95 protein-coding genes (1 of these 95 cut by a window edge) are annotated in these 115343 nt (G+C 66.0%); 49 read left to right on the top strand and 46 right to left on the bottom strand.

All coding sequences use genetic code 11. The features are described from left to right. Positions 1–142: 142 nt before the first annotated feature. Positions 143–880: an SAM hydrolase/SAM-dependent halogenase family protein gene (locus tag N826_RS11790; RefSeq protein WP_044428872.1), complete on the top strand. Its 738-nt coding sequence runs from the start codon at positions 143–145 to the stop codon at positions 878–880. Between the two features lie 22 nt (positions 881–902). On the opposite strand, the gene phnX is transcribed toward N826_RS11790, so the two are convergent. The 5 genes from phnX to glgC all read right to left on the bottom strand — a co-directional run bounded on the left by phnX (position 903) and on the right by glgC (position 9274). After that, positions 903–1724, bottom strand: a complete 822-nt coding sequence (gene phnX / locus N826_RS11785) for a phosphonoacetaldehyde hydrolase (protein WP_211099261.1) — start codon at positions 1722–1724, stop codon at positions 903–905. 98 nt (positions 1725–1822) lie between these two features. Next, positions 1823–4477, bottom strand: a complete 2655-nt coding sequence (locus tag N826_RS39900) for an MHYT domain-containing protein (RefSeq protein ID WP_169789328.1) — start codon at positions 4475–4477, stop codon at positions 1823–1825. Between the two features lie 117 nt (positions 4478–4594). Beyond that, positions 4595–6442, bottom strand: a complete 1848-nt coding sequence (recQ, locus tag N826_RS11775) for a DNA helicase RecQ (RefSeq protein WP_211099260.1) — start codon at positions 6440–6442, stop codon at positions 4595–4597. 90 nt (positions 6443–6532) lie between these two features. Next, positions 6533–7984 (bottom strand): glycogen synthase GlgA, encoded by a 1452-nt coding sequence (glgA, locus tag N826_RS11770; RefSeq protein WP_044428869.1) that lies wholly within the window; start codon positions 7982–7984, stop codon positions 6533–6535. 18 nt (positions 7985–8002) lie between these two features. After that, positions 8003–9274, bottom strand: coding sequence for a glucose-1-phosphate adenylyltransferase (gene glgC / locus N826_RS11765; protein ID WP_044428866.1), 1272 nt, complete (start codon positions 9272–9274; stop codon positions 8003–8005). Between the two features lie 594 nt (positions 9275–9868). Between glgC and N826_RS11760 the strand changes: the two genes are divergently transcribed. The 4 genes from N826_RS11760 (at position 9869) to N826_RS11745 (ending at position 15570) form a co-directional block, all read left to right on the top strand. Further along, positions 9869–11209 carry an ammonium transporter gene (locus N826_RS11760; protein WP_044428864.1) on the top strand — a complete coding sequence of 447 codons (1341 nt, stop codon included), beginning with the start codon at positions 9869–9871 and terminating at the stop codon, positions 11207–11209. A gap of 193 nt (positions 11210–11402) precedes the next feature. Next, positions 11403–13469 carry a transglycosylase domain-containing protein gene (locus tag N826_RS11755; protein WP_084720675.1) on the top strand — a complete coding sequence of 689 codons (2067 nt, stop codon included), beginning with the start codon at positions 11403–11405 and terminating at the stop codon, positions 13467–13469. A gap of 157 nt (positions 13470–13626) precedes the next feature. Beyond that, positions 13627–14580 carry a GDP-L-fucose synthase family protein gene (locus tag N826_RS11750; RefSeq protein ID WP_044428858.1) on the top strand — a complete coding sequence of 318 codons (954 nt, stop codon included), beginning with the start codon at positions 13627–13629 and terminating at the stop codon, positions 14578–14580. A gap of 21 nt (positions 14581–14601) precedes the next feature. Continuing rightward, on the top strand, positions 14602–15570 hold the full coding sequence (locus N826_RS11745) for an NAD-dependent epimerase/dehydratase family protein (RefSeq protein WP_044428856.1): 969 nt from the start codon (positions 14602–14604) through the stop codon (positions 15568–15570). Here the strand turns inward: N826_RS11745 and N826_RS11740 are convergent. The 5 genes from N826_RS11740 to N826_RS11720 all read right to left on the bottom strand — a co-directional run bounded on the left by N826_RS11740 (position 15562) and on the right by N826_RS11720 (position 21031). Beyond that, the gene (locus tag N826_RS11740) at positions 15562–16563 is read right to left on the bottom strand and encodes a GHMP family kinase ATP-binding protein (protein ID WP_044428854.1); all 1002 of its coding nucleotides are present in this window, start codon (positions 16561–16563) and stop codon (positions 15562–15564) included. The two genes, N826_RS11745 and N826_RS11740, sit on opposite strands and share 9 nt — an antisense overlap. A gap of 63 nt (positions 16564–16626) precedes the next feature. Continuing rightward, positions 16627–17646: a GDP-mannose 4,6-dehydratase gene (locus N826_RS11735; RefSeq protein ID WP_044428851.1), complete on the bottom strand. Its 1020-nt coding sequence runs from the start codon at positions 17644–17646 to the stop codon at positions 16627–16629. Positions 17647–17680: 34 nt separating this feature from the next. Next, a complete protein-coding gene (locus N826_RS11730) occupies positions 17681–18982 on the bottom strand; it encodes a DegT/DnrJ/EryC1/StrS family aminotransferase (protein WP_052831086.1) in 1302 nt (433 codons plus the stop codon). 26 nt (positions 18983–19008) lie between these two features. Beyond that, the gene (locus N826_RS11725; protein ID WP_052831084.1) at positions 19009–20076 is read right to left on the bottom strand and encodes an alpha-ketoacid dehydrogenase subunit beta; all 1068 of its coding nucleotides are present in this window, start codon (positions 20074–20076) and stop codon (positions 19009–19011) included. Next, on the bottom strand, positions 20060–21031 hold the full coding sequence (locus tag N826_RS11720; RefSeq protein WP_044428849.1) for a thiamine pyrophosphate-dependent dehydrogenase E1 component subunit alpha: 972 nt from the start codon (positions 21029–21031) through the stop codon (positions 20060–20062). The genes N826_RS11725 and N826_RS11720 overlap by 17 nt, the downstream gene beginning before the upstream one ends. Positions 21032–21414: 383 nt before the next feature. Between N826_RS11720 and N826_RS11715 the strand changes: the two genes are divergently transcribed. The 6 genes from N826_RS11715 (at position 21415) to N826_RS39895 (ending at position 27022) form a co-directional block, all read left to right on the top strand. Beyond that, positions 21415–22185 carry a phytanoyl-CoA dioxygenase family protein gene (locus N826_RS11715; protein WP_147040337.1) on the top strand — a complete coding sequence of 257 codons (771 nt, stop codon included), beginning with the start codon at positions 21415–21417 and terminating at the stop codon, positions 22183–22185. Beyond that, positions 22178–23347 (top strand): FkbM family methyltransferase, encoded by a 1170-nt coding sequence (locus N826_RS11710; RefSeq protein ID WP_044428843.1) that lies wholly within the window; start codon positions 22178–22180, stop codon positions 23345–23347. Before N826_RS11715 ends, N826_RS11710 begins: the two co-directional genes overlap by 8 nt. Positions 23348–23364: 17 nt before the next feature. Continuing rightward, positions 23365–24078, top strand: a complete 714-nt coding sequence (locus tag N826_RS11705) for a phytanoyl-CoA dioxygenase family protein (RefSeq protein WP_044428840.1) — start codon at positions 23365–23367, stop codon at positions 24076–24078. Further along, a complete protein-coding gene (locus tag N826_RS11700) occupies positions 24075–24839 on the top strand; it encodes a TylF/MycF/NovP-related O-methyltransferase (RefSeq protein WP_044428837.1) in 765 nt (254 codons plus the stop codon). The genes N826_RS11705 and N826_RS11700 overlap by 4 nt, the downstream gene beginning before the upstream one ends. Positions 24840–25015: 176 nt before the next feature. Beyond that, positions 25016–25810: a TylF/MycF/NovP-related O-methyltransferase gene (locus N826_RS11695; protein WP_044428834.1), complete on the top strand. Its 795-nt coding sequence runs from the start codon at positions 25016–25018 to the stop codon at positions 25808–25810. 234 nt (positions 25811–26044) lie between these two features. Continuing rightward, positions 26045–27022, top strand: a complete 978-nt coding sequence (locus tag N826_RS39895) for a phytanoyl-CoA dioxygenase family protein (RefSeq protein WP_052831082.1) — start codon at positions 26045–26047, stop codon at positions 27020–27022. Here N826_RS39895 and N826_RS11685 read toward each other — a convergent pair. Together N826_RS11685 and N826_RS11680 are read right to left on the bottom strand one after the other, a co-directional pair. Further along, the gene (locus tag N826_RS11685) at positions 27015–28145 is read right to left on the bottom strand and encodes a sugar phosphate nucleotidyltransferase (RefSeq protein WP_044429036.1); all 1131 of its coding nucleotides are present in this window, start codon (positions 28143–28145) and stop codon (positions 27015–27017) included. The two genes, N826_RS39895 and N826_RS11685, sit on opposite strands and share 8 nt — an antisense overlap. A 41-nt stretch (positions 28146–28186) precedes the next feature. Next, complete coding sequence (locus N826_RS11680) at positions 28187–30190, bottom strand: glycosyltransferase family 61 protein (RefSeq protein WP_044428830.1); 2004 nt, start codon at positions 30188–30190, stop codon at positions 28187–28189. Positions 30191–30412: 222 nt separating this feature from the next. Between N826_RS11680 and N826_RS11675 the strand changes: the two genes are divergently transcribed. After that, entirely contained in the window at positions 30413–31012 is a 600-nt protein-coding gene (locus N826_RS11675; protein ID WP_169789327.1) for a D-sedoheptulose-7-phosphate isomerase, read from the top strand. Beyond that, positions 30999–31580: a D-glycero-beta-D-manno-heptose 1,7-bisphosphate 7-phosphatase gene (gene gmhB / locus N826_RS11670; RefSeq protein WP_211099259.1), complete on the top strand. Its 582-nt coding sequence runs from the start codon at positions 30999–31001 to the stop codon at positions 31578–31580. The genes N826_RS11675 and gmhB overlap by 14 nt, the downstream gene beginning before the upstream one ends. Here the strand turns inward: gmhB and N826_RS11665 are convergent. Beyond that, the gene (locus N826_RS11665) at positions 31543–32313 is read right to left on the bottom strand and encodes an SDR family oxidoreductase (protein ID WP_044428828.1); all 771 of its coding nucleotides are present in this window, start codon (positions 32311–32313) and stop codon (positions 31543–31545) included. The two genes, gmhB and N826_RS11665, sit on opposite strands and share 38 nt — an antisense overlap. A gap of 236 nt (positions 32314–32549) precedes the next feature. Between N826_RS11665 and N826_RS11660 the strand changes: the two genes are divergently transcribed. Then, a complete protein-coding gene (locus N826_RS11660; RefSeq protein ID WP_052831078.1) occupies positions 32550–34541 on the top strand; it encodes a B12-binding domain-containing radical SAM protein in 1992 nt (663 codons plus the stop codon). Positions 34542–34576: 35 nt separating this feature from the next. Beyond that, positions 34577–35548: an aldo/keto reductase gene (locus tag N826_RS11655; protein WP_052831076.1), complete on the top strand. Its 972-nt coding sequence runs from the start codon at positions 34577–34579 to the stop codon at positions 35546–35548. Between the two features lie 7 nt (positions 35549–35555). Here N826_RS11655 and panE read toward each other — a convergent pair whose 3' ends face one another. Then, a complete protein-coding gene (gene panE, locus N826_RS11650; protein ID WP_044428826.1) occupies positions 35556–36497 on the bottom strand; it encodes a 2-dehydropantoate 2-reductase in 942 nt (313 codons plus the stop codon). 199 nt (positions 36498–36696) lie between these two features. On the opposite strand from panE, the gene N826_RS11645 reads away from it, so the two are divergent. Continuing rightward, positions 36697–37761: an SRPBCC family protein gene (locus tag N826_RS11645; protein ID WP_052831074.1), complete on the top strand. Its 1065-nt coding sequence runs from the start codon at positions 36697–36699 to the stop codon at positions 37759–37761. Beyond that, positions 37758–38930, top strand: a complete 1173-nt coding sequence (locus N826_RS11640; protein WP_044428823.1) for a zinc-dependent alcohol dehydrogenase — start codon at positions 37758–37760, stop codon at positions 38928–38930. The genes N826_RS11645 and N826_RS11640 overlap by 4 nt, the downstream gene beginning before the upstream one ends. 110 nt (positions 38931–39040) lie before the next feature. On the opposite strand, the gene N826_RS42990 is transcribed toward N826_RS11640, so the two are convergent. After that, the gene (locus N826_RS42990) at positions 39041–39385 is read right to left on the bottom strand and encodes a hypothetical protein (protein ID WP_147040332.1); all 345 of its coding nucleotides are present in this window, start codon (positions 39383–39385) and stop codon (positions 39041–39043) included. Between the two features lie 700 nt (positions 39386–40085). On the opposite strand from N826_RS42990, the gene N826_RS11630 reads away from it, so the two are divergent. From N826_RS11630 to N826_RS11620, 3 genes are read left to right on the top strand one after another with little or no spacing between them, the layout of a single operon-like run. Beyond that, the gene (locus N826_RS11630) at positions 40086–41237 is read left to right on the top strand and encodes a ferritin-like domain-containing protein (protein WP_169789326.1); all 1152 of its coding nucleotides are present in this window, start codon (positions 40086–40088) and stop codon (positions 41235–41237) included. A gap of 48 nt (positions 41238–41285) precedes the next feature. Then, on the top strand, positions 41286–43352 hold the full coding sequence (locus tag N826_RS11625; RefSeq protein ID WP_044428818.1) for a LodA/GoxA family CTQ-dependent oxidase: 2067 nt from the start codon (positions 41286–41288) through the stop codon (positions 43350–43352). A 27-nt stretch (positions 43353–43379) separates the two neighbouring features. Next, entirely contained in the window at positions 43380–44510 is a 1131-nt protein-coding gene (locus tag N826_RS11620) for a tryptophan 7-halogenase (RefSeq protein WP_044428815.1), read from the top strand. A gap of 133 nt (positions 44511–44643) precedes the next feature. Here N826_RS11620 and N826_RS11615 read toward each other — a convergent pair whose 3' ends face one another. Next, positions 44644–45582 carry a heme-binding protein gene (locus N826_RS11615; protein WP_052831070.1) on the bottom strand — a complete coding sequence of 313 codons (939 nt, stop codon included), beginning with the start codon at positions 45580–45582 and terminating at the stop codon, positions 44644–44646. A gap of 422 nt (positions 45583–46004) precedes the next feature. Between N826_RS11615 and N826_RS11610 the strand changes: the two genes are divergently transcribed. Further along, the gene (locus N826_RS11610; RefSeq protein WP_244619481.1) at positions 46005–46388 is read left to right on the top strand and encodes a c-type cytochrome; all 384 of its coding nucleotides are present in this window, start codon (positions 46005–46007) and stop codon (positions 46386–46388) included. 81 nt (positions 46389–46469) lie between these two features. Here N826_RS11610 and purH read toward each other — a convergent pair whose 3' ends face one another. From purH to N826_RS11580, 6 genes are all read right to left on the bottom strand, one after another. Further along, positions 46470–48056: a bifunctional phosphoribosylaminoimidazolecarboxamide formyltransferase/IMP cyclohydrolase gene (gene purH, locus N826_RS11605; protein WP_044428813.1), complete on the bottom strand. Its 1587-nt coding sequence runs from the start codon at positions 48054–48056 to the stop codon at positions 46470–46472. Between the two features lie 62 nt (positions 48057–48118). Continuing rightward, positions 48119–49780: a heparinase II/III family protein gene (locus tag N826_RS11600; RefSeq protein WP_044428811.1), complete on the bottom strand. Its 1662-nt coding sequence runs from the start codon at positions 49778–49780 to the stop codon at positions 48119–48121. Between the two features lie 6 nt (positions 49781–49786). Then, positions 49787–50449 (bottom strand): ribulose-phosphate 3-epimerase, encoded by a 663-nt coding sequence (gene rpe, locus N826_RS11595; RefSeq protein WP_044428809.1) that lies wholly within the window; start codon positions 50447–50449, stop codon positions 49787–49789. A gap of 108 nt (positions 50450–50557) precedes the next feature. Continuing rightward, positions 50558–51850, bottom strand: coding sequence for an RsmB/NOP family class I SAM-dependent RNA methyltransferase (locus N826_RS11590; protein WP_044428807.1), 1293 nt, complete (start codon positions 51848–51850; stop codon positions 50558–50560). A 158-nt stretch (positions 51851–52008) separates the two neighbouring features. Continuing rightward, positions 52009–52650 (bottom strand): CoA transferase subunit B, encoded by a 642-nt coding sequence (locus N826_RS11585; protein ID WP_044428804.1) that lies wholly within the window; start codon positions 52648–52650, stop codon positions 52009–52011. A 23-nt stretch (positions 52651–52673) separates the two neighbouring features. After that, entirely contained in the window at positions 52674–53375 is a 702-nt protein-coding gene (locus tag N826_RS11580; RefSeq protein ID WP_044428801.1) for a CoA transferase subunit A, read from the bottom strand. A 224-nt stretch (positions 53376–53599) separates the two neighbouring features. Between N826_RS11580 and N826_RS11575 the strand changes: the two genes are divergently transcribed. The 3 genes from N826_RS11575 to mgtE are packed head-to-tail and all read left to right on the top strand — an operon-like array spanning position 53600 to position 56372. Next, complete coding sequence (locus N826_RS11575; protein ID WP_044428799.1) at positions 53600–54232, top strand: MarC family protein; 633 nt, start codon at positions 53600–53602, stop codon at positions 54230–54232. Further along, complete coding sequence (locus N826_RS11570) at positions 54229–54981, top strand: HAD family hydrolase (protein WP_084720670.1); 753 nt, start codon at positions 54229–54231, stop codon at positions 54979–54981. Before N826_RS11575 ends, N826_RS11570 begins: the two co-directional genes overlap by 4 nt. A gap of 17 nt (positions 54982–54998) precedes the next feature. Then, positions 54999–56372 (top strand): magnesium transporter, encoded by a 1374-nt coding sequence (gene mgtE / locus N826_RS11565; protein WP_052831101.1) that lies wholly within the window; start codon positions 54999–55001, stop codon positions 56370–56372. A 12-nt stretch (positions 56373–56384) separates the two neighbouring features. Here mgtE and N826_RS11560 read toward each other — a convergent pair whose 3' ends face one another. Next, positions 56385–57053, bottom strand: a complete 669-nt coding sequence (locus tag N826_RS11560) for an HAD family hydrolase (protein WP_244619634.1) — start codon at positions 57051–57053, stop codon at positions 56385–56387. A gap of 207 nt (positions 57054–57260) precedes the next feature. On the opposite strand from N826_RS11560, the gene N826_RS11555 reads away from it, so the two are divergent. Both N826_RS11555 and N826_RS11550 read left to right on the top strand, forming a co-directional pair. After that, positions 57261–57806, top strand: coding sequence for a DUF4142 domain-containing protein (locus N826_RS11555; protein WP_052831068.1), 546 nt, complete (start codon positions 57261–57263; stop codon positions 57804–57806). Between the two features lie 97 nt (positions 57807–57903). Then, entirely contained in the window at positions 57904–58848 is a 945-nt protein-coding gene (locus tag N826_RS11550) for a nucleoside hydrolase (protein ID WP_044428793.1), read from the top strand. Between the two features lie 21 nt (positions 58849–58869). On the opposite strand, the gene N826_RS11545 is transcribed toward N826_RS11550, so the two are convergent. From N826_RS11545 to N826_RS11500, 10 genes are all read right to left on the bottom strand, one after another. Next, on the bottom strand, positions 58870–59724 hold the full coding sequence (locus tag N826_RS11545; protein ID WP_044428791.1) for an ABC transporter permease: 855 nt from the start codon (positions 59722–59724) through the stop codon (positions 58870–58872). Positions 59725–59739: 15 nt separating this feature from the next. Then, entirely contained in the window at positions 59740–60624 is an 885-nt protein-coding gene (locus tag N826_RS11540) for an ABC transporter permease (RefSeq protein ID WP_044428789.1), read from the bottom strand. After that, complete coding sequence (locus N826_RS11535) at positions 60621–61724, bottom strand: ABC transporter ATP-binding protein (RefSeq protein WP_044428787.1); 1104 nt, start codon at positions 61722–61724, stop codon at positions 60621–60623. The genes N826_RS11540 and N826_RS11535 overlap by 4 nt, the downstream gene beginning before the upstream one ends. Positions 61725–61794: 70 nt before the next feature. Beyond that, positions 61795–62964 carry an extracellular solute-binding protein gene (locus N826_RS11530; RefSeq protein ID WP_044428786.1) on the bottom strand — a complete coding sequence of 390 codons (1170 nt, stop codon included), beginning with the start codon at positions 62962–62964 and terminating at the stop codon, positions 61795–61797. Positions 62965–63150: 186 nt separating this feature from the next. Continuing rightward, positions 63151–64581, bottom strand: a complete 1431-nt coding sequence (locus tag N826_RS11525; protein ID WP_044428785.1) for an ABC transporter ATP-binding protein — start codon at positions 64579–64581, stop codon at positions 63151–63153. After that, entirely contained in the window at positions 64578–65387 is an 810-nt protein-coding gene (locus tag N826_RS11520) for an ABC transporter permease (protein WP_044428782.1), read from the bottom strand. Before N826_RS11520 ends, N826_RS11525 begins: the two co-directional genes overlap by 4 nt. After that, entirely contained in the window at positions 65384–66343 is a 960-nt protein-coding gene (locus N826_RS11515; RefSeq protein ID WP_044428780.1) for an ABC transporter permease, read from the bottom strand. The genes N826_RS11520 and N826_RS11515 overlap by 4 nt, the downstream gene beginning before the upstream one ends. A gap of 1 nt (position 66344) precedes the next feature. Beyond that, on the bottom strand, positions 66345–67889 hold the full coding sequence (locus N826_RS11510) for an ABC transporter substrate-binding protein (RefSeq protein WP_052831066.1): 1545 nt from the start codon (positions 67887–67889) through the stop codon (positions 66345–66347). Between the two features lie 325 nt (positions 67890–68214). Further along, a complete protein-coding gene (locus tag N826_RS11505) occupies positions 68215–69348 on the bottom strand; it encodes a type III PLP-dependent enzyme (protein WP_044428774.1) in 1134 nt (377 codons plus the stop codon). Between the two features lie 443 nt (positions 69349–69791). Continuing rightward, positions 69792–70961 carry a pyridoxal phosphate-dependent aminotransferase gene (locus N826_RS11500; protein ID WP_044428772.1) on the bottom strand — a complete coding sequence of 390 codons (1170 nt, stop codon included), beginning with the start codon at positions 70959–70961 and terminating at the stop codon, positions 69792–69794. Between the two features lie 175 nt (positions 70962–71136). On the opposite strand from N826_RS11500, the gene mtnK reads away from it, so the two are divergent. Beyond that, positions 71137–72414 carry an S-methyl-5-thioribose kinase gene (gene mtnK / locus N826_RS11495; protein WP_244619633.1) on the top strand — a complete coding sequence of 426 codons (1278 nt, stop codon included), beginning with the start codon at positions 71137–71139 and terminating at the stop codon, positions 72412–72414. Between the two features lie 331 nt (positions 72415–72745). On the opposite strand, the gene N826_RS11490 is transcribed toward mtnK, so the two are convergent. Then, positions 72746–74053, bottom strand: a complete 1308-nt coding sequence (locus N826_RS11490; RefSeq protein WP_044428770.1) for a chloride channel protein — start codon at positions 74051–74053, stop codon at positions 72746–72748. A 143-nt stretch (positions 74054–74196) separates the two neighbouring features. Here N826_RS11490 and ccmA point away from each other — a divergent pair, with 143 nt between their 5' ends. From ccmA to N826_RS44740, 8 genes are all read left to right on the top strand, one after another. Further along, entirely contained in the window at positions 74197–74916 is a 720-nt protein-coding gene (gene ccmA, locus N826_RS11485) for a heme ABC exporter ATP-binding protein CcmA (protein ID WP_373866638.1), read from the top strand. Continuing rightward, positions 74913–75578: a heme exporter protein CcmB gene (ccmB, locus tag N826_RS11480; protein WP_044428768.1), complete on the top strand. Its 666-nt coding sequence runs from the start codon at positions 74913–74915 to the stop codon at positions 75576–75578. Before ccmA ends, ccmB begins: the two co-directional genes overlap by 4 nt. Before the next feature lie 110 nt (positions 75579–75688). Then, on the top strand, positions 75689–80566 hold the full coding sequence (locus N826_RS11475; protein WP_044428766.1) for an NAD-glutamate dehydrogenase: 4878 nt from the start codon (positions 75689–75691) through the stop codon (positions 80564–80566). A gap of 788 nt (positions 80567–81354) precedes the next feature. After that, positions 81355–84219 carry a [protein-PII] uridylyltransferase gene (locus N826_RS11470; protein ID WP_044428764.1) on the top strand — a complete coding sequence of 955 codons (2865 nt, stop codon included), beginning with the start codon at positions 81355–81357 and terminating at the stop codon, positions 84217–84219. 5 nt (positions 84220–84224) lie between these two features. Beyond that, positions 84225–84356, top strand: a complete 132-nt coding sequence (locus N826_RS45705; RefSeq protein WP_280178476.1) for a hypothetical protein — start codon at positions 84225–84227, stop codon at positions 84354–84356. A gap of 136 nt (positions 84357–84492) precedes the next feature. Further along, complete coding sequence (locus N826_RS11465; protein ID WP_052831064.1) at positions 84493–85479, top strand: CorA family divalent cation transporter; 987 nt, start codon at positions 84493–84495, stop codon at positions 85477–85479. 71 nt (positions 85480–85550) lie between these two features. After that, complete coding sequence (locus tag N826_RS39890; RefSeq protein WP_052831063.1) at positions 85551–86951, top strand: sensor histidine kinase; 1401 nt, start codon at positions 85551–85553, stop codon at positions 86949–86951. Positions 86952–87100: 149 nt separating this feature from the next. Next, entirely contained in the window at positions 87101–87691 is a 591-nt protein-coding gene (locus N826_RS44740; protein WP_084720685.1) for a hypothetical protein, read from the top strand. Positions 87692–87857: 166 nt separating this feature from the next. On the opposite strand, the gene N826_RS11450 is transcribed toward N826_RS44740, so the two are convergent. Genes N826_RS11450 through N826_RS11440 form a run of 3 tightly spaced genes read right to left on the bottom strand, consistent with a single transcriptional unit; the run spans position 87858 to position 90849 of the window. Beyond that, on the bottom strand, positions 87858–89816 hold the full coding sequence (locus N826_RS11450) for an amidohydrolase (RefSeq protein ID WP_084720668.1): 1959 nt from the start codon (positions 89814–89816) through the stop codon (positions 87858–87860). After that, positions 89813–90106 (bottom strand): DUF1427 family protein, encoded by a 294-nt coding sequence (locus N826_RS11445; protein ID WP_063772240.1) that lies wholly within the window; start codon positions 90104–90106, stop codon positions 89813–89815. Before N826_RS11445 ends, N826_RS11450 begins: the two co-directional genes overlap by 4 nt. Positions 90107–90147: 41 nt before the next feature. Continuing rightward, positions 90148–90849: a hydrolase gene (locus tag N826_RS11440; RefSeq protein ID WP_044428761.1), complete on the bottom strand. Its 702-nt coding sequence runs from the start codon at positions 90847–90849 to the stop codon at positions 90148–90150. Positions 90850–91004: 155 nt separating this feature from the next. Between N826_RS11440 and N826_RS11435 the strand changes: the two genes are divergently transcribed. Continuing rightward, complete coding sequence (locus N826_RS11435) at positions 91005–92603, top strand: ATP-binding protein (protein WP_052831061.1); 1599 nt, start codon at positions 91005–91007, stop codon at positions 92601–92603. Between the two features lie 28 nt (positions 92604–92631). Here the strand turns inward: N826_RS11435 and N826_RS11430 are convergent, their stop codons facing one another. The 4 genes from N826_RS11430 to N826_RS11415 all read right to left on the bottom strand — a co-directional run bounded on the left by N826_RS11430 (position 92632) and on the right by N826_RS11415 (position 97251). Beyond that, positions 92632–93024, bottom strand: coding sequence for a response regulator (locus N826_RS11430; RefSeq protein ID WP_169789325.1), 393 nt, complete (start codon positions 93022–93024; stop codon positions 92632–92634). Beyond that, on the bottom strand, positions 93021–95303 hold the full coding sequence (locus N826_RS11425; RefSeq protein WP_084720667.1) for a CHASE domain-containing protein: 2283 nt from the start codon (positions 95301–95303) through the stop codon (positions 93021–93023). The genes N826_RS11430 and N826_RS11425 overlap by 4 nt, the downstream gene beginning before the upstream one ends. 143 nt (positions 95304–95446) lie before the next feature. After that, positions 95447–95857 (bottom strand): response regulator, encoded by a 411-nt coding sequence (locus N826_RS11420; RefSeq protein WP_044428757.1) that lies wholly within the window; start codon positions 95855–95857, stop codon positions 95447–95449. 434 nt (positions 95858–96291) lie between these two features. Then, on the bottom strand, positions 96292–97251 hold the full coding sequence (locus tag N826_RS11415) for a LysR family transcriptional regulator (protein WP_044428755.1): 960 nt from the start codon (positions 97249–97251) through the stop codon (positions 96292–96294). Positions 97252–97434: 183 nt separating this feature from the next. Here N826_RS11415 and N826_RS11410 point away from each other — a divergent pair, with 183 nt between their 5' ends. The 9 genes from N826_RS11410 to N826_RS11370 all read left to right on the top strand — a co-directional run bounded on the left by N826_RS11410 (position 97435) and on the right by N826_RS11370 (position 107072). Beyond that, the gene (locus N826_RS11410; protein ID WP_044428754.1) at positions 97435–99045 is read left to right on the top strand and encodes an ABC transporter substrate-binding protein; all 1611 of its coding nucleotides are present in this window, start codon (positions 97435–97437) and stop codon (positions 99043–99045) included. Positions 99046–99102: 57 nt separating this feature from the next. After that, positions 99103–100080 carry an ABC transporter permease gene (locus N826_RS11405; protein ID WP_186818095.1) on the top strand — a complete coding sequence of 326 codons (978 nt, stop codon included), beginning with the start codon at positions 99103–99105 and terminating at the stop codon, positions 100078–100080. Between the two features lies 1 nt (position 100081). Further along, on the top strand, positions 100082–100924 hold the full coding sequence (locus tag N826_RS11400; RefSeq protein ID WP_044428753.1) for an ABC transporter permease: 843 nt from the start codon (positions 100082–100084) through the stop codon (positions 100922–100924). Continuing rightward, complete coding sequence (locus N826_RS11395; RefSeq protein ID WP_044428752.1) at positions 100921–102615, top strand: ABC transporter ATP-binding protein; 1695 nt, start codon at positions 100921–100923, stop codon at positions 102613–102615. The genes N826_RS11400 and N826_RS11395 overlap by 4 nt, the downstream gene beginning before the upstream one ends. Beyond that, positions 102612–103607, top strand: a complete 996-nt coding sequence (locus tag N826_RS11390) for a ketopantoate reductase family protein (RefSeq protein WP_044428751.1) — start codon at positions 102612–102614, stop codon at positions 103605–103607. The genes N826_RS11395 and N826_RS11390 overlap by 4 nt, the downstream gene beginning before the upstream one ends. A gap of 27 nt (positions 103608–103634) precedes the next feature. Then, positions 103635–104687 carry a histone deacetylase family protein gene (locus tag N826_RS11385; RefSeq protein WP_052831056.1) on the top strand — a complete coding sequence of 351 codons (1053 nt, stop codon included), beginning with the start codon at positions 103635–103637 and terminating at the stop codon, positions 104685–104687. 19 nt (positions 104688–104706) lie between these two features. Further along, the gene (locus N826_RS11380; RefSeq protein ID WP_044428749.1) at positions 104707–105021 is read left to right on the top strand and encodes a cupin domain-containing protein; all 315 of its coding nucleotides are present in this window, start codon (positions 104707–104709) and stop codon (positions 105019–105021) included. Positions 105022–105106: 85 nt separating this feature from the next. Then, complete coding sequence (locus N826_RS11375; RefSeq protein WP_044428748.1) at positions 105107–106114, top strand: YeiH family protein; 1008 nt, start codon at positions 105107–105109, stop codon at positions 106112–106114. 49 nt (positions 106115–106163) lie between these two features. Next, the gene (locus tag N826_RS11370) at positions 106164–107072 is read left to right on the top strand and encodes a LysR family transcriptional regulator (protein WP_044428747.1); all 909 of its coding nucleotides are present in this window, start codon (positions 106164–106166) and stop codon (positions 107070–107072) included. On the opposite strand, the gene N826_RS11365 is transcribed toward N826_RS11370, so the two are convergent. Both N826_RS11365 and N826_RS11360 read right to left on the bottom strand, forming a co-directional pair. Then, the gene (locus N826_RS11365; RefSeq protein WP_044428746.1) at positions 107036–107854 is read right to left on the bottom strand and encodes an anti-sigma factor family protein; all 819 of its coding nucleotides are present in this window, start codon (positions 107852–107854) and stop codon (positions 107036–107038) included. The genes N826_RS11370 and N826_RS11365 overlap by 37 nt on opposite strands. Beyond that, a complete protein-coding gene (locus tag N826_RS11360; RefSeq protein WP_044428745.1) occupies positions 107851–108387 on the bottom strand; it encodes a sigma-70 family RNA polymerase sigma factor in 537 nt (178 codons plus the stop codon). The genes N826_RS11365 and N826_RS11360 overlap by 4 nt, the downstream gene beginning before the upstream one ends. 166 nt (positions 108388–108553) lie before the next feature. On the opposite strand from N826_RS11360, the gene N826_RS11355 reads away from it, so the two are divergent. Further along, positions 108554–108844, top strand: a complete 291-nt coding sequence (locus tag N826_RS11355; protein WP_044428743.1) for a YciI family protein — start codon at positions 108554–108556, stop codon at positions 108842–108844. Between the two features lie 351 nt (positions 108845–109195). Then, positions 109196–109981 (top strand): DODA-type extradiol aromatic ring-opening family dioxygenase, encoded by a 786-nt coding sequence (locus N826_RS11350; protein WP_044428742.1) that lies wholly within the window; start codon positions 109196–109198, stop codon positions 109979–109981. Here the strand turns inward: N826_RS11350 and N826_RS11345 are convergent. Next, positions 109978–110700 carry a carbonic anhydrase gene (locus N826_RS11345; RefSeq protein ID WP_084720666.1) on the bottom strand — a complete coding sequence of 241 codons (723 nt, stop codon included), beginning with the start codon at positions 110698–110700 and terminating at the stop codon, positions 109978–109980. The two genes, N826_RS11350 and N826_RS11345, sit on opposite strands and share 4 nt — an antisense overlap. A gap of 172 nt (positions 110701–110872) precedes the next feature. On the opposite strand from N826_RS11345, the gene N826_RS41655 reads away from it, so the two are divergent. Continuing rightward, positions 110873–111994, top strand: coding sequence for a 2-aminoethylphosphonate--pyruvate transaminase (locus N826_RS41655; protein ID WP_084720665.1), 1122 nt, complete (start codon positions 110873–110875; stop codon positions 111992–111994). On the opposite strand, the gene aepY is transcribed toward N826_RS41655, so the two are convergent. Then, the gene (gene aepY, locus N826_RS11340; RefSeq protein WP_084720664.1) at positions 111960–113120 is read right to left on the bottom strand and encodes a phosphonopyruvate decarboxylase; all 1161 of its coding nucleotides are present in this window, start codon (positions 113118–113120) and stop codon (positions 111960–111962) included. The genes N826_RS41655 and aepY overlap by 35 nt on opposite strands. A 9-nt stretch (positions 113121–113129) precedes the next feature. Beyond that, positions 113130–114806, bottom strand: coding sequence for a phosphoenolpyruvate mutase (aepX, locus tag N826_RS11335; protein ID WP_244619632.1), 1677 nt, complete (start codon positions 114804–114806; stop codon positions 113130–113132). 181 nt (positions 114807–114987) lie between these two features. Between aepX and N826_RS11330 the strand changes: the two genes are divergently transcribed. Continuing rightward, positions 114988–115343, top strand: the beginning of a protein-coding gene (locus tag N826_RS11330) for a phosphocholine cytidylyltransferase family protein (RefSeq protein WP_044428738.1). It continues 406 nt past the right edge of the window; only the first 356 of its 762 coding nucleotides appear in the window; the start codon lies at positions 114988–114990; the stop codon falls past the right edge of the window.

The raw sequence follows: 115343 nt of genomic DNA, 5'->3' as shown, positions 1-115343 counted from the left end.
ATATTGCCCTGACATTGAACAGGTGTTCATATTGACATATCCCGACATTTATTTGATGACCGAAATGCTTATTGACAGATATGCTTAAGTTCTTGCCGTTTACAAGTGCATCACAAGGCGTAATGTTGCAGGGGCGTTGCCGATGATTTTACTATTCACTGATTTCGGCCTGTCGGGTCCTTATACCGGACAGATGAAGGCCGTGCTGGCGAGCCATGCTCCGGCCATGCCGGTGATTGACCTGTTCGCGGACGCACCCGCGTTCCAGCCCCGCCTGTCCGCCTATCTGCTGGGGGCCTACCGCGGCGCCGTGCCGGAGGGCGGCGTCCTGCTGGGCGTCGTCGATCCCGGCGTCGGCACCGACCGGCTGCCGCTGTGCGTGCGCGCCGACGGCCGCTGGTATGTCGGGCCGGACAACGGCCTGTTCGAACTGGTGGTGCGGCGGGCGGATTCGGTGGAGGCCTGGACCATCGACTGGCGCCCTGGTGTGATGTCCGCCAGTTTCCATGGCCGTGACCTGTTCGCCCCGGTGGCGGCACGGCTGGCGCTGGGCGAGCCGCCGCCGGGGACGCCGGTGCCGGTGGAGCGGATCCGCCGCCCGGACTGGCCCGACGACCTGGACCGCATCGTCTATGTGGATGTCTACGGCAACGCGCTGACCGGCCTGCGCGCCGCCGTCCTGGGGGATGGGGTGGAGCTGGAAGCCGGCGGCAGGCGGATAGCGCGGGCGCGAACCTTCGGCGACGTGCCGGTGGGGGAAGCGATCTGGTACGAGAATGGCAACGGATTGGCGGAGATCGCGGTCAACCAGGGGCGGGCGGACGGCGTGCTGGGGCTGAAGGTCGGGGACGAGGTCGGCGTGTTCGGTACGAGGAAGTGAGGGGATACCGACTCTCTTCGCCTTATGGGACGGACCCCAGGGCCAGACGGCGTTCGATGTCCTCTATCACGGGTATCAGGTTGCCGATCCCGTCGATGACGTAGTGGGCGCCGCCCGCGCGCAGGCGATCGTAGGCGGCGGTGCGTTTCGCCTTCAGGTCGTCTTCCGACAGCGCGGCCAGTTCCTCGACCGAAAGCCCCAGTTCGTTGCCGGTCAGGGCCACCGCGACGGTCCACATGCCGGCGCCCAAGCCTTCCTCAATGCCGGGAACGGTGTCGTCCACCTTGACGCAGGCGGCAGCCGGCCAGACATCCAGTTCCACCATGGCGCGGAAGCACATCAGCGGCGAGGGACGGCCTGTCGGCACATCGTCCGTGCAGACGACGCAGTCCGGCGTGAAGCCCTCCGCGGCGGCAGCCGGCATCAGCACGTCCATCACGGTGCGGCCGTAGCCGGTGGTCGATCCGATCCTGATGCCGCGCTGGCGCAGTTGAGTCAGCGTGTTGCGGGCACCGGGGATCAGGCTGGCATGGCCGGCGGCGGTTTCCAGGTTGAGCGGCAGCAGGCGCGCGTGCAGCGTATCGATGTCGCCGTCCGTCATGGGACGCCCGTGGGTCTGCTCCCAGCGCCGGGCGACGTCGGGCAGGGCGGCGATCGCCCGGATATGGTCGCGCTTGGGCAGGCCCATGAACGGCTTGGCCTCGTCGATGCCGATATCGACCCCGGCCGCTCCGAAAGCGGCCACGAACACGCCCATCGGCGCCCGGCTGCCGAAATCCACCACTGTCCCGGCCCAGTCCAGGACGACTGCCCGGACCGGACCGTCGTAGCGCTTCATCGCCATGCCGTCATTTCCTCCCCAGGAGAGTACCAGACCTTGGATAGAGGATATCTGCGGGTCATTTCAAGGTCCGGTGGCAAATGCAGGGCCGGCCGACATCGTCATGCGGCGTCGAGCGCCGTCTTGAGGACGGTGGAGAGCTGTTCCAGCGTGAAGGACCTGCCCAGGAAGCCGTTGACGGGAAAATCGGCCGGCACCGCCGAGATGGTGTCCGTGACCAGCACGATCCTCATGCCGAACTCTTCGTGCAGCCGCCGGGCGACGTCCATGCCGTCGAAACCGCCGGAACCGGGCTGGTGTATGGGCTGCTGGGAGTTGGTCTGACGCGAGCCGGAGATGCTGACCAGGGCGACGGTCGGCTGATATCCGGCGGCGCATTTCCTCGCTTCCTCCAGCGAAGCGGCCAGGACGGAATCGCCGAAGCCGGCATTGCCGATCAGCCCGGCGACGTTCTCCGCACCGGCCGAATCCGGATCGACGATCAGGAAGTTCCGGACCGACGGGGCGGAGGTCCGGCGCTCCTCGATCAGTGCCGCGACCTCGCGAAGCAGTTCCCTGACCGTATAGGGCTTCCGCAGATGCCGCCACCGGGCGGAGCTTTCCAACCTGGTGCCGCCCGATCCGGACGTCAGGACGACGCCGAGCGCGGGATTGCGGCCGCTCAGCCTATGGGCCAGTTCCAGGCCGTTCATGCGCCCCATGTGGATATCGGTGACCAGGAAATCGATCGTGCCGATGTCCGCGACCTGCAAGGCTTCCTCGGCGTTGGCCGCGTCGATGACGATGAAGCCCTTTTCCCGGAGGAACATGACCGCGCCATGGCGGATGGCGTTGTCGTCGTCGACCAGCAGGATGGTATGGCGGCCGCCGGCCTCGCTTGCGGCTTCAATCGGTTTCTGGAGCGGCAGGGCATGGCTTCGGGGCAGGCGGATCCGGATGGTGGTGCCCTGTCCTTCGGTACTCAGGATCCGCATGTCTCCGGCGAACTGCCGGGCGAAGCCGAAAACCATGCTGAGGCCGAGCCCGGTACCCTGGCCGGCGCCCTTGGTCGTGAAGAAGGGTTCGGCGGCGCGGTTCGCCACCTCGCTCGACATGCCCTTGCCGGTATCGCTCAGCGACAGCACGACGTAGTCGCCGGGGGGAAGGTCGGCATCCCGGCTGCCGATGCGCTCGTTGGCGGTGCCGATCGTCAGCTTTCCGCCGTCCGGCATCGCATCCTGGGCGTTGACGACGAGGTTCAGCAGCGCCGCCTCGAGCATGCCGCGGTCGGCGGTGCAGGGCCACAGGCCCTGGGCCAGCTCCAGCTCCACGGCGATGTCGGCGCTCAGGGACATCTGGATGAAGCGGTCCATGCTCTCGACGGCGGCGTTCAGGTCGATCGGTTCCGGTTCCACCTTCTGCTGCCGCGCGAAGGCCAGAAGCTGGCGGATAAGGCTGTTGCCATGGGCCAGGGCCGCCTGCGACGCCCGCAGGTGTTCAAGCAGGTCGCTGGACGGCAGCCGGCGCTCGATCGACTCGAGGTTCAGCGATACCGCCGTGATCAGGTTGCTGAAGTCGTGGGCCATGCCGCTCGACATCCGGCCCAGCGCCTCCAGCCGCTGCGACTGGCCGAGCATCGCTTCCATGCGCCGCTTCTCCGTCAGGTCGCGGACGTTCACGATCAGCGACCATGCGGTGCCGGGGGCTTCGGCCCGGACGGCGTTGCACTCGCACGGGACCTCGCCGCCCGCCCTGGACAGGAAGGAGTATTCGCGGTTCAGCGGCCGGTTGGAAAGCAGCACCGCCGCCAACCATGCCTGCGCGTCGGTCCGTTCGCCGGCGGAGACCAGATCGGTGAAGCGCTTGCCCTTCAACTCACCCGGTTCGTAGCCGAGCAGGCGATCCGAGGAAATGGCCTCGTCGACGAAGCGCCCTTCGGCGTCCAGCGGCGCTATCAGGTCGAAGGAGTGGCGCAGCAGGGTCTGGTAGCGCTCGGTCGTGTCGTTGGTCACGCGCGCCTGCCGCGCCAGCGCCTCGGCATTGCGCCGGTCGACGCGGGACGCCATCAGGACCAGGAGCATCGCCGTGGACAAGGTGATGAAGATCGAGAACGCCAGCAGCGACACGGGGATCGGCGCCTGGCCGATGTCGTCCAGGTCCGGCACCATCGAGATCCTGGAGGCCGCCATCGCGGTATAGTGCATGCTGCTGACGGCCATACCCATCACGACGGCGCCCGCCGCCGCCAGGGGAAGGCTCCGCGCCGGCTTGAAGGCGATGAACAGCGCCGCGGTGGACAGCACGACGGCCAGCGCCACGGAAAGGCCGACCAGGAAGGGATCGTGACCGACCGTCGCGTCCATCCGCATCGCCGCCATGCCGACATAGTGCATGACGATGATCCCGGTCCCCATGATGAAGCCGCCCACCAGCAGGGCCGCGACCGACTTGGGATAAACGACGACCAGCCGCAAGCCGGCGCCGGTCAGGATGATCGGCAGCACCAGGGACAGGAACGTCCACCAGAAATCATAGGTGACGTCCATCGGCATCCGGACCGCGAGCATGCCGATGAAATGCATCGACCAGATACTTCCGCCGGCCGCCACCGCGGCACCGGCCAGCCACACCGACCGCATCGCGCCCGCCGAACTGCGCGCCCGCAGGCAGATGTCATAGGCGACGAAGGATCCGATGATGGCAATCGCGATCGAGATCGCGACGATCCCGTAGTGGTATTCGATCGTAAGGGTTGATGGACCCGGTAAATGATGCATGAGCATCGGCCTGCCTGAATGAGCTTTGAATTAACTATGGCTCATCAGCAAACATTTATTTCCACGGATGGTTTCAAGATGATCCTTTCCGGGCACGGTGAGAGGCCTGGAGCGGGCTCAAACCGTCTGGCGGATCACCGCCAGGAAGGCGTCGCCGTAACGGTCGAGCTTGCTGGTGCCGACGCCGGGCAACTGGCCCATGCGGTAGGGGTCGCGCGGCTTCTGGCGGACCATCTCCAGCAAGGTGCTGTCGTGGAAGATGACGTAGGGCGGGACGCCCTGGGTCCGCGCCAGTTCCAGCCGGCACGCCTTCAGCTTGTGCCAGAGATCGTCGTCGGCCTGGCTTAGCACGGCGGGAGCGCTGCTGCCGCTCCGGCTGCCGCGTTGGGCGCGGAGCGACTTCTTGACCGCCGCTTGGTTGTCGCGGCGCAGGCGGACGCTCTGCTGGCCCTTCAGGACCGGTGCGGCCGATTTCGTCAGGTGGAGCGCGCCGTAGCCCTCGTGGTCGACGGTCAGGTAGCCGGCGGCGACGAGCTGGCGGTAGACGGAACCCCATTCCTGCTTGCTCATGTCGGCGCCGACGCCGAAGGTCTTGATCTGGTCGTGGCGGAACTTCTCGATCTTCTCGGTCATCGTGCCGCGCAGCACGTCGATCAGGTGGCCGGTGCCGAACATCTGGCCGGTGCGGTAGACGGCGGCCAGGGCCTTCTGCGCCGCGATGCTGCCGTCGAAGGTCTCGACCGGCTCCAGGCAGGTGTCGCAGTTTCCGCACGGCTCCGGCAGCACCTCGCCGAAGTAGTTCAGCAGGACCTGACGGCGGCAGGCGGCGGTCTCGCAAAAGCCGATCAGGGCTTCCAGCTTGTGCTTCTCGATCCGCTTGATCTCAGGCGGCGCCTCGCTGGATTCCAGCATCTGGCGCATCGCCACCACGTCGGACAGGCCGTAGGCCATCCAGGCATCGGCCGGCAGGCCGTCGCGTCCGGCGCGTCCCGTCTCCTGGTAATAGGCTTCCATGCTCTTCGGCAGGTCGAGGTGGGCGACGAAGCGCACGTTCGGCTTGTCGATGCCCATGCCGAAGGCGACGGTGGCGACCACGATGACGCCTTCGCCCTTGATGAAGCGGTCCTGATTGGCCTCGCGCGTGCGGGCGTCCAGGCCGGCGTGGTAGGGCACCACCTCGCGGCCCTGGGCCGCCAGCCATGTGGCGGTTTCATCGACCTTGGCGCGGCTGAGGCAATAGACGATGCCGGCGTCCTCGGCATGGTGGGTCTTGATGAAGGCCCAGAGCTGGCGCTTGGCTTCCTGCTTGGGCAGCACGCGGTAGGTGATGTTGGGCCGGTCGAAGCTGTCGATGAAGACCTTGGCGTCGCCCAGGTTCAGCCGCGCCTGGATATCGGCGCGGGTCTGGGCATCGGCCGTCGCGGTCAGCGCGATCCGGGGGATCGTGGGAAAGCGCTCGTGCAGGATCGAGAGCTGGAGGTATTCCGGCCGGAAATCATGACCCCACTGCGAGACGCAGTGCGCTTCGTCCAGGGCGAACAGGCAGACCTTGCTGCGCTCCAGCAGGTCCAGGAAGCGCGGGGTCACCAGACGCTCGGGCGCCACATAGATCAGGTCCAGTTCGCCGCGCTCGACCTGCCGTTCGATCTCGACCGCGTCGCGCCAGTCCAGCGAGGAGTTGAGATAGGCGGCGTTGACGCCGACCTGGCGCAGGGCGTCGACCTGATCGCGCATCAGCGCGATCAGCGGAGAGACGACGACCGCGACACCGGGCCGCACCAAGGCGGGGATCTGGAAGCACAGCGACTTGCCGCCGCCGGTCGGCATCAGCACCATCGCGTCGCCGCCGGCGATCATGTGGTCGATGATGCCGGCCTGCTGCCCCCGGAACGCATCGTAGCCGTAGACCCGGCGCAGGGTTTCCAGCGCCGCGTCGCGGCTCTTTATGGATAGGGCTTGGCTCAAAATATTGAGGTGTACTCGTTTTCCAACGCAAGCCCTATGAATTACACGGATGCCCCGGCCGAGGGAACCGGATTATATTCAACCCACCCCTCAATCATCCGCATAAACGGAGCGGTACATGTCCAGGTACCGCCGGGCCGACGCCGTCCAGGAGAAATCCCTGGCCATTGCGGCACGCTGGACCGAGCGCCAGCGTTCGGGCTCCCGCCACAGCGCCAGAGCCCGGCGGCAGGCCCAAAGCAGCTCGTCCACCGAGGCATTGTCGAAGACGAAGCCGGTCGCCTCCCCCCGGTCGATCGCCCAGTCCTGGGCGTCGGCGACGGTGTCGGCCAGCCCGCCGGCCCGGCGGACCAGCGGCAATGTGCCGTAGCGCAGGCCGTAGAGCTGGATCAGGCCACACGGCTCGGAGCGCGACGGCAGCAGGATGACGTCGCAGCCGGCCTGGACGCGGTGCGATAGCGGCTCGTCGTAGCCGAGGAAGACGCCGACCTGTCCGGGGAACTGTTCTTCCAGCGACCGGAAGCCGTCCTCCAGCCAGCCCTCGCCGCTGCCGAGCAGGGCGAACTGGGCGCCCTGTTCGACCAGGGGCGGGATCGCGGAAAGCAGCAGGTCGAAGCCCTTCATGGGGGTAAGCCGGCTGACCACGCCGAACAGCGGCGCATCGGCCCGCACGTCCAGGCGGAATTCTGCCTGCAAGGCCGATTTGTTGGCCGCCTTGGCGTCGAGATGGCCGGCATCGTAGCGCTGGACGATGTGTGGATCGGTGTCCGGCGACCAGACGTCGTAGTCCACCCCGTTGAGGATGCCCCAGAGGTCGCCGGCGCGCGACGCCAGCAGGCCGTGCAGGCCCCAGCCGCCGTCGGGCGACTGGATTTCCTCGGCATAGGTCGGGCTGACCGTGGTGATCCGGTCGGAATAGAACAGGCCTGCCTTCAGGAAGCCGATCTGGTCGTAATACTCCAGCCCATCGACCGAGAAGCTGCTTGCCGGAAGCTGGAGCGGTCCCAGCAGGCTGGCGGGGAAGAGGCCCTGGTAGGCGATGTTGTGGATGGTCAGGACGGTGGCGGCGCGCGGTCCTCCCCCCAGCGTCAGGTAGGCCGGCGCCAGCCCCGCCTGCCAGTCGTGGCCGTGGACGACGTCGGGCCGCCAGCGCCGGCCGCCGTCATCGCCGGCGATCCAGGCGGCGGTCCAGCTCAGCAGGGCGAAGCGGAAATGGTTGTCCGGCCAGTCCTTGCCGTCCGGCCCCAGATAGGGATTGCCCGGCCTGCCGTACATCTCCGGCGCATCGACGACGTAGCAGGGCACACCGTCGGGGGTGGTGCCCTTCATCAGGACGGTGCCGCCGTTGGTCCAGGGATCGGCCAGCGTGCGGACGGGGCGCAGGTCGGCCAGCTTGTCGAGCACGGCGGGATAGCCTGGCACCAGAATGCGGGCATCGACCCCGATCCGCATCAGGGCGGCGGGCAGCGCCGCCGCGACATCGGCCAGTCCGCCGGTCTTGATCAGGGGATAGACTTCGGAAGCGACGTGCAGGACGCGCATGATCGGGTGTCCTTTCGCTCAGCCGGCCAGACGGGAAAGCATGTCGCGGGTGATCAGCGTCACCCCGGACTCGGTCCGGTGGAACCGGCGGGCATCGGCGTCGGGATCTTCCCCAACCACGAGATTGTCCGGTATGTGGCAGCCGCGATCGACCACCACCTTGGTCAGCCGGGCATGGCGCCCGATCTCGCACTGGGGCAGTACGACCGCCTGTTTCAGGCTGGAGTAGGAGTTCGCCCGGACCTGGCTGAACAGCAGGGAGTCCTGGATCCGGGCGCCCGAGACGATGCAGCCGCCCGATACCAGGCTGTCGACCGCCATGCCGCGCCGGTCGTCGTTGTTGAAGACGAACTTGGCCGGCGGCAGCTGCTCCTGATAGGTGAAGATTGGCCAGTTCCTGTCATAGAGGTTCAGGTCGGGCGTCACCTTGGTCAGGTCGAGATTGGCTTCCCAATAGGCGTCGATCGTGCCGACGTCGCGCCAATACGGCTCGGCGTCGGGCTGGCTGTAGATGCAGCTGTCCTGGAACCGATGGGCCATGACCTTGGCGCGCGGCACCAGATAGGGGATCAGGTCCTTGCCGAAATCCCGGCTGGAGGTCGGGTCGGCGGCGTCGCGGCGCAGCTGGTCGTACAGGAACTTTGCGTTGAAGACGTAGATGCCCATGCTGGCGAGCGCCTTGTCGGGCTTGCCGGGGATCGCCGGGGGATCGGCCGGCTTCTCCAGGAAGCTGACGACCTGATCGGTGTCGTCGACATGCATGACGCCGAAGCCGGTGGCTTCCATCCGGGGCACCTCGACGCAGGGGACCGTCACGTCGGCGCCGCGCTGGATGTGCCACGCCAGCATGGCGGCGTAGTCCATCTTGTAGATGTGGTCGCCGGCCAGGATCAGCACGTGCTCGGCACCGTGGCTCATCAGGATGTCGAGGTTCTGGTACACCGCGTCGGCGGTGCCCTGATACCAGGATGTCTCGTCGATCCGCTGCTGGGCCGGCAGGAAGTCCACGAACTCGTTGATCTCGCCGCGCAGGAAGCCCCAGCCGCGCTGAAGGTGGACCAGCAGGCTGTGCGACTTGTACTGGGTGATGACGCTGATCCGGCGGAAGCCGGAATTGATGCAGTTGGACAGCGCGAAGTCGATGATCCGGAACTTGCCGCCGAAATGAACCGCCGGCTTGGCCCGCCGGTCGGTCAACTGCTTCAGCCGGCTGCCGCGTCCTCCGGCCAGCACCAGGGCGATGGCGCGCCTGGGAGCAAGACGCAATTCTCGTTCGACGGGAACAGGCACGGATAGGATCTCCTCGACCTTACTTTTATGATTATCGGTACTTTTCTTGCGATCCGTTCAGGGAAATCGTGGAAGCGCCGGCCGGGACCTGGGGAAGGACCCGCTTCCGTTACCACCCTGACACATTTTGCCGGGTAGAGCCAACGCTTGGAAACCCGCGACGGGTGCCATGCCGGCCGGGCGGCACCCGGCGAGCCGGATCAGGCTAATTCTGCCTGTTTTGTGGGCAATCCTGTAATTTCGGCTTATTGGAGAGCAATTGTGGCAAAGTTTTGGGTCCCGGACAGGGCTGAATCCGGTTCGGCGCGGGGAAACCGGACTTCGGCGATCAGCCTGTTTTTTGTGCATTAATCCTCTCCCAGGGCCGATTCAGTGCCCCAACCTTGCGCGCCGCCTTGCATGCTGCTCCCGCGAAGTTGCTCATTTTTCGAGCGGCACGGTTCTTGAAACGCAAGGGGCGGCCTGAATGCCTCGGCCGTATGCCGAAGCCGACTGCCCAACCCGTCACAGGATCAAGCCTCGGTCCGCCCCTGGGGCGTCCGAGAGTTCGATCGAGCGGGCCGCGTCGAACTGATTCGAGAGGATTTGTCCATAATGAGCCGTCTGTTTGCCTTCGCTGTTCCGCTGCTTGCGGCGATACTGGGGGCGTTCGCCTTGCCGGCCGGCGCGCTGGCCCAGACCGATGCCCCTACGATCGATACCGGCGACACCGCCTGGATGCTGACCTCGACCGCCCTGGTCCTGATGATGACGATCCCCGGTCTGGCGCTGTTCTACGGCGGCATGGTCCGCAAGATGAACCTGCTGGCCACCGTGATGCAGAGTTTCGCGATCACCTGCCTGGTCGCGGTGCTCTGGGTCGTCGTCGGATACAGCATCGCCTTCGGCGGCGGGAACGCCTATTTCGGCGACTTCTCCCGCGTGCTGATGGCCGGCATGGACATGAGCGCGCCCTTCACGCTGGGAGCCGCCTCGTCCACGCCCGTCGCCTTCACGATCCCGGAATCGGTGTTCGTGATGTTCCAGATGACCTTCGCGATCATCACCCCGGCACTGATCACCGGCGCCTTCGCCGACCGCATGAAGTTCTCGGCGATGCTGGTCTTCAGCGGCCTGTGGTCGCTGCTGGTCTACTCCCCCATCGCCCATTGGGTCTGGCATCCGAATGGCTTCCTGTTCGCTGAAGGCGTGCTGGACTTCGCCGGCGGCACCGTCGTCCACATCAACGCCGGCGTCGCCGGTCTGGTTGCGGCCCTGGTGATCGGCAAGCGCCGCGGCTATCCGTCCGAGCACTTCGTCCCCAACAACCTCGTCCTGAGCCTGATCGGCGCCTCCCTGCTGTGGGTGGGCTGGTTCGGCTTCAACGCCGGTTCCGCTGGCGGCGCAAACGGCCGCGCCGGCATGGCGATGCTGGTGACCATGGTCGCCGCAGCGGCAGCAGCATTGGCCTGGATGTTCGCGGAGTGGATCGCCAAGGGTAAGCCCAGCGTGCTCGGCATCATCTCCGGTGCCATCGGCGGCCTCGTCGCCATCACCCCGGCTTCCGGTTTCGTCGATGCCGGCGGTGCGCTGGTGATCGGCGCCGTCGCCGGCGTGATCTGCTACTGGGGCGCCACCAGCCTCAAATACATGCTCGGCTATGACGACAGCCTGGACGCCTTCGGCGTGCATGGTGTCGGCGGCATCGTCGGCGCCGTCCTGACCGGCGTGTTCGCCCGTCAGGCGATCGGCGGCGACGCGGCGGTCGGTTGGATCGACGGCAACAGCGGCCAGGTCATGATCCAGGTCTACGGCATCATCGCCACCCTGATCTACACCGCCGTCGCCTCCTTCATCCTGCTGAAGGTGATCGACGTGGTGATCGGCCTGCGGGTCAGCGAAGACGTCGAACGCGAAGGCCTCGACCTCGCCCTGCACGGCGAAGCGGTCCACTGACCGGACTCTTTTCCGAAGTAGCGACGTTGCCGAAGCCGCCGCCGGGGTTCTCCCCGGCGGCGGTTTTCGTTATCGGCGGTCCGAAGATCTTCTGAAGTTGAGGGATCATTGGAGGAAAGGGCGTTAATGCCGTGAAATTGCCGTCTTATTCAGGCATCGTAGGCCTGTGGATGAGCAACCCTGACCGGTCACCTTGAGAAAAACTCCCCCTCGACCGCAGCCCGGCCGCGTACCTGGACGTGAACCTCCCAGGCGCGGGCGCCAGGAAGCCAAGGCGGCGCCGTCGCGGCTGCCTTCGTTCCGGGGCCGCAACATCCTTGGCATTCTCGGAAGCTGGACGCTGGTTGCCGGGATCTGGTGCGGCGTCGCCGTTGCCGCCGTGCTGGCGTTCTATGCCTACGACCTGCCGGATGTCGGACAGGTCGCGCAGGCCGAACGGCGGCCCACGGTTACCGTGCTGGCGGCCGACGGCAGCACGATCGAGCGCTATGGCGACATCTACGGCACGACGATCAACGCGGCCGACCTGCCGCCCAATCTCGTCAATGCGGTCATCGCGACCGAGGACCGGCGGTTCTTTAGTCATTTCGGTATCGATCCGATCGGTCTGCTTCGTGCCGCCTTCGTAAACTTCCAGGCGGGCCGGGTGGTACAGGGCGGCTCGACGATCACCCAGCAGCTTGCCAAGAACCTGTTCCTGACGCCCGACCGCACTATGGGCCGCAAGATCCAGGAAGCGATGCTGGCGATTTGGCTGGAGCGGGCATATTCCAAGAACCAGATCCTGACCGCCTATCTGAACCGGGTCTATCTGGGCGCCGGCACCTACGGCGTCGATGCGGCGGCAAAGACCTACTTCAACAAGCCCGCGACCGAGGTCAACTTGCGGGAGGCCGCCACCCTGGCCGGCCTGCTGAAGGCGCCGTCCCGATATTCCCCGACCACCAACCCCGACAAGGCGGCCGAGCGGGCCGGCGTCGTGCTGGGCGCCATGATGGACGCCGGCTACATCACGGAAGCCGATATCCGGACGATGCGATCGGCCCCTCCCACGCCCCGGCGGAAGCCGGAGGGCGACGGCGACCGCTATTTCGCCGACTGGGTCGCCGATCAGGTCTCCGGCTTCATCGGAAAGGAGCATGACGACGTCATCGTCCACACGACGATGGACCGCCGCATGCAGAGGGCGGCGGAGCGCCGGCTGTCGGCTGTATTGACGGGGGCGGGCGTCGCTTCCCGCGTGGACCAGGGAGCATTGGTGGCGCTGGGCCCGGACGGCTCCGTCCGGGCGCTGATCGGCGGGGCCAGCTATGGGGCAAGCCAGTTCAACCGCGCCACCCAGGCCTTGCGCCAGCCCGGTTCGGCGTTCAAGCCGATGGTCTTTCTGGCGGCGCTGGAAGCCGGCATGACGGCGGATACGCTGGTGGACGACTCGCCGGTCAGGATCAAGGACTGGCAGCCGTCCAACTTCGAGAAGGGCTTCCGCGGGCCGATGCCGCTGCGCGACGCGTTGGCCCATTCGGTCAATACGGCGGCGATCCACCTGCTGGAGCGTACCGGCGTCGATCCCGTCCGCGCCGTCGCCCGGCGCCTTGGCGTCACGTCCCCCATGAGCCGAGACCTCAGCCTTGCGCTTGGGACCAGCGAAGTGACGCTGCTGGAATTGGCGGGCGCCTATACCGCCTTCGCCAATGGCGGGCGGGCCGTGTGGCCCTATGCGGTGACCAGCATCCAGGACAATGCCGGCCGGGTGCTCTACCAGCGGCGCGGATCGGGCGGAGCGACGCCGGTGATCGATCCGGTCAAGCTGGCGGAGCTGAACCGCATGCTGCTGGCCGTGGTCGAATACGGCACCGGCAAGTCCGCCAAGCTGGACCGCATGGCGGCCGGCAAAACCGGCACCAGCCAGGATTACCGCGACGCGTGGTTCATGGGCTTCACGGCGGACTATGTCGCGGGGGTCTGGCTCGGCAACGACGACAACCAGCCGATGAAGCGGGTGACCGGCGGCGGCTTGCCGGCCCGGATCTGGCACGACTTCATGATCGACGCCCATGCCGGGCTGCCGGCGCGCCCGCTGCCGGGCCTGGACATCGCCCCGCCCAGGCCCGGCGCCCCGATGCTGGTGGCGGAAGACACTCCGCCGCCGGGACCGACCGGCGCGCTGGAGGACGTGCCGCTGATCGGCCAGTTCCAGAAGCTGATCCAGAGCCTGACCGGCAGCGGGAAGGTGGAATACACCTATCCGGAGCGGAACTGAGGGGATGGGTCGGGGGCGGGTATATTTTAGTTAACGCTTTCTCTCTAGACTCGCCCCGGTCCAACGGTCGGGGCTTGTTCCGCCATCCGTGCTTCGAGCCGGATGCGAGGCGACGCCATACCGACGGGGCCGTGCGTTTCCCTCGGGCAGGTTCCCCATGCTGTATGATCTTACCGGAAAGCGCGTCTGGGTGGCCGGCCATACCGGCATGGTGGGCTCGGCGCTCGTGCGCCGCCTTTCCGGCGAGGACTGCACGGTCCTGACGGTGGACAGGCGGAGCCTGGACCTGCGCCGTCAGGTCGATGTCGAGGCCTGGATGTCCGGCAACCGTCCGGACGCCGTCTTCATCGCGGCGGCCAGGGTCGGCGGCATCCATGCCAACGATGCCCTGCCGGCCGACTTCATCTACGACAACCTGCTGATCGGCGCCAACATCATCCGCACCGCCCATCAGGTCGGCGTGGAGAAGCTTCTGTTCCTCGGGTCGTCCTGCGTCTATCCCAAGCTGGCGTCCCAGCCGATGGCCGAGGACGCCCTGCTGTCCGGTCCGCCCGAAGCTACCAACCGGCCCTATTCGATCGCCAAGATCACCGGCATCCAGATGTGCCAGGACTACCGGCGCCAGCACGGCTGCGACTTCATTTCCACGGTGCCGACCAACCTATACGGTCCTAACGACAACTTCGACCTGATGAGCGGCCATGTCCTGCCGGCGCTGATGCGGAAGATCCATGCCGGCAAGCGGGACCGGCTGGACCGTATCGAGCTTTGGGGCACGGGAGCGCCGCGGCGGGAATTCATGCACGTGGACGATGCCGCCGATGCCTGCGTCTTCCTGATGAAACGCTACTCCGGGTCCCAGCATGTCAATGCCGGGGTCGGCCAAGACGTCTCCATCCGTGAACTTGCCGAGCTGATCGCCGACGTCGCCGGATACCGGGGCGAGTTCGTGTTCGACCCCGGCAAGCCCGACGGCGCTCCCCGCAAGCTGCTGGACGTGTCCAGGATGACGGGCCTGGGATGGCGGGCCCGGATCGGGCTGCGGCAAGGGATCGAGAGCACCTTCCGGTGGCTGAACGACAATCCCGGCGCGCTGGATGCCAGGAGATGACCATCGGGAGCGGCAGATAGGATGACGGCGAAACGGAAGGTCCTGATCTGCGGGGCGACCGGCTTCATCGGGCGCAACCTGACCGAAGCCCTTACCCTGCGCGGCGATCTGGAAATCCACGCGGTGCGCTTCACCCGGCCGGCCTACGATTGTCCGGGCATCGTCTGGCATCAGGGCGACCTGCGTGACGCCGATACCGTTTCCCGCCTGCTGGACGGCATGGACGTGGTGATCCAGGCCGCCGCCACGACGTCCGGTTCGAAGGACATCGTGACGCGGCCCCACATCCATGTCACCGACAACGCCGTCATGAACTCGCTCCTGCTGCGCGCCGCCCATGACCTTGGGGTGGCGCACTTCGTCTTCTTCAGCTGCACCATGATGTATCCGTCGTCCGGGACTCCCCTGGCGGAAACCGACTGGGACCCGGCCGAAGCCTTGAACGACCGCTACTTCGGGATCGGCTGGACCAAGATCTATGTCGAGAAGATGTGCGAGTTCTTCTCCCGCCTGGGAACCACCCGGCATACGGTGATCCGGCATTCCAACGTCTACGGTCCGCACGACAAGTTCGACCTGGAAAGAAGCCATGTCTTCGGCGCGACCGTGACTAAGGTGATGACGGCGGCGGACGGCGTCGTCACCGTCTGGGGCAGCGGCGAGGAGGCCCGCGACCTGATCCATGTCGCCGATCTGGTCGACTTCGTCCGGCGCGCCATCGATCTCCAGAAAACACCGTACGAACTGTTCAACGCCGGGGCCGGACGGGCGGTGGCGGTCAGGGACCTTGTCTCCATGATCGTCGCCGCATCCGGCCGGGACCTGACGGTCCGCTACGACCTGTCGCAGCCGACGATCAGGACGGCGCTCTGCCTGGATTGCTCCAAGGCGCGCCGGGAACTCGGCTGGACCGCGACGATCCCGCTGGAGGAGGGTATCCGCCGGACGATCTCCTGGTGGCGGGACGCCTTCGACCGGCGCTCAGACTGACGATGCCGTGTCCGGTTCGTGGAAGATGAGCTTCGTCCCGCTACGCTCGAACTCGATCGGGATGGTCAGCAGGTCGCCGAGCGCGCTCCGCACGCTCGGCTGAGCGTCCGGCGGCACGAAGAACAGCATGAAGCCGCCGCCTCCCGCCCCAAGCAGCTTGCCGCCCACGGCTCCGGCCGCGCGGGCGGCCTGGTAGATTTCGTCGATGAAGGCGGGTGCGATCCTGCCCGACAGGCTGCGCTTCAACTGCCATGATTCATGAAGCATTCGGCCGAAGCCGTTCAGGTCCCCGCCGCCGGCCAGACAATCGACGGCCTCTTCGACCATCTGCCGCATCAGCGTCACTTCCTGATGCTTGTTCGGCATCGAGGCGACGACATCGGCGGCGATGCTCGACCCGAAGCGCGATACGCCCGTGTAGAACAGCATGAGATTGGAGCGGAGTTCCTCCATGCGGAGCGCCGGGAGGATGAGGCGCTGGACGTCGTAGGATCCGTCCTGCCGGATGGTGATCCGGTTCAATCCGCCGAAGGCGGTCTCGATCTGATCCTGAACCCCGACGCTTTCAAGCAGCAGCTTCTGCTCGACGAAGATCGCCTCGTCCGCAAGCTGCTGCTTGCTCCTGAGCCGGCCCTCCAGGGCGTGCAGGGCGTGGAGCATGCCGACCGTGAAGGCCGAGCTGGAACCCAGCCCGGAGCGGGCGGGAAGGTCGCCGTCGTGATGGATCTCGATGCCGAAGTCTATCGATAGGTGCTTCAGGACGGTACGGATCACCGGATGCTCGATCTCCGCGTGGTCGCGGACCGTCTCGATCCGTGACCACGCCACCCGGCTCTTGTGCTCGAAGAAGGGCGGCAGACGTCGGCAGGTGATGTAGCAGTAGCGGTTGATGGTGGTCGCCAGCACGGCGCCGCCATGGTCCTGGAACCAGGCCGGGTAATCGCTGCCGCCGCCGAAGAACGAGATTCGGTAGGGGGTCTGGGTGATGATCATGGACGCGGTTCTTCCCCGGTCCGATCCGCGTGACGGCTCGCGTCCTGGCCCGGGTCCTGGACATCAGCGGACAAGGAAGCTGTCTCCCCGGCGGCTGACCTCGCCGCGCCAGTAGTCGAGCAGGTCGCGCATCGTGCGCTCGAACGGGATCTGCGGTTCCCAGCCGGTATGGGCCTTGAAGCGCCGGGTGTCCGGCACCTGGAGGTCGGCGTCGATCGGCCGGAGCCGGTCGGGGTCCTCCTCGACCCTGATCGCGTTGCCGCGCGGGGAGAAGCCGATCAGCGTATCCAGGATCTGGCCGACCGAGCAGCTATAGGTGCCGCCAATGTTGTAGCAGGCCCCGGCGACGGGATCGACCGTCACCAGCGCGTGATAGGCCCGCACGGCATCCCGGACATCGGCGATCGTCCGCAGCGAGTTCAGGTTGCCGACCTTGACGACCGGCTCGATCAGGTCCGCCTCGATCAGGGCGATCTGCTTGGCGAAGCTGGATTCCGCGAAGACGTCGCCGCGCCGGGGTCCGGTATGGGTGAACATCCGGGTGATCAGCGTGGTCATGCCGAAGGCTTCGGCATAGTAGCGGCCGACCAGATCGGTGCCGACCTTGGAGATGGCGTAGGGCGAGGCGGGATGGAAGCTGCAGTCCTCGTCGATCGGCAGCTTCTCGCGCGGGACCCGCCCGAACACCTCGGACGAGGAGCAGACGTGGATCACCGCGTCCCGGGCATGGTCCTTGAGCGCGTCGAGCACCCGCACCGTTCCCTGGACATTGGTTTCCAGCGTGTCGAGCGGGGCGTCGAAGCTGGTGCGCGGGAAGCTCTGGGCAGCCAGATGGAAGACGTAATCGGGCTGCGCCTGCCGCACCGCCTGCTGGATCGACAGCGTGTCCCGTAGGTCGCCGTATAGCAGTCGGATGCGGTCGCCCCGGTTGATGCGCGGGACCAGCGCTTCCAGGTTGTTCAGCGGGCTGCGCCACCGGCACAGGCCGTAGACGTCCCAGTCGGTATGCTCGATCAGGTATTCGGCCAGGTGGGACCCGACCATTCCCGTGATTCCGGTGATCAGCGCGCGCGGTTTCGTCATTCCGTCTATCCATCCAGTCCCGTTTTGGCCCCGTTCAAGCCAGGCCGCGGTCGCGCATGAAGGCGCCGATCCGGTCGGTGACGTAGCTGCGGGCCTGTTCGCCGATCGCCTGATGGTTGCCGAACGAAAAGGCGTTGGTCATGACCCGCGTCCCGTTCCGCAGATCGCCGACGACGCGGTGGGGCCAGTCCTTCAGGGCCGGCTGGAGGGCGATGTTGCCGCAGATGATCGGACGCGTCTCGATCCCGGCCCGGTTGAGCGATGCGGTCAGGTCGGTCACGGCGAAGGGTGCTTCGTCGCGGACGGTGATCGGAAAGCCGAACCAGGAATGACGGCCCTTCGGCGTTTCCTGCTGGAAGTCGAAGAACTCGCCGAATCTGGACAGGTCCCGCGCGAACCACGCGGCATTGGCCCGGCGGGTGTCGACGAACCCGGCCAGCTTCGGCAACTGGACCGAGCCCATGGCGCCCTGCAACTCGGTCGGCCGCAGGTTGTAGCCGACGTTGACGAACAGGAACCGCTTGTCGATATGCGGGTAGCGGTCGTACCAGACCTGCTGGTCCTCGACCTCGCGGACCCAGCCGTGGGCACGCAGGATCCTGTAGAGCTCCGCCAGCTCGAAGTCGTCGGTGACGCAGATGCCGCCTTCGAGCGTCGTCATGTGGTGGGAGTAATAGAAGCTGAAGGTGCCGACCCGGCCGAAGCCGCCCAGCGGCTTGCCGTCGTAATAGGCGCCCAGCGCCTCGCAGCAGTCCTCGATCAGGATCAGGCCGTGCCGGCGGCACAGGTCCGTGATGGCGTCCATGTCGCAGGGATTGCCGTAGACCGGGACGATCATGACGCCGCGCGTCTTCGGTCCGATCGCCCGCTCGATCTGGGCCGGATCGATGTTCAGGGTCAGCGGGTCGATGTCCACGATCACCGGGACCAGCCCGAGCTGGATCAGCGGCCACACCGTGGTCGACCACGACAGCGCCGGCACGATCACCTCGTCCCCCGGCTTCAGCCCGTCGCGGGCGGCGGGGTTGGCCAGGCCGGCGATCGCCAGCAGGTTGGCGGAGGAGCCGGAATTGTTCATTACCCCGTGCCGCCAGCCGAACAGGTCGGCGAACTCCCGCTCGAACGCCTTGACCTTCCGTCCCATGGTGACGTGGGTCGTCAGCATGCATTCCAGCGCCGCGTTGATCTCCTCCGCGCCGAACGTCGGCTCGTGCAGCCTGACGACGGGAGCGTCGGGATCGAAGCCGAAGTCGTGGGCGGCGGCGCAGTATGCCGAAACGCTGTCGCGGACAATTTCAAGAAGATCGGCCGGGTTCCGGTCGTCGGTGCTGGTCATGTCGGGTTCTCCCTCTACCGCCCGCTTCAGAACGGGCCCTTGAATTCGACGATCTCGCGCGGATCGTCCTGCGCGATGGTCCAGGTCGGCGCGCCGGCGCCATGGACGAGCTCATGGGCGGCGAGCGCTATCGACCGCGATGTCGGATAGAAGATCTGTTCCAGAGGCCGCGTGGTCGGGCAGGGGGTCGCCAGATAGCCGAGGCGCTTCACCCTGAAAGTGGATTCGCCCTGGAGCCGCTCGACCACCTGGGACACGATCTCGGCGCTGGCGCCGCAGCTCAACCAGCCATTGTCGACCACCAGGAGACGCCTAGTCCGCCTCACCGACGCGGCGATGGTGGCGATGTCGAGCGGCGCCAGACTGACGGGGTCGATCACTTCGGCGCCGATGCCGCGCTCCGCCAGCAGATGGCCGGCGCGCAGGGCCTCCACCACCATGTGGCTGATCGCGACGATGGTGACGTCGGACCCGGCGGTCAGCCGGCGCGCCTGACCGAACGGCACCTCGTAGGCTTCCTCGGGTACGATGCCCTTGAAGCCGTAGAGCATCCGGTGCTCGACGAAGACCACCGGGTTGTTGTCGCGGATCGCGGCGATCAGGCAACCCTTGACGTCGTGCGGCGTGGTCGGCGCCACGACCTTCAAGCCCGGGACATGCATGAAGTAGGAATGGAACGCCTGGCTGTGTTGCGCGCCCTGGCCCCAGCTGCGGCCAATGACGGCGCGCACCACCAGCGGCACGGCATGGGCGCCGGAGAACATGTACGACTGCTTGGCCGCCATGTTGACGAGCTGGTTCATGCACAGCAGCAGGAAATCCATTCGCTGATGGACCTGGATAGGACGCAGGCCGGCCAGTGCCGCGCCGATCCCGATCCCAGTCATCGCGTCTTCGGCAAGCGGCACGTCGAAGTTGCGGTCGGCGCCGAACTCTTCATGAAGGCCCAGGGTGGTCCCGTACATGCCCTTGGCGTCGTCGACCCCTTGGCCCATGACAAAGACATCCGGATCGCGGGCCATTTCCTGCTGGATCGCTTCCGCGATCGCCTGGGCATAGGTCAGGACGCGTTCGTCGCTATTGGGCGAAGACATGGTCGAAAATTTCTTGTTCCGGGGGATAGGGGCTGTCTTCGGCAAAATCGATCGCCGCCGCCAGTGCGATTTCCACCGCCTGCTCGACTGCCCGGCGTGCCGCTTCACCGATGGTCCGGTCCAGGCGTTCCGCCAGTGCCGCGACCTGGTCTGTGGCGATCCAACTGTCGAGCTCCGCTTCGCAGCCGGTCCGGTACTGCCGGTCGTCGCCGGGGCCGACATGGTCGTGCCAGCGGTAGGTCTCGCATTCGAGGAAGCGCGGACCCGACCCGACGCGGATTGCCCCAATCGCCTCCGCCGCGGCATCGAGCAGGTCCAGCACGCCGCCGCCCTCGATCCGGCGGGCGGGGATGCCATAGGCTTCGGCGCGGGCGCACAACCCCGGTCCGGCAAGGCGGTCCTCGACGCGCGAATATATGGCGTAGGAGTTGTTCTCGCAGACGAACAGGATGGGCAGCGCCTTGAGCGCCGCGAAGTTCATGCTTTCGTGGAAGGCGCCCTCGTCGGTGGCTCCCTCGCCGAAGAAATTGACGACAATGCCGGGACGCTTCCGGACCTTCTTTGCGAAGGCGTAGCCGACCGCCTGCGGGATCGCCGATGCGACGATCGCCGAAGTGCCGACCATGCCGACGGAGGCATCGACCAGATGCATCGAGCCGCCCTTGCCGCGCGCGCAGCCGCCCGCCTTGCCGTAAAGCTCCGCCATCATGGCGTTGAGGTCGCCGCCCTTGGCAAGATAGGCGGCGTGCCCGCGATACGTGGCGAACACCACGTCCCGGACGGTCAGATGGGCGCAGACCGCCGCCGCGACCGCTTCCTGGCCGATCGACAGATGCACCGGACTCTTGATCTTGTCCGTCGGGTAAAGGCGGATGATCTCCTGCTCGACGCGGCGGATGAGATACATCGTCCGGTAGACGGAGGTAACCGTAGTTTCGAAATCGGGATTCAACATGCTATCATTTCACCGATTCGCTCGAAAACTGGTTTCAAGACTATCAAATGCTTATGCTAATCGAGGATTTTCTTGATGGCAGATATTTACTCTCAAGAGATTGAATTTCGCGCAATGCCCTTTCCTCCACAGTGGAAGTTAGGCTCAAAGGACTATTTCATCTCATCCTTACGGAATAGTTAATGGCGCACACCCAGCCCTTTGATTTAAGCATATTAGGTTATGTTATCCGCACGGACGCCTTTGTCAGGGAAATGGCTGCGTGTTGACCCTGCTTCCTGATGGCTGACTTCACTTTCGTCGTATGCTCAAGCCGTAAATTATAAAAAAATTAACGCTCTTGGTCCTATCCAGTTACGGATAGGTCAACTGTGCAGAATGTCATGACCGAAGCAATCTCGTTCCGATCGAACCCCGATGCCGCCCTAGCCCTGTTCAACGAACAGGGGTTCTTCATAGAGCAGGACGTCCTGTCCCACGAACAGTGCGACCGCGTCATCGCCGCGACCCGCAGCCTGCCCAATGCCTTGAACGGCGATTTCCGGCCTCAGATGAACGTCCACAAGATGGACGCCGTCTTCTACGAGGTCATGAGCCTGCCGGCCATCGTGCGGGTCATGGATCTGCTGGTCGGCGGCGAGGCTTTCGGGTTGCAGAGCCAGCTTTTCATGAACCCGCCGGACCGGATGGGCATGGGCGTGCATCAGGACAACTACTTCGTCGAAGCCCCGGACGGCGCCTTCGCATCCGCCTGGACGGCGCTGGTCGATGTCGAAAAGTCCAACGGCGGCCTTTACGGCTATCCCGGCATTCACAAGGCCGGCCGGCGGCCGGTACGCGAGGTGCTGGACAAGGCGAATGCCGGAATCACCTACGAGCGGACGGATACCCTGAGCGAGGAAACCGATATTCCGGACGGGCTGGACAGGGTGGATGTCCGCATTCCCAGGGGAGCGGTGCTGTTCCTCCACGGCGACTTCCCGCACGGCTCCTACCGCAATATGTCCGATGGCCATCGCTACGCGCTGCTCAACACCTATATTCGGGCCGGCGAGCCTTTCCGCCGCGGCAATACGGGCAGGCGGGAACAGGTGCCGGTCCGCGGGATCGCTGCCGCCGATTTCGTGGCGCGGTTCGAGGGACAGGATGTTTGAGGATGCGATCGGCTGGCTATCCAATCCGGCACTCGATGCGCTGACCGGGCATCCACTGTTCGAGGAAACGGCCGTCGCCGCGTTCCTGGCCGAACAGCCACTGACCTTCATCGATATCGGCGCCCGGGGCGGTACGCACCACCTCGTCAGGCCGGCCGCCGGCCGTGTGGCCGTCCTGGCGTTCGAGCCCGACCCGGAGGGTTACGAAACGCTGCTGAACGAGGCGGCATCGGGGACGCCGTGGGCACATTTTCGAGTTGAGCCGGCGGCTCTCGCCGGACGCGAGGGGCGCATGCCCCTGCATCTGCTGGCGGTCCCAACCAACCACTCGCTGCTGCCGCCCAACGAGGCGTTCACCCGGCGCTACGCCATGGAGAAGTTCGCCAAAACCGGCGAGATCGAGGTGGAGGCGACGACCCTGGACCGGGTCGTCTTCGCTGACCACGGTCCAAGCGGGGAAGGGAACGGTCCGCATCGGGGGCTTCCCTGGGGCGAGTTCATCAAGCTGGACACCCAGGGCAGCGAATACGACATCCTGACCGGCGCCGAGCGGACATTGCGCGAGACTACCGTCGCGGTCTTCTGCGAGGTCGAGTTCTGCGAACTCTATCAGGGACAAAGGCTGTTCTCGGACGTCGAACGGTTCCTGCGGGAGCGGGGATTCTCGTTCTTCGGCTTTCTGAACTTCGCCGGTCGGTCGCGCAAGCAGCTCGATAAGCGGACCCGGCTGGGACGCGAACGCGCCCTCTGGGCCGATGCCCTGTTCTTCAAGGACCCTTTGCCCGGCGGTCCGGCGGCGCCGGACGGGACGGCGGCGACGCCTCGACAGTATGCGGTGCTGATCGTCGTAGCGCTGCTGACCGGCTACTTCGACTATGCGCTCGAACTGAATGCCCTGCTCGGCTCGCCCTCCCAGCGGGAGGCGATGGAGCGGCTGGTGCAGGACATCGCGCGGCAGCCGCCGGACCGGACGGTCGCCGCGATACGCGACCTTGCCGCCGCGGCCGAACGCGATCCCGGCGGCGCTACCGTCGCCCTCGGGCGGCTGGTCGACTCGCGGCGCAGTTTCTTCGACTACATGGACCTTCCGGTGAAGCCGGAGAAACAAGACCCTTCGGCGAAGCCGGAGAAACAAGGGTCGGATCCGACCGTCAAGCCTTAGAAAGGGCCGATCAGACCATGCTGCCGACCGATACCAGATGCTTCATTAGCCACGAGAAGGGCTTGCTCGACCCCGGCGTCCTGGGAAGCGTGCGCGAGCACTTCCTGCGCGAAGAAGAGGTCAGGCAGTCCCAGGTGCTCGACGAGAACGACGCCCTGCGGGTCAGCATGGGCGCCTCGACCTCCGCGTTCCGGTTCGATCCGCGCTGGTACGATCCCTGGCGCAATGCCCCGGCGGAACTGGTGGAACGGCTGCGCCCCTTCACCTGGCTGCTGTTTCCCGTCCAGATCCGCCATATCAGGGCCGGCGACCATCTGGTGCCGTGGCATCAGGACGCCGGCTACGTAAGGCTGATGTCCCGCAAGCATGCCCGGTTGATCACCTGCTTCGTGCCGCTGGAGCCCGACCCGCGCCAATGCGCCTCGCTGGAATTCGCCGAGGGCGAGTACGGCGAGCTGGACCATGCGGCGTTCGGCAACCACGGCGCCGCGATCCTGGACCGTGACTTCGCCGGGCTCCGGCGTTTCGAGCTGTCGTTCGGGGATGCGCTGGTGTTCGGCGACCTGGCGCCGCACCAGACCATCCCGGCTCCTGACGGCACGATCGACCGGCGGTCCTTCGAGTACCGGTTCGTCATCCCGGCGGAGGCCCTTCCGGACAAGGATTATTTCGACATCGAGAAAGGCTGCTTCGTCCGGACGGACGGCTCGCAGCGGGAGTTTCCGGAATGACCAAACCTTCCTTCGACGGGCGCGTCAATTTCCACGCAGACGACAACGTCGAGGAGATGCTCGAACGGCATTTCGAGACCTTCGACATCTCGCGGACGGAAGTCTGGAAGAACTTTCCGCTCTATGCCCGCCGGACCTACCTGAAGCGGTTCCTGGCCCATTACGAGCTGTTCCGCGCAACGGTCGACCTGCCGGGCGACATCGTCGAGCTGGGGGTGTTCCGCGGGACTTCCCTGCTGTCCTGGGCGAACTTCCTGGAAGTGCGCAACATGGGCGACCGCCACAAGAAGGTGGTCGGCTTCGACAACTTCCGCGGTTTCGGCGACCTGGACCCCAAGGACGGCGCGGCCGTCGGCGACGTGCAGAAGAAGGCCGGCGGCTTCGACAGCGGCGGGTTCGAAGCGCCGCTGGAAGACGTCATCTCGATCTTCGACGCCGACCGCTTCATCCCGTACAAGCCGCGGATCCATCTGGTCAAGGGCGATATCGAGCAGACCGTGGTCGACTACGTGGCCAACAATCCGGGCATGCGGATCTCGCTGCTGCATTTCGACGTCGATCTCTACCGCCCGACCAGGATCGCGCTGGAACAGCTCTGGCCGCTGGTGGTGCCCGGCGGCATCGTCGCCTTCGACGAGTACGGCATCCCGCCATGGGAAGGCGAGAGCCGGGCCGTCGACGAGTTCTTCGCCGGGCAGAGCATCGAGCTGCGCCGCTTCCACTGGTGCAGCAATCCCGGCGCCTACCTCGTCAAGAAATAACGGCGCGGTGGACGGACCGGTCCGGCAAGGTGCAATCGCCCTGCGGAAATTTGACCGCATATGACTATCGTGTTAAATAATTCGGAAAACACATACCCCCATTCGGCTGATGCCGTCGGACGCCTCGTCGATGCGGGTGCTACGGCGGACGGTTCCACTGTATTCCGCGAGACGTAATGAGCCAGGACAAACCGACCACCGACGTGCCGCAAGGCGAGACCCAGGGACACCGCACGCGCCAGGACGCCGACTATTGGGAGCGGGTCACCGGAACCGTGGAGGACCACGGCCACAGCCTGAAACATGTCCTGTCGCTGTGGCCCAGCTATGTGCGGCGCCAGCACCTGACCCGGTTCCTGGCCCATTACGAACTGTTCAAGATGGCGCTGGACCTGCCGGGATGCTTCGTCGAGATCGGCGTCTACCGGGGGTCGAGCTTCCTGACCTGGCACAAGCTGATGGAAACTTTCTGCGCGACCGACCGACGGCGCAAGGTCTTCGGCTTCGACCATTTCCAGGGGCTGACCGATTTCAACGCCAAGGACGGGGCGATGGACCCGCGCGACGGCAAGATGCCGGGCGGTTTCGAGACGAGCGACGTGCGCGGCGAGATCCTCGAGCTGATCGACGTCCATAACCAGGACAACCTCATCCCCGGCGTCGCCCGCAGCCATCTCGTGGAAGGCGACGTCAAGGAAAGCCTGCCGCGCTTCCTGGAGGAAAATCCAGGCCTGCGGATTTCCCTGCTGCATCTGGACGCCGATCTCTACGAGCCAACGCGGGCGGCCCTGGAACACCTTTTCCCGCTGGTGGTCAACGGTGGGGTCGTCGTCTTCGATGAATACGGCCTCATTCCCTGGCAGGGCGAGTCCGCCGCGGCGGACGAGTATTTCGACCGGATCGGCTACAAGCCGAAGTGGCGCCGCTTCGCGTGGTCCACCCAACCCCAAGGCTATTTCATCAAGGATTGAATCATTTATTGGGCTGCATCGTCGAGATGGACGTCTACCGGATAACCCTTGCTCACGGCTACCGCATGCCCTGGTCTCCGGCACCCGCCAGCGCATTCGATAGGTCGATCTTCGTTCCTCGACGATCGGAGGCAAGAGTTCGTCCGCGACGCCGACTGACGACGATCGACACTGCCGCACGCCCGGAGCGGAGCGGCTGGCCCAGCGCTACTTACGCATGAAGAAAGGAGCGACATGATGCGGAACGACTGGTCTGAACATGGCTTCCTGCTGTGCCGCGACCTGATCCCAGCTGACCGCATCGAGAGGCTGCTGGTGGAATACCGCGCCACGGTGCTGAACGCGGACGACGTGCTGGCCCGCCAGCCGCGCTTCCGCCGCGAGTCGGGCGACAGCCGTCATCCCCATGCCTACGACGCGCCCAACCGCCTGACCGAGTTCGGCTACCTCGCCGAAGGCCTGAAGAACCCGCACGTCCTTGAGAACTATCCCGGCTTTTCCGGGTTGGCCCTGTCGATCCTGTGCAGCCGCGAAGTCCAGGACCGCTTGGCGGACTTGAACCCTGACTATGCCGAATATTGCCTTCACCAGTCGATGTTCTTCGACTTCAATCCAGGGACGGAGCCGCATCAGGATTCCTACTACATCGATTCCGAACCGCGCGGCGCCATGATCGGCTTCTGGCTGGCGCTGGAAGACATCCATGTGGATGCAGGCCGCTTCTACGTCGTCGCCGACTCCCACGTCGAGGGGCCAGGGGTGGAGTTGTTCAACGCCGACAACGCCGCCTATCTCAACGCGCTCGAACGGACCATGGGCGGGCTGGAAGCCAAGCGGTTCGTACCGGACCTCGCGGCTGGCGACGCCCTGATCTGGCACGGCGACGTCATCCACGGCGCGCTGCCCAACGTCGATCCGAGCCGCTCGCGGAAATCCCTGACCGGCCACTATATCCCAACAAAATTGTTGGGCCGCAACCGGTTCAGGGTCTACGGCAACACGGTCGAACGGACCTGTCTTGGGATGCGCTACGTCGTCACCAACCGTCCCGAGGTCGAACCGAACCGGCCGGTGGCGATCCGCCGCAATACGGTGGAGGTCGCGGGGGAAAGCGTGGAGTTCCTTGCCGTAAGGACCGTCGGCGGCGAACAGGCGGCCTTCTCCCTGCCCCTCGGAGTTCGGCTGGAGGACGCGCTCGGGTCGGTCACGTAAGGGCCGCTACGACATCGGGCAAACCGCCCGCGGCGATCAGGTAGACGGGCAGACCGGCGGCGGCGGACGCCGCCAGATCGTCCCGACGCCCGGTCGCGAGAAAGCTGCCGCACGGCTTCGCCAGCCAGCGTTCAAGACACTGTCCGATCGCGCTGGCAACGCCGTCGACACCCTCCACGACATCGTCGAGATGGCCGCCGATGGCGCGCAGGTCCTTGGCGATCCGCCGGATCGCCGCTCCCCGCGCAGCCAAGCCTTCGCCCATGACGAACACGTAGTAGCCGTTGTCGTTGAGCCGCTTGACCGCTGCCCGTGCGTTGGGCATCCAGCGCAGGCCGCCGTCGTGGAGCAGGCCGTCATGGAGCAGGCAATCGAGCCGCAGGAACGCCGCCGGCCGGTGCAGGAAGGCCGGCACCTCGGTCTGGCTGCGCGCATAGTCGTCCGGGACGCCGATATCCAGGAAGAAGCGGTCGTAGACGCGTCCCGCCAGCCGGTCCGCCGATGCGAGGCGAGGGAACACGTCCTGTTCCAGCGAGCAGGGAACCCGCTCGATCCAGTCGAGCACCTCGCGCCGTAGGACGTAGAGACCAGCATTCATCGGCCCGTCAAACCCACCCGAGGCGGCATGGAAGGCGGTGACCCGTCCGTTCTCGAGTGTCACCCTTCCGTAGCGTCCGCCGGGAGGAATGGCCCGCAGCGCCATCCGGCCGACCACTTCGTTCCCGGCATCCCAGGCGGCAAGGTCGAGCCAGTTTATGTCGAAGCAGGAATCTCCGTTGGCTAGGAAGAAGATGTCGTCCAACCGGTCGGCAGCGTGGCGCACGGCGCCGCCCGTACCGGCCGGCTCGGTTTCGACGATCATGTCGAGCGTTACGCCGTCGAACCGGCGTCCGGCGTAATGGTCGGCGATGTGACCTGCCCGGTAACCGCATAGCAACAGGACGCGTTCGATGCCGAACCGGCCCGCCTCGCCGATCAGGTGGTCCAGGAAGGGACGGTCGCCGACCGTCAGCATCGGCTTGGGGGCGTCGTCGGTCAGGGCACCGAGCCGGCTGCCCCGCCCGCCCACGAGAAAGACGGCTTGGCGGGGCAAGGGCGGCTGGGGCAAGGGTGGTTGGGGCATGTCCCGGTGTTCTCCGCCGCGGTGCTGTTCCATCCGGCGCTTCAGCCTAGTGCCTGGAGTGCCCGGTCCAGAACCTCGCGCAGTTCGTTCGGCCTTATCATGAAGTTTGTCATGTAGCGCATGTACTCCTCGTCGGCTCCGGACCATGTGAAGCCCGGCCCGGTGACAGTGCCCAGCCGGGTGCCGGTCACGAGCCCCACGTGCCATGCATCCTTTGTGGGCATTCTCCAGCGTCCGCTCTGGTTGATGGCGAAGAACTCTTCGGAAGCGAGCTCGATGAAGACCGACCCCGGCTGCTTGAAGATCAGCGCCTGCGCGAACGGGCCGGAGGTGCCGACGATGATCCGGGCCTTGCGGACGCGCGCGATGGTCTCGGCGAGGCCCATGCCCCGGCCCGTCAGCACTTCGAATCCTCTGGACCGGACGACATCGATCACTTCCTGCTCGTTCATGATGAAGCGATGGGAGGCGTCGAGCCGCGACAGGTAGATCCGGTCGCCGCCCTCGACATCGGGCAGGCGGAACGGGCGGGCGGCATGGCGACCTTCGGCGACCGTGCCAAGGTAGCTGTCCTGGTTGCAGTTGGCGTAGGTCAGATGTTCGAAGACCTTGCCGTCCCCGATGGACATCAGCTTTGCCGGGTCGATGTCCAGGATTTCGCAGCCCTGCCTCGCCAAGTCGAGGAAATTGTCGGGAACCACGACGTGGTCGTACCCGTCCGCGCCGATATCGCTTAGGACCAGCATCTTGGTGAAGACCTCGGACATGAAGTGTCCGAAGTTGTGGGTCGAGATGTTGAGCGCGTGGAAACTGCGGCCCGGTACGAACTCGCTGCCGGCGCGGTCGGAGTGGAGATAGCGGCTGACGACGATCCTGTCTTCCTCGCCGGCGGAATGCAGGCCGTGGAAGAAGTTCTCGAATGCCGTCATTGTCTCGAGCGACGGGCGGTAGACGTAGTCCCCGGAAAACACGATCGCCGACGGCATTGCCACGCGGCAATGGCTGAAATGGCTGAGATAGATCGGCTTAATGTCGGTCCTTACGTCCTGTGCGACGGCGGCGACATCTGCTTTCCGACTCACTGGTACGAATTCCGGCGCCGGGGTCGGCTGCCGCAGGAGGCCCCAGGCGTACATCTCATGCCGGACGCCCGGGGCCGGGAGGCCGGCGCCGACCAGCGTACCCAGGGTTTCGCGCGGGGTCGGCGCACGGCCCAGCCGGATCTCCGGCCGCGGCAGTCCCGCCTCCATCATGCAGATGCGCAGAGGGCGAACCTCCAGGGTGCGGCTGTCCCAATCGTAGAAGATCCGGCCGAGCACCTTCTCCCTCATCGTCAGGCGCCCGTCGAAATCGCCGATCTCGTTCGCGACCAGCCGGGACGCGGCTTTGTCCGCCGGAAAGCAGACGATCTTGGCGAAGCGGTCGCACCGTGGAAGGAAGTCGTTCAACAGGGCGACCAGGGACGCCTCGTCCAGGCCGGGTGAGCAGACGATCGTGGCGACAGGTGTCTGGCCGAGATCCTCCGGAGTGTGGAAGATGCTGAGGCCGCCGGCGCGGGTCAGTTGGAAGGCATCCCGGCAGAACGGTTCGTCGTTGCCGATACCCGGCGATTCGGACAGCCTCGGCATCCAGCCCATGGCCTTGGGAACCGACGCCATGCCGGCGAAGCAGTCTAACAGGCTGCCGACGGCGAGGTGGATCGCCGCCTCCCGCATGGCTTGATGCGCAGGGTGACACCCGAACACCTGGACGCTGGCGGCAGCGAAGTGGGCGAGGCTCCAGATCGCGAAACGCCCCACGAAGGGCTCATCCGTCCGTGCCGCCAGCCGGCCGACCGGTTCCCGGTAACGGTTCCTCTGGGTACGGAGAAAGATCGATGTTTCCTCGGTACCCTGGACGCCGTCAAGGTCGAGAGCCGTCAGGACCATGCGCCGCTCGGCATCGTCCTCCATACCGGCCAGCACCTTTCCGAGTGTCTTCAGCGATTCCACGTTTTCCAGGGCCGGGGACGTATGGAGCGAATCGATGAAAGTCCCCAACTCCATGAAGTCCTCCCGCGATAGCCGAGCCGGGCTGCACCCAGCTCAATTCCAAGCTCGGATTCAAGTCTCCGATCGCGTGGATGCGGGCGATCCGCGGTCCGCAGATTTAACGGCAAATGGTAAATAATTTCATCACGCCGCTGGGCGGGTGCCGATATGGAGGATCTCGTTAACAAAATTGCGGGATCATGGCCGTCCCCCCGCATTTTCCAGTACGGACACGCCATGGAACAGGTCACGATCGAGGGTTTGATGGCCGCCGATGCCGACCGGGCGTTCCGGGACATCGCGCGGAACTTCGAGGCGCTGAGGTCCTGCGGTCCGGTCGTCGCGGCGGCCGCGGTCCGCCTGATCCGGGCCTTGCGGGCCGGCAACAAGATCCTGTTCTGCGGCAACGGCGGTTCCGCCGCCGACAGCCAGCATCTCGCGGCGGAGCTGACGGGACGCTACCGGCGGGATCGGCGGCCCCTGGCCGCCATCGCCCTCACGGTGGACACCTCGGCTCTGACGGCGATCGGCAACGATTATGGCTTCCAGGACATCTTTGCGCGCCAATTGGCCGGGATCGGCCGTGCCGGCGACGTCCTGGTCGCCCTGTCGGCCAGCGGCACCAGCGAGAACATTGTTCGCGCGCTCGAGACGGCGCGGCGGATGGGCATCGCGACCATCGGCCTGACGGGCGAGGGCGGCGGCGCGATGGCCGATTTGTGCGACCTCTGCGTCAGGGTGCCCTCGGCCGATACCGCGCGTATCCAGGAAATGCATATCGCGGTCGGACACCTTCTCTGCGGTTTCGTCGAAGACGCGGTCGATGCTCCGCTCTGAACGGCGCTTTGCCGGGCAGATGCCGGTCCGCCGCCCCGCGGCGTTTCTCGACCGGGACGGCGTGATCAACCTGGATCACGGCTATGTCCACAGTCCCGACCGCTTCGTCTGGGTAGAGGGTGCGATGGCCGCCATCCGGTGGCTCAACGAGCAGGGTTACCTAGTGTTCGTGGTGACCAACCAGTCCGGCATTGCGCGCGGCTATTACGACGAGGCGGCGGTGCATGCGCTGCACGGCTGGATGGCGGCGCAACTGGCGTCCGCCGGTGCCCATATCGATGCCTTCTACTTCTGTCCGCATCATCCCGACGCCGTCCACCACGCACTCAGGCTTAGCTGCGACTGCCGCAAGCCGAAACCGGGAATGCTGCTGCGTGCCCTTGCGGAGTGGCCGGTCGAGCGGCCTGGCAGCTTCCTGATCGGCGACCGGTCGACCGATATCGAGGCGGCGGCGGCGGCGGGCATTCCGGGCCATCTGTTCGACGGTTCCGACCTGCTGAAGACCGTCCGGCAGGCGGCGCGGACCGCCTTCAGCGCGCCCCGTGAACCGGAATTATCGATCCGCTGACATAGGACGAACTGTCCGACAACAGCCAGCATATGGTTTCGGCGACCTCTTCGGGCGTGCCCAGCCGGCCCATCGGAATGCTCGCCTCCAGCGCCGCGCGGCGGTCGGCCGGGATGTCCGACTGCTGGTCCGTCTCGATGACGCCGGGACTGACGGCGTTGACCCGGATGCCCTCGGCCGCCACTTCGCGCGCAAGGCCTATCGTCAGCGCATTGATCGCCGCCTTGGAGGCGGCATAGGGACCGAGCCGGTTGCCGCCGAACCGGGCGGCCTGGGACGATACCAGCACGATCCCGCCGCCCTGTCCGCCATGGGCGGTGGACAGGCGGCGAACCGCCTCGCGGCAGCACCAGAACGTCCCGTAGACATTGGTTTCAAAGACGGCGCGCAGCGTGTCGCCAGTGACGTCGTCGATCCGGCCGAAGCCGCCGCTGATGCCGGCATTCGCGACCAGGGCCGAGAGCGGCCCCAAGGCGCGGTCTACCTCCGCGAAGAGCCTGACGACATCCTCCTCCCGGGCGATATCGCCCTGGATCGCCGCCGCCGTGCCGCCCGCCGCCCGGATGCGGGCGACGACGGCTGCCGCCTCGGCTTCGCCGGTGCGATAGTTAACGCCGACGCGGTATCCGGCGCCCGCTAGGCTGATCACGGTCGCGGCACCGATACCGCGGCTCGCTCCCGTCACCAGGGCGACCCGGCCGGCGGCTTGAAGGGAAGCGCTGCGCTCCGTCATGTCGTCTACCTGCAATTCGAAGCATGTGTTCAGGCGCGATGGAAAGTTACATCAGGCTCGCGGCAGCTTCTTAAGGAATTACTAAGCGCATTTTGGCAATGCTGGGCCTTACGACGTTGGCCATACCTGCTTGTGCCGTTCGGCCGGTGCTGTCCGGCCAATGCCTCTCGGCCGGCGTCGTTCGGATTATCGAGCCAGATTAAGCGGCGCTGGAGCAATATGATAGGGGCGGCAGCATGACCACCGGCACCCTGGCTATCGGCCAAGTCCAGATCAACAACAGCTTTTCCGGCCAAAGCTATCTGCCCTATTCCCTCGGTGTCCTCCAGGCCTTCGTCCAGCGGCATGCGCGGGAACCGTCGCGGTACGAGTTCCGGCTGCCTGTCTACCGGCGGATGCCGGTATGGCAGGCCGTCGAGCAGTTGCTGGGGGTCGATGTCGCCGGGTTCAGCCTGTATGTCTGGAACGCCCGCATCTCGGTGGAGATCGCGCGCCGCCTGAAGAAGCTGTGCCCCCGGACAGTGATCGTCTTCGGCGGCCCCCATGTCCCCGACCGGTGCGAAGAGTTCCTGCGGAAGCATCCCTTCATCGACGTCGCCGTCCATGGCGAAGGCGAGCGCGCATACCTGGCCTTGCTGGAGAGCCTGCAGGACGGCGGTTGGCACGACGTTCCCGGCATCAGTTTCATCGCACCGGACGGCACGTTCCGGAACAACCCGGCCAGCCCCCGCATCCGCGACCTGGACGAGATCCCGTCACCTTTCCTGACCGGCGTGTTCGATCCCCTGATCGAGGCCCATCCCAGCGAAACCTGGATCGGACTGTGGGAGACGAACCGGGGATGTCCGTTCCAATGCACCTTCTGCGACTGGGGATCGGCGACGGCGTCGAAGGTCGGGCAATTCGCCATGGAGCGGCTGAGGCGCGAGGTCGAGTGGTTCGCGGACCGTCGGATCGAGTATATCTTCTGCTGCGACGCCAATTTCGGGATCCTCAAGCGGGATGTCGAGATCTCCCGCTTCGTTGCGGAGACGAAGGCGCGCACCGGCTATCCCCATGCGCTGTCGGTGCAGAACACCAAGAACGCGACCGAGCGGGCTTATGAGACCCAGAAGATCCTATCCGACGCCGGACTGAACAAGGGAGTCGCGCTGTCCATGCAGAGCCTGGACGCGACGACCCTGGCCAGCATCAAGCGGCAGAACATATCGCTGGACGCCTATTTGGAACTTCAGCGGCGGTTTGCCCGGGACCGGGTGGAGACCTACTCCGACCTGATCCTGGGGCTTCCCGGCGAAACCTATGAGAGCTTCGTCGGCGGCGTCGACCGGCTGATGGAAAGCGGCCAGCACAACCGCATCCAGTTCAACAACCTCTCGATCCTGCCCAATGCCGAAATGGGAGATCCGGAATACCAGGCCCGCCACGGCATGGTCACCGTCCAGTCCGATATCATCAACATCCATGGGCGGCGGGAGGATATGGAGGACGACGTCCCGGAGAGCCAGCAACTGGTCGTCGCCACCGCGGCGATGCCGCCGGCAGACTGGCGCCGCACCCGGACGTTCTGCTGGATCGCCGCCTTGCTGCATTTCGACAAGCTTTTCCAGATCCCGATCATCGCCGCCCGTTCGCTGGCGGGAACACCCTACCGGACGCTGATCGAAGCCTTCGTGGATGTCGATGCCGGCCGTTATCCGCTGCTCGGCGAGATCCGCGACTTCCTGATGGCCGAAGCGCGGTCGATCCAGCAGGGCGGGCCGGAATACGTCCATGCCCCGGAATGGCTGGATATCTACTGGCCGGCGGACGAATACATATTCATCAAGCTGACCGCCGAGGGCAGGCTCGGCGACTTCCATGCGGAAGGCGGACGCCTGATCCGCGAAGTGACCGGAGTGCGGGGAGCCGCGGCGGAGGCGATCGCCGATGCCGTCCGCCTGAACCATGCCCTGGTCAAGCAGCCCTTCGTGCGCGACGACCTTGACGTGAAAGTCGAGTTCGACGTCCTCGGCCTCTACGCCGATGAACTCCAGGGCGAACCGGGCGAGCCGCAGCCAGCCGGCGAGCTGCCCCGGAGCCCGGCCATTGTCCATATCGAGCGCTCCAGCCAAGCCTATGACGACTTCGCGACATGGTGCCGGGAGGTCGTCTGGTGGGGCAACAAGAAGGGCGCCTACCTCTACGGCAACCGGACCGTCCACCGGGAACTGGCCGGACACTACTGACGATCCCTGCCGACCGCGAACTGGGGAAACTCTCCATGAAATACCGCCCGCTCGGCTCGACCGGCCTGGAAGTATCGGAAATCGGCTTCGGCGCCTGGGGGATCGGCGGGGCGACGGCCGGCGCGACATCCTACGGCGCTACCGACGACGCCGGGTCCCGAACGGCGCTGTCACGCGCCTTCGATCTGGGCATCACCTTCTACGATACGGCACCCGCCTATGGCGACGGCCACAGCGAGACGCTGATCGGCGAGGCGTTCCGGCGGCGGCGGTCCCGTATCGTCGTCGCCACCAAGGCCGGCCAGCAGCGATGGGGCCAGCCACCCGACTTCAGCCCGGCCGCCTTGCTCCGCTCGGCCGAGGCGAGCCTTCGCCGGCTGGGCGGCGACGCCATCGACCTGCTGCAACTTCACAACCCGCCGGCCGGCCTGTTCGCCGCCGACCCCGATGTCGTGGCGACGCTGGACGGCCTGCGCGAGGCCGGCACGATCAGGGCGTGGGGAGTTTCCGTCAAGTCGCCGCAGGAGGCGTCGGCCCTGATCGGCGTCGTTCCCGCGGCGGTCGTCCAGGTCAACCTGAACATGCTGGATGTCCGGGCGGCGACATCGGGGCTGCTGGCGGAAGCCGCTTTCCACGGCATCGGGGTGATCGCCCGGACGCCCCTGTGCTTCGGTTTCCTCTCCGGCACCGTGGACGAGACCACGCGCTTCGCCGATGACGACCATCGGACCGCCTGGAGCCGTGCGCAGATCGTCCGCTGGGCCGACGGTGCGAGGCAACTGCACGATGCCGCCGGATCGGGCCAGGCGCCGGGTCGGGACTGGAGCCGGACGGCGCTGCGCTTCTGCCTTTCGTTTCCCGAAGTGGCGACCACTATCCCCGGCATCCTGAGCGCGGCGGAGGCGGAGGAAAACGCCGCCGCCTCCGCCGCCGGGCCGTTGGACGGAGTGGCGGTGAGCCGGATACTCGACCTGCACTCCCGCGAGTCGTTCTTCCTGCGGAGCTGAATCCGGTTCAGCCGGCGGTTCCCGCCGCCGCCTCCCGCACCCGGCGGGCTTCATAGGCTTTCAGGTGACCGAGGACGATGCGGAGGGTCGGGTTGGCCGCCGGGTCGCCGCCTCGGCGCAGCAGGTCGCCGACGATCTGGTCGGCTTCGATCGGACCGCCGCGTTCCATGTCGCGCAGCATGGAGGCGGTCATGGTCGAACCGGGCTTGGTGTAGGTGTCTCGGGCGCGTTCCGTCGCGGCTGCCCGGGGCGGGAAGCCTTCCGACGCCGCGATGGCCGAGCTTTCGGCCAGCAGCGACGTCACGACGTGGTCGGCGCCCGCTGCCACGATGTCGCCGATAGCGGCGCGCATCAGGCAGGTGGCCCCGGCTCCGGTCGCGATGAAGATCCACTTCTCCCACATGTCCTGAAGGATCGACCCGCTGAGGCGGGCATCGAACCCGGCGCCGGTCAGTTCCGCCGCGACGGCGTCGACCCGGGAGGTGCGCCCGCCGGCCGGCTCGCCGAAGGTCAGGCCGTGGAGGTCGTTGAGGTGGAGGACGCGGCCATCGGGATCGAGGACGACCGAGATCAGGCACAGGCCGCCGAGCACCCGGCTTGCGCCGAAGCGGGCGGTCAGCAGGTCCATGTGGCGCATGCCGTTAAGGACGGGAAGGATCAGCGTGTCCGGTCCACAGGCCGGCGCCAGAGAGTCCATCGCCGCTTCCAGGTCGTAGGCCTTGCAACTGAGCAGGATGAGGTCGAAAGGGGCCGCGATGTCCTGCGCCAGGACGGTCGGCGGGGCCGGAAGGTCGAGATCGCCGTGGGGGCTGCGGACGACCAGACCGGCTTCCGCCAGTTGGGCGGCGCGGCGCTGGCGGACGAGGAATGTCACGTCCCGCCCCGCGTTCAGCAGCCTGCCGCCGTAGTAGCCGCCGATGCCGCCGGCCCCGACCACGAGAATCCGCATGTCTTTTCCACCCTGTTCTTTTGCCCGGTTTCCGTGCGTAGACCCTATGGGCAACGGACCGTGCTGTCCACCCGCGTCGCCCGTAAGCGGGATGTACCCCGAACGGAGTGCGAAAGGATTGCCCGGCTGTTCTGTTGGGCACACCAGAATCCCGGGGGAAACGGGTTTCGGACCGTTGATCCAATGGAGATCGCATACCATGGCAAGACAGAACACGGGGGCTGGAGAGAACAGGGGCGCTATCCGGAACCGGGGCCGCTCCGGCGAGAACGGGGAGCGGCTGGCCCAGGGCCTCGGCTGGTTCAGCCTGGGACTGGGTCTGGCCCAAATTGCGGCGCCCGGCGAAATGGCGCGCCTGATCGGTGTTCCCGACGATGACGAGAACCGGCAGATGATGCGCGCCGTTGGGATGCGCGAGGTCGCCAGCGGATTGGGTATCCTGTCGCAACCCCATCCCGAGGGATGGGTATGGGCACGGGTCGGCGGCGACGTTATGGACCTTTCGCTGCTTGGCGGCGCCTGGGCATCGGACCGTACCGACAAGGAACGGGTCGCCGCCGCGACCGTCGCCGTCGTGGGCGTCATGGCGCTCGACCTGCTGTGCGGCCGCCAGCTGACCGAGCACGACGCCGATGACGCCTCTGCCGGAAGGCAGGGTGTCGGTGGCCGTGACCATGCCCGGTCCGTGGAGGATCAGCGCTGGAGCGGCGCCGTCCACGTCAGGAAGAGCATCACCATCAACCGCCCGCCGGAGGAGCTTTACCGCTTCTGGCGCGACTTCGACAACCTGCCCCGGTTCATGACCCATATGGAAGAGATCCGGAAGCTGGACGACAAGCGCTCGCACTGGAAGGCCAGGGGAGTGGCCGGCTTCACGGTCGAGTGGGACGCGGAGATCACCGAGGACGTACCGAACGAGCGGATCGCCTGGGCATCCGTGGCCGGATCGAGCGTCCACAACGCCGGTTCGGTGACCTTCAAGCAGAGGCCGGCCAACCGGGGCACGGTGGTCGAGGTCGAGATGCGGGTCGATCCCCCTGGTGGGGCCATCGGGGCCAAGATCGCTAAGCTGTTCGGCAAGGAGCCGGTCCAGCAGGTGGCGGACCACCTGCGGGCCTTCAAGCAGATCGTCGAGACCGGCCATCTCACGCGGTCGGACACCAGCTTCGCGCTGGTCAGGCATCCGGCCAGACCGCCGTCGAAGCTGCCCGAGGCGGTCGAGGCGGAACTCAGGACGGGAACATATCAGGGGGCGAAATCATGAGAGCCACATGCTGGATGGGGACCAAGGATATCCAGGTCCGGAACGTGCCCGATCCCAAGATCCTGAACCCAGACGACGCGATCGTCCGGATCACGTCCACGGCGATCTGCGGGTCCGACCTTCACCTGTACAACGGGTTCATCCCGTCGATGGAGAAGGGCGACATCATGGGCCATGAGTTCATGGGCGAGGTGGTGGAGGTCGGCCGCGACGTGAAGAAGCTGAAGGTCGGCGACCGCGTCGTGGTGCCGTTCCCGATCGCCTGCGGCCATTGCATGAACTGCGAGAGCCACCTGTACTCGGTCTGCGAGAACTCCAACCCGAATGCCTGGATGGCCGAAAAGCTGTGGGGCTACTCGCCGGCCGCGATCTACGGTTATTCCCACATGCTGGGTGGCTATGCCGGCGGTCAGGCGGAATACGCCCGCGTGCCCTATGCCGATGTCGGACCGATCAAGATCCCGGACGGCATGCCGGACGAACAGGTGCTCTTCCTGTCCGACATCTTTCCGACCGGCTACATGGGCGCCGACAATTGCAACATCAAGCGGGGCGACACCATCGCGGTCTGGGGCTGCGGCCCGGTCGGCCAGTTCGCGATCAAGAGCGCCTTCCTGCTTGGCGCCGAGCGGGTCATCGCGATCGACCGGTTCCCCTACCGGCTGAAGATGGCGAGCGAGCAGGGCGGGGCCGAGACGATCAACTACGCCGAAGTCGACAGCGTGCCCGAGGCCCTGCGGGAAATGACCGGCGGGCGCGGTCCGGACGCTTGCATCGACGCGGTCGGCATGGAAGCCCACGGCATGGGCCTGATCGGCGCCTATGACCGCGCCAAGCAGGCGATGATGCTGGAAACCGACAGGATCATCGCCCTGCGCGAAGCGATCCTGTCATGCCGCAACGGCGGCACTGTTTCGGTGATCGGCGTCTATGGCGGGTTCGTCGACAAGTTCCCGTTCGGCGCCGTCGTGAACCGGTCGCTGACGATCAAGGCGGGGCAGGCCCATGTGCAGCATTACATGAAGCCGCTGCTGGAGCACATCCAAAAGGGCGACATCGACCCCAGCTTCGTCATCACGCACCGGCTGAACCTGAACGACGCGGCGTCGGGCTATTCGACCTTCCTCAACAAGCAGGACGAATGCATGAAGGTCGTGCTGCGGCCCTGAGGGCGGGGCCTGAATGGCCTTTCACGTGAAACATCGGCGGCCGCAGCGGAAGCTCCGGCCGTCGTGGTGCCGGCGTGGGTGAGGAAAAAACGGTGTTTCGTCACCGTTGGTCACTGAAGCTCACTATCGCGGCTCCTGGCGGCGGCTGGAGACTGCCGCCAGGAGGGTCGGGCGCTCTGGCTCAGGCGAAGACAATGGCCTTGCCGGGGCCGGTCATTATGTCCTATGAGTTCGCATTCGATGGCGTGCTTGTCGTTGAGCAGGAGCCTGCGATGCCTGCCCGCGGCATCGAGTCCCGCCTTGGCGAACCATTCCTTCTGAATGTTCCGCCGGGTGCTCCACGCATCCATCCTGACCCTGTGCAGCCGGCGCGCTTCCTCACGCGTTTCGGGATCGGGACTCGATATCCGGCAGAAGAACCGGATGAAATCGTCCTGAAACGGGCGCGACGGCATCTCGGCCATCACCGCCCGTGATGCTACCTTGGTGTGTATGGGTATACGAACCGGCTTCAAAAGCGTTTTTTAAACGGCGCTGGACAGGGGACTAGCCGCACTTTTCAAAAGTGGATAGCAGAGCTGTTCGGTTCCCAAATGGAGAAGATGCCGGGCTTTCCGCTAATTCTTCATACCGTCTTGCCAAGATCAAGTCTTGTAAGCGCTGGTTTTGGCAGACTTGTCCCCTTCCCGTCATACCAAGACTTGATCTTGGTATCTCCTTTCAGGAGCTTGGCTGCTGGTAGTCGGACTTCAGGTTGAAGTCTTCTAGTCAGCTTTCGCCAGGAGATGCCAAGATCAAGTCTTGGCATGACGGTAAAGTGGAGGAGAATGCAAGCTTGGCGTGCGGGAATGTTTTAAGGTGACGCCTATAGGCCCAAGCCCTGGACTAGGCGGCATACAGCCGGAGATCGTGGCACGGTGCCTGTTCAAGAAATACCCAAGTAAATCACCTGTCACGTTACTCGGATATGCACTCTACCAAACATACAACAGTATTGTTCCTCCGAAGTAACATAAAAATTAATACTAATATTCTTGACTTAAATACCGCATTTCTGTTGTCGTTCTCCCGCATCCAATAGCACCCCCGATAACGGCCATGGTTTCAGCCGCCGGGGATTTCTCAAATCAATATTTTCCGGGCAGGAGTCACCTGATGAGTTCAGCGGAATCGCAATGGACATTGGAACAGTTGCAGGAGCATTTGCAGGCGGCTGTCGATCTCGAATTCTGGACCATCCCGTACTACATGGCGGCGGCCTATTCTATCAAGGATCAGGGCGAGGCGGCGTTCCAGCTCATCCTGTCGGTCGTCAATCAGGAAATGCTGCATGTCCAGCTGGCGGCCAATATCGCCAACGCCTATGGGCTGAAGCCGCTATTCAAGTGCCCGGTCTATGAGGGAACGCATATTCCGCACCTGGATTTCTCGCTGGACGATCCGGACCCCCGGACGCTGTTCCCGTCGGCGCGGGCGGAGATCGGGCAGCTCGACATCGCGCGGCTCCAGGGCTTCTGCCTGGTCGAATATCCGTTCTGGGATACCGGCCATCCGGTGGACGCGAACCCCGACATCGCCGTTTACGGCTCGATCGGGGAGTTCTATCAGGCGGTGACGGTCGGCGCGACGCAGTTGAAGGACCACATCAAGGCGGTCAATCAGGTCGATGCCTTCAAGCGCTTCTACGCCGACTTCGCGCAGCCGACCATCACGCTCGACGGCTCCGACGGGCTGGCACAGGTCGCCAATCTGGTCGATGCGATCACGTCCCAGGGCGAAGGCACCCAGCGTCCGGCCGGCCTCAAGAGCCATCCGAAGCATCCCAACCTGCCAGACATCGCCAGCTACTTCCAAAGCGCGTCGAACCCGCCGATCAAGAAGCAGTTCCGGAACACCGCCGACGACATCGAGCCGTCGTGGCCGCATTTCGAGAAGTTCTACAGCCTGATCCAGGGCGGCGTGCTGCCGGAAACCTATGCCGCAGAGCGCTTCCCGCGTGAGGGCACGCCCGGCTACGCGGCTCAGCTTCGGCTGGTCGAGAACTTCACCAAGTTCCGCTGGGCCATGACGGAGAAGTTCGCCGGCAAGCAGGTCCCGCAGTTCTACGTCCACATGGTCACGCTTGCCGGCAATATCCTGGCCTGCTGGCAAAACGGCGCGGTGCCGGCCTTCTCGCACCACGACCTGAACCATTCGGCGCAGACCAGGGCGACGTTCGCGGCCCTGGAGTCGGAGCCGCGCTTCCCGCTGGCGAAGGCGGCCAACGCCAAGGCGGCGGCCTGGAAGGCCGAGCCCGCGACCGCCTGACCTCTGAGTCAATTCAAGGTCGTCAAACAAAGATTCAGGGATCAGCCCATGTCCAAGAGCATCCTGCGCATCCATCCCGCCATCGCCTTCGCGCGAGTCGGCAACAGCGACGACTATTATCTGGCGCCCGAAACCATGGCCGGCGTCCCGGTCGCCGGTAGCAAACCGCCGGTGATGGGCGGCCTGCCGATTCGGCGCGGCACCGAGCACGACACGATCACCGACGAGGACCTGCGCGACGCCTCCGGCGCGCTGAAGCGTCAGGCCGCCCGTTTCAAGATCTTCGCCTACAGCGAAGCGGAGGCCAAGGCCTACCCGGCCGCCACCGAGCAGGAGATCAGGATCGGCGAACCGCTGGGAGACAAGACGGTCACCGACATCATCTGGACCGTCCATGTCGCCAACAAGAAGGCCAACACCTTCGTCCTGGAGGTGAGCAACGCCAACGGTCCCGTCATCGACAACTACGGCAACGGCAACCTGCCGCCGATCCGCAATGCCTCGTTCTATCCCGGCGACGAGGGCACGGAAGAGCTGGCTGTTCTGAACAACCCGGAGCGGGTTTCCAGGCTGACGATCGATTTCGGGCCGCGCACGGTGCGGGGAGCCGGTGCAGCACCGGTGCGGTTCGATGCCGCTACGGAGGCTTCGGTCTACAGCGCCGAAGGCGGCCTCAAGGCCCTGCCGGACTATCCCAAGTCCTGGCCGGCCAAGTCGTTCCCCGACGGGCTGTACTCGCCGACCGGCGAGGTCGATACCCTCGGCCACCTGGAGACCGACGAGGCCGGGCGGCTGGTGGTGCTGGGCGGCTACGGCAGGGCGAGCGCCTGGAAGCAGGCCGACGGCAGCTTCTACCAGCTCGTCAGCAGCGTCGATAACGACGGCTGGTTCGACGACACCAGCGACGGCCCGGTTTCGGCGGTGGTCGTGCTGAACGGCGGCCTGCCCGACGAAACCCGGATTTCCGCCGGGACGGCCTGGGTCGCGACGGCCGATCCGTCCTATGCGCCGCAGATCCTCAACGTCGTGTCGCTGTGGGACGAGGTCTACGACACCTTCGTCCGCAAGCTCGACCTTCAGCCGGAGATCTATTCGGACGGCGAATACCGGTACGACCGCTACGCCAGCTTCGAGGACGACGTCGCCCATATCTTCCGGGGCACGGCTTTGCAGGAATGGATTTCCAACCTGCCTCAGCCTGCCAAACACGCGCACCGCGCGGTCGGCCGCATTGGCGCGGAGACCGTTCCCGCCGACACGATCCTGTCGGGGCTGGCCTATATCCGCAACCCGAACCTGCCGCAGCAGGCCATGCTGGGCGTGCCGCTGATGCCGGGTGCGCTTGGCGATTCGGGTCAGGCCTTCCTGTCGCCGACGCTGACGCAGTACTATTTCCTGACGCAGTGGAACGACCGCAAGTGCAGTGCCGAGCCGGTCAAGCCGCTGTCGCCGGGCGACCTGTTGGACAAGGCCTCGCTGATCAACTGCCTGGGCGGCCGTTTCAGCCCCGGCATCGACCTGACCTTCACCGTGCGCCAGGAGGAAATCTACGTCCAGGACTGGCGGAAGAAGGAGGTTGGGCCGTTCCGGATCGCGCCGAAGCCCTTGAAGCTCGACGGCCTCGATCCGGACGTGCCCGTGCTGTCGGAGGGCTACGTGCCGCTGCACAGCACCGGCGAGGATCTGGTCGAGCCGGGCGACATGACCAAGTTCATGTCCGTGCCGTGGCACACCGACTACAATTCCTGCGCCACCCATCCGACCAGCCCGACGATTCCGCACAACACCACGCTGTACTGGTCGTGGCCGGCGCAGCGCCCGGTCCATGTCCATCTCGCCTCCGAGGTCAAGGATGGCAAGCCCGGTCCGCAGCGCTATTCGGTCCGGGGTCCCGGCACCGGCAGCGAAAATCCGGCGAACCAGGGCCGCTATCAGGATATCGAGAACATCCTGCCGAACTGGCACAAGATCGGCTTCGTGATCCAGGACAGCGCGATCATCGGTGGGCAGCGCAACCCGGACCAGTTCTTCGAGGTGCGGAGCGAGCTGCCGGTCGACGAAGGTCTTGTCATTCCGCCCTGGCCGATGAACGACAAGAGCACGAGTGCCGGCTGAGTTGCCGTCAGTGGTCGCTGGGAAAGCATGACAACCCATCATGACAGGACCGTCGCCATTCTTGGCGGCGGTCCTGCCGGCTGCGCCACGGCACTGGCGCTCCACCGCCAGGGCATCCGCGATGTCCTGGTCATCGAAGCCGGCACCCATGAGGTTCGACGGATCGGGGAGAGCATCCCGCCGGATACCGGGCTGATGTTCCGCACGCTCGGGATCTGGGACGATTTCGTGGCCGAAGGGCACGAGCCCTGCCTGGGCAGCCGCTCCGCCTGGGGCGACAACCGGCTGGGCTACAACGACTATCTCTACAACCCGCACGGTCAGGGATGGCACCTCGACCGGCGGCGCTTCGACGCGTTCCTGCTGTCCCGGAGCGACGGGCTGGGGATGGGGGTGTTGAGCGGGACCAGCTTCGACAAGGCGGAGCCGATGCCCGGCGGCGGCTATCGGCTGCGGCTGGTAGGGGGTGACGGTGCCGTGACGGCGCTGACTGCGCGCTTCGTGGTCGATGCCACGGGGGCGCGGGGGCTGTTCGCCCATCAGCGCGGGGCCGGCCGCCGGCGGCTGGACCAGATGGTCGTGGCCGCTGGCTTCTTCCATGTGCCCGACGGGTCGCGCGGGTCGCATCTGACGCTGCTGGAAGCGGTCGAGTACGGCTGGTGGTACGCGGCCCGGTTGCCCGCCGGGGAGCATGTCGCGGCGCTGGCGACCGATGCCGCCCTGCTGAAGGAGGGTGGGCTGGACCAGCCCTTGGCGTGGATGGAAAGGCTGGCGACGACGCGGCACGTCGCCGGCGACGTCGCGGGGGCCGTGCTGATGCCGGACACCCTGCGGGTCTGGCCGACGCCGTCGTTCCTGCTGGATTGTCCGGCGGGCGCCGACTGGCTGGCGGTGGGGGACGCCGCCTCCACCTATGACCCGCTGTCGTCGCAGGGTATCCACAAGGCGTTCGTGGATGCGATGGCGGCGGCTGCGGCCGTCGCCGGGCTGATCGAGCGGGGGGAAGCGGTCGAGACGTCGGGCTATGCCGAGGGGATCGCGGCGCGGTTCGGGGATTATGCCGGCAACCGGAACTACTTCTACGACCTGGAAGCCCGCTGGCCCGATGCCCCCTTCTGGAGGCACCGGCGCGAGCGCACCAAGCTTGGGGATGCTTAAGGCTTGAGCCGAAGAGTTTGACCGGCGGTAGGCAAGTGTTGGGCCACGGCCCAACCTACGAAGCAGGAGCCTGTAGGTTGGGCCGTGGCCCAACAAACACTGTCCACATAGGTCAATCTCTTCGGCCCCTGGCTTAGTCCACCACCACTGGCACCGGCTCGTTGACGAATGCGAGGGTGTTGACGGTGACGTGCGGCCACTTGATCAGGCCGGGCGTCTCATCGAAGTGCTTGTGGAAATAGATGTCGACCGTCTGGGAATACTGAAGCTGCTGCGACAGCTCCCCGGTGGTCGCGTCCTTGACGGTCTCGACCCAGAAGGTGCTCGCCAGCGCCTTGGCGTCGGCGTATTGGCGGATGAACGGGATGTTGACGATGCCGCCGTCGACGTCGTCGGAGGTCGTGACCGACAGCGCCAGCGTCGACACGATGTCGGCCTTCTTGTTTTGGTCGATCAGGAAGCTGTTGGGTTGCTGCGGATCGAAGTTGCCGCGCTTGCCCCGGTAGCTTTCGCTATAGCCATTCAGAGCTCCCTTCACCGGTGTCGGCAGTCCCGAAATGTTAGGGATCTTCGGCGCTCCCTTGAACTTGCTGAACGGGCCGATCGCGACCAGCGAGTTGCCGTGGGGAACGGTGGCGATCCGGACGACGGTATCAGGCGTGAAGATCTCGTCCGTGGCCGTGGTGTCGGTGACTTCCGGTCCGAGATTGGTCGGCCACAGCCACATGCCGTTTTCGACGTGCAGCAGGTTGCCGAAGTTCGGCCCCTCCGTTGCGTCGGTCACCTTGACGTCATAGCTGACGCCCGCCAGCAGCATCGTGCCGCCGCCGTTGCTGCGGTTGGGGACGAGTGCTTCGATCGCGGTGAAGGTGATCGTCTCGTCGATTTCGTTGACCAGAAGCTCGAAGCCGCCGTTGCCGTTCGGTACGGCGATCATGTTCCAGCCGATGCCGGACCATTTGCCGAGCAGAGCCGCCAGCGGACCCAGGGAGTCGACGGATTTCGCGTCGGCGAGATTCAGGGGGACGTGCTTGGGAAGAGGGGACTTAACAGGGGCGTCCACAGCGGTCATGATTATAGTCTCCCGAAGATCAATAAATCAGAAGATGCAATGAAAGAGCAACAAAAGGAGCAGTATCCACGGGTACTTGGGTATGCGGATGCGGCAGCTCTTGTCTTATGGTGAAGTGTAAATACGTGAAGAGAAACTCTCAAATCGATTCGCTTATTGTTTAAGTTTTGTAATCATTAAATATTGGCGTGTGCAGGTTCGGCCCTGCCGTGCATTGAAATTTGCCCTGGTGGTACGGCGATATGCGGTGAAGGGCAGGGCGGGGGGCGCCGTCCCTCCGACTCGGTCGATGCCGTGGGATCAGGTCGCCAATGCCGCATAACGTCGCGTGGCGCGAATAACCCTTCATTCCTTGGTACTATTATCCGCCGTCCGGCCCGGACTTATACTGCCGCGGCAACCTGTGAAAGGGGACAATCACCATGAAGCTGCTGGCCCTCAGATTGATGGGGCCGATGCTGGCTGCCGCGTGCTCGCTCGGCGCGAGCCAGGCGTTTGCCGAGACCAAGCCGGTTTCGGACAGCCATCCGTTCCATCAATGCGCGTCGTGCCATTCGCTGGATACCTCCGCCAACGCCTTCGGCCCGACGCTGATCGGCGTCTACGGCCGTTCCGCCGGCACGGTGCCGCGCTTCGCCTATTCCGAAGCTGTTCAGAAGTCCGGAATCGTCTGGAACGAGGACAACCTGCGCAAGTGGATTTCCGGTAACGACGCGTTCATCCCCGGAACCCGCATGCGCCACGTCGCCATCACCGACAAGGCGAAGCAGGACGAGCTGATCGATTTCCTGAAGGCGCTGAAGTGAAGTAACCGTCGGATACGCGGATGCGAAAACGGGCGGCAGGGTGATCCTGCCGCCCGTTTTCGTTTGGGACCGATCCGGTTTTTAGTGGCGGAAGTGGCGCATGCCGGTGAAGACCATGGCGAGGCCGCGCTCGTCCGCCGCCGCGATCACCTCGGCATCGCGCATCGAGCCGCCGGGCTGGATGATCGCGGTGGCGCCCGCGTCGGCGGCGGCCAGCAACCCGTCGGCGAAGGGGAAGAAGGCATCGCTTGCCACGACCGAGCCAATGGTGCCGGCCTGCTCGCGGCCGGCCGCCTTAGCGGCGTCGGCGGACTTCCAGGCCGCAATGCGTGAGCTGTCGACCCGGCTCATCTGGCCGGCGCCGACGCCGACCGTGGCGCCCGCCTTGGCGTAGACGATGGCGTTGGACTTGACGTGCTTGGCGACGCGGAAGGCGAACAGCAGGTCGGAGAGTTCCTGATCGGTCGGTGCCCGCTTGGTCACGACCTTCAGGTCGGGCAGGGTCACCCGGCCGCTGTCGCGGGTCTGGAACAGGAAGCCGCCGGCGACGGTGCGCACCGTCATGCCGGGAGCGGCCGGGTCGGGCAGGTCGCCGGTCAGCAGGACGCGCAGGTTCTTCTTGGACGCCAGGAACTGCCGGGCGCCCTCGTCGGCGTCGGGGGCGATTACGACCTCGGCGAACAGCTTCGCGATCTGCTCGGCGGTAGCGGCGTCCAGCGTGCGGTTCAGGGCGATGATGCCGCCGAAGGCGCTGACCGGATCGCATTCCAGCGCGCGGCCATAGGCGTCCAGCAGGCTCTCGCCCTCGGCGACGCCGCAGGGATTGGCGTGCTTGATGATGGCGACGGCGGGCTTCTCGAACTCGGCCACCAGCTCGAAGGCGGCGTCCGTGTCGTTCAGGTTGTTGTAGCTCAGCTCCTTGCCCTGGAGCTGGGTCGCGGTCGCGATGCCGGGCCGGGCATCGGCGCCGCTGACGTAGAAGGCGGCCGCCTGATGCGGGTTCTCGCCGTAGCGGAGCGTCTGGCGCAGGCTGCCGGCGACGGTGACGCGGGCGGGGAATGTCTCGTCGTTCTGGCCGGCGAACCACTGGCTGATCGCGGCGTCGTAGGACGCCGTGCGGGCATAGGCCGAGGCCGCCAGCCGGCGGCGCAGCGCCAGGGAGGTGGCGCCGTCGTTGGAGTCCAGTTCGGCCAGGACCGATTCGTACTGCGAGGCGTCGGTCAGCACCGCGACGAAGCCGTGGTTCTTGGCGGCGCTGCGGATCATCGCCGGGCCGCCGATGTCGATGTTCTCGACGCAGTCCTCGAACGGAGCGCCGCGCGCCACGGTCGCCTCGAACGGATAGAGGTTGACCACCACCAGATCGATCGGCGGGATGTCGTGGGTCTTCATGGCGGCCAGATGGCCTTCCAGGTCGCGGCGGGCCAGGATGCCGCCGTGGACGCGCGGGTGCAGCGTCTTGACGCGGCCGTCCATCATCTCGGGGAAGCCGGTATAGTCGCCGACTTCGGTCACCGGCACGCCGGCGTCGCGAAGCTGCTGGGCGGAACCGCCGGTCGAGAGGATCTCGACGCCGCGCGCGGCGAGCGCCTGACCGAACGGCACGAGGTCGGTCTTGTCGGAAACGGAAATGAGGGCTCGTGTGACGCGGATGAGATCGGCGGTCATGACGGCGGAATCCTGCGTAAGGCTATGGCTGAGTTTAAGGGGGAGTTTTTATGGCGCGGTTTTTATGTTTGCGGCGGCGGCTTCTTCTCGCGGCGTAACGCCCATTTGATCTGAGTGGAATCGGACACGGTGTCGCCGGTCACGACGACCTGATTGGTCCGGCGTGGCTCGTCGCCGTCGCCGAAGCCGCCACCGAGATAGATGCTCTCCGACACTTCCAGGACGGCGCCGGCCGCGCGCAGGCGCCAGACTGCGCCGCTGGGCAGTTTCAGCAGCACGCTGTCTCCGCCGGCCACCGCCGCCGGGGTGACGCTGGGATGCAGGTGGAAGCGGAGCGCGAAGGAAGTGCCTGCCGGCCCTTCCAGCGTGTCCTCGCCGCGCAGGTCGTCGCCGTTGTCCGCCAGATAGAGGCGGCGGCGGTGCAGCAGGCCGAAGGAGCGGACGTATCCGTCATGGGTCGCTTCGACCAGCGTGGCGCCGTCGCCCTCGATCCGCTCGCAGGTGATCCGGCCGGGCCGGCGCCCCAAACCGCCCTGTTCCAGGACCTGGGCCGAGTTGGTTTCCGCCACCGCCAGGGTCGAGTGGGCGGCGGTCGCCGCCAGCGCGCCGCGCCAGGGGCCGAAGCGGCTGGGATGGGAGCCGCAGTTGACGATCAGCCGCTCGCGCCCGACCGTCAGCTCGAAGCTGAGCGTGCCGGCATGGGCATCAGTGTCGAGCCCCGGCGGCGGCGCCTTGCCCGTGTCCATCACCAGCGTCGTGCGGCCCGCCAGCATGCGCTCGAAGCCGCAATGGGGGGCGCTTTTCAGCGGACGGCCGCGTGCGTCGGACTGGGCGAGCACCGTGTCGGTCATGGCGGGATCGGCTTCCCGGCCGCCGTTGAACAACGACAGCCCGCCGTCGCCGTGGCGGAAGAAGCGGAGCGCCGGGGTCATACGGTCGATGGCGTGCTGGAGCACTTCCGGAACTTCGTGCCGGGCGGCGCGCAGAACAGTCCGGATGTCGATCAAGTGGCGCAGCACCAGCATGTGGCGTTCGGGATTGCGCTCGACATGGCCGCCGTCGGGCAGCACCTGGGCTGGAAGCTCGCGTTCCAGCAGCTTCAGGGCTTGGCCGAGCGCCTTGTCGCAGCCGGGCAGGCACAGCCCGCCGAAGGCGAGGCCGCGGACGGCGCTGAGCAGGGAGGAACCCTGGAGCGGGCCGGGGACGACCCTGGACAGGTGGGTGGTCTGGCGCGCCAGACTTTCGAACACGCGCGAGCGGAAGGCGTCGTCGGCGCTCTGGCAGTAGAAGTCGTGCTGCGCGATCCAGTTGGCGATGCGCGTGCCCAGCACGTCGGGCGCCCAGGATGCGGAGTTCCAGCCATGGTTCTGGTCGAGCCAGCTTGTGATCAGCGTCCGGGCCTGCCGCCGCGCCACGTCGCCGCCGACGGCGCGCAGGTCGCGCAGCCAGTCGAAGCTGTTCATGCAGGCGATCCACGTCCGGCCATAGCCGAGCGCCGGCACCCAGACCGGCTCTTCGGCCTGCATCACGTCGCCGCCGAAGGGGAAGACGCCGTCCATGATGGCGGCGCCCATGTCGGAGTCGCCCGGCCACGGATCGTTCGGCACCGCCGCAAGTCCGGTGACGCCCCGGCCGCCCAGCGTCAGGCCGTAGAGGGGGTTGCCGAAGGCGAACGCCCGCGCGCCCTGCTTCAGCCAGCCTAGGGTGTCGCGCTGGCTCGTCATGCCGCCTCAGGCACCCCGCAGGCGGCGGATATTGCCGGCATAGGCATCCGCCCCGCCGGTGAACGTCGCCGTGCCCGCGACAAGGACGTCGGCGCCGGCCTCGATCGCGGCGGCCGAGGTATCGAAATTGATGCCTCCGTCGACTTCCAGGTCGATCTGCCGCCCGCTCTCGTCGATCCGGCGGCGCAGCGCCCGGATCTTATCGAGCTGCGAGCGGATGAAGCTCTGCCCGCCGAAGCCGGGATTGACGCTCATCACCAGAATCAGGTCGAGATCGTCGATTAGGTAATCGACCGCTTCGACCGGCGTCGCCGGGTTCAGCGAGATCCCGGCCTTCTTGCCGAGCGACTTGATGAGCTGGATGGTGCGGTGGGTATGGGCGCCCGCTTCCGGATGGACCGTGATGATGTCGGCGCCGGCCTTGGCGAAGTCGGCGATGAAGAGATCGACCGGCGAGATCATCAGGTGGACGTCGAACACCTTAGCGGTATGGGGCCGCAGGGCCGCGACGACGGCGGGACCGATGGTGATGTTGGGGACGAAGTGCCCGTCCATCACATCGATGTGGATATAGTCGGCGCCAGCCGCGTCGACCGCGCGCACTTCCTCTCCCAAGCGGGCGAAGTCAGCCGACAGGATGGACGGTGCGATCAGTGTCGAATGTTGCATGGCAAAACAGTCCTACCAAGTCGGGTGGGGTGTGCGCAAGATCACACATGATCCTGCCGGATGCAGGTGAGAATTGCGTTAAGTCGACGGGACTATCTTTTCCCCGCGTCATGTCCGCTTGACCAGCCGTGCGATGAAGAAGCCGTCGATCCCGCCAAGTTCCGCCAATTGGCCCGGCAGCGTGCGGACTTCGCCGTTCTCGTTGATCAGTTCGGACAGGCCGCCGAGTTCGTCGGGAGTTACCGGCGACCGGTCGACTTGCGCTCCGGTGGACAGCAGATGGGCGATCCGCTGTTCGCCCTCTTCCGGCTGGAGCGAGCAGGTGCAGTAGATCAGCGTGCCGCCCGGCTTGACCAGATCGACCGCATGGGCGAGCAGGCGGCGCTGGGCGCCGGCCAGCTTGGTCACGTCTTCCTGGGACTTCAGCCGCATGATGTCGGGATGGCGTCGGATGGCGCCGGTCGCGGAGCAGGGCGCGTCGAGCAGGACGGCGTCGGCCAGCTCGTCCGGCTTCCAGGTCGCGGCATCGGCGGTCAGCGTGTCGGCCCACAGGTTGAGCCGCTCCAAATTGGCGGTCAGCCGGCGCAGGCGCCGTTCCGAGCGGTCGAGCGAGGTCACCTTGGCGCCGGCCGCCGCGAGCTGGGCGGTCTTGCCGCCGGGCGCCGCGCACAGGTCGTAGACGGTCTTGCCCGCGATGTCGCCGAACAGCTTGGCCGGCAATGCGGCGGCGGCGTCCTGAACCCACCAGGCGCCGTCGTCGTAGCCGGGCAGTTCGGAGACCTGCCCGCCGCTGGCTCGCCGGACCGTGCCGGTCGGCAGCACGGTGCCGTCCAGCTTCGTCGCCCATTCATGGGGGTTGGACTTGGCGGTGAGGTCGAGCGGCGCCTCGACCAGGTTCGCCTCGACGATGCCGCGCGTGCGCGGCGTGCCGTAGGCCGTCCGCCACGCCAGCCACAGCCAGTCCGGCGTATTGAGCCGGCCGGCGTCCTGCTTTTTCACGATGTCGGCGCCTTCGCGCGAGACCCGGCGCAGGACGGCGTTGATCAGGCCCTTGTAGTGCTGAAGACCGCGCTGCTCCGCGATGGCGACGGAGGTATCGACGGCGGCATGGGCCGGCGTGTCGAGGAAGACGAGCTGGGCGGCACCAAGCCGCAGGATGTCGAGCACTCCGGCCTTGATCGGGTCGGGCTTGGTCAGCGTCTCGGTGATCAGCGCGTCGATCTGGCCGAGCCGGCGCAGCACGGTTGCGACCATCAGCCGGACGAAGCCGCGGTCGCGCGGTTCGAGCGCGTCAAGCCCCTCGTGCGCGTCGAACGCGTCATCGAGCGGGATCTTCTTGCGCAGGACCGTTTCGAGCAGGTCGAGGGCGGCGCCGCGCGCGGCTAGGGAGGCATCGGTCATGCCGCGCGGTTTAGCGCGCGGAAGGGGGCTTGTCGAATCGGAAAAGCCGTCCCGCCGCAATCCCTTTGGCATCGCTGCCATGAAGGTCGGGCGTCACGGTCCCGGCGGAAGAAGGAACCTCCCGCCGGGCGTACCTATAGATGACTGAAGGCCGCGCGTCAGACCGCGACCTTGAACTCCGCTTCGGTCTTGGACTTTATGTCGTCCACGGTGACGCCGGGGGCCATCTCGATCAGGGTGAGGCCGCCGCCGTTCTCGTCGACCTGGAAGACGCCCATGTCGGTGATGATCAGGTCGACCACGCCGGTCCCGGTCAGCGGCAGGTTGCACTGCTTCAGGATCTTCGGCTCGCCATCCTTGGAGGCATGCTCCATGACCACGACCACCTTCTTGACGCCGGCGACGAGGTCCATGGCGCCGCCCATGCCCTTGACCATCTTGCCCGGAATCATCCAGTTGGCGAGATCGCCGTTCGATGCTACCTGCATGGCGCCCAGGATCGACAGGTCGATATGGCCGCCCCGGATCATGCCGAAGCTGTCGGCGCTGCTGAAGTAGCTGGTCTTCGCCAGTTCGGTGATGGTCTGCTTGCCGGCGTTGATCAGGTCGCTGTCCTCATCGCCCTCGAACGGGAAGGGACCCATGCCGAGCATGCCGTTCTCGCTCTGGAGCGTGACTTCGATCCCTTCGGGGATGTAGTTGGCGACCAGCGTCGGGATGCCGATGCCCAGGTTTACATAGAAGCCGTCGCGCAGTTCCTTCGCGGCGCGCGCCGCCATTTCTTCACGTGTCCATGCCATTTTATCGATCCTCCCCTTAAATCTCAGGCGCGCTTGCGGACGGTACGCTGCTCGATGCGCTTCTCGGCATCGGGCACGTGGACGATGCGCTTGACGAAGATGCCGGCGGTGACGATGTGGTCGGGATCCAGCTCGCCCGGCTGCACGAGGTTCTCGACCTCGGCCACGGTGACCTTGGCCGCCGTCGCCATCATCGGGTTGAAGTTGCGCGCGGTCTTGCGGTAGACGAGGTTGCCTTCGGTGTCGCCCTTCCAGGCGTGGACCACGGCCAAATCGGCGAACAGGCCGGTCTCCATCACGTACTGCTCGCCGTTGAACTCGCGGACTTCCTTGCCCTCGGCGACCAGGGTGCCGACGCCGGTCTTCGTGAAGAAGGCGGGGATGCCGGCGCCGCCGGCGCGGCAACGCTCGGCCAGGGTGCCCTGGGGATTGAACTCGATCTCAAGCTCGCCGGCCAGGAACTGCTTGGCGAAGGTCTTGTTCTCGCCGACATAGGACGAGATCATCTTCTTGATCTGGCGCGTCTCCAGCAGCACGCCCAGGCCGACATTGTCGATGCCGGCGTTGTTGGAGATCACGGTCAGGCCCTTGACGCCGCTGTCCCGGATGGCCTCGATGAGAGTTTCCGGAATGCCGCAAAGGCCGAAACCGCCGGCCATGATCGTCATATCGTCGAAAAGCAGTCCTTGAAGGGCGCTCTTGGCGTCGGCATAGACCTTCTTCATCCCCTTGTCCTTGTCTCTTTATTGTTGATACGCCGCTTTGGCCTGTTCGGTATTCTCAGCCGTTGGCGTCAGGGATAGTGCGGTGCGGCACGTCCTGTCAATCCAACGCATGCTTGCGGGCGGGATGAGCGCGTTTTATCCATGCCTCTGCCGTTATAAACCCCCATTTCCGCTAGAAGGTTCTGTCGCGATGTCCATCCACTTCCTCGGGCAAGGGTCCGGCCGTGCTTGATCTGGCCGTGACATCGGCGGTGGCGCTGCTGGTGACCATCGATCCGATCGGGACAGGTCCGATCTTCGCGGCTTTGACGCGCGGGTCCGACGACGCGCACCGGCGGCGGATGGCGATCAAGGGCGTCCTGATCGCGGCGATCATCCTGTTCGTATTCGCCTTCGTCGGCGAGTTCCTGCTGCGGGCGCTGGGCATCGGCTTTCCGGCCTTCCGGATCGCCGGCGGCATCCTGCTGCTCCTGCTCGCCATCGACATGGCCTTCGCGCGGCCCAGCGGGATCCGCAGCACGACCGCGACGGAACAGGAAGAGGCGACCCACAAGGAGGACATCTCGGTCTTTCCGCTGGCGATCCCGCTGATCGCCGGGCCGGGCGCGCTGACGTCCCTGCTGCTGCTGATGGGCAAAGCGCACGGCGACATCTGGGGCCAAGCCGTCGTGCTGGGCGTCCTGGCGCTGGTGCTGCTGGCGAACCTTGCCGTCCTGCTGGCAGCGGCCAAGGTCAGCAAGCTGATGGGCGTCACGGGCGTCAACGTGATCAACCGGGTGCTCGGCATCCTGCTGGCGGCGCTGGCCTGCCAGTTCGTGATCGACGGCATCCTGCAAAGCGGAATCGTGAAGACATGACCAGTGAGAATAAGGCCAGTGACAACAGGGCCGGCGAGACCAAGGCCGGTGAGAACAAGACGGGGGGCTGGACCATCGGTTTCGACGGCGACGACACCCTGTGGCACAACGAGTCGATCTTCTCCATGACGCAGGACAAGTTCCGCGCCATGCTGGGCGAGGACTTGGCGGCCGATGGCGACCGCCGGCTGCTCGACACCGAGCGAGGAAACCTCGGTCTGTTCGGCTACGGCATCAAGGGCTTCATCCTGTCGATGATCGAGACGGCGATCGAGGTCACCGACGGGCGGATCGAGGCCCGGGACATCCAGGCGATGATCGAGGCCGGCAAGGCGATGCTGCGGCATCCGGTCGAGCTTCTGGACGGCGTCGCCGAAACGGTCGAATACCTCAGCCACAGCCACCGGCTGGTGCTGGTCACCAAGGGCGACCTGTTCGACCAGGAAAGCAAGATCGCCCGCTCCGGCCTTGCGGAGATGTTCGACGCGATCGAGATCGTGTCGGAAAAGGACCCCGCCACCTACCGGCGGGTGCTGACCCGGCACGGGATCGCGCCGGAGCGGTTCCTGATGGTCGGCAACTCCGTCCGGTCCGACATCCTGCCGGTGCTGGAGATCGGCGGACGCGCGGTCCACGTGCCCTACCACATCACCTGGGCGCACGAACATGTCGAGCCGCCGGAGCAGGGATACGAACGGATCGACGCCATGGCCGAACTGACCGGCATCGTCCATGGGCTTGGACATTGAACGGGACGGCCGATGAGGTGAGAGGGAACGGCCGCAGGCCCGATCCCAGGGTCACCGGGCTGACGCCCGAGTTCGTGGACGAGGTGCGCGACGCACTCGACCTGGGCCAGCCCGAGCGCGTTCGGGCGCTGGTGACGCCGCTCGGCTATGCCGATCTGGCCGATTTGCTGGAACCGCTCGACAGCCGGGAGCGCGCGGCTCTGATCCAGGCGATCCACGACACCTTCGACCCGACGGTGCTGACCGAGCTGGACGACAGCGTGCGGCTGGACGTGGTCGAGCAGTTCAGCACCGCCGACTTGGCGGCGGCCATCGCCAAACTGGAAAGCGACGACGCGCTGTACCTGATCGAGACGCTGGACGATGAGCGCCGGATCGCGGTCATGCAGGCGATGCCGGCTGCCTTCCGCGCGATCCTGGAACAAGGGTTGTCGTATCCGGAATCGAGCGCTGGGCGATTGATGCAGCGCGACGTGGTCGCGGTTCCCGGCTTCTGGACGGTCGGCGAGACGATCGACTTCCTGCGCCGCAGCCACGGCCTGCCCGACGATTTCTACGACCTGTTCGTGGTCGATCCGGCCCATCGTCCCGCCGGGACGGTGCCGACCAGCCGGGTGCTGCGCAACCCGCGCGAGACCCGCATCCGGGACATCATGGACGACCGGGGCCTCAGCGTTCCGGCCACGATGGACCAGGAGCAGGTGGCCGACATCTTCCGCCGCAACGATCTGGTCACCATCCCGGTCGTGGACGATGCCCAGCGCCTGATCGGCGCCATCACCGTCGACGACATCGTGGACGTGATCGACGAGGAGGCGGAGGAGGACATGCTGGGCCTCGCCCGCACGGGCGAACGCGACATCTTCGCCTCCCCCCTGCGGACGGCGCGGCGGCGGCAGAGCTGGCTTCTGGTCACTCTGGTCAACACGATCCTGGCGTCGCTGGTGATCTCGCGGTTCGAAGGCGCCATCGCCGAGATCGTGGCGCTGGCGATCCTGATGCCGATCGTCGCCGCCATGGGCGGCAATGCCGGGATGCAGGTGGTCACCGTCATGGTGCGCGCCCTGGCGGCCCGCGACCTGACCGGCGGCGGCACGTGGCGGGTGGTCGGCAAGGAGATCGTGGTCGGCCTGATGAACGGCGTCGTCTTCGCCACCGTCATGGGCACGATCGCGACCCTGTGGTTCGGCGACTGGGGCCTGGGGGCGGTGCTGGCGAGCGCCATGATGTTCAACATGGTCTGGGCCGGGCTGGCCGGAACGGTGATCCCGCTGACGCTCAACCGGTTCGGGGTCGATCCGGCGGTGGCCGCCGGACCGTTCCTGACCACAACCACGGACGTGCTGGGCTTCTTCGTCTTCCTGGGGCTGGCGAGCGTGTTTTTGCTTTAGGGAACGGCCGGTCTAAACAATCACCTTGTTGTGCAGCAGGTCGAGCATCGGCACGTCGCTGGGGCGGTTACCGTAGCCCCAGGTCTCGCCGAACGGGCCGTGGTGGTGCAGGTAGGCGGAGACGCGCTGGGCCTTCATGGCGCGGACGCAGTTACCGCCCTTCATGTGGCCGGTCAATACGCCGTCCACCTCCTCCAGCCCAGTCGCCAGCAGGTCGGTTATGCCGAGGTCCTTCAGGAGTTCGGGCATGTAGAGGTCAAGCGCGCCGGTCGCGATCACGACCCGGCGTCCGGCGTCCTGATGGGCTTTCAGTGCGTCCAGGATCGGGCGGTTCCAGCGCACCCAGCCGGGAAGGCGCTCGGCGGCGGCGCGGGCTTCCGCTACGGGCACGTCGGCGAGGGTCAGGCGCAGCAGGATCGCCTTGGTCGAGGTGCGGATATCGCTGCCCAACTGGCGCTTCGTCGCGTGGAGCTGGATGGCGCCGTGGACCGCCCGCATCAGCGACAGCCGCGCCCGCTTCTTTCCCACGATCAGCGACAGGAACGGCAGCAGGCTGTCGCCGCGCACCAGCGTCCCGTCGAAATCGAAGAAGGCGATTCCGGGATGGCCCGAAGACCGCGCGCCGGGAGATGGAAGCCCCTCAAGATGGGGAGGTGCGGGAAGGGCGATGCCGGTGGTCAAGATGGCGTTCTCGGGTGAGGCGATCCGGGGAATGAGATACCCGAGTCAGACTGTCCGGTGCAAGCGAACGCGTCACAGCACCGAACCGTGCCGTCGAATGCCGTAAAGCGATCGGCGGCATAATCCCATCGTAACCGCGCGACCAAATGTTTCATCGCAGGTTGAGGGCCATGCATACGTGCAATAATGAAACTTGGAGGAACGATAATGCGCAAGGTGCGCCTCGCCACTGCCGGTTTTGCTCTCGTTGTTCTGGCTGGTTGCTCCAGCCCCTTCGGTATGGCCAACCTCGCAAAAGAGTCGTCGTCACTCAGCGCCGCCGACCGTAGCTTCATTTCCCAAGCCGCCTACGGCAGCCTTGCCGAAGTCGAATTGGGTGAACTGGCTCAAACCCAGGCGTCTAGCCAGCAGGTTAGAGAATTCGGCGGCAGGATGGTCACCGAGCATACTCAGATGAACAAGGATCTGGTGGCACTCGCCTCCAACAAGGGGATCACGCCGCCCAGCTCGCCCGATCCGGGACGCCAGGAAATCGGCGACATGCTCGAACAGCTGTCCGGGGCCGAGTTCGACCGGCAGTACGTTCCGCAGCAGCTTGCCGACCATGAAGCGACCTTGGGCCTGTTCCAGATACAGTCCAATCGGGGACAGGATGTCGAACTTAGACAGTTCGCCCAGCGCTATACTCCTGTAATCCAGCGCCATGTCGAGATGCTGCGCCGGATGTCCACGCAGGCCATTTCCTCGAATTGACATGGTGATGGGGCCTTTCGCCAGGGCGTGAAGGGGGCTATCTGTTTCGGTCTAGCCTGAATAGACAGATAGACCCTACAGACGGACAGGTTTCCCCATGACGCCACGGCGGATCATCATCGACACCGATCCCGGTCAGGACGACGCGGTCGCCATGCTGCTGGCGCTCGCGTCTCCCGAGGATCTCGAGATCCTCGGCGTGACCGTCGTGGCTGGCAATGTGCCGCTCAGCCTGACGGAAAAGAACGCGCGCCGGATCTGCGAACTGGCGAGCAGGCCGGAGATCCTCGTCTATGCCGGGTGCGCCCGGCCCATGGTGCGCACCCGCCTTGTTACCGCCGAGCATGTCCACGGCAAGACGGGACTGGACGGTCCCGATCTGCCTGAGCCGTCGATGGCGCTGAGGCAGGGCCATGCGGTCGATTTCCTGGTCGATACGCTGATGGCGGCGGAAGACGCCTCTATCACGCTGTGCATGCTGGGGCCGCTGACCAACCTTGGCATGGCGCTGGTCAAGGAACCGGGCATCGTGCCGAAGATCCGGGAGATCGTTCTGATGGGCGGCGGCTGGGCGGAAGGCGGCAACATCACCCCGGCGGCCGAGTTCAACATCTACGTCGATCCGCATGCCGCGCACAACGTCTTCGAGTGCGGCGCGCCGGTCACGATGATGCCGCTGGACGTCACCCACAAGGCTATGAGTACCCGTGTCCGGGTCGAGCGGTTCCGGGCGCTGGGTTCTCCGGTCGGGCTGGCGGTTGCTGCCATGCTCGACTTCTCCGAACGGTTCGACGAGGCGAAGTACGGGACGGACGGCGGGCCGTTGCACGACCCCTGCGTCATCGCATGGCTGCTGCGGCCGGAGCTGTTCCAGGGCAAACGCGTCGCGGTCGAGATCGAGACGGCGTCGGAACGCACGCTCGGCATGACTGTCGTGGACTGGTGGGGTGTCACGGGCAAGCCGGCCAATGCCCTTGTAATCAACCAGATCGACTCGGACGGATTCTACGAGTTGCTGACGGAGCGGCTGGCGCGCCTGTAAGGGACGCGCCGATCCGGACCGTTACAGCGCTGATCCGGCCAGCGCCATGTCGGCCTGGACTGCGCGTCGCTTCGCCGATTCCTGGCGGGCGAGTTCCCGGCGGCGGGCGAGTTCGTAGACGAAGGCGCCCAGGATCGTCAGGCCGATCATGATGACCGATAGGGCGTTGACGGCGGGGGTCAGGCCGGTGCGGACCTTGGACGCGATATAGACGGTCAGGGTGGTGTCCAGCCCGCGCACGAAGATCGTCGTGTTGTAGTTCTCGAAGCTTTGCAGGAAGGCGATGAAGGCGGCGGACAGGATCGCCGGCATCAGGTAGGGCAGGGTGATCCGGCGGAAGACCTGGAGATGGCTGGCGCCGAGGTCGAGTGCGGCTTCCTCCAGCGTCAGGTCGAAGCGTTGCAGGCGAGCCATGAACAGGAGCATGGCATAGGCCGCGATGAAGCTGGATTGGGCGATCACGGTCAGGAAGATGCCGCCCTTGACGTCCAGCCAGCGGTCCCAGAACACCAGCGTCGAGATGCCGATGATGACGCCGGGAGTCAGCAGTGGCGAGACCATCACGGCGTAGAGCACCGTCCGCGCCTTGCTGTGTAGCCGGTACAGCAGCAGCGCCGCCGAAAGCCCGATCGGAACGGCCAGGACGATCACGCCGACTCCGATCAGAAAACTTGTCCACAGAGCTGTCCACATGGCCCGGTCGTTCCACAGCACCGTGAACCAGTCGAGCGTGAAGCCCATCCAGGGCGCCACCGTGGGGAAGCGGCTGGTGTTGAACGTGGCCGCCGTCATGATGATCAGCGGCAGGAACAGGTAGCCGAAGAACAGCACCATATAGGCCGTCACCAGCGAGGATCGGATACGGTCCGCCGTCATGTCACTTGGCCCCCATTACTTCGCGACATCGGTCAGGCCGACCTTGAAGATCCGCATCATCAGCAGGATGAAGCCGACGCACAGGACCAGCAGGATGAAGGCGTAGGCCGCACCCTGGTTCCAGTTGCCGCCCTCGAAGAACCAGTTGTAGATGATCTCGGTGAACCAGCGGCTGCTGGGGCCGCCGAGCAGGGCCGGGACGGCGTAGCTTCCCGCCGCCAGCATGAAGGTCATGATGCAGCCGACCGCGATGCCGGGCTTGGCGTGGGGGATGACGATGCGGCGGTGGATGCGCAGCCAGCCGCTGCCAAGGTCCCTTGCCGCCTCGATCTGGTTGCGGTCCAGCGACTCGATCGCGTTGTAGAGCGGGAACACCATGAACAGGATATACACATAGACCATGCCGACGATCACGCCGGCCGGACTGCCGAGCAGGCGGACGGGCTGGTCGAGCAGGCCCAGCCAGACGAGCGCCAGATTGAGCGGGCCGTTGAAGGCCAGGATGATGTACCAGGCGAAGGTCCGGAGCAGTTCGTTGATCCAGAACGGGATCACCAGCAGCAGGATCAGCAGCGGCAGCGACTTGGGCCGGGCCACCTGGGCCATGAAATAGGCGACGGGATAGCAGACGGCGAAGGTGATCGCGGTGACCAGAGCGCTGGCCCAGATGGTCTGGAGGAAGATGCTCCGGTGGATCGTGTTGTTCCACAGGGTGACGTAGTTGCGGGCGGTGTAGACGTCTTCCGGCCCACCGAGTTTCGCCGGCGGCAGGCTGGGGCGGAGCGAGAAATCGATCATCAGCAACTGCGGCAAAACTATCAGCATGACGACCCAGAAGGCGCACAAGGCGACGATCGCGGCGGTCAAGCCTGGGCCGTAGCGGCGCAGCACCTCTTTCATGACACGTCTTCGGATTGGGGAAGGACGACGGCGTCCTCGGGGCGGAAGGTTATCCGCGTGGTGGCGCCGGGCTGCCAGGGGTTGCCAGCGCCGTTGCTGTTGCTGGTGCCGGCGTTGGTGGTCTGGACCACGATGGTCCGGCCCTGCACCGGTTCCAGGAAGACGTTGACGAAGGCGCCTTCGAACTCCTGGTGGCTGACGGGGCTTTCGACGATGTTGTGGTCGGCGGCGCCGTCGGCCGGCACCATCCGCTCGGGCCGGACGAAAAGGATCGCTTCGTCGCCCTCGCGCAGGTCGCGCGGGTTGCGGCCGACCATCTTGCCGGCCGGTGTGTCTATGGCGGCCCTGCCGCCGGCCGCCGCGATGACGCGGCCGGTGAATCGGTTGGTCTCCCCCACGAAGGAGGCGACGAAGGCGCTGGCGGGATCGTCGTAGATCGACCGGCCGTCTCCTACTTGGCAGAGCACGCCGCGCGACATCACGCCGATCCGGTCGGACATGGTCAGCGCTTCGCCCTGGTCGTGGGTGATGTAGATGAAGGTGACTCCGGTGCGTTTCTGGATGTCGCGCAGTTCGGAGCGCATGTGCTGGCGCAGTTTCAGGTCCAGCGCCGACAGCGGCTCGTCCAGCAGCAGGACGGCCGGCTCGACCGCGAGCGCCCGGGCGATGGCGATCCGCTGGCGCTGGCCGCCGGACAGTTCGGTCACCTTCTTGTCCGCCGTGTCGGGCAGGGCCACGAGGTCCAGCAGTTCCTTGACGCGGCGGCGGCGGTCGGCGGAGGCGATGCCCCGCACTTCGAGGCCGAAGCCGATGTTCTCGGCCACCGTCATCAGGGGGAAGAGCGCGAGGTTCTGGAAGATCAGGGCGGTCGGCCGCTTGTTCGGGCCGATGCCGCTCATATCCTCGCCGCCGATCCGGATGACGCCCGATGTCGGCTCCATGAAGCCGGAGATCATGCGGAGGATCGTCGTCTTGCCGCAGCCGGACGGTCCCAGAAAACTGAAGAACTCGCCCGCAGGGATGGTCAGATGCACGTCGGAAACGGCGGTCAATGCGCCGAAGCGCATGGTGACGTGGTCCAGTTCGATGTCCTGGCTCATGAATCCTCTTGGAAAAGACGCTATTCCCCCTGCGCGAAACGAGTCGAACAGGGGGAAAGGCGCCGGTCCTTTACGCCGCCAGGAAGCGGTCCTGATATTCGTTGCGGATCGAGACGTACCACGGTTCCTGGATCGGCCACCACCACAGCTTATCCAGCGCGTCGCCCGGATAGGCCGCGGCGAAGAACTTCTTGTTGAAGTCGCTCAGGTAGGCTTCAGCGCCCTTGGCCGTGGTGTTGATGCTGGTGTGGTTGGAGTACAGGGCACCCGCTTCAGGCGTGTAGTACCAGTTGATCCATTCATAGGCTTGGCTCAAGTTCTTGGCGTCCTTGGTGATGCAGAAGCCCTCCATCCAGGCGAGCGCGCCTTCCTTCGGGGCGACGAAGCCGATGGGGAGCTTTTCCTTGCCCAGGGTCGCGGCCGAGCTGTCCCAGGTCTGGCCGATGACGCAGCCATTGGTGCGGAAGGCGCCCTGGGCCTCGTTCTCGTTCGACCAGAACTGGCCGACCGACGCCTTGTTCTCGGAGGCGACCTTGATGATCGCGTCGAAGTTGGCCCTTGCCTTCGCCTCGTCCTTGAACTGCTCCTTGACCGGGTGCGGCAGTTTGCCCTGGCTCTCCAGCCACAGGGCGATGCCGATCAGGCTGGAATGGCCGCGAACCGTGACCCGGCCCTTGTATTCCGGCTTCCACAGGTCGCCGTAGCTGGCCTCGCCGTATTTCAGGGGAGCGGCCGAGGTGTCGAAGGCGATCGCTTCGGTTCCCCAGTCGCTGGGTGCCATATAGCGCTTGCCCGCGACCACGCCGCCCATGCCGGCGGAACCCTTGACCGCCGAATCGATGCAGCCGTCGAACTTGACCTTCGACTCGTCCAGCGGCTGGACCAGATCGAACTCCACGTAGTTCGGCACGCGGTCGACGGTCGGCATGATGATGTCGAAGCCAGAACCGCCAGAGGCGCGGAGCTGATTCAGCAGCTCGTCGTTGGTGCCGTATTCAGTCAGGGCCGGCTTGATGCCGGTCTTCTTCTCGAAGTCGGCCAGCATCTCGGGCGAGATGTAGCCGGACCAGGCGAAGACCCTGAGTTCGCCGGAGGCGGCCCGCGCGTTGCGGACGATGAAGGGGCCTGCCGCCGCCAGGGTGGCCGTTGCGGCAGCACCCTGGAGCAGGGTGCGGCGGGTGAAGCTCTTCGCCGCGAGCTGGGTTGCCCGGCTGCTGTCTTTTTCCAAGCTGTCGCTCATCGTCTCTTGTTCTCCCTGAACGCTTCCACTCACGCCGTTTTTATCGTGGCCGCCGGACTATGATGCAGACGGGCGCCGGACGGCAATTTGGCACGAGCGGGTCCGCCAAATTTTCATCAATGTGTCATGGGTTTTCCCCAGCGCGCAACACTCCAACCGGTAACGATATCAAACCCTTTGGCGGATTCATGCCGGTGCCGTCACGCCTCCGGGACTGGATGCGTCCGGCTCGGCGGACCGGAGCTCGATGACCCGGCCGGCCAGGTTGCGGGCCATCGCATGGTCATGGGTCACCATCAGGACGCCAAGGCCATGCTCCGCCGCCAGTTCATGAAGCAGGTCCGCCACTTCCCGCTGGGTGATGGGGTCCAGCCGTGACGTCGGCTCGTCGGCAAGCACGAAGGCCGGTTCCAAGGCAAGCACGCGGCAGAGGGCGAAGCGTTGCAGTTCGCCACCGGAAAGCTGGCCGGGCCGCCGGTCGAGCAACCCGGACGACAGCCGGAAACGCTCGAACAGCGGAACGAACCTCTTCCAGTCCAAGCCGTGGCGCTTCGCCAGATCGGCAAAGGCGGTGCGGACCGTCTGGTGCGGCGCAAAGGCGCTGGGCGGGTCCTGGTAGACCTTCTGGAACCGCAAGGGGCTCAAGCCCGCCTTCCGCCTGATCTCTCCGCGATCCGGGCGCAAGAGCCCCAGCAGCAGGTTGCCGAGCGTCGATTTGCCTGAACCGCTCGGCCCGAGCAAAGCCACGACCTCGCCGGCGAGAATATCGAGATCGACATCCTCGATCACAGGAACGCCGCCGAAGGACTTGGTCAGGCCGCGTGCCTCGATCACGGTGTCCCTGGGCGCAAGCGGCTTGCGCGGAGCCCATGCCGACGGATCGGCCATCAGCAATTGCCGGGTATAGTCGTGGCGCGGCGAATCGAGGACGCTGCCGGCGGGACCGTACTCGACCATGGCGCCGTCGAGCATGACGCCGACCTTGCCCCCCAGGACCCTGGCCACGGCGACGTCGTGGGTGATGGTGATCAGGCTCCGGCCGCGGTCGGCTTCCGCTTTAAGGCCGTTCGCCACGTCGTCGCGCAGCGCCCGGTCAAGACCTTTGGTCGGCTCGTCGGCCAGCAGCAGGTCCGTTTCCGCCGCCCGCGCGATGGCGAGCGCCACCCGCTGGCACATGCCGCCGGAAAGCTGGAAGGGATAGCGCCGGGACGCAGCTTCCAGGCCCAGCTCCCGCAGCCGCGCCCGCCCGGATTGCCGCGCCTGGCTCCAGGGCAGGCCTCGGACGTGGCGGTAGACTTCCGCCACCTGTCCGTCCGCCCGCATGGTGGGGTCGAGCGCCAGCCACGGCTCCTGCGGCAACAGGCCGATGCGGCGTCCCCACAGGGCACGCCGGTCGGTGCCGAGGATGTCCTTGCCGTCCAGCACGACGCGGCCCGTGACGGACAGCTCGGCCGGCAAGGTTCCCATGATCGCCTGGACCACCAGCGACTTGCCCGATCCGCTCTCGCCGAGCAGGGTCAGCGGCACACCCGGCCGGACGGTGAAGAACACGTCCCGTATCAGCTTGTGCCCGCCCGAGGCGATGGTCAGGCCGTCCACTTCCAGAGAGGCGGTCATGAGCGGTCCTCCCCCGCCAGTAGATGGAAACCCAGTACGGTCAGCAGGATCATCGCCGCCGGCATCAGGACATGGAACGGAGCTTCGAAGTAGTAGGGCAGCAGTTCGGTCGCCATGCTTCCCCATTCCGCCGTCGGCGGATGAAGCCCGACCCCGATGAAGCTGAGCGTGGAGATCGCGAGCACGGCCGTTCCCATGTTGAAGGCCATCAGGGTGGCGAGCACCGGCGCCAGTTCCGGCAGGATCAGGCGGCGGGCGATGTAGCCCGGCCCGAACCCGAGCAGGCGGGACGCTTCGACATGGGGACGGGAAAGAAGCGTGCGGGCCGTGGCGCGGGTGACACGGAAATATTCGACCCATTGGGCCAGCGCCAGACCTAGGTAAAGCGGCAGGAACTGTCCCGGTGCGAAGGCGGCCAGCAGCAGGACCAGCAGCAATCCGGGAAGCGCCAGGATCATGTCGGACACGATGCCGAGGGCGCGGTCGGCGATGCCGCCGGCCCAGGCGGCGGCGATGCCGAGAAGCGTGCCGGGAATGGCGGCGCTCAGCACCGTCAGGACCGCCAGCCCCAGCGACAGGCGGGTGGCATGGGCAAGGCGGGCGAGCAGGCTGCGGCCGTAATGGTCGGTTCCCAGCAGATAGTCGCCGCCCGGCGGGGCCAGCGGCGCCAGCAGATCCTGTTGCGCCGGATCGGCGGCGATTACGGCGGGGCCGAGGGTGCCGAACAGCGCCAGCGCGCCGATCAGCGCGGCGCCGGCGGCGCGGCGGCGGGAGAACGTGAAGGTCATCGTCTTCGTCTTCGTCATCGGGCGGCCTGCCTCGGATCGAGCGCCGCGCAGGCAAGATCCACCAGCATGTTGACGGCCACGAAGACGAGCCCCATGACCAGGGCGGTTCCCTGGATCATGGGCACGTCGCGCGCGAAGATCGCATGGACCAGCGCATGCCCGATGCCGGGATAGGCGAACAGGCTTTCCACGACCACGACACCCTCGACCAGATATATGAGTTGAAGCCCGAGCAGAGACACCACCGGGATGGCGCCGTTGCGCAAGCCATGGCGCATCACGACCGTCCGTTCCGGCAGTCCCTTGACGCGGGCGAAGGCGAAATACGGCGAGGCGGCGACGGCCACCATGCTGTCCCGTACGACCCGGCTGGAAAGCGCCGCCAGACCCAGCGCCAAGGTGAGCGCGGGCAGCGTCAGTTCGCGCCAGGTGCCGAAGCCCGCCGGCGGCAGCCAGCCGAGCCAGACCGAAAACAGGATGATCAGGCACAGGCCGGTCACGAAGGCGGGCAGTGCCCGCAGCAGGATCGCCCCGGTCAATGCCGCCCGGTCGGGCCAGCGTCCGGCGCTCAGCCCCGCTATCAGCCCGATGGGGACCGCCATCGCCACCGACAGCGCCAGCGCGAAACCGGCCAGCCACAGCGAGTAGCCCAGTTGAACCGCCAGTTCATCGATGACCGGCTGCCCCGAGACCAGCGAGTTTCCCAAGTCGAAACGGACGAGACGGCCAAGCCAGTCGGCCAGTTGGAGGGCGAGGGGCTGGTCCAGGCCCAACTCGGCCCTTACGTCGTCGGCGGCCGTGCCGCTCAGCAGGTCGGGTCCGTAGCGGGACGCGGCGATCCTCAAGGCCATGTCTCCGGGCAGCATCCGGACGAGCGCGAAGCTAAGGACGCCGACAAGGCCCGCCACGGTGACGGCCTGCATTGCCCGTCCCGCGAGGAGGCGGCCAGTCTGGCGTTGTATCGAGATCGCCATGTCAGGGTGCCTCCGCATCGGCCCAGGTGAGGTCGGCAAGGTGATAGCTGATTTCGAACGGATCGATGGTCACGGAACCGAGCCGCTTGTTGACGGCGACGCCAAGCTCGAACCAGGCGATGGGGATCACCGGCAGTTCGGTCTGGATGATCTCTGACACCCGTGCCCGGAGCGGCGCCCGTTCGGCCGGATCGAAGGTCGTTTTCAGCGCTTCCAGCGTTTTGGTCAGGGCGGGATCGGACCAGTTCATCGCTCCCCACTCGCCCCCGTCCGGTCCGTAATCTTCAAGCAGGGTCCCGAGCGGATCGGGAACGAGCGAGAAGTTGCGGGATGCGAGACCCATCTGAAGCGAGCCGTCCCGGTGACCGGCGGGGATCTCCGAACTGTTGCCGACCGCGACGTCCAGCTCGATGCCGACTTCGCGCAGTTGCGCCTGCATGGCGGTCGCCATCAGCGGCAGTTCCGGCCAGTTGGTGAAGGTTCGGAGCTGGACGCTGAAGCGCTCCCCGTCCGGGGAAACGAGTATGCCGTCCTGCCCGGCTTTCCAGCCGGCGGCGGCGAGCAGGCGCTTCGCTTCCGCCGTGTCGCGGCGGAGCGGCGGCAGATCGTGGACGTGCCATTCGGCCATGGATGGCGGCAGAAGCTGGCCGGCGGCGTTGGCCGGGTTGCGCAGGATGGCGGTCGCCATGCCGGCGCGGTCGAGGGTGAGGCTCAGCGCCCGCCGTTCCTCCACCTGATCGAAGAAGACCGATCCGGCATTGACCTTCAGCATCCGGGTGCGCGGTATCGGGACGACTCGGACATCGACGCGCGGGTTGCGGCGCAGCCTGTCCATGTGAGCCGGCAGCAAGGCGAAGGCCAGATCTGCTTCCCCGCTCTCCGCCATCAGGGCGCGGGTTTCACCGCGCGGGACGGAAAGGTAGCGCGCCTGTCCGACCTTCGGGGAACCGCCCCACCATCCGTCGAACCGTTCGACATCCAGCCGGAGCGGGGGCGTCAGGCCGCTGACGCGATAGGGGCCGGACCCGACGATGCCGGCGACCTTGCCCTCCCCGTTCCAGGAGGCGGGGGCCAGCACGATGCTGGTGTAATTGGCGAGGAAGGCCGGCAGAGGGGCGAAGGGCGTGGCGGTGCGGATCACCACATCGGACCCCTCCGCCGTGATTTCGGCGATGGGCGTGCGCGAGAGAACCCCGGCCCCGGAGCGGGCCTTCTCCAGCGCCGCGACGGCGGCTTCCGCCGTTACCGGCGTGCCGTCGTGAAACCGCGCGGCGGGCCGCAGCGCGAACCGCCAGACCAGCCGGTCGTCCGAAACCGACCAGCTTTCCGCCAGTGCCGGTATCGGGTTGCCGTCGCCGTCGACGGTCACCAGCGTTTCCGCGACGCCCATGCGGCCGAACACATAGCCCGCGCGGATCGGGTCAATTCCGGTGATTTCCCACGGTCCGACGACCTGGAGCACCCGGTCCCTTGCCAGTGAGTCGGTGGTGCAGGTCAGGCCGAGCATCGCCGCGATGAGGGGAGTCATGACTGAAACAGCGCGCATCGGCGGTCTCCATCGGTTAAAAAAGTAACGTTATAACGTTACATAACCGAGCTCTGGCATGCCGGGAGCGGGACCGCAACCGATCAAACGGATTGTCGCGGCTCGGGAGGGGTCGGGAAAGCGGGGGGAAGGGGAAACTGGAACCCAGGGTCCAGACATGCCAAAGGGGGCGAAAGCCCCCTTTGATAGTTTGATCCTTAACGCAGTCCGCTTAAGCGGCACGGCCCCATTGAGTGGCCTCGGCATCAAGGTCTGAGAGAATTAGACCGTCTTTGACGCAAGGTCAAGGGGGTAATTTAATATTCCATTATGCCGCTTTGCAGCATTAAATATAATACTGCGACAGCGGCGAGAAGCCGTTGAAGTTAACCGAGGCGTAGGTGGTCGTGTAGGCGCCGGCGGAGTGGATCTGGACCAGATCGCCGATCCGCAGGTCGAGCGGAAGCTGGTAATCGGCCTTCTCGTACAGCACGTCGGCGCTGTCGCAGGTCGGGCCGGCCAGGATGACGCCTTCGGCATCGCCGCTGCCGTCGCGGGGCGTCATGATCGGGTACTGGATCGCTTCGTCCATCGTCTCGGCCAGACCGCCGAACTTGCCGATATCCAGGTAGACCCATCGTCGGTTGTCGTTAGCCGACTTGCGGGAGATCAGCACGACTTCGCTCTGGATCACGCCGGCGTTGCCGACCATGCTGCGGCCCGGCTCGACGATCGTTTCCGGCAGGCGGTTGCCGAAGTGGTGGCGGAGCGACTCGAGGATCGTCATGCCGTAGGTCTCGGCCTCCGGCACGTCGGTCCGGTACCGGGTGGCGAAGCCGCCGCCCAGATTGACCATGCCGAGCGTGATGCCGAGCGCTTCCAGGTCGCGGAACATCTCCGCCACGGTGCGCAGCGCGGTATCCCACTGGGTCGGATCCTTCTGCTGGCTGCCGACATGGAATGAGACGCCGTAGGGAACGACGCCCTTCTGCGAGGCGGCTATCAGCAACTGCCGGGCCATGGAGGGATCGCAGCCGAACTTGCGCGACAGCGGCCATTCGGCGCCTTCGCCCGAGGTCAGGATGCGGCAGAAGACGCGGCTGCCCGGCGCCGACTCGGCGATCTTGTCGAGCTCTTCGATACTGTCGAACGCGAACAGGCGAACGCCCAATTCATAAGCCTTCGCGATGTCGCGCTGCTTCTTGATGGTGTTTCCAAAGGAAATGCGCTCCGGCGGTGCGCCGGCGGCCAACGCCATCTCGATCTCGGGAACGCTCGCGGTATCGAACGAGGAGCCCTTGGCGTTCAGCAGTGACAGAATTTCAGGCGCGGGGTTGGCCTTGACCGCGTAGTAAATCTTCGCGTCGGGCAAGGCTGCGGTCAGAGACCTGAAGTTCTCTTCAACAATATCAAGGTCAACCACCAGACAGGGAGTGGCCGGCTGCTGCTCCGCCAGGAAGCGGGCAATCTTCTCGTTCATCTCAGTCTCCCGAGAACAGAAAGGAGTGATGTGATGGGTGCGTGGGGTATGGGCAGGCAAAGCAGGCGCCGTCAGGGCGCGGGCTGAACCCTAGGGCCGTTTAAGGCCTGCACACAATCGACCACTGTGCGATGGGCGACCGAGATGCTTGAACTGAGGCGGATGGGCGTGCGGCCCACCGACAACAACATGAAACATAGTATCCTCCAAGACGCCGCCTTGCTTAAGGGACGGTCGGGGGTTACACGTTCGTCGTTGCATAACCCCACTTGGAAAAACCGTGGGGGCCAGGGGCACGTGCTAGCGCGGAGCGATCTGATACACCGAAACCTCTCCGCGCAAAAGGATAAAATGACCCCTCGGCGAAAAAAGTTTCGCCCCCGAAAAAACGCCGACAAGCCTATCCGATCAATGACATAGATCAGGGGTGATAAGCGCCTGAATCATAACGATCCGGCATAGCGGGCGATACGCCGCGCCGCGTCCTCGATCCGGGCGTCGGGTGCGGCCAGCGAGATCCGCAGATGGCCGACCGCACTGGGGCCGAAGGCGTCGCAGGAGAGGGTGGCGACGCCCTGGGAGTCGAGCAGGCCGTCGGCGAAGGCGGCGGACGACAGCCCCGTCCCGCGCACGTCCAGCATCACGAACATGCCGCCTTCCGGCGCCTTGGCGCCCAAGCCGGGAACGTCCTTCAGGATCGACGCCATGATGCCGGCGCGGCGCTGGTAGGCTTCCGCCATCTCCGCCACCTGCGGGCAGTCCTCCGTCAAGGCCACCAGCGCTCCGGCCTGGATGAAAGGCGGGCCGCCGTAGAGCATGCAGAGCACCAGCTTGGCCAGATGCCCGGTCAGTTGCGGCGGTCCGACGATCCAACCGGAGCGGAAGCCCGGCACCGCATGCGACTTAGACAGGCTGGAAACGACCACCGTGCGCTCCGCCATGCCGGGGAGGCTCCAGGGGCTGACATGCGGTCCGACATAGGCAAGGTCGGCGTAGACTTCGTCCGATAGCAGCCAGAGATCATGGCGGCGGCAGAATTCGGCGGCCGACTCGACTTCGGCGCGGGTCATCACGGCGCCGGTCGGGTTATGCGGACTGTTCAGCCACAGGACCCGGGTGCGCGGGGTGAGGGCGCGTTCCAGGTCGTCGAGATCCAGGTGGAAGTTGCGTTCCGGCCGGAGCGCCACGTTGACGACCGTGGCATTGGCGGCGCCGGCGACCGCTTCGTAGGTCGCGTACATCGGTTCCGGCACGATGACCTCGTCGCCGGGACCGGCCAGGCATTGCAGGGCGCAGTAGAGGCCGGCCTGCGCGCCGGGGATAAGCACGACATTCTCGGCGGTCGTCGGCTGGCCCGTGCGCGCCTGATGGCGGGCGGCCACGGCGGCGCGGACTTCGGGGTTTCCGATTATGGGAGAGTAGGTCGTCCGGCCGGCCCGGAGAGCGTCCACGACGGCTTCGATCACCTGGGGCGGCGGGGCCATATCGGGGTCGCCGACGGTCAGCATGATGACGTCGCGGCCTGCGGCCTCCAGTTCGCGCGCCCGCCAGTGGATCGACCACGCATCGGCGCCCTTGCCGGAGATCCTGTCGACCAAAGGGGAAAACCGCATGACAACCGCTCCCTGAACATGCCCGTAAACGTCTTTGCGCCGCAGTCATAGCGCGAACCGGGCGGCCAGCCAGCCCGCAATTTGGTAAGGGCCGGGTTGCAGTTGCCAAGTTTCGGCGAATGCGGAACACTCCGCCCCATAACCATAAGAACACGTCGAGCAGGAGGAAGCCCCCGTGACGCTGGCCCCGGAAAAACTTGAAACGCCTCCCGGCTATCGCCCCCTCGATGACGGCACCCTGGCAGGTTATCTGGCCCGTTCGGGCGACATCGCGGCGCGCTTGGGAGGTGGCCCTGAGGAATGGCAGGTGCGGGAGGTCGGCGACGGCAACCTCAACCTCGTCTTCATCGTGACCGGGCCGGCGGGCGGCGTGGCGGTCAAGCAGGCGCTGCCCTATGTCCGGCTGGTGGGCGAAAGCTGGCCGCTGCCGCTCAGCCGCGCCTTCTTCGAGCACGAGGCGCTGGCCGAGCAGGGCCGGGTGGCGCCGGCTCAGACGCCCCGGATCTATCATTACGATCACGAAATGGCCTTGACGGTGATGGAGCTTCTGCGGCCTCACGTGATCATGCGGAAGGGTCTGGCGGCCGGCATCCGCTACCCGCACTTCGCCCGCGACATCGCGCAGTTCATGGCGACCACGCTGTTCTACACCTCCGATCTGGCGCTGCCGGCGGCGGAGAAGAAGCGGCGGATGGCGGTGTTCTGCGGCAATACAGCACTTTGCAAGATCACCGAGGACCTGATCTTCACCGATCCGTACCGTGTCGCGGAGCTGAACCGCTGGACGTCGCCCCAACTCGACAAGACCGCGGCGGAGTTCCGGGCGGATACCGCCGCCAAGGCGGCGATTTCGGAGCTGAAACGAAAGTTCCTGACCTCGGCCGAGGCCATGATCCACGGCGACCTCCATACAGGCTCGATCATGGTGACGGCGACCGAGACGAAGGTGATCGACCCGGAGTTCTCATTCTACGGTCCGATGGGGTTCGACATCGGCGCGGTGATCGGCAACCTGCTGCTGGCCTATTTCGCGCAGGCCGGACACGAGGCCGAGCCGTCGCAGCGCGACGGTTACCGGGCCTGGATCCTGGATCAGGTCGATCAGGTCTGGACCAAGTTCGAAGGCATCTTCCTGGGGCTGTGGAAGGATCACCATGGGGGCGACCTGTATCCCGCCGACCTGTTCGCCGATGCGGAGGGGCAGGCGGCGCTGCGGCGGGTGCGGGCGGACTATACGACGCGGCTGTTCGCCGATTCGGTCGGCTTCGCCGCCGCCAAGATGATCCGGCGCATCCTGGGCCTTGCCCATATCGAGGAGCTGGAGACGATCGCCGATCCGGATGTCCGCGCTACGTGCGAGAAACGGGCGCTTCGTCTGGCGCGCGACATGCTGGTCAATCGCGGTTCATACAGGAGCATCGGCGACGTGACGGCGGCGGCGAAGAAGAGCTGAAAAAGACGCAGAATTCACCCTGAGGGATTAATCCGCATGCGAAACGGTTTGTTGCGTTCCTGTAACTCCCTCTTTTTCCTTAAGTTTTTTGGAAGCTCAGGAGGATGCGGGTTAAACGCTTGGTGCGACATCTAATTTTTGCCACACTCGTCCCCTATATGCTTGTTCAGACGAAGGGCGCCCCTACAGCGTAAGCCGCAAGGCGAACGAAAAGCCCTTCACAGCGGCGTCCTTATTTCAGGGCGCCAACCAGCCCGGCCCCGGCTGGATCTACCGGCCACCGCAAGAGCCCCCCGCGGTGGCCGTTTTCTTTTCCGGACCATAAATCGACTCAATGTTTGCCGACGGCATGGGCCGCCGCGATGAAGCGGCGCGCCAGCGCGTGGTAGAGCGGCACCGGGCAGACCATTCGCGAGACGCCGTAGGCGATCATGGCCGAAGCCATCAGCGGCACGACCATGCCCTGGTTGGCGGTCATCTCCATCACGATGACGAAGGCGGTGATCGGCGACTGGGTCACCCCGGCGAAATAGGCAACCATCCCCAGCATGATCATGGCGGGACCGGGAACGTCGGACAGCAGCGGCGACAGCGCCGAGCCGATGCCGGCCCCGACCGACAGGCTGGGCGCGAACAGCCCGCCGGGAATGCCGCTGAGGGTCGAGACCGCCGTGGCGGCCAGCTTGGCCGGGGCGAACCACCAGGGCAGGTCGCCCGTTCCGTCGAGCGCCATCCGGGCCGCGTGGTAGCCGGTGCCGAAGGTCAGCCCGCCGGCGGCGACTCCGATCAATGCTATGATCAGTCCGCAGGATGCCGCGAACACGACAGGGCGGCGGACCGCCGCTCCCCCGAGCCACAGCGGTAGCAGGCGGCCGGCCTCGATCACGGCGCGGCTGAACAACCCGCCGGCGAGGCCGCCGACCACCCCGCAGACGGCCATGGCGACCCAGCCCTGGGCCTGGGTGATCGCCATGTCGGTCCGGCCGAAATAGGCGTAGTTGCCGGTCACCGCCAGCGACGAGATGCCGGCGAGCACGACCGCGACCATGACCAGTCCGCTGGCGCGGTTCTCGTAGCTGCGGGCCATTTCCTCGATCGCGAAGACGATGCCGGCCAGCGGCGTGTTGAAGGCCGCCGCCACTCCGGCGGCTGCCCCCGCCAGCACCAGCCCGCGCTGTCCCCCCAGGCCGGCGAGATTGCCGCACCCGACCATCAGCGCGGCACCGACCTGCACGGTCGGCCCCTCGCGCCCGATGGAGGCGCCGCCGGCCAGACCCAGCAGCGTCAGCAGGATCTTGCCGACCATGGTCCTGGGCGCCAGCAGGCGCCGCCGGCTTTCCGGGTCGCGCAGATGCCGGGCGGCGATGGCCTGCGGTATGCCGCTGCCCTGTGAATTGGGAAACCAGCGCAAGGTCGCCCAGGCCGATAGGGCGAAGACCGCCGGGGAGAGGACCAGCGGCAGGTAGGGCATGACGCCGACCGCATGGTCGAAAGCCTCCTGCACCCGGTCCGCCGCCAGCGCGAAGCCGACCGCGACGAGGCCTACCGCCAGCGCGCCGGCCCAAAACACCAGCCGCTGCCGCCAGGAAGTCGTCGATAGCCAGACATGTCGAGCCCGGCGGGAGCGGATCTTGAACATGGGGATTTTTTGGTGGAGCAGGTGATGACAGGCCGATGGGGAGGAAATGTCCGGCTGGCTTGATTGTTCATCGTCACGCCGGCGGTCGAAGCCCGATAGACCTTGGCAGGTGCCGTACCGTGCTGTACCACGGCACGTCGATCATGCAGCCCGCCAACGCTCGAGCCGATAGTCCAGTCCCGATGCCCCTTTTCGCCGCCAACGACCTGACCTGCCTGCGTGGCGAGCGGCTGGTGTTCCAGGAGCTGTCGTTCGCCGTGGACGCCGGCGGTGCCCTGGTGCTGCTCGGCCCCAACGGCAGCGGCAAGTCCAGCCTGCTGCGCATGATGGCGGGGTTGCTGCGGCCGTTTTCCGGCGGCATGAGCTGGGACGGCGAGCCCGTCTCCTCCGATCCCGACCTGCATCGCAGCCGCGTCCACTATGTCGGGCACCTGGACGCCGTGAAGCCGGTGCTGTCGGCACGCGAGAACCTTGCGTTCTGGGCCTCGATGGGGGGAGCCGCCGATCCCATGGAGTCGGCGATGGCGGCCCTGGAGCGGCTGGGCGTGCCGCATATCGCCGACGTTCCGGGGCGCTACCTGTCGGCGGGGCAGAAGCGGCGGTTGAATTTGGCGCGAATTCTTGCGGCCCCGGCGCCGCTCTGGCTGCTCGACGAGCCTTCGGTGGCGCTCGACCGGGCCGGCATCGGCCAGCTCGAGGAAGCCATCGCCGAGCATCGGCGCGGCGGCGGCATCGTCGTGGTTTCGACCCATGCCGAGATTGCGATACCGGGGGCGGACACGCTGCATATGGACGACTTCGCGGTAAACGCCGTGCCGCATGACGGCTACGACCATGAAGACGATCAGGATTACGAGCCATGAACCGCTTCCTCCGGCTGGTTTCGCGCGACCTGCGGCTGGCTCTGCGGCAGGGCTCGGACGCTACGGTCGCGGTGATGTTCTTCGTGCTGTGCGTCGTGCTGTTCCCGTTCGGCGTCGGTCCCGAGGCCAATATCCTCGCCCGCATCGCTGCCGGGGTGATCTGGGTCGCGGCGCTGCTGGCGTCGCTGCTGTCGCTGGAGCGGCTGTTCCAGAACGACTACGAGGACGGCAGCCTGGAGCTTCTGACGCTGACCAGCCTGCCGCTGGAAGCGGTCGTTTTCGCCAAGGTGCTGGCGCACTGGCTGGTGACGGGCCTGCCGCTGATCGTCGCGGCCCCGCTGCTGGCCCTGCTGCTGAACATGAATCCGGAAGGCTTCCCGGTGCTGATCGGCACACTGGCCATCGGCACGCCGACGCTCAGCCTGATCGGCGCGATCGGCGCCGCCCTGACGCTGGGCGCCCGGCGCGGCGGCGTGCTGCTGTCGCTGCTGATCCTGCCGCTCTACATCCCCGTGCTGATCTTCGGCGCGGGCGCCATCGACGCCTCCCTGTCGGGCTTCACGGCGCGGCCCCATCTGCTGCTGCTCGGGGGATTGCTGGTCGCGGCCCTGCCGCTGGCGCCCTGGGCGGGAGCCGCCGCCTTGCGGCAGGCGATCGAGTAGCGCCGAAACTTCACGCAACCTTACTCCCTGGACCCATGTTCACCTGCTACACTCCGGCCTGACCAGAAGCGGGCGAACCGCCGAAGCAGGCTGCAAAACGGGAGGCAGGCATGGCCCTCAAGGCTGAACAGCTCAAAGGCGAGCTTACGGAACAGATCGTCAGTCGCGTTCACGACCGGCTCAACAGGGACAGGGCCGATACGGCCGAACGCTTCGTCCGGCAGTTCTATGCCAACGTGCCGCCCGACGACATCATCGAATCGAGCCCCGACCAGCTCTATAGCGCCGCCCTGTCGATCTGGCAGTTCGCCGCCCAGCGGAAGCCCGGGACCGCCCGTGTCCGGGTCTATCACCCGCAGTTGGACGAGCATGGCTGGCAGAGCGGCCATACCGTGGTCGAGATCATCAACGACGACATGCCGTTCCTGGTCGATTCGGTCACCGCCGAGCTGAACCGGCAGGGATTGACCGTCCATCTCGTGATCCATCCCGTGGTGAGGGTGCGGCGCGACGCCGCCGGCCAGTTGACCGACCTGTACGAACCCCAGGCGGCCCCCGCCGACGCGACGCCCGAATCCTTCATGCATATCGAGGTGGACGAGCAGACGGCGCCGGAACTGCTGGAACAGGTGGCGGCGAGCGTCGAGAAGGTGCTGACCGACGTCCGCTACGCGGTCGAGGACTGGCAGAAGATGCGCGCACCCATGCTGCGCATCCTGGAGACCGTCGACCATATGCCGCACGCGCTGCCCGACGACGAGGTCAGCGAGGCGCGCGATTTCCTGCTGTGGCTGAACGACGACAACTTCACCTTCCTGGGCTATCGCCGCTACCGTTTCGAGGGCGACGGCGACGAGGCACGGCTGGCCGTGGTCGCCGGCGAGGGCATGGGCATCCTCCGCGACGACGATGTCCGCGTGTTCGACGGGCTACGCAACTTCGCGTCGCTGCCCCCCGACGCCCAGCAGTTCCTGCGCCAGCCGCGCTTGCTGCTGGTGACCAAATCGAACCGGCGGGCCACCGTCCACCGTCCGGCGCTGATGGACAGCATCTTCATCAAGGAATACGACGACAACGGGGTGGTGGTCGGCGAGCACCTGTTCGTCGGGCTGTTCACCTCGGTCGCATACAACACCAGCGCCCGCGACATCCCGTACCTGCGCAACAAGGTCGTACGCGTACTCCAGCGCGCCCGCTTCGACCCGCGCAGCCACGACGGCAAGGCGCTCGTCCACATCCTGGAGAATTTCCCGCGCGACGAGCTGTTCCAGGTCACCGACGACGAGCTGTTCGAGATCGTGATCGGCGTGCTGCATCTGCAGGAACGCCAACGGACGGCGCTGTTCGTCCGGCGCGATCCGTTCGAGCGCTTCGTCACCGGTCTCGTCTATATCCCGCGCGACCGCTACGACACCGACCTGCGCCGGCGCATCCAGGCGATCCTGGAGAAAGCGTTCGACGGTACCTGCTCGGCCTTCTACACCCAGCTGGCCGAAAGCGTGCTGGCTCGGGTCCAGTTCGTCATTGAAACGAAACCGGGCGCGATCCCGGACTACGATGTCGGCGCGATCGAGGAGCGGCTGATCGAAGCCAGCCGCGCGTGGCCCGACCGCTTGCAGGATGCCCTGGTCGATGCCCATGGCGAGGAAAAGGGCCTCCGCCTTCACCGCCGCTACGCCGCCGCCTTCGATGTCGGCTACCGGGACCGTTTCGGGGCCGATCCGGCCATCCTCGACATCGAGCGGGTCGAGGAGGTGCTTCACACCAGGCGGCTCGGCCTGAACCTGTACCGCCCGATCGAAGCTTCCGAGTCGGAGATCTACCTGAAGCTCTACCATGACGGCGGGCAGGTCGCGCTGTCGGATATCCTGCCCATGCTGGAGCATATGGGCGTCAAGGTGATCTCCGAAGGCGGGCCGTTCGAGGTGACCATCCCCGGACGGGTCGAGCCGGTCTGGATCCACGACTTCGCGATGCGCACGAAGGACGGCGCCGCCGTCAACCTGGGCCGCGTCAGGCAGTCCTTCCAGGACAGCTTCCTGCGGGTCTGGGAAGGCAGGATGGAGGACGACGGCTTCAACCGGCTGGTGCTGCGGGCGGGGCTGGGCTGGCGTGAAGTCACAATGCTGCGGGCCTATGCCAAGTACCTGCGCCAGATCCGCTTCCAGTTCAGCCAGGACTACATGGAGGACACGCTGGCCGACCATGCCGGCATCACCCGGCTGATCGTCCGGCTGTTCCAGGCGATGCACGATCCGGCGCAGGCGCGTACCGGCGGCGTCGCCGACGACATCCAGGTCGCGGTCAACGGTTTGCTGGTGGAGATCGACCACGCGCTGGACGACGTCGCCAACCTGGACGAGGACCGCATCCTGCGCCGGTTCCTCAACCTCGTCCGCTCGACCTTGCGGACCAACTATTTCCAGAAGGGCGCCGATGGGGAGCTTAAATCCTACCTATCGATGAAGCTGGACAGCCGCTCGGTCGACGAACTGCCGCTGCCGCGGCCGCTGGTCGAGGTCTGGGTCTATAGCCCACGCGCCGAGGCGATCCATCTGCGCGGTGGCAAGGTGGCGCGCGGCGGCATCCGCTGGTCGGACCGGCGCGAGGACTTCCGCACCGAGATCCTGGGCCTGATGAAGGCGCAGATGGTCAAGAACGCCGTCATCGTGCCGGTCGGGTCCAAAGGCGGCTTCGTGGTCAAGCGCCCGCCGCCGGCCGATGCCGGGCGCGACGCGCTGATGGCCGAAGTGATCGAGTGCTATAAGACGCTGATGCGGGGGCTGCTCGACATCACCGACAACTATGCCGCCGATGGCTCGGTGATTCCGCCCAACGATGTCGTGCGGCTGGACGGTGACGATCCCTATCTGGTTGTAGCGGCGGACAAGGGTACGGCAACGTTCTCCGATATCGCCAACGGCGTGTCGGAGGACTACGGGTTCTGGCTGGGCGACGCCTTCGCGTCGGGCGGCTCGCGCGGCTACGACCACAAGAAGATGGGCATCACGGCGCGCGGCGCCTGGGAGTCGGTCAAGCGGCACTTCCGCGAGATCGGGGTGGACTGCCAGACGCAGGATTTCACCTGCGTCGGCGTCGGCGACATGTCGGGCGACGTGTTCGGCAACGGCATGCTGCTGTCGCGGCACACCAAGCTGGTCGGCGCCTTCAACCACATGCACATCTTCTGCGATCCGAACCCCGATCCGGAAGTCAGCTTCGAAGAACGACGGCGGCTGTTCGACCTGTCCCGGTCGTCCTGGACCGACTACAACACCGAACTGCTATCGCCCGGCGGCGCCATCTTCGACCGCAAGGCCAAGTCGCTGAAGCTGACGCCGGAGATCCAGACCCGTTTTGGGCTGACGCGGGACAAGGTGACGCCGGTCGAGCTGATGCAGGCGATGCTGCGGTCTGAGATCGACCTGCTGTGGTTCGGCGGCATCGGTACCTTCATCAAGGCGACCGAGGAAACCCACGCCGAAGTCGGCGACAAGGCCAACGACGCGACCCGCATCGACGGGCGCGAGGTCCGCGCCAAGATCGTGGGCGAGGGCGCCAATCTCGGCGTCACCCAGCGCGGCCGGATCGAGTTCGCCCAGAGCGGCGCCGCCGATCATGGCGGAGGGCGGATCAACACCGACGCCATCGACAATTCCGCCGGCGTCGATACTTCCGACCACGAAGTCAACATCAAGGTGCTGACCGGCGACGTGCTGGCCCGTGGCGACATGACCTTGAAGCAGCGCGACCAGTTGCTGGCGAGCATGACCGACGAGGTCGGCGAACTGGTGCTGAGTGACAACTACCTTCAGCCGCAGGCGATCAGCGTCGCCGGCGCCGCCGGAGTGGGCGGGCTCGAGGAACAGGCCCGCTTCATGCGGGTGCTGGAGAAGGCAGGCCATCTCAACCGCGCCATCGAGTTCCTGCCGGACGAGGAGGAGATCGCCGCCCGCGCCGCGCGGGGACTGGGGCTGACCCGGCCGGAACTGGCGGTGCTGCTGGCCTACTCGAAGATCACCCTGTACGACCAGTTGCTCGACTCGAACCTGCCGGACGATCCGCGCATGGTGGACGATCTGGTCAAGTACTTCCCCAAGGCGCTCCGCCGCGACTACCGGGAGGCGATCGAACGGCACCGGCTGCGCCGCGAGATCATCGCGACATATGCGACCAACAGCATGGTCAACCGGGTCGGACCTACCTTCGTGACGGAGATGGCCGACAAGACGGGAGCGGGAGCGGGCGACATCGCGCGGGCCTATACGGTCAGCCGCGACGCCTTCGCGCTCCGGGCCTTGTGGACGGGGATCGAGGCGCTGGACAACAAGGCGCCGGCGGCTGTCCAGTATGAGATGATCGCAGCCACCCAAGGCCTGATGAACCGGACGATCCCCTGGTTCTTGACGAACGTTCCCCAGCCACTCGACCTGGGCGCGGAGGCGTCGAACTACACGCCGGGCGTCGAGGAGCTGACGGCCGGCCTGGACGCGGTGATCGGCGAGGACGACAGGGCGCAGCTTGACGAGCGTGCTGGCCACTGGATCGAGCAGGGCGTTCCGGCCGAGCTGGCGCGCCGGGTGGCGAGCCTGGGCATCCTGGCATCGGCCCTGGACATTACCCGCATTGCGCGCCTTGCCCGGCGAGATGTGCCGGATGCGGCGCGGGTCTATTTCGAACTGGGCCACCGTTTCGGCATGGAATGGCTGCGCGCCAAGGCGGCCAAGGTCAAGACCGAGAACCACTGGCAGAAGCAGGCGGTCAGCGCGATCATCGACGACCTCTACGGCCTGCAAAGCGACCTGACTGCCCGCATCCTGAACGACGGAGAATCGCACGAAGCCGCCATCGCGACCTGGGCCGGCGCTAGGCAGGGTCCGGTCGACCGCATCAACCAGCTTCTGACAGAACTGCGCGGAGTGGCGCGGGTCGATCTTGCCATGCTGGCGGTGGCGAACCGGCAATTGCGAGGGCTGATCGCGAGCTGAGGCCGGTAGCACTTGAATGAAAGAAGGCCCGGTCTTGCCGACCGGGCCTTCTTTCATTGGGGGTGATAGGGTGATTTCAGGAAGACGATGGAGGGGGCCAAACTCCAAGGATCTCTGGTACATCCTCATCCAGTTTCAGCGGGATCGGAAACTTCGTAAGATATGCCCGAGCGCGACGAAGACGTTCTTCCAATTGGTCCTTGTTCATCGGTGGCCGCAATCCATAAATCCCGGATTGCATGTCTACATTGAAAAGCAATGCGGACTTTTCGAGAGGCTTGCTTTCCAAGATCTCGTACTTTCTTGTCGAGGAACGGTATGTTGAATGATCGAGGAGCGGCCTATTATACCAACGGCATTGAAGATTTACCGGTAAGTTCCGGCCAAGATGTCGGGCTGAAGAGGCCCGACCTACAAAAACACACTTGGGCAAAAGCACGCTGGCGTAGGTCGGGCCTCTTCAGCCCGACATCTGACGCTCCTGACTAGTTAATGTTTAATGCCGTTGAGATTACTCGACATGAGAGCGACGTATTAAGCCTATCGTGGTAGGTTATCAACCATATTGATAAAATGCGCATGGGTTCTCATACTGTCGTTCAGCGCAATGCCAATTCGCACTCCGGTGAGGCTGATCCCGCCTTGCATCAGGCTCAGAACGGCAATGATGCGGGTGCGGGGTCACATCCTCATCGGTATGATCCCATATGTGATGTGAACAGGGTGTGGTCCTGCCGGGTTGAGCCGGTCGGGCGGTACCGTCCAGACCGTGAGTGCGTTTTCCAGATATGCTGACACCTTCCGAAACCATCCCCGACCGGGGAGCTATCGTCTCAAAGCGCAGCCTGAGCGCCGAACTGGCCGCCTTGGTCAAGCAGCACGGCACGGGACCGGCCCTTCGGCCCCATGTCCTTGCGACCTTGCGCGCGGCGCTGGAGCAAGGGCGGGCGGAGGTGCGGCGGCGGTTGGAAGCGGGGGGCAGCGGCACCGACTGCGTGCGCCAGAACGCCTACCTGATGGATCAGGTGATCCGGGCGCTGGCCGACCACGTGACCACCGGCATCTATCCCGCCGCCAACCCGACGGCCGGAGAGCTGTTCGCGATCGCGGCCGTCGGCGGCTATGGCCGGGGGGAGATGGCGCCGTTCTCCGACCTCGACCTGCTGTTCATGCTGCCCTATAAGCGGACGCCTCGGGTGGAGCAGGTGTTCGAGCACATGCTCTATATCCTGTGGGACCTGGGGCTGAAGGTCGGCCACGCCGTCCGGTCGGTGGACGAGTGCATGCGGCAGGCCAAGGCCGACGTGACGATCCGCACCAGCCTGCTGGAAGCCCGCTTCCTCCATGGGGAAGAGAAGCTGTTCAACGAGTTGCGCCGCCGCTTCGCCAAAGAGATCGCGGCCGGCACCGGCCCCGCCTTCATCGAGGCGAAGCTCGAGGAACGGGATGCCCGCCACCGCCGGCTGGGCGACAGCCGCTACGTGCTGGAACCCAACATCAAGGAAGGCAAGGGCGGTCTGCGCGACCTCCAGACGCTGTTCTGGATCGCGAAGTACTACTACAAGGTCGATGAAGTCTCCGAACTGCTGGACAAGCAGGTGCTGCTGGCGGAAGAAGTCGCGAAGTTCGCCAAGGCCCAGGACTTCCTGCTGACTGTGCGCTGCCACCTGCATTACCTGACCGGCCGGGGCGAGGACCGCCTGACCTTCGACGTGCAGGCCGACATCAGCCGGAGGCTCGGCTATACCGACCATGCCGGCCTGATCGGGGTCGAGCGCTTCATGAAGCACTACTTCCTGGTCGCCAAGGATGTCGGCGACCTGACCCGGATCTTCTGCGCCAACCTGGAGGCGGAGGCCAAGCGCCCGCCGCGCTTCTCGCTGATGCGGCTTGCTCAGGCGCGGAAGGATATCGAGGGATTCCTGCTCGACGGCGAGCGGCTGAACATTCGCTACGACCGCCAGTTCAAGGACAACCCGCTCGACACGGTCCGCCTGTTCCACGTGGCGCAGGTTCATGGGCTGGACATCCATCCCAACGCCCTGCGGGCGCTGACCCGCGCGCTGGGCGTGGTCGGACCCAAGCTGAGGGCCGATGGGGAAGCCAACCGGCTGTTCCTGGAGATGCTGACGTCCCGCAAGGACCCGGAAGTGGCGCTGCGCCGGATGAACGAAGCCGGCGTGCTGGGCCGTTTCGTGCCGGATTTCGGCCGGATCGTCGCCCAGATGCAGTACGACATGTACCATGTCTTCACGGTGGACGAGCACACGCTGTTCGCGCTGGGCATCCTGCACGACATCGAGTCGGGCGCGCTGAAGGACGAGCTGCCGCTGGCGAGCGAGGTCATCCACAAGCTGGTGTCGCGCCGGGCGCTGTTCGTCGCGATGATGCTCCACGACATCGCCAAGGGACGCGGCGGCGACCACAGCATCCTGGGTGCCAAGGTGGCGGAGAAGCTGTGCCCGCGCCTGGGGCTCTCGGCGGAGGAGACGGAAACGGTGGTCTGGCTGGTGCGCTGGCACCTGAACATGTCGGATGCCGCCTTCAAGCGCGACTTGGAAGACGACAAGACGATCCGCGACTTCGTCGAACTGGTCCAGTCGCCGGAACGTCTGCGCCTGCTGCTGGTGCTGACGACCGCCGATATCCGCGCGGTCGGTCCCGGTCGCTGGAACGCCTGGAAGTCGACCCTGCTGGCCGAACTCTACCACCGGGCCGAGGACCTGATGTCCGGCGTAGTCAGCGCCCTGCGGCGCGAGCGCAGGGTCAATGCGGCACAGACGGCGCTGCGCGGCCTGCTGACGGACTGGACGGGCGAGGATATCGAGAACCACCTGTCCCACGGCTATCCGGCCTATTGGCTGAGCTTCGATCCCGACACCCACGCCCACCATGCCAGGCTGATGCGGCGGGCTGATCGGGAAGGGGCGCCGCTGACGGTGGACACGCGGATCGACCGCAGCCGGGCGGTGACCGAGGTTACGATCTACACCCACGACCATCCCGGACTGTTCTCGCGTCTGGCCGGCGCCTTCGCGCTGTCGGGCGCCACCATCCTGGACGCCAAGATCTTCACGATGACCAACGGCATGGCCGTCGACGTCTTCCTGGTGCAGGACGCGGCGGGGGGCGCCTTCGACAGCGGCGACAAGCTCGCCAAGCTGGCCGTGATGATCGAGCGCACCCTGTCCGGCCAGCTCCGTCCGTTGCAGGAGCTTGCCAAGCGGAAGCCGGGGCTGACCAACAGGACGCGGGTGTTCAAGGTGCCGCCGCGCGTGCTGATCGACAACAAGGCCAGCACGACCCATACCGTGATCGAGCTGAACGGCCGCGACCGGCCCGGCTTGCTCTACGACGTCACGCGGGCGCTGACCAATCTGAGCCTCCAGATCTCATCGGCCAAGATCTCGACCTATGGCGAAAAGGCGATCGACGTCTTCTACGTCAAGGACGTCTTCGGGCTGAAGATCACGCATGAGAGCAAGCTGGCGCAGATCCGGGAAAAGGTGCTGACGGCGCTGTCCGACCCGGTCGCCGACGCCCAGGCCGACAGCGGGCGGTTCTCCGCCGCCGAGCGCAGCAAGGCGCGCTCGAAACAGAAGAAGCCGGCACTGCCCCGGCGCAAGACCCCGGCGGAAACGGCCGCGGAATGACGGCGGTGCTGCGTTGCCTGTGGCCGGCGGCGCTGCTGTTCGCGGTTCTGCTGGCGGGCTGCGCCGGCCCTGTCAGTGTCAGCGCCAAGGGCGGCAGCGCCAGCGACACCGAATGGCGTGTCGGCATTCCGTTTTGACGCGGACACCCGACTGACACGGCTCTGGCCGACAGCCGCCGCTTTGCCGCATCCGCATTGCTCTTTCGCACTGCAATGATATAAGTCGCGCGCCTGATGGTGCCCGTCGAAACCCTTGCAGCACGGGGCGCTTGCGATGACCGAGACTCTTGCCGCCGGATTGATCTGCGCCTACGGCTTCGGCTCCGACGGAAGCGTCCGGGAGCTGTCGCTGCCGGTATTGGGCGACCTGATGCGCACACCCGACGGGTTCCTCTGGGCGCACCTGAACATCGCGGTCTGGCCTATGCGCAACTGGATCGGCGACCGGTCGGAACTGCCCGAGATCGTCCGCGAGGTCCTGGTCGCGTCCGACGACATCCGGCCACGGTTCGAGCGATGCGGTGACGGGCTGGTCGGCACCCTCAGCGACGTCCAGCACGATTTCTCCGGCCAATCCGGCGACATCGGCACCCTGCACGTCTGGTTCACCCGCAACACGCTGATCACGACCCGCAGCCATCCGCTGACGGCGGTGGACAAGCTGCGCCTGGACATCCGCGACGGCTTCCATCCCGCCACCACCGGTGAGCTGATCGGCGCCCTGATCGACCATCTGGCGGCCAGCTTCCATAAGGTCATCGAGGAGATGGTGGAGCGGCTGGACGAGATCGAGGATGCGATCCTGGTCGGGATTTCCAACGACCTGCGCAGCCAGCTGGGCGACCTACGCCGCCAGATCGTCAGCCTGCGCCGCCAGTTGCTGCCTCAGCGCCGCGCCTTGTCGCGGCTGCTGAGCCAGCCGCCGTCCTGGTGGTCCGCCGACGACCTGCACGACCTGCGTGAAGCGGGCGAGCGGTTCTCGTCGGTCGCCGAGGACCTGGGCGCCGCCGAAGACCGGGCGAAAGTGCTTCAGGACGAGTTTTCCGCCAAGCTGGCGGAAGAGGCCAACCGCAACCTGTTCCGCCTGTCGATCGTCACCCTGATCTTCCTGCCGATGACGCTGGTCACCGGCATCTTCGGAATGAACGTGGCAGGCCTGCCCGGCACCCATGACGCCCTGTCGTTCTGGTGGGTCATGGTGCTGATGGTGGCGTCGGCCGGAGCGACGCTTCTGCTGCTGAAGGTCAAGCATTGGTTCTGACCAACCATTCGTGTCCATATGAAATTAATCATCGGCGGGTTATCAGAGGGAAGCTCTGAAAGCCCGGCGTTATGACAATCGATATCTTCACACTGGTCGTCGTCCATTCTCTCGTTTCGCTGGCGCTCGGCATGCTGATGCTGGTGTTCTGGTTGCAGCACCGCCATTTGCCCGGGCTGACGTTCTGGACCCTGGCGACGCTCCTGCTGGGGATCAGCACGCTGATCTCCGTACTGAGAGGCTTGGCCCTGCCGGAGCTGCCGGCGATCCTAATATCCAACGCGCTTATCGCGCTGAGTTTCGGCTGCTTCTACAACGGAGTGCGGGCGTTCAACGCGCTGCCGGTGCGCTGGACGGCGATAGTGGCCGCGACGGCGGCGCTGGTCCTGAACCAGGGCTGGTTCACCCTGGTTCAGGACGACGTTTCGGTCCGGATCGTGGCCTTGTCCCTGGCGCTGGCGGCCGGCGGCTTGATGACATCGCGCGAGCTGCTGCGGAGCGCCGTGCCCGGTATGAGGCTGACGACGCTGACGGCCGCCGTGCTGTTCGCGCTGGTGTCGCTGACGCTGGCGGCGCGGGCGGGATCGACCCTGATATCGCCGCCGGAACCGGACCATATGGGCCGCTTCCCGGCGCACGCGATCCATTTTCTGGTGTCGATCGTCAGCAATATCCTGGTGGTCTTCTGCCTGCTGATGATGGCGGTACAGCGGCTGAACCGGCAGGTCCAGGAGCGCAGCGTCCAGCTCGAGGATGCCCTGAACCGGTCGGAGGACGCCAGCCGGGCCAAGGAACAGTTCCTGGCGATGATGAGCCACGAGTTGCGGACGCCGCTGAACGCGATCATCGGCTTTTCCGACATGCAGCGGAGCGAGATCTTCGGCCCGCTCGGCCATCCGCGCTACCGGGAATATGCCGACGACATCCACTTCTCCGGGACCCATCTGCTGGGGCTGATCAACTCGATCCTCGATATCTCCAAGGCGACGGCGGGCAAGCTGACGGTCGCGGTGACGCCGACCGATCCGCTGCCCATCGCGGAGGAGATGCTGAGGATCATCGACCATGCCGCCCGCGTCAGGCGCATCACCCTGGTCTTCGACGCCGTCCAGCCGCCGCCGTGCCTGGCCGATCCCCAGGCGCTGCGCCAGATCCTGCTGAACCTGCTGTCCAATGCGGTCAAGTTCACCCAGCCCGGCGGGACGGTCAGCCTGGCGATCCTGCGCTTCGAGCGCGGGCTGGTCCGGTTCGTCGTCAAGGATTCCGGTATCGGCATGGACCCCCACGATATTCCCCGCCTGCTGAAGCCGTTCGAGCAGAGCTTCAACATCTACGCCAATTCCGGACAGGGTACGGGGCTGGGTCTTCCCATCGTCGATGCGCTGGTCGGGCTTCAGGGCGGCAGCCTGAAGATCGAGAGCAGTCCAGGGCAGGGTACGACCGTGATCTTCCACCTGCCGATCGCCGCCTGACGCAGTCGATTGATGTTAAGTTGCCGGAAGACTTCGTTTTTCCCTTGTTGATTCTATGGAAAGGAACTTATCTTTTAATTTCACGGTGGTTGATGAGATCGCCCGGCGTCACCAGTTGCAGGGCCGACAACTTCGGGGGTTTGTCCGTCATGACGACGCTCAAGGAATTCGAAGAAGCGCTGCGCGAGCAGGGGATGGACAATGCCCTCGCCGTGCTGGAAAAGCTTAAGGAGCGCGACCGCGCCAAGCGGTCCGTAGCGCCGGCCCGTCGGGTGACCGGGCGGAAGATGACGCCGGATCTGGCGCAGCAGATCGTGATCCTCCACGAGAACACCAAGATGACCCAGCAGGAGATCGCCTTCAAGCTGGGCGTCAACCAGGGCCGCGTCAACGAGGTCATCAAACGCGGAAAATGGCTGAGCGGCGATCCGCAGTCGCCCGAAGCCATCGCCAGGGACGAAGCGCTGGAGCGCGCCGCAAAGGGCGTCGGCAAGTCGCCAAAGCCGGCGGGGGAGCGGAAGCCGGCCGCCCGCAAGAAGAAGGCCGAGAAGCTGGAGCAGCCCGCCGCCGAGGTCCAGGCCGCTCCGGTCGAGGCGGCGCCCGCGAAGCCTGTGCCGGAGAAACCTGTGCCTGTGAAGCCGGTACCGGAGGATAAGGCCGCCGCCGCAGCGGAGGCGAAAGCGGCCAAGGCGGCGCGGAAGTTCAAGCCGGAAGTGAAGCAGCTGACCTTCGGCCTTTGAAGCACCGAACATCAGTCGGTCTGGAAGGTTAGGTGTCGGGCCGAAGAGGCCCGACCTACGGGTGACGCTGTCCTGAAACGCCAGTGCCGACACCGGATCGAGCCGTGTCGGGCCTCTTCAGCCCGACATCGACGCGCCGACAAGTTGGAACTTTCCGGCTGCGGTATCACACCATCCAGCAGGAGCAGCCGAGCGCGCCCCAGAACGTGCGGAGGTCGGAGACCGGGACGGACGAGCCCCAGGCGTCGGCATGGGCGTGGCCGTGGACGCCGCATCCGCTGGCGCAGCTGCAGGCCGAGGCAGCGACACGTTCCAACTGACTTGGCCGGGCATCGGCGGTCTGCTTGTGGTAGCCGCCGAAGGTCCGGACCGGCGACCAGTCCGGCATGGCGGGCGGTGGGGTCGGTGCGTCGCCGGCGAAGGGGCCGACGCCGTAGACCGGCTTGCCGTCGACGATGGTCAGGACCGATTGCAGGTGCCGGATGTCGTCGCTCGGGACCTCGAAGTAGTCGCGGTCGAGAACGACCAGATCGGCAAGCTGGCCGGTCTTGATGTTGCCCTTCTTGTCCTCCTCGTTGGAGAACCAGGTCGTGTTCTCCGTCCACATCCGCAGCGCCGTCTCGCGGTCCAGGCAGTTCCGTTCGGGATAGAGCCGCAACCCCCCCAGGGTCTTGCCGGTGACGAGCCAGGAGATCGAGACCCAGGGGTCGTAGGACGCGACGCGGGTGGCGTCGGTGCCGGCGGAGATCTTGACGCCCGCGTCCATGATGCGCTTGATCGGCGGCGTGTGCTCGGCCGCCTCGTTGCCGTACCGCTCGACGAAGTATTCGCCCTGATAGGCCATCCGGTGCTGGACGGCGATGCCGCCGCCAAGTTTGGCGATGCGGTCGATCGACTTGTCGCTGATCGTCTCGGCATGGTCGAAGAACCAGTGCAGGCCGTCGAGCGGAATTTCCGCGTTGACCTTCTCGAAGACGTCGAGCGAGCGTGAGATCGTCTCGTCGTAGGTGGCGTGCAGCCGCCAGGGCCAGCGGTTTTGGGCCAGGACGCGGACGACCTGTTCAAGCTCGCCCTCCATCTCCGGCGGCATGTCGGGACGCTCGACCCTGAAGTCCTCGAAGTCGGCGGCGGAGTAGACCAGCATCTCGCCAGCCCCGTTCAGCCGGAAGTAGTCGTCGCCCTGCTGGTACTTGGACTGGGACGTCCAGCGCAGGAAATCCTCCTTCTCTTCCTTCGGCTTCTGGGTGAACAGGTTGTAGGCGATCCGCAGCGTCAGCTCGCCGTCCTTATGCAGCCGGTCGATGACCTCGTAGTCCTCGGGGTAGTTCTGGTAGCCGCCGCCGGCGTCGATGACGCTGGTCACGCCGAGGCGGTTGAGGTCGCGCATGAAGTGCCGGGTCGAGTTCACCTGATACTCGAACGGCAGCTTCGGCCCCTTGGCGAGCGTCGAATAAAGGATGCCGGCGTTGGGGCTGGCGATCAGCAGGCCGGTCGGGTTGCCCTGGGCGTCCCGCTCGATGATTCCGCCGGGCGGGTCCTTGGTATCCTTGGTGTAGCCGATGACCCGCAGGGCCGCCGCGTTCATCAGCGCCCTGTCGTAGAGGTGCAGGATGAAGACGGGAGTGTCAGGAGCCGCCCGGTTGATCTCCTCCAGCGTCGGCAGGCGCTTTTCGGCGAACTGGTGTTCGGTGAAGCCGCCGACGATGCGGACCCATTGGGGAGCCGGCGTGTTGGCGACCTGCCGCCGCAGCATGTCCATCGCGTCGGCAAGGCTGGAGACGCCGTCCCAGCGCAGCTCCATGTTGAAGTTCAGCCCGCCCCGGATGACGTGGATGTGGTTGTCGCACAGGCCCGGAATGGCGCGGCGGCCGCCAAGGTCGATGACCCTGGTGGACGGTCCCTTGGCCGCCATGACGTCCGCGGCGTCGCCGACGGCGGAGAAACGGCCGCCGGTGATCGCAACAGCCTGGGGTGACGGGTTCGACCGGTCGAGCGTGGTGAACTTGCCGTTGATCAGGATCAGGTCGGGTGTGGCGGTCTGGCCCATGGCGGGTGTCCTCATCAGGGCTGTGAGGCCGAGCGCCGTGGCGCCGGCGATGATGTCGCGGCGGTTGGGATCGGTCATGCTGCGGTCTTCGCCTTGGGTGCGGTATTGGGTTCGATATTGCCGGAGCAGGTCCGAGCGGTCGGCAGGCGTCCGAAGACGTGCTCGCCGCAATTCTCGCGGAGCGACGACACGGTGATGGCCTGCCCGCCCAGCAGCCGCTTGGCCATCGGCGGGATCTGCTCGCCGATCAGGATGCCGAGCAGTCCGATCAACGCTATGACCGGCGGGGCGGGGGAGCGCACGTTCAGCAGGCCGTAGAGGGCGCCGACCAGGAGCCCGACGGCGAGGGTTATGACATAGGCTTTCATGGCAAAACCTCTCGCCACGGGAAGGAAAGGGCTGCTCCGGATTACTCGGCGGCCAGCTTGTTCGCGGCGACCGGGTCCAGGCGCTGGCCGTGCTTGACGCGCTCGGGCGCCTTGTGGACCATCGTGTAGGCGTAGTCGACCCCCATGCCGTAGGCGCCGGAATGCTCCCGCACGATGTTCATGACGGCGTCGTAGGTGTCGCGGTGCGCCCAGTCGCGCTGCCATTCCAGCATTACCTGCTGCCAGGTCACGGGCACGACACCGGCCTGGATCATGCGCTGCATGGAGTAATCGTGCGCTTCCTTGCTGGTGCCGCCCGACGCGTCGGCGACCATGAAGATCTCGTAGCCGCCCTCGGCCATCGCGGAGAAGGCGAAGCTGTTGTTGCAGACTTCCGTCCACAGGCCGGACACGACGACCTTCTTCTGGCCGTTCTTCGCCAGCGCGTCGCGGACCTTCTGGTCGTCCCAGGAGTTCATCGAGGTCCGCTCGAGGATCGGGTGGTCGGGGAAGACGCCGAGCAGTTCCGGATAGGTGTGGCCCGAGAAGCTTTCCGTCTCGACCGTCGTCAGCGTCACCGGGATGTCGAATACCTTCGCCGCCTTGGCGAGCGCCACGGTGTTGTTCTTCAGCACCTGACGGTCGATCGACTGAACGCCGAACGCCATCTGCGGCTGCTGGTCGATGAAGATGACCTGACAGTTGGTCGGAGTCAGAAGCTCCGGCTTGGTGGTGATGCCCATGGCTCGTCCCTCTTCTTGATTCCCTGCGATGCCGCGCAGCATGAAGATTCCGGCCGGGGGGCGATATTGCCTCTGGGTCTCTTTTATATATACGTTGGTATTGCTGTTAAGGCTGACGGGCGAATTAATTGGTTTTGGATCGATTTGGGCGGGACATGCTGAGGCTGGAAAACGAGTTGCCGGACGACCGGAAGTTTCTTGTCTCGACGGTGCCGCCCAGCCGGGGGCAGGTCCGGCTGGCTGTCTGGGTGCTTCTGGCATTGGTGCTGGCCCTGATCGTGACGGTGCCGTTCGCGCGGGTCCCGCTGAACGACACGCAGATACTGCTGCCGGCTTATGCGACCGCGGTGCTGATGGCCGAACTGATCACCTCGGCGCTGCTGTTCGTCCTGGTCGCGATCCAGCGCTCCCGCGCCATGCTGGTCCTGGCGGCAGGCTACCTGTCGACGGCGCTGCTGATAATCCCGTGGGTCCTCACCTTTCCCGGAGTGTTCGGACCTTCCGGCCTGCTCGATGCCGGCCTTCAGGGCACGGCGCTGATCGCGGCGGTCCGGCGCATCGGACTGCCGCTGTTCGTGCTCGTCTACGTCCTGCTGAAGGATTCCTCTCCCACCGAGGGCGATCTGTCCGGACCGGTGAACAGGATCGTTCCTGGGAGCATCGCGGCTGTCGTCGCCGCGATCTGCGGACTGACCTGGATCAGCGTTTCGGACGACGCCCTGCTGCCGCGCCTGATGACCGACACATCGCGGGTTTCCGCGATCTGGAGCTACGTTCCGGCAACCGCGTCCGTCCTCTGCCTCGCGGCGCTGGCGCTGCTGTGGTCCCGGCGGCGTTCCGTGCTCGATCTCTGGCTGATGGTCGTCCTGTGCGTCTGGCTGATCGAGACTTTCCTGCTGGGATACATCAGCGCCGGCCGCTTCAGCGTCGGCTGGTGGGCCGGCCGCCTCTACGGGCTGATGTCGGCAAGCTTGGTGCTGCTGGTCCTGCTGTCCGAGACGACGACGCTGTACGCGCGGCTTGCGCGGTCCGTCTCGGCCGAACGCCGGACGCGGGAAGCGCGGCTGACGACGATGGAAGTCCTGTCGGCTTCGATCGCCCACGAGGTCAACCAGCCGCTGACGAGCATGGTCACCCATGCCGATGCGGGCCTGCGCTGGCTGCAAAGGGAACAGCCCGACCTGGACGAGACCAAGGCGGCGCTGAAGAGCATCGTCAACGACGGACACCGCGCCGCGAAGATCATCGAGAGCGTCAGGACGGTGTTCCGGAAGGGCGCGCAGGACCGGTTTCCGCTGAACGTCAACGGGCTGATCCAGGACGTGCTCGGGCAAACGCAGAGCGATGTGCGGTTGAGCCGCGTCGCCGTCCAGACCGAGTTGGACGGTGACCTGCCGGCGGTTACCGGAAATCCCGTCCAGCTTCAGCAGGTCCTGACGAACCTGGTGACGAATGCGATCGACGCCATGAGCACGGTCACCGACCGGGCGCGCGTGCTCCGCATCCGGTCAGGTATCCATGAGCCGCACTGCATCGTCGTATCGGTGGAGGATGCCGGCACCGGGCTGGATGCCAAGCACGAGGACCGGATCTTCGAGCCGTTCTTCACGACCAAGTCATACGGGCTGGGCATGGGACTGATGATCTGCCAGTCGATCGTCGAATCGCACGGCGGACGGCTGTGGATGACGAACAACCTCCGGCACGGCGCCACCTTTCACTTCACGCTGCCGGTGGACGAAACCGCGGCATGACGGCCGGAGCCTTGCGCGATCCGGCGGTTCAGGCGGCCGGGCGCGACAGGGCGTCCGTCAGCGCCGCGGCCAGGGCCGCTTCCGCATAGGGCTTCTGAAGGATGGGACTGTCGGGGAAGACGCCGTCGATGCCGGCGGCGCCGTAGCCGGTGGCGAATACGAACGGCACGCCCCGGCGGGTCAGCACCTCGGCGACCGGAAAGACCTTTTCGCCGGCGACGTTGACGTCGAGCACGGCGGCGTCGATCTCCGCCTCGCCGGCGAGGCGGAGAGCGTGGCGGATGCGCGACGCGGGTCCGATCACGAAGCAGCCGAAGCCCTGGAGGATTTCCCCCAGCTCCATGGCGACCAGCATCTCATCCTCCACCACGAGGATGCGCAGCGCCTCGAGGCTTTTCGGTTCCGCAGCACCCTCGGTCACGCCACCGCCCCGGCCGCCAGCCTCGTTTCCATCCCGGCGCCGGCTCCGGCAGCGGCGCCGGTGACAAGCGGAAACTCGATCACGCAGCGGAGGCCGCCGACCGGGAAGTCCAATGTCACCATTCCATCCAGTTGATTGGCAAGCCCGCCGCCGAGCAGGCGCGTGCCGAATCCTTGGCGCGTCGGCGCCGCTACGGGAGGCCCGCCGGCTTCTTCCCACACGATCTTCAGCCAGGGCTTGCCGTTGATCGGGGCTATCGACCAGCCGACCCGCACGTGGCCGCCGGCAGTCGACAGAGCGCCGTATTTGGCGGCGTTGGTCGCCAGTTCGTGGAAGGCCATGCCGATCGCGACGGCGTCCTGGGGTGGCAGCAACACGGCCGGGCCTTTCACCACGGCGCGGCTTTGGCCGTAGGGCGCCAGTTCGGACCGGGCAAGTTCCGCCAGCGGCGCGTTTTCCCAGTTGCCGCGCGTCAGCAGGTCGTGGGTGTGCGAGAGGGCGAACAGACGACCTTCGAAGGAAGCGGCGAACGCCTCGGGCGTCGGGGCGGACCGCGAGGTCTGGCGCGCGATCGACTGGACGGCGGCCAGCGTGTTCTTGACCCGGTGGTTGAGCTCGTCGAGCAGGAGCTTGCGGCGCTCCGCCTCCTTCTGGACCGCGCCGAACAGCCGGGCATTGTCGACCGCCACGGCGGCCTGGGCGGCGAGGCCGGCGACCAGCCGCTCGGCGCGGATGGTGAAGACTCCCGGCTTGCCGTGTCCGAGGAGCAGCCCGCCCAGCGTTTCGCCGGAGCGGGAAACGACGGGGACGGCCAGATAGCTGCGGACCATGGGATGGCCCGGCGGCATGCCGCCATGCGGCGCGTTCCTGCCGTAGCGGGGGTCTTTCGTGATGTCGTCGGACCGGACCGGAGCCTCGCCCCGGAAGGTGGGGGCGAACAGCTCCGTGTTGCGGGGCATCGAATAGCCGGCGAACAGGCGGGGATTGGCGCCGGACAGCGCGTGCAGCATGTAGGATTCGCCGCGTTCGTCGTGAACGTTGTAGAAAAAGGCGCCGACCTGGGCGCCCGAAACGCGGGTCGCGGCGTCGGTGATGGATTGTACCAGCCGGTCGAGGTCGAGCTGTGCCGAAACCTCGGCGCCGACGGCATTGATGATCTCGAGTTCCTGCGCCCGCAGCAGCTCGGCCGCCGAAGCGCGCTCAGCTTCGGCGCGGGCGCGCGACTGGAACCACGCGGCGACCAGCAGCATCGCGGTGGCGAGCAGTCCGCCGACGGCGACGACGCTGACCAGCCAGCGCCCCGACGTCGCTTCAAGGCCGGGACCCGCGATGTAGACGGTCGTCCAATGCCGGCCGGCCACCTCCAGGGAGCGTTCCGTCCTGTAGCGGACGTCGCTGAAGGCGCTCCAGTCTCCGGACCGGTGCATCAGCGTACCGGTGTCCGGTTCGCCGTCATGGACCTCCAATGCCAAGTAGGGCCTCGTCTCGCCGCCCAGGAGCTTGCCGAGCAGGTCGTCGGCGCGGAACGGGGCATAGGCGTGGCCCAGGAACCGCCGGCGCCGCTCCTCGACCGTGGCCGGGACGGTGCCGTTCCGATAGACCGGCACGTAGATCAGGAAGCCCGCCTGCGCCTGCCGGTCGATCTCCTGGACGAGGCGGACCTTGCCGGACGAGGCTGGCTCCCCGGTGTCGCGCGCCCGCTCCATGGCGGCGCGGCGCACCGGATCGACCGACATGTCGTAGCCGACCGCGACCTTGTTGCGGCGGTCGAACGGCTCCAGGTAGATGATCGTGTTGATCTCGTCCCTTGGCGTGTCCGGCCAGATCCGGAACCCCTCGGCGCCTTGAGCCCGCATCTCGGCTTCGATCTGCTTTACCTGGCCGGGCGGCACGTGCACGCTGTAGCCGATGCCCTGGATGCCGGGGTAGCGCTCCCCCAGGGTCAGCTTCGTGACGAAAGCCTTGAACTCCGCCCGCGTCACTTCTTCGCTCGCGGCGAAAAGGGCGGCGGTGGACCGGATGACCGCGATGTAGGTCTCCATGCGGTCGAGCATCGCGGCCTGGGTCTGTTCGACCCCGCGCAGGAAACGCTCCTGATCCGTCCGCTCCACCGAAGTCCAGGTCGCGCCGGTCGCGATGACAGTGGCAAGCAGTCCCAAGGTCGCGATCAGTACCGGCCAGCCGAGATGGGTCCACGGCATCCGTCGTGAAGAGGAGGCGCCGGTCGAATGGCCAGTCGGATGCACCGATCGCTCGAAGAAGTATTGGGACCGCATCATCAACTTATACCCGGCAGCCACATAGCCTGAGAAGCCCGCTCTTGGCGGGATGTGGAACGAATAACTGCACTTTGGATATTTCGGGTAAGGCCTGTCAGGGAGAAACCGTTCGCGGTTCCTCTACGGGAAAAGGACCGCCGGTCTCAATCCTGGTCCAGATGGAGTGCCATGGCAACGGCGCGAAGGATGGCTTTTTCCGAAACCGGCTTGATGAGGATGTCGGTCGCGAGCTCCCGGCCCTCGTGTCCCGCCCGCTGATAGTCGCCGGTCAGGAAAATGACCGGCACGCCGAGCGGAGCCAGTTCGGCGGCGACGGAAATGCCGTCGATCATGCCCTTCAGGCCGATGTCGATCAGGGCCAGATCGGGCAGGCGCCGGTAGGATTCGGCCAGCGCTTCGACGGCCGTGTAGGTGGGGCCGACGACCTGACATCCCGCGTTCCGCAGGATTTCAGCAAAATCCATGGCGGCCAGCGGATCGTCCTCGCAGATCAGGATGCGGAGGCCCGCGGTGGATGCCGGCTTCAGGGGCGGATCGGCGAGTGTCGTCATCATGGCTTTGACCTTCAGGATAAGTCATGGATAATGCACAAGACCTAGTTAATAATTAGTTACCGGAATACCCAATTCGAGAGTTGATCCAATCACCTAAAGATTGGCTATAAATGTTCACGCCGGAATTTCGCCGTAATTCGATAAAATGATTGCGTATATGCGCAACATTGTCCGGTTCTACCACGATCACTCTCTTAAGGGGTATGCCGCTGGTATATCGGAGACTGGCCGCCGTAAACGCCGTTATACTGTCCAGGCGACCCGATCTTGTTCATCCTATTGAAGAGGTGACGTCATGGGACTGCTACTTGCCATTGTTATCATCGGGGTTCCGACCGCGGTGGCCATTGCCGACATGATGAGAGAGAACAAGCCCGCGACGACCCAGCACTGAGGGTCGGGGCTTGAGGTCCCGGTAGCAGGGACGGCGCCCGTCAGGTCGGCAGACGCCGATCGACGGGCAGATCCCTGACGGTGGCCAGAAGCGCTTCGCGGAAGGCGATTTCCGCGCGGTTGAACTTGGATTGCTGGTTCCAGATCAGATGCACGTCGACGGGAGCCACGCCTTCGTAGGGCGGCAACTCCCACAGTTCCCCGTCGGCGACGTCACGGGTCGCGATGTGTTCGGGCAAGGGGCCAAGTCCCAGGCCGCACACGATCATGCGCCGCACTTCCTCCAGATTGGCGGAGGCGCCGACGATCCGGCCGCCGAAGCCCTCCCGTGCCCGGAACACTGCCAGCGGCGACAGTGTGCCGTCGATCTGATCCGTCGTGAAGGACACGAAGTCCTCTTTCCTGAGGTCCGCGACGTCGAGGCCGGTGCGGCCGTAGAGACGATGGCCGCGCCCGCAGTACAGCCGATAGGTCTGGTGGATCAGGACTTCGCTCCTGAGGCCGGGGATCGGTTCACGCAATAGGCAGATGCCCAGGGTGCAGATCTTCTGCTGCAAGGCGATGTGGATTTCGGCGGAGGGGATAACGTCGATCCGGAAGGTGACCCTGGGATACCGGATGTGGAACTCCCTCAGGACGCGGTCGAATACGACGGTCTGGATCCGGCTGGTCATGAAGATCCGGATATGGCCGGAGATTTCTTCCTGGATCTCGCGCACCAGGATGCCGAAGCGGCTGATGGTGCCGTAGATGTCGACGACTTCGCGGTAGATCGTCTCGCCCGCTTCCGTGATCCGGAAATGGCCGGGGCCGCGTTCGATCAACTCGCGGTCGAGGCGGGCTTCCAGCCTCTTGAGGGCGAGGCTAACCGCCGGCTGGGTCACGAACAGGCGGCTGGCGGCCGCCGTTATGCTGCCTTCCTGCACGATCACCATAAACGTGCGCAATAGGTTCCAGTCGAGCTGATTGCCGAGTTTGTCGAGTTCGCGCTGTTCCGCCATCGGGTGCGGGTTCCCTTTTCATCGTGACCGACATCGGGGTCATAATTCCCGTTTATGGCCGTGATGAGAATTCCCTATTTGCCGGAGAGATCGTTTCTTGCCCGTAATGATCGGATAGCCGATGCCGGCCATTCCGCGGGAGTCCCCGGTCATGAGTCGATGAACAGGGAGCAAAAAAGAAGCATGAGCAACCGACTGGCAAATTTGAAGCGTCTGGCGACATCCGGGATCGTCGCGTCGGGCCTCCTGGCGGCACTCGCCGGTCCGGGGCTGGCGCAGGAGCAGGTGCAGAAGGGTGGGACGCTCAGCGTCATCGTCCAGCCGGAGCCGCCGATCCTCGTCCTGGGGCTCAACCAGCAGGGTCCGACCCAGACGGTGGCCGGCAAGATCTACGAAGGGCTGCTGCGCTACGACCATGACCTCCAACCGATGCCGGGGCTGGCCGAAAGCTGGGATGTCTCCGCCGACGGCCTGAGCTACGGCTTCAAGCTGCGCCGGAACGCCCAGTGGCATGACGGCACGCCGTTCACCGCCAAGGACGTGGTGTTCAGCGCCACCAAGTTCCTGCCGGAAGTCCATCCCCGCGCCCGCGCCAACTTCAGCCATGTCGAGAGCGTCGAGGCGCCCGACGACTATACGGTGGTGTTCAAGCTGAAGCAGCCTTTCCCGGCCTTCATCAAGGCGTTCGAGGTTTCCACGGCGCCGATCATGCCGGCGCATATCTATGAAGGCACCGACTACAAGCAGAACCCGAAGAACGCGACGCCGATCGGCACCGGGCCGTTCAAGTTCGACAAGTGGGTCAAGGGCAGCAACATCCACCTCGTCCGGAACGACAAGTACTACCTGGAGGGCAAGCCCTATCTCGACGACATCTATTTCCGCGTGATCCCCGACGCCGCCAGCCGCGCGCTGGCGCTGGAGACCGGCGAAGTGGACATCAGCCAGTACAACGACGTCGAGCCGTTCGATGTGCAGCGCCTGAAGGCACTGCCGCACCTGACGATGACGACCAAGGGCTACGAGTTCGTCGCCCCGCTGTCATGGATCGAGCTGAACACCCGCGAGGCTCCGCTCAACGACAAGCGCTTCCGGCAGGCGCTGATGTACGGGCTGGACCGGCAGTTCATCCGGGACCGGATCTGGTTCGGCCTGGGTCGCGTCGCGACCGGCCCGGTCAACTCGGTCACCCCGAACTACGAAGCGGATGTCGCGAAGTACGCCTACGATCCGGACAAGGCCAAGGCGCTGCTGGACGAGATGGGGCTGAAACCGGGCAGTGGCGGCACGCGGGCCGAGATCACCCTGACGCCGATGCCCTATGGCGAGACCTGGGCACGGGCGGCCGAGTACATCAAGCAGTCCTGGAGCAAGATCGGCGTCAAGGTGAACCTTGCCAGCACCGACGTCGCCGGCTGGGTCCAGAAGGTTTCCAACTGGGACTATCAGGCGACCAACAACTTCGTCTACCAGTACGGCGACCCGTCGCTGGGCGTCGCCCGGACCTACACGACCGAGAACATCCGCAAGGGCGTCATGTTCTCCAACACCATGGGTTATTCGAACCCGGAGCTGGACGCGCTGTTCGCCAAGGCCGCCGTCGAGAACGATCCGGCCAAGCGCGCCGGGCAGCTGGGGCAGGCCCAGAAGATCCTGGTCGACGACGTGCCGGTGATCTGGCTGCTGGAGATGGAGTTCCCGACCTTCGTCAACAAGCGGGTCCACAACGCCGTGACCACCGCGATCGGCACGTCGGAGAACTTTGCCGACGTCTGGGTCGAAAAGAAGAAGTGACTCTTGGGGCATAAACCGCCCGCATGAAACCATTCCCAGAGAAAGGGCTGAACGGCCATGGCCGCCATCGCATCGTTCCTGGGAAGGCGGCTGATCAAGTCCGTCTTCATCCTGTTCGCCATCGTGGTGATCAACTTCATGCTCGTCCGCGCCGCACCGGGCGACCCGGCCATGGTAATGGCCGGGGAAGCGGGAGCCGCCGACCAGCAATATGTCGAGCAACTGCGCGAGCAGTTCGGCCTCAACCGGCCGATCCATGAGCAGCTCGGCATTTATCTGGCCGACGTGGCGACGGGGGACCTCGGCTATTCGTACCGGCAGCAGCGGCCGGTCTGGGACCTGATCGGAGAGAGGCTGCCGCCGACTCTCGTCCTGACCGGCTTCGCCTTCGTCCTGGCGCTGACGGCGGGCGTGCTGCTCGGCACGCTGGCGGCGATGAGGGCCGGCACGTGGTCCGACAGCGCGATCACGGTGCTGGCCCTGCTCAGCTACGCGACACCGATCTACTGGGTCGGACTGATGCTGATCCTGCTGTTCTCGGTGCAGCTGGGCTGGCTGCCGGCTTTCGGCTACGAGACGGTGGGCGGCGGCTACGAGGGCTGGGACCGGGTGACCGATATCGGCGCGCACCTGATCCTGCCCGTGGTGACGCTGGGGCTGTTCTACATGGCGGTCTACGCCCGGCTGACCCGCGCCTCGATCCTGGAGGTGCGCGACATGGACTTCGTCAAGACGGCGCGGGCCAAGGGGCTGACGGAGGCGCGCATCGTCTTCCGCCACGTGCTCCGCAACGCCATCCTGCCGGTCATCACCTTCGCCGGCATCCAGGCCGGGCACCTGATCGGCGGGTCTATCCTGATCGAGACGGTGTTCGCGTGGCCCGGCATCGGCAGGCTGGCCTTCGACGCCGTGCTTCAGCGCGACTACCAGGTGCTGCTGGGCATCTTCTTCGTGACCTCGGTGATGGTGATCGTCTTCAACATCGTCACCGACCTCGTCTATTCGCTGGTCGATCCCCGCATCGAGGTGGCCTGACATGAGCCGTGACTTCTGGAAGGCCTTTGCGCGCAACCGGGGGGCCGTCGTCGGGCTGGCGATCCTGGCGCTGGTCGTGCTGGCGGCCGTCTTCGCCAACCTGATCTATCCGCAAAGCCCGTGGGACATGGCGGCGATGCCGTTCCAGCCGCCGCTGTCTGACGACGCGCTGCTGGGATCGGATACGCTGGGGCGCGACATCGCGGCAGGCATCGTCCACGGCGCGCGGGTGTCGCTGCTGATCGGGCTGAGTTCGACGGCGGTCGCCTTGCTGATCGGCGTGACGCTGGGCGCCATTGCCGGCTATCACGGCGGAGTCGTCGACGACGCGATCATGCGCTTCACCGAGCTGTTCCAGACGATCCCCAACTTCGTGCTGGCGGTCGTGCTGGTCGCGATCTTCACGCCCAGCATCGCCAACATCACGATAGCGATCGCGGTGGTGAGCTGGCCGCCGCTGGCCCGGCTGGCGCGCGGCGAGTTCATGGCGCTGCGCTCGCGGGAGTTCGTCCAGGCGGCGATCACCACCGGGCAGGGAACCGGAACGATCATCCTGCGCCAGATCCTGCCCAACAGCCTGTCGCCGATCATCGTCTCGGCCTCGCTGACCGTCGCTACGGCGATCCTGCTGGAAAGCTCGCTAAGCTTCCTGGGCCTCGGAGATCCCAACGTCATGAGCTGGGGCTACATGATCGGGGCCGCCCGCACCGTGATCCGGCAGGCGTGGTGGATGAGCTTCTTCCCCGGCATCGCAATCCTGCTGACCGTGCTGGCGCTCAACCTGGTCGGCGAGGGGCTGAACGACGCCCTCAACCCGAAACTGGCGCGCAAGGGGAGGGCATGACGATGGAGACCGGCAGCGATATCCTGCTCGACGTCCGCGACCTGACCGTCGCCCTGCCGCAGGGGGCCGAGCGCCCCAACGCGGTTGAGAACGTCAACCTGCGGATCGCCCGTGACGAGATCTTGTGCGTCGTCGGCGAATCCGGGTCCGGCAAGTCGATGACAGCGCACGCCGTCATGGGACTGCTGCCCGGACCGCATGTCCGGGTCACCGGCGGGGAGATCGCCTATCGCGGGCGCGATATCCTGACCATGGGCGGTGCGGAGCAGCGCGGCCTGCGCGGCGACCGGATCGCGATGATCTTCCAGGAACCGATGACGGCGCTCAACCCGCTGATGCGGGTCGGCGACCAGATCGAGGAGAGCCTGAAGGCTCATTCCTCGATGGAGCAATCCTACGCGAGCAAGGCGGCCCGGCGCGCCCGCGTGGTGGAACTGCTGACGGACGTCGGATTGCCCGATCCGGAAAGCCTGAGGCGCAGCTATCCGTTCCGGCTGTCGGGCGGGCAGCGGCAGCGGGTCATGATCGCCATGGCGCTGGCGCTGGAACCCGACATCCTGATCGCGGACGAACCGACGACCGCCCTGGACGTGACGACGCAGAAGCAGATCCTGGGCCTGATCCGCACGATCCAGGCGGAACGCCGGATGGGCGTCATGTTCATCACCCACGACTTCGGCGTGGTGGCGGAGATCGCGACCAACGTCGCCGTCATGCAGCACGGCCGCTGCGTCGAGGCGGGTCCGGCGGCGCAGGTGCTCAACCAGCCCCGGCACCCCTATACCCGCCAGCTCATCGCCGCCGTCCCGCACTATATCGAGCACCGCGGCGATTTCCTGAAACGGGGCGATGCGCTGCTGACGGCGGAGAAGGTCCGGAAGGTCTTTCACTTAGGGGGAGGGCTGTTCCGCAAGGGCCGGGAACTGGTGGCCGGCGACGACATCAGCCTGACCATCCATCCCGGCGAAACGCTGGGCGTGGTGGGGGAGAGCGGGTCCGGCAAATCGACCCTGGGCCGCTGCATCGTCGGGCTGAACAAGACAGACGGCGGGCGCATCCTGTTCCAGGGACAGGATCTGGCGGCGTTGAGCCGCAACCAGTTCCGGCCGGTCCGGAAAGACATCCAGATGATCTTCCAGGACCCCTACGCCTCGCTCAACCCGCGCCACAAGGTCGCCGATATCATCGCCCAGGGGCCGGTCGCGTTCGGCGAATCACGATCCAAGGCGACGGCGCGGGCACGCGAGCTGCTGCGGCTGGTCGGACTGCCGGAGAGTGCGGCGGACCGCTACCCGCACGAGTTCTCCGGCGGCCAGCGCCAGCGCATCTCCATCGCCCGCGCGCTGGCGCTGGAGCCGAAGCTGATCATCGCCGACGAGCCGGTGTCGGCCCTGGACGTGTCGGTCCAGCGTCAGGTGCTCGACCTGCTGGAGGACATCCGGCACCGCTTCGGCCTCGCCATGCTGTTCATCACCCACGACCTGCGGGTGGCGGCCCAGGTTTGCGACACGATAGCGGTGATGCAGCGGGGCAAGGTCGTGGAGATGAACACGGCGCGCGAGGTCTTCCAGAACCCCCAGCACGCCTATACCCGCACCCTGCTCGACGCGATCCCCGGCAAGGGCTGGGAGATCCCGGAAGAGCTTCGGACCGGCACGGCCGGGCTCGCCGGCCGGGGTGCCGTCGCATGAAGGTCGCCATCGTCGGGGCCGGCGCGGTCGGCTGCCTGCTGGCGGCGCGCCTGACCCGGACGCCAGCCGGGGTGACGCTGATCGCCCGCGCCCGGGCGGCGGAGGCGATATCCCATGACGGCATCACGATGGTCACTCCCCTGGGCCGCGTTTCCCGCGTGCCGGTCAGGGTGACCGACGACGCATTGTCGGCGGGTACGCAGGACGCGGTCTTCCTGTGCGTCAAGGCCCATGCCCTGGGAGGCGCGCTGGATACGCTGTCCAGTCTCATGGGGCCGGAGACGGCTGTCGTGCCGATGATCAACGGCATCCCGTGGTGGTATCCGCTGGGCCAGCCGGAACCGCTCGAATCCTACCGCCTGAAGGCGGTGGACCCCGACGGCACGCTGTGGCGGTCCATCCCGTCGGACCGGCTGGTCGGCGCGGTCACCTGGGTATCGGTCGAAGCCGACGGCGTCGGGCGCATCCGCCATGTGGACGACCAGCGGTTCGTCTTCGGCGATCCGCTGGGCCGCAGGACGGCGGCGGTGGAAAGCGTGGTCGAGTTGTTCGGCCTTGCCGGTTTCCAGGCGCGCGGCAGCCTGGACATCCGCGCCGATATCTGGACCAGGCTATGGGGCAGCCTCGCCTTCAATCCGCTGAGCGCCCTGACCGGCGCCACCCCGGGGGCGCTCTGCGTCGATCCCGGCACGCGTGCCGTCGCCCGGACGCTGATGGCGGAGGCAAGGGCGGTGGCGGAGCGTCTTGGGATCACCTTCACGGCGGATATCGAGGCGCGGATCGCGGCAGCCGCCGGCGTCGGCGACTTCCGCACCAGCATGCTCCAGGACATGGAGGCCGGAAAGCGGCTGGAAGTCGAGGCCATCGTCCGCTCGGTCGCCGAGTTGGGAGCGCTGGTCGGCGTGCCGACCCCGACGGTGGAGACGGTCGCGGCCCTGGTGGACATGAAGGCCCGGCACAGGGGCAGCGGTACCGCCGGCATGGCGGCCTGACGACACTTACGACAACGGAGAGCTTCGATGCGCTGTTTCCACCATCCCGACACCGTGCTGCACCGGCCGCCACAGTTCCTCGTACGCGGCCAGCCGAAGCCGGTGCCGGAGAAGCCGGAGCGCGTGACGGCGGTGCTCGACGCCCTGAACCGGCGCGGCGACCGGGTCGAGGTGGCTCCGGATGCCGGACCAGCGGCGCGGGCCGCCGTCCATTCCCCGGAATACCTGGCGTTCCTGGAGACCGCGCATGCGCGCTGGATAAAGCTGCCCGACGCGTCCTCCGCCGTGATTCCCAACGTCCATCGCGGGCCGGACATGCTGTCTTACCCGGTCAGCGTCGTGGGGCAGGCGGGATACCATATGAGCGACACCGCCTGTCCCATCGCGGAAGGGACCTGGGCCGCGACCAGGGCGGCGTCCGACTGCGCCGTGGCGGCGGCGCGTGCGGTGGCGTCGGGCGAGGAGCCTGCCGCCTATGCCCTGTGCCGCCCGCCCGGCCACCATGCCGGACGCGACATGGCGGGAGGCTTCTGCTACCTGAACCACGCCGCCATCGCGGCGCAGGAGGCGCTTCGGCTGCTGGCGGGCCGCGGGTTGCCGCCGCGCGTCGCGGTGTTCGACGTCGATGTCCACCACGGCAACGGCACCCAGGCCGTCTTCTGGGAGCGCGACGACGTGTTCGTCGTGTCGATCCATGCCGATCCGAGCGAGTTCTATCCCTTCATGGCGGGCTATGGGCATGAGCGCGGCGCCGGACGCGGCGAAGGCTTCAACCTCAACATGCCGCTGCCGCTCGGGACCTCGGAAGACGACTTTCTTGCGGCCGTACGAGACGGGCTGGCGTCGATCGGGCGCTTCGCGCCGTCGCTGATTGTGCTGTCGCTCGGGTTCGACACCTTCAAGGACGACCCGCTGGCGGCCTTCGGCGTCACGACGCCGGGTTTCGGCAGGCTTGGCCGCACCGTCGCCGAAGCCGGTCTGCCGACCGTCGTCGTCCAGGAAGGCGGCTACGCCGTCGATCATCTTGCCGCCAACCTGACCAGCTTCCTGAACGGCTTCGAAGCCGCATCCACCCGCTGAACCGGAGATTCCAAGCATCATGACCGACGCTTCCAGCCGCCCCAAGGCGACGCCGCACCAGCACATCGAGAACGGCCGCACCCGCGTCACCGAATGGCGCTTCGCGCCCGGCGCCGAGACGGGAGCCCACACCCACGAATACGATTACGTGATCGTCCCCGTCACCAGCAGCCGCATGCGGCTGGAGATGCCGGACGGCACGGTGAACCATGCCGAGCTGGAGCCGGGCCGCAGCTATTTCCGTTCCGCCGGGGTGTCCCACAACGTGATCAACGAGGGCGACGGCGACCTGGTCTTCGTGGAGGTCGAGTTCCTGGAACCAACCGATCGATAAAATCGATCAGTTCGAGCGATACAATGCGTTGGAATGAACGGTCCGTGGGGCTCAGGTTATGCCCATCGGATCGTGAGGCATTCCAATGTCCAACAGCACCAACCGCATCTACGCTCTTCTGCCCGGCCTTGTTCTGTGCGCCGGCGTCACCATCGCCGCGACCGGCTTGCAGGCGGTGGAGGTGTGGCTGTTCGGCCGGGCCTGGCTGGAGGCGCTGGTGCTGGCGATCCTGATCGGCGTCGCGGTGCGGACGGCCTGGACTCCAGGCAAGCACTGGTGCGCCGGGATCGACTTCGGCGCACGGACGCTGCTGGAGGTCGCGGTCATGCTGCTGGGGGCTTCGGTAGGCGCCGGATCGATCCTTCAGGTCGGGCCGGAACTGCTGGCCGGGATCGCGGGCGTCGTGGCTGTCGCCATCGCGGTCAGTTACGGCATCGGCCGGATGCTCGGGCTGCGGCACCGGATCGCCGTCCTGATCGCCTGCGGCAACTCGATCTGCGGCAACTCCGCCATCGCGGCCACCGCGCCGGTGATCGGCGCCGATGGCGACGACGTCGCGACGTCGATCGCGTTCACCGCCGTCCTTGGAGTCGCGGTGGTCCTGGCGCTGCCGCTGGCGGCGCCGGCATTCGGGCTGAGCGATGCGCAATACGGCGTGCTGGCCGGGCTGACCGTCTATGCCGTGCCGCAGGTGCTTGCCGCCACAAGTCCGGTCGCGGCCCTGAGCGTCCAGATCGGCACGCTGGTCAAGCTGGTCCGGGTGCTGATGCTGGGGCCGGTCGTGCTCGCCCTGTCCCTGACGGCGGGGACCGGGCGTCCGACGCTTCGCCATCTCGTTCCCTGGTTCATCGTGGGGTTCCTGGGGCTGGCGGGGCTTCGCTCCGCCGGATTGCTGCCGGAGCCGGTCTTGGAGCCGGCCGCGGCGGTTTCCGGCGCCCTGACGACGCTGTCGATGGCGGCGCTGGGGCTGGGTGTCGACATCAGGGTGGTGGCAAGGGCGGGGCTGCGCGTCGTCGCGGCGGTCACCGTCTCGCTGCTGGCGCTTGCGGCAATCAGCCTGGGCCTGATCCGGCTGCTCGGGCATCCGCTGTGATTTCCGGGCAAGGCGGATGTAAGCTCGTGTCGCATCGAAGGTCCTGGGCATGACGCTTGAACAACTCCGCATTTTCGTCGCCGTGGCCGAGCGCGAGCACGTTACCGGCGCCGCGCGCGACATCAACCTGACGCAGTCGGCGGTCAGCGCCGCCATCGCGGCGCTCGAGGCGCGCTATGCAACCCGGCTGTTCGACCGGGTGGGCCGCAGGATCGAACTGACCCAGGCCGGCAGGCTGTTCCTGACGGAGGCGCGGGCGGTGCTGGCGAGAGCCGCCGCTGCCGAAACCGTCCTGATGGACCTGGCGGGATTGGCGCGCGGCGTGCTGTCCCTGGCTGCCAGCCAGACCGTCGCCAATTACTGGCTGCCGCCGGTCATGCACCGGTTCCGGTCGCTCCATCCGGGGATCGCGCTCGACCTGACCATCGGCAATACCGAACAGGTCGCGGCACTGGTCCGCGACGGAGAGACGGATCTCGGCTTCGTCGAGGGCGAAGTCGACGAACCTGCCTTGGCGATCCATGCGATCGCGGAGGACGACCTGGTTCTCGTGGTCGCTCCGGATCATCCCTGGGCCGGGCGGGGCGCGGTTGACCTGCCGGCGTTTCCGGAAACGCTATGGGTGCTGCGCGAACCCGGCTCCGGCACCCGCGCAATGTTCGAATCGGCGCTGAGGGCTGTCGGCGTCGCGCCGGAACGCCTCGAGGTGGCGCTTCAACTGCCGTCCAACGAGGCCGTCCGCAGCGCCGTGGAGGCCGGAGCCGGCGCCACCGTGATCTCCGGACTGGTGTCGGCGCCGTCCGTCCGAGCCGGGCTGCTGGTTCGCCTGGATGCGGCCTTGCCGAAGCGGCGGTTCCTGGCGCTGTGCCACAAGGAGCGCTACACCACCAAGGCCGGCCAAGCGCTGCTGGGGCTGATCGGCTACCGCCCGGACACAGGGACCGTATCGTCGGTCTGACGATAGATCGCCTCCGCCGTCGCCAGCAGGTCGCGCCGGTCGGCTTGTGCCAGCACCGCATAGCCGAAGCCGGCATCGCGCCAGTAGAAGCCGCCGAGTTCGCCGTCCTGGACATAGCGGAACGACGTTTCACCGCCGTCCTCCGCCGTCAGGTAGACCGTGAGCCGTCGTCCCGTGCCGTCGTCGTACATGAACTGGGCGGCGGGACCGGCGGACGCCGGCAGAAGCCGGCCGCCCATCAGCCTGTATCCCTGGGCCGAAAGGTCCGGGACCCGCAAGGGGCGGGCAAGGCGCTTCGACAGCCACTCGACGAGGTGCTTTTCCTGGGTGACGTCCACTTCGACCGGGTGCCTGACCTCGGCGGCGAAGATGCGGTGGGCGGTCAGGGCTTCCTGGGCGACGGCATTCGCGGGCAATGCGGATGACGCCGCGACCCGCACCGGAGGCGTTGCCGTCAGTTCCTCGTTGGCGATCCAGCCTCCCGCCGCACCGATCAGCAGCCAGAGCCCCGCCGCCGCGACCCGCCCGAGGCTTCGCCGCCACCGGCGCCGCCTTTCGGCCTGGATACCGGCAACCCGCAGCCGGACAGGGACGGGTTCGTCGTATTTATGCTGGAGAGCGGAGCGCAACGCATCCCGCTGTTCCCGGTACTGAAGGACCTGGGCGGCGGCATCGGGATGGGTCGCGATATAGGCTTCGACCGCAGCCATCCGTTCCGGCGTCAGGCGCTGGTCGACATAGCCGTGCAGGTCGTCGTCGCCGATCGGCATGCCCCCCGTCATTTGATTCTCCTGAGCGTCGACGATCGCTCGCTGGTGGTGCGCTCTTCATCGACTGGACCGCCGTTCAGGAGGCGGCGCAACCGGTTCCGCCCCCGGCTCAGTCTCGACATGATCGTTCCGACCGGCACGCCGACGATGCCGGCGGCTTCGGCATAGGAGAGGTCTTCCACCCCGATCAGCAGCAGGACCGACTGCTGCTCTTCCGGCAGGGTGGCCAGTGCCCGCAGCATGTCGCGGTGGATGACGGCGTGCTCCTGGGCGCTTGGGATGCCGGTTTCATGTTCCACGTCCTCCAATGTCCGGTGAGGTCCGCGCCGGAGCGTCTGCCGGCGCTGACTGACGAACAGGTTGTGCAGGATCGTGAACAGCCATGCCCGGACATCGCCGCCGCGCCGCAGGTGCCAACGGGAGACGGCCCGCTCCAGGCAGTCCTGAACGAGGTCGTCCGCCGAGGCGTCGTCCCGGATCAGGGCGAAGGCATAGCGCCGCAGGGCCGGGATATGCGGCTCTATCAGTGCCGCCGTCTCATTCATTCCGAACTTTCTCCGCGCCGCCGCCGGTCTATCCGCCCGGACTCAGTGGACGCCGGAGGTTAGCGAACATTCCACCCTATCCATCATTTTTCTGGCGCAGGGTTGGCTGGCGGACCGATATTCGATGATGACGCCAACTGCCGTAACCAGAAGGATTCGATAGAAAATGCAGTTCCTGATCATCGCCTATGATGGTACCGACGAAGGCGCCCTGGATCGCAGGATGGCGGCGCGCGAACCCCATCTGGTCGGTGCCCGTGCCATGAAGGCCAATGGCAGCATGATCGTCGGCGGCGCCATCCTCGACGACGACGGCCGCATGGTCGGATCGTCCTGCATCGTCGAGTTCCCCGACCGCGCGGCGGTGGACGCGTGGCTGGCCGCCGACCCCTACGTTACCGAAGGCGTCTGGCAGAAGATCGAGGTCAAGCCCTTCCGGTGCGCTCCCTTGGGGTGAACGAAGGGCGCTGACTTGAAGCGTTCCTCCGCGTTGCGCGGGTATTTCGCTCCACTTTACCGTCATGCCAAGACTTGATCTTGGCATCTCTCGGCGTAAGCTGACGTGAGGACTTCAACCTGGAGTTCGGATGTCACCCGCTCAGCTCCCGATAGGAGATGCCAAGATCAAGTCTTGATATGACGAAAATAGCGTGGACGGCCTAAGTTGGCGCCTATGCTGTTTCGATCAAGGATAGTTGCGTTTTCATATACAGTCCATCGACTAGACGATGGATTATAATACGGCACGCGCGACTGCATATTGCAGGGAACACTGTCTCATCCCGTTGGGTATCGCCGGAGTACGTCCATGTCCCGCTTCCCAAGCCTGTTCGTATCGCACGGTGCCCCTACGCTGGCGCTGGAAAAGGACGGGGCCGCCGAGTTCCTGCGCGGCTATGGCGGACGGCTCGGCAGGCCGAACGCGATCCTGGTGGTCTCGGCCCATTGGGAAACGGACGTGCCTTCGGTCGGGACTACGCCCGCCCCTGGGACGATCTACGATTTCCGGGGCTTTCCCGCCGAGCTTTACCGGATGCGCTATGCCGCTCCCGGCGCGCCGGAACTGGCGGAGCGTGCGGCTGAACTGGTGGAGGCCGAAATGGGCGGGGCCGTCCGGCGCGATCCCCGGCGCGGATTGGACCACGGCGCCTGGGTCCCGCTCTCGCTGATGTACCCGGAAGCTGACATCCCGGTGACGCAACTGTCGATCCTGCGCGACGGCGGTCCCGCCGCCCATCTGGCGCTGGGCGAGGCGATCCGGCCGCTGCGGGACGAAGGCGTGCTGGTGCTGGCGTCGGGCAGCGCCACCCATAACCTGTACGAGTTCCGGGGGTTCGACTACGACTCGGCCCCTCCCGGCTGGGTATCGGAATTCGGCGACTGGGTCGCGGGCGCCATATCCGGCGCCAAGACGGCGGAATTGCTCGACTACCGCCGGCTGGCGCCCTCGGCCGAGCGCAATCACCCGACCGAGGAACACCTGCTGCCGCTGTTCACGGCGCTGGGTGCGGCGTCGCCGGGAACCGCCGGCACGCGGGTCCACAGCAGCCACACCTACGGCGTGCTCGCCATGGACGTCTACGCCTTCGACTAGGCCTCGTCGAAGAAGTCGACCGAGCCGTCCTCCAGCGAGTAGTGCGCGCCGACGACCTTGAGCTTTCCGGCACGCTGCGGGTCGAGCAAGGTCGGTTCCGATTGTCGGAGGCGTTTCACGATCCGGCTGATGTTGGCCCGGACGGCATTGTCCAGGAAGTCGCCCGGTTTGTCGCGCACGCTCAGGACGGCGGGGATGATCGGCTCGATCATGGCGCCGATGCTGCCGGGGAAGGTCGCGTTGTCGCGAACCACCGAAACGGCGGCATCGACGGCGCCGCAGCGCTGGTGACCCATCACCACGATCAGCGGCACGCCCAGCTCGGCAACGGCGTACTCGATGCTGCCTATGGCCGAGGTGTCGACCGTGTTGCCGGCGTTGCGGACGATGAACAGCTCGCCGAGGTCGCGGCCATACAGCAGTTCCGGCGGTACCCGGCTGTCGGAACAGCTCACCAGCACGGCGAACGGCGTCTGGCCCCGGGCGATCTCAAGCCGGCGCTCCCGGCCCTGGACACGGCGGATGGGGCCCTCGGTGAGATAGTTCCGGTTGCCGTCTTTCAGCAACTGCAAGGCTTGTTCGGGAGTGAGGTCGGTCTTCTTGGATGCTGCTTGCGCCGATCCACCCAGGACGGGCGCCAGTGCGCCGGCGAGGGCTCCTGCGGCGCCCAAGCCGGCCGTGCGGAAGAAGGCGCGTTTGGACTGGTCGATGGCGGTCATGTCGTTTCCCCTTTTTTATGATTCCCCTGCAATCGGCAGTAGGTGTATCTGCAACAGGAGAATGCACAAAGCGGCGCGACCGAATACGGGCCTACTTTATCGCAGAGTGGAAAATCTTCGGAGATCGTTACACTATTAATCGAAACGATCCGATCAGGAGAAGGCTCAGGGCATGACGACAAATTGGGATGGAAACCCAAGCGAAAACTTGCTGCTGACACCCGGACCCTTGACCACGACGCCGGCGACACGGCGCGCGATGCAGCGCGACTGGGGATCGCGCGACTGTGACTTCATCGAGCTGACCGCCCGCATCAGGCGGAGATTGCTTGCCGTCGTCGGGGGTGAGGCGGCGGCCATGACCTGCGTCCCGATCCAGGGCAGCGGCACCTTCGCGGTCGAGGCCGCTCTCCAGACGCTTGTCCCGCGCGACGGCAAGCTGCTGATCCTGGTCAACGGCGCCTATGGGCGGCGGATGGCGGAGATCTGCCGGGTGACAGGGCGTGCGCATGAGGTGCTGGAGTGGCCGGAGGACCGGCCGGTGGATCCCGCTGCGGTCGCGGCGGCGCTGGAGGCGGACCGGGCGGTGACCGACGTGGCGGTCGTTCATGTCGAAACCACATCGGGGCTGCTGAACCCGCTGGCCGAGGTGGCGGAGGTGGTGGCGACCGCCGGGCGGCGGCTTCACGTCGATGCCATGAGCAGCTTTGGGGCCATCGGGATCGAGGCCGGGGCGATGCAGTTCACCAGCCTGTTCGCGTCCAGCAACAAGTGCCTGGAAGGCGTACCCGGCATCGGCTTCGTCATCGCCGATGTCGTGGCTCTGACTTGTGCGAAGGGGAACGCGGTCAGTCTGGCGCTGGACCTTGAGGCGCAGTGGCGCGGGCTGGAATCGGCCGGCCAGTGGCGCTTCACGCCGCCGACCCATGTGCTGGCCGCTCTGGACGCGGCGCTGGACCAGTTCGATGCCGAGGGCGGCGTGCCGGGGCGGTTTACGCGCTACTCACGGAACTGCGCCGTCCTGTGCGCCGGGATGCGGGAACTTGGCTTCACCCCCTGGCTGGACGACGCGCTACAGGCCCCGGTTATCGTCACCTTCCGAATACCGGACGGCGGCTGGTTCCGGTTCGGCGACTTCTACGACAGCCTGCACGCACGCGGCATCGTGATTTATCCGGGCAAGCTGACCGCCCTGGACAGCTTCCGGATCGGCTGCATCGGCGCCATCGGGGAGGCGGAGATCCGCCGTGCCCTCGGCGTCATTGCGGAGACTGTTGCGGCAATGCGCGGGTGACGAAGGCCTTGAAGCGGCGGGCCACTTCGTGTGGCGGGACGGTCGGCCGGCCCAGCTTCGCCATCGATCCCGGCGCTATCCGGACATGGATCAGGCTGGGGCCGCCGCTTCGGGCAGCAGCTTTATACGCCGTCTCGAAACCATCGAGACCGTCGCAGTCCATCGCGTTCGGGTAGCCGCAGGCAAGCGCCACGCCGGGGAAGTCCACCAGCGGCGACACGGTCGCCTGACCGCCCGTGCTGTCGTGGACGCCGTTGTCGAGCAGGACGTGGATCAGGTTCGGCGGGCGGTATGCGCCTAACGTCGCCATCGTTCCCAGCTTCATCAGGGCGGCGCCGTCGCCGTCCAGCACTACGACGGGGCGAGGGGTCGACAGTGCCAATCCCAGGCCCATCCCGGCGGCCCCACCCATCGAGCCGACCTGATAGAGATGCTGTTCGCGGTCGTCCAAGGTAAACAGCTCCCGTCCGCATTTGCCTGTCGTGGCGACGACGGCGGCTTGGCGGTCGATCACGGACAGCAGGCGTTCCAGCACGGCGGCGCGGGGCGGCGGTTCGCCGTGCGTGCGGTAGTCCTGACGCTTGCCGGGGGGACGGGCAGGGGGTGGAGTCTGGCGCAGGGTTTCCGGCTCGACGCTGTCTTCGGCCATGACAAAGGCGAAGGGCAGGTCCAGCCGGTCCATCTCGGCGCAGGCATGGTCGAGGGCGGCGGTCAGGTCGTCCGGCGTGGTCGGGAAGGAGCGGTGGCCGACGCGGATCAGGTCCAGCAGCCCATGCGTGATCTCCCCCATCAGCGCGTGCTGCGGTTCGTCCTTGATGCCGGGTCGGCCTCGCCATGTCGTCACCAGCAGGGTCGGGATGCGGAACGGCGCGTTCAGCGAGGTCAGCGGATTGACCGCATTGCCGAGGCCGGAGTTCTGGCACATCACGACAGTCCTGCGCCCGCCCAGCCAGGCGCCGGCGGCGATGGCGACCGCCTCGCCCTCGCTGGCCGCTCCGACGTAGCGCAGGCCCGTGCCAATAATGACGCCGTTGATCAGCGGCGTCAGGAAGCTGCACGGGACGCCCGTGTAGAAATCGAACCCGCGCTCCAGCGCGTGTCCGATGAAGGAGTTAGCCGAGATCATGATCTCATCTCAGGGGAAGTGATGGGCATCGTCAAGGTCGCGCAGCGTATCGACATCCAGCCAGTAGCCGGTGACGTAGTGGACGTTGACGGTGGTCCTTCTGGCAAGGCGGTTCAGCAGTTCGGGCAGGTCCGATGTGGGCAGCACGCCCTCCGCCTCCATCGCGTCGATTTCGTCGCGCGCTATCCTGGCCCCCTCGTCGCTGAAGCGGACCATGCCGATGAACTCGCCACAGACTTCGATGCCCTCGTCATGGGCGCCGATCGAGCGGAGCGCCACCGGTTCCTCGTCCAGGAAGTTGCCGGAATAGGCGGTGTCCGCCGCGATCAGGTCGCGCTGGTTGATGGATTCGGACGACCGCCGCTGCCAGAAGGCGTCGGCTGCCACGACGATGTCGCCGGGCGTTTCCATCAGCCCGTCCAGGATGTGCGGCCGGAACAGGATGTCGCCGTAGATCACGACGGTCGGTCCGCTCAGACGGTCGCGGGCGCGGTTTAGCGAGAACAATTCCCCGGTCGAGGCGTAGTCGTCGTTGTCGATCGTCCGGATGCCCTGGACCGCTATGGTCTCCTTGGCGAAGCCGCGCACGACGTCGACTTCCTCGATGCCGCGCTCCTTCAGCGTCGCCACCAGCCGGCCCAGCAGCGGCTGGCCCCGGATGTCGATCATGCATTTGGGCAGGCTCTCGGTCAGGGGACCGAGCGGTTCGCCGCGTGAAGCCGCAAGGATGATCGCATGAGCGCCGGTGCGGACCGGCAGGTAGCGCTTCTCGGCCTCGTTCAGCTCGTCCTGGCCGGTCAGGCGGAAGATATCCTTGACCGTGGGCAGGTCGCGTTCCAGCCCCGCCAGCGACTGTTCCCGGTGGATGCGCCCGGTTACGTCGCGCATCGCGGAGATCGCCGCGCGAATGTTGTGGTTGGCCCAGATCACGGTCGAGACGCCGGCCTCGCGGAATGCTTCCGTCGGGGTCGCGTAGTACATCGTCGGCACGATGACGACCGGGCAGCGCTGCCCCCAGTGCTCCATGAAGCTCAGGATCTCGGCGGCGCTGGAGCGCTTGGAGTGGATCAGGATCGCATCGGCCCCGGCGGCATGGTACGCCTCCGCCCGCCTCAACGCTTCGTCCATGCCCTGGCCTGCGATCAGCGCCTCGACCCGTGCGACGATGGAGAAGTCGTCGTTCGTCTGGCTGTCCTTGCCGGCCCGGATGCGGCCGCAGAACTCCTCCATGTCGGCAAGCGGCTGGTGGTCGCCGATGAAGGAGTTGGTCTTGGGGAACAGCTTGTCCTCGATGCAGACGCCAGCGACGCCCCGGTCGCATAGCTTCCGCACCAGCCGGCGCACGTTGTTGAAGTTGCCGAACCCGGTGTCGCCATCGACCAGCATCGGGATCGACGTGGCGTCGGCCATGAACTCCAGCACTTCGAGGAACTGCGTCCAGGAGGCCTCGTTGTTGTCGCGGACCCCCAGCGAAGCGGAAATCGACAGGCCGGACGCCCAGATGCCCTGGAAGCCGGTCTCCTCGACGATCTTCGCCGACAGGCCGTTATGGGCTTCCATCAGGAACGAGAGGTCGGGCGAGAGCAGGAGCTGCCTTAGGGCCTGGAACCGGTTGAGGACCGGGGGTGATGGGGTGGCGCTGGTCGATGCTATCGGGTTTTCAGTCGCATTCAAGTTACTACGCAACGCTTCCTGCCTCCTTGGAAATACACAAGAGGTAATTCTTATGGATGGTCCGTGACGTTGATAATTGACTCCGGGGTCTTTGCTCAGCCTTTGTCATGCTAGTGTAACTATTAACCTTAGCAGACGATAACCAGACCCCAATCATTAAATCATCCATCAAATTATCCGGGGGGAGTCGATCATGAAAGCCGTCATTCTCGCAGCCGGCCGGGGCCGGCGCTTGGGAAGCGGGGATGACTCCGCTCCGAAGATTTTGCTGAAATTCGGGGGCGGCAGTCTGCTGGAACGGCACCTCGCTATCCTCCATGCCTGCGGGGTGGCCGAAGCCGTCATCGTCGTCGGTTTCGCGGCGGATCGTATCCGGGAGGAAGTGGCGAGGATCGAGCCGGCGATCCGGGTTTCCTTCATCGAGAACCCGCGTTTCGCCGAAGGCAGCGTCGTCTCGCTCGCCGTAGCTGAGCCGGTGATGACGCGGGGAGAACCTGTCCTGCTGATGGACGGCGACGTGCTGTACGACAGGCGCCTGATGGAACGGCT

It is taken from the genome of Skermanella aerolata KACC 11604 (genome assembly GCF_000936425.1).
In the GTDB taxonomy this organism is placed as follows: Bacteria; Pseudomonadota; Alphaproteobacteria; order Azospirillales; family Azospirillaceae; genus Skermanella; species Skermanella aerolata.
This window is presented reverse-complemented; position numbering and strand designations above follow the sequence as displayed.

What these genes read in the sequence shown, in the direction of transcription:
- N826_RS11535 (WP_044428787.1), bottom strand. Translation starts at nt 61,724, where the DNA reads ATGAGCCAGGACATCGAACTGGACCACGTCACCATGCGCTTCGGCGCA.
- N826_RS11645 (WP_052831074.1), top strand. Translation starts at nt 36,697, where the DNA reads ATGGCAAGACAGAACACGGGGGCTGGAGAGAACAGGGGCGCTATCCGG.
- N826_RS11450 (WP_084720668.1), bottom strand. Translation starts at nt 89,816, where the DNA reads ATGACCGATCCCAACCGCCGCGACATCATCGCCGGCGCCACGGCGCTC.
- N826_RS44740 (WP_084720685.1), top strand. Translation starts at nt 87,101, where the DNA reads ATGACGACGCTCAAGGAATTCGAAGAAGCGCTGCGCGAGCAGGGGATG.
- N826_RS11530 (WP_044428786.1), bottom strand. Translation starts at nt 62,964, where the DNA reads ATGAGCGACAGCTTGGAAAAAGACAGCAGCCGGGCAACCCAGCTCGCG.
- N826_RS11750 (WP_044428858.1), top strand. Translation starts at nt 13,627, where the DNA reads ATGCTGTATGATCTTACCGGAAAGCGCGTCTGGGTGGCCGGCCATACC.
- N826_RS11720 (WP_044428849.1), bottom strand. Translation starts at nt 21,031, where the DNA reads ATGTTGAATCCCGATTTCGAAACTACGGTTACCTCCGTCTACCGGACG.
- N826_RS11685 (WP_044429036.1), bottom strand. Translation starts at nt 28,145, where the DNA reads ATGCCCCAACCACCCTTGCCCCAGCCGCCCTTGCCCCGCCAAGCCGTC.
- N826_RS11610 (WP_244619481.1), top strand. Translation starts at nt 46,005, where the DNA reads ATGAAGCTGCTGGCCCTCAGATTGATGGGGCCGATGCTGGCTGCCGCG.
- N826_RS11395 (WP_044428752.1), top strand. Translation starts at nt 100,921, where the DNA reads ATGACGATGGAGACCGGCAGCGATATCCTGCTCGACGTCCGCGACCTG.
- N826_RS11630 (WP_169789326.1), top strand. Translation starts at nt 40,086, where the DNA reads ATGAGTTCAGCGGAATCGCAATGGACATTGGAACAGTTGCAGGAGCAT.
- ccmA (WP_373866638.1), top strand. Translation starts at nt 74,197, where the DNA reads ATGCAGCCCGCCAACGCTCGAGCCGATAGTCCAGTCCCGATGCCCCTT.
- N826_RS11695 (WP_044428834.1), top strand. Translation starts at nt 25,016, where the DNA reads ATGAGCCAGGACAAACCGACCACCGACGTGCCGCAAGGCGAGACCCAG.
- N826_RS11465 (WP_052831064.1), top strand. Translation starts at nt 84,493, where the DNA reads ATGACCGAGACTCTTGCCGCCGGATTGATCTGCGCCTACGGCTTCGGC.
- N826_RS11505 (WP_044428774.1), bottom strand. Translation starts at nt 69,348, where the DNA reads ATGAACGAGAAGATTGCCCGCTTCCTGGCGGAGCAGCAGCCGGCCACT.
- N826_RS11345 (WP_084720666.1), bottom strand. Translation starts at nt 110,700, where the DNA reads ATGACCGCCATCGACCAGTCCAAACGCGCCTTCTTCCGCACGGCCGGC.
- N826_RS39890 (WP_052831063.1), top strand. Translation starts at nt 85,551, where the DNA reads ATGACAATCGATATCTTCACACTGGTCGTCGTCCATTCTCTCGTTTCG.
- N826_RS11790 (WP_044428872.1), top strand. Translation starts at nt 143, where the DNA reads ATGATTTTACTATTCACTGATTTCGGCCTGTCGGGTCCTTATACCGGA.
- N826_RS11355 (WP_044428743.1), top strand. Translation starts at nt 108,554, where the DNA reads ATGCAGTTCCTGATCATCGCCTATGATGGTACCGACGAAGGCGCCCTG.
- N826_RS11375 (WP_044428748.1), top strand. Translation starts at nt 105,107, where the DNA reads ATGTCCAACAGCACCAACCGCATCTACGCTCTTCTGCCCGGCCTTGTT.
- N826_RS11600 (WP_044428811.1), bottom strand. Translation starts at nt 49,780, where the DNA reads ATGACGAGCCAGCGCGACACCCTAGGCTGGCTGAAGCAGGGCGCGCGG.
- N826_RS11590 (WP_044428807.1), bottom strand. Translation starts at nt 51,850, where the DNA reads ATGACCGATGCCTCCCTAGCCGCGCGCGGCGCCGCCCTCGACCTGCTC.
- N826_RS11435 (WP_052831061.1), top strand. Translation starts at nt 91,005, where the DNA reads ATGCTGAGGCTGGAAAACGAGTTGCCGGACGACCGGAAGTTTCTTGTC.
- N826_RS11615 (WP_052831070.1), bottom strand. Translation starts at nt 45,582, where the DNA reads ATGACCGCTGTGGACGCCCCTGTTAAGTCCCCTCTTCCCAAGCACGTC.
- N826_RS11710 (WP_044428843.1), top strand. Translation starts at nt 22,178, where the DNA reads ATGTTTGAGGATGCGATCGGCTGGCTATCCAATCCGGCACTCGATGCG.
- N826_RS11390 (WP_044428751.1), top strand. Translation starts at nt 102,612, where the DNA reads ATGAAGGTCGCCATCGTCGGGGCCGGCGCGGTCGGCTGCCTGCTGGCG.
- N826_RS11625 (WP_044428818.1), top strand. Translation starts at nt 41,286, where the DNA reads ATGTCCAAGAGCATCCTGCGCATCCATCCCGCCATCGCCTTCGCGCGA.
- N826_RS11715 (WP_147040337.1), top strand. Translation starts at nt 21,415, where the DNA reads ATGACCGAAGCAATCTCGTTCCGATCGAACCCCGATGCCGCCCTAGCC.
- N826_RS11515 (WP_044428780.1), bottom strand. Translation starts at nt 66,343, where the DNA reads ATGGCGATCTCGATACAACGCCAGACTGGCCGCCTCCTCGCGGGACGG.
- N826_RS11525 (WP_044428785.1), bottom strand. Translation starts at nt 64,581, where the DNA reads ATGACCGCCTCTCTGGAAGTGGACGGCCTGACCATCGCCTCGGGCGGG.
- N826_RS11475 (WP_044428766.1), top strand. Translation starts at nt 75,689, where the DNA reads ATGGCCCTCAAGGCTGAACAGCTCAAAGGCGAGCTTACGGAACAGATC.
- N826_RS11500 (WP_044428772.1), bottom strand. Translation starts at nt 70,961, where the DNA reads ATGCGGTTTTCCCCTTTGGTCGACAGGATCTCCGGCAAGGGCGCCGAT.
- N826_RS11370 (WP_044428747.1), top strand. Translation starts at nt 106,164, where the DNA reads ATGACGCTTGAACAACTCCGCATTTTCGTCGCCGTGGCCGAGCGCGAG.
- N826_RS11520 (WP_044428782.1), bottom strand. Translation starts at nt 65,387, where the DNA reads ATGACGAAGACGAAGACGATGACCTTCACGTTCTCCCGCCGCCGCGCC.
- N826_RS11400 (WP_044428753.1), top strand. Translation starts at nt 100,082, where the DNA reads ATGAGCCGTGACTTCTGGAAGGCCTTTGCGCGCAACCGGGGGGCCGTC.
- N826_RS11725 (WP_052831084.1), bottom strand. Translation starts at nt 20,076, where the DNA reads ATGTCTTCGCCCAATAGCGACGAACGCGTCCTGACCTATGCCCAGGCG.
- N826_RS11730 (WP_052831086.1), bottom strand. Translation starts at nt 18,982, where the DNA reads ATGACCAGCACCGACGACCGGAACCCGGCCGATCTTCTTGAAATTGTC.
- panE (WP_044428826.1), bottom strand. Translation starts at nt 36,497, where the DNA reads ATGCGGATTCTCGTGGTCGGGGCCGGCGGCATCGGCGGCTACTACGGC.
- N826_RS11415 (WP_044428755.1), bottom strand. Translation starts at nt 97,251, where the DNA reads ATGGCGGAACAGCGCGAACTCGACAAACTCGGCAATCAGCTCGACTGG.
- N826_RS11490 (WP_044428770.1), bottom strand. Translation starts at nt 74,053, where the DNA reads ATGTTCAAGATCCGCTCCCGCCGGGCTCGACATGTCTGGCTATCGACG.
- N826_RS11360 (WP_044428745.1), bottom strand. Translation starts at nt 108,387, where the DNA reads ATGAATGAGACGGCGGCACTGATAGAGCCGCATATCCCGGCCCTGCGG.
- N826_RS11470 (WP_044428764.1), top strand. Translation starts at nt 81,355, where the DNA reads ATGCTGACACCTTCCGAAACCATCCCCGACCGGGGAGCTATCGTCTCA.
- ccmB (WP_044428768.1), top strand. Translation starts at nt 74,913, where the DNA reads ATGAACCGCTTCCTCCGGCTGGTTTCGCGCGACCTGCGGCTGGCTCTG.
- N826_RS11425 (WP_084720667.1), bottom strand. Translation starts at nt 95,303, where the DNA reads ATGATGCGGTCCCAATACTTCTTCGAGCGATCGGTGCATCCGACTGGC.
- N826_RS11420 (WP_044428757.1), bottom strand. Translation starts at nt 95,857, where the DNA reads ATGATGACGACACTCGCCGATCCGCCCCTGAAGCCGGCATCCACCGCG.
- rpe (WP_044428809.1), bottom strand. Translation starts at nt 50,449, where the DNA reads ATGCAACATTCGACACTGATCGCACCGTCCATCCTGTCGGCTGACTTC.
- aepY (WP_084720664.1), bottom strand. Translation starts at nt 113,120, where the DNA reads ATGATCTCGGCTAACTCCTTCATCGGACACGCGCTGGAGCGCGGGTTC.
- N826_RS39900 (WP_169789328.1), bottom strand. Translation starts at nt 4,477, where the DNA reads ATGCATCATTTACCGGGTCCATCAACCCTTACGATCGAATACCACTAC.
- N826_RS11745 (WP_044428856.1), top strand. Translation starts at nt 14,602, where the DNA reads ATGACGGCGAAACGGAAGGTCCTGATCTGCGGGGCGACCGGCTTCATC.
- N826_RS41655 (WP_084720665.1), top strand. Translation starts at nt 110,873, where the DNA reads ATGACGACAAATTGGGATGGAAACCCAAGCGAAAACTTGCTGCTGACA.
- purH (WP_044428813.1), bottom strand. Translation starts at nt 48,056, where the DNA reads ATGACCGCCGATCTCATCCGCGTCACACGAGCCCTCATTTCCGTTTCC.
- N826_RS11440 (WP_044428761.1), bottom strand. Translation starts at nt 90,849, where the DNA reads ATGGGCATCACCACCAAGCCGGAGCTTCTGACTCCGACCAACTGTCAG.
- N826_RS11410 (WP_044428754.1), top strand. Translation starts at nt 97,435, where the DNA reads ATGAGCAACCGACTGGCAAATTTGAAGCGTCTGGCGACATCCGGGATC.
- N826_RS42990 (WP_147040332.1), bottom strand. Translation starts at nt 39,385, where the DNA reads ATGCCGTCGCGCCCGTTTCAGGACGATTTCATCCGGTTCTTCTGCCGG.
- N826_RS11580 (WP_044428801.1), bottom strand. Translation starts at nt 53,375, where the DNA reads ATGAAGAAGGTCTATGCCGACGCCAAGAGCGCCCTTCAAGGACTGCTT.
- N826_RS11510 (WP_052831066.1), bottom strand. Translation starts at nt 67,889, where the DNA reads ATGCGCGCTGTTTCAGTCATGACTCCCCTCATCGCGGCGATGCTCGGC.
- glgA (WP_044428869.1), bottom strand. Translation starts at nt 7,984, where the DNA reads ATGCGCGTCCTGCACGTCGCTTCCGAAGTCTATCCCCTGATCAAGACC.
- N826_RS11640 (WP_044428823.1), top strand. Translation starts at nt 37,758, where the DNA reads ATGAGAGCCACATGCTGGATGGGGACCAAGGATATCCAGGTCCGGAAC.
- N826_RS11585 (WP_044428804.1), bottom strand. Translation starts at nt 52,650, where the DNA reads ATGGCATGGACACGTGAAGAAATGGCGGCGCGCGCCGCGAAGGAACTG.
- N826_RS11655 (WP_052831076.1), top strand. Translation starts at nt 34,577, where the DNA reads ATGAAATACCGCCCGCTCGGCTCGACCGGCCTGGAAGTATCGGAAATC.
- N826_RS11700 (WP_044428837.1), top strand. Translation starts at nt 24,075, where the DNA reads ATGACCAAACCTTCCTTCGACGGGCGCGTCAATTTCCACGCAGACGAC.
- gmhB (WP_211099259.1), top strand. Translation starts at nt 30,999, where the DNA reads ATGCTCCGCTCTGAACGGCGCTTTGCCGGGCAGATGCCGGTCCGCCGC.
- N826_RS11570 (WP_084720670.1), top strand. Translation starts at nt 54,229, where the DNA reads ATGACCAGTGAGAATAAGGCCAGTGACAACAGGGCCGGCGAGACCAAG.
- N826_RS11350 (WP_044428742.1), top strand. Translation starts at nt 109,196, where the DNA reads ATGTCCCGCTTCCCAAGCCTGTTCGTATCGCACGGTGCCCCTACGCTG.
- N826_RS11550 (WP_044428793.1), top strand. Translation starts at nt 57,904, where the DNA reads ATGACGCCACGGCGGATCATCATCGACACCGATCCCGGTCAGGACGAC.
- N826_RS11740 (WP_044428854.1), bottom strand. Translation starts at nt 16,563, where the DNA reads ATGATCATCACCCAGACCCCCTACCGAATCTCGTTCTTCGGCGGCGGC.
- N826_RS11380 (WP_044428749.1), top strand. Translation starts at nt 104,707, where the DNA reads ATGACCGACGCTTCCAGCCGCCCCAAGGCGACGCCGCACCAGCACATC.
- N826_RS11705 (WP_044428840.1), top strand. Translation starts at nt 23,365, where the DNA reads ATGCTGCCGACCGATACCAGATGCTTCATTAGCCACGAGAAGGGCTTG.
- N826_RS39895 (WP_052831082.1), top strand. Translation starts at nt 26,045, where the DNA reads ATGATGCGGAACGACTGGTCTGAACATGGCTTCCTGCTGTGCCGCGAC.
- N826_RS11675 (WP_169789327.1), top strand. Translation starts at nt 30,413, where the DNA reads ATGGAACAGGTCACGATCGAGGGTTTGATGGCCGCCGATGCCGACCGG.
- N826_RS11385 (WP_052831056.1), top strand. Translation starts at nt 103,635, where the DNA reads ATGCGCTGTTTCCACCATCCCGACACCGTGCTGCACCGGCCGCCACAG.
- N826_RS11540 (WP_044428789.1), bottom strand. Translation starts at nt 60,624, where the DNA reads ATGAAAGAGGTGCTGCGCCGCTACGGCCCAGGCTTGACCGCCGCGATC.
- N826_RS11680 (WP_044428830.1), bottom strand. Translation starts at nt 30,190, where the DNA reads ATGGAGTTGGGGACTTTCATCGATTCGCTCCATACGTCCCCGGCCCTG.
- N826_RS11760 (WP_044428864.1), top strand. Translation starts at nt 9,869, where the DNA reads ATGAGCCGTCTGTTTGCCTTCGCTGTTCCGCTGCTTGCGGCGATACTG.
- N826_RS11405 (WP_186818095.1), top strand. Translation starts at nt 99,103, where the DNA reads ATGGCCGCCATCGCATCGTTCCTGGGAAGGCGGCTGATCAAGTCCGTC.
- N826_RS11620 (WP_044428815.1), top strand. Translation starts at nt 43,380, where the DNA reads ATGACAACCCATCATGACAGGACCGTCGCCATTCTTGGCGGCGGTCCT.
- N826_RS11660 (WP_052831078.1), top strand. Translation starts at nt 32,550, where the DNA reads ATGACCACCGGCACCCTGGCTATCGGCCAAGTCCAGATCAACAACAGC.
- N826_RS11445 (WP_063772240.1), bottom strand. Translation starts at nt 90,106, where the DNA reads ATGAAAGCCTATGTCATAACCCTCGCCGTCGGGCTCCTGGTCGGCGCC.
- N826_RS11555 (WP_052831068.1), top strand. Translation starts at nt 57,261, where the DNA reads ATGCGCAAGGTGCGCCTCGCCACTGCCGGTTTTGCTCTCGTTGTTCTG.
- N826_RS11665 (WP_044428828.1), bottom strand. Translation starts at nt 32,313, where the DNA reads ATGACGGAGCGCAGCGCTTCCCTTCAAGCCGCCGGCCGGGTCGCCCTG.
- N826_RS11735 (WP_044428851.1), bottom strand. Translation starts at nt 17,646, where the DNA reads ATGACGAAACCGCGCGCGCTGATCACCGGAATCACGGGAATGGTCGGG.
- N826_RS11545 (WP_044428791.1), bottom strand. Translation starts at nt 59,724, where the DNA reads ATGACGGCGGACCGTATCCGATCCTCGCTGGTGACGGCCTATATGGTG.
- phnX (WP_211099261.1), bottom strand. Translation starts at nt 1,724, where the DNA reads ATGGCGATGAAGCGCTACGACGGTCCGGTCCGGGCAGTCGTCCTGGAC.
- N826_RS11365 (WP_044428746.1), bottom strand. Translation starts at nt 107,854, where the DNA reads ATGACGGGGGGCATGCCGATCGGCGACGACGACCTGCACGGCTATGTC.